The organism is Paenibacillus amylolyticus, assembly GCF_036894225.1.
GTDB classification, from domain to species: Bacteria; Bacillota; Bacilli; order Paenibacillales; family Paenibacillaceae; genus Paenibacillus; species Paenibacillus amylolyticus.
On the sequence record NZ_CP145892.1, the window covers coordinates 4,613,712 to 4,729,054 of the forward strand.

Annotated in this window: 110 protein-coding genes, 4 tRNA genes, 1 pseudogene and 1 other annotated feature (2 of these 116 cut by a window edge); of the genes and pseudogenes, 20 read left to right on the top strand and 95 right to left on the bottom strand. The window is 46.0% G+C overall.

Annotation, left to right across the window (positions count from 1 at the left end; genetic code table 11):
* Nucleotides 1–810, top strand: the 3' portion of a protein-coding gene (ftsW, locus tag V6668_RS20490; protein WP_036614653.1) for a putative lipid II flippase FtsW. It extends 480 nt beyond the left edge of the window; 810 of the gene's 1,290 nt are visible here — the last part of the coding sequence; its start codon lies beyond the left edge, outside the window; it ends in the stop codon at nucleotides 808–810.
* A 128-nt stretch (nucleotides 811–938) separates the two neighbouring features.
* Here ftsW and V6668_RS20495 read toward each other — a convergent pair whose 3' ends face one another.
* Complete coding sequence (locus tag V6668_RS20495; RefSeq protein ID WP_017687428.1) at nucleotides 939–1,301, bottom strand: Asp23/Gls24 family envelope stress response protein; 363 nt, start codon at nucleotides 1,299–1,301, stop codon at nucleotides 939–941.
* A gap of 183 nt (nucleotides 1,302–1,484) precedes the next feature.
* On the opposite strand from V6668_RS20495, the gene cax reads away from it, so the two are divergent.
* Complete coding sequence (gene cax, locus V6668_RS20500; protein WP_036674882.1) at nucleotides 1,485–2,555, top strand: calcium/proton exchanger; 1,071 nt, start codon at nucleotides 1,485–1,487, stop codon at nucleotides 2,553–2,555.
* 182 nt (nucleotides 2,556–2,737) lie between these two features.
* Here the strand turns inward: cax and V6668_RS20505 are convergent, their stop codons facing one another.
* The 5 genes from V6668_RS20505 to V6668_RS20525 form a co-directional block, all read right to left on the bottom strand.
* Nucleotides 2,738–3,031: a YlaN family protein gene (locus V6668_RS20505; protein WP_036614657.1), complete on the bottom strand. Its 294-nt coding sequence runs from the start codon at nucleotides 3,029–3,031 to the stop codon at nucleotides 2,738–2,740.
* 225 nt (nucleotides 3,032–3,256) lie between these two features.
* On the bottom strand, nucleotides 3,257–3,502 hold the full coding sequence (locus V6668_RS20510; protein WP_036614658.1) for an HPr family phosphocarrier protein: 246 nt from the start codon (nucleotides 3,500–3,502) through the stop codon (nucleotides 3,257–3,259).
* 96 nt (nucleotides 3,503–3,598) lie between these two features.
* Nucleotides 3,599–4,714, bottom strand: coding sequence for an aminopeptidase (locus V6668_RS20515; RefSeq protein WP_076328038.1), 1,116 nt, complete (start codon nucleotides 4,712–4,714; stop codon nucleotides 3,599–3,601).
* Nucleotides 4,715–4,825: 111 nt separating this feature from the next.
* Nucleotides 4,826–5,683 (bottom strand): hypothetical protein, encoded by an 858-nt coding sequence (locus V6668_RS20520; RefSeq protein WP_100527107.1) that lies wholly within the window; start codon nucleotides 5,681–5,683, stop codon nucleotides 4,826–4,828.
* Nucleotides 5,684–5,817: 134 nt separating this feature from the next.
* The gene (locus V6668_RS20525) at nucleotides 5,818–7,809 is read right to left on the bottom strand and encodes a sensor domain-containing diguanylate cyclase (RefSeq protein ID WP_338706549.1); all 1,992 of its coding nucleotides are present in this window, start codon (nucleotides 7,807–7,809) and stop codon (nucleotides 5,818–5,820) included.
* A 465-nt stretch (nucleotides 7,810–8,274) separates the two neighbouring features.
* Here V6668_RS20525 and rpsD point away from each other — a divergent pair, with 465 nt between their 5' ends.
* The 3 genes from rpsD to V6668_RS20540 all read left to right on the top strand — a co-directional run bounded on the left by rpsD (nucleotide 8,275) and on the right by V6668_RS20540 (nucleotide 14,492).
* Nucleotides 8,275–8,874 carry a 30S ribosomal protein S4 gene (rpsD, locus tag V6668_RS20530; protein WP_017687421.1) on the top strand — a complete coding sequence of 200 codons (600 nt, stop codon included), beginning with the start codon at nucleotides 8,275–8,277 and terminating at the stop codon, nucleotides 8,872–8,874.
* Nucleotides 8,875–9,062: 188 nt separating this feature from the next.
* Nucleotides 9,063–11,168: a methyl-accepting chemotaxis protein gene (locus tag V6668_RS20535; protein WP_338706550.1), complete on the top strand. Its 2,106-nt coding sequence runs from the start codon at nucleotides 9,063–9,065 to the stop codon at nucleotides 11,166–11,168.
* A 228-nt stretch (nucleotides 11,169–11,396) separates the two neighbouring features.
* Nucleotides 11,397–14,492, top strand: a complete 3,096-nt coding sequence (locus tag V6668_RS20540) for a transglycosylase domain-containing protein (RefSeq protein ID WP_338706551.1) — start codon at nucleotides 11,397–11,399, stop codon at nucleotides 14,490–14,492.
* A gap of 247 nt (nucleotides 14,493–14,739) precedes the next feature.
* Here V6668_RS20540 and acsA read toward each other — a convergent pair whose 3' ends face one another.
* A complete protein-coding gene (gene acsA / locus V6668_RS20545) occupies nucleotides 14,740–16,464 on the bottom strand; it encodes an acetate--CoA ligase (protein ID WP_338706552.1) in 1,725 nt (574 codons plus the stop codon).
* A 296-nt stretch (nucleotides 16,465–16,760) separates the two neighbouring features.
* Here acsA and V6668_RS20550 point away from each other — a divergent pair, with 296 nt between their 5' ends.
* Nucleotides 16,761–17,393 (top strand): GNAT family N-acetyltransferase, encoded by a 633-nt coding sequence (locus V6668_RS20550; protein ID WP_338706553.1) that lies wholly within the window; start codon nucleotides 16,761–16,763, stop codon nucleotides 17,391–17,393.
* A 136-nt stretch (nucleotides 17,394–17,529) separates the two neighbouring features.
* Here the strand turns inward: V6668_RS20550 and V6668_RS20555 are convergent, their stop codons facing one another.
* The 4 genes from V6668_RS20555 to V6668_RS20570 all read right to left on the bottom strand — a co-directional run bounded on the left by V6668_RS20555 (nucleotide 17,530) and on the right by V6668_RS20570 (nucleotide 20,337).
* Nucleotides 17,530–18,225, bottom strand: a complete 696-nt coding sequence (locus tag V6668_RS20555) for a 5'-methylthioadenosine/adenosylhomocysteine nucleosidase (protein WP_338706554.1) — start codon at nucleotides 18,223–18,225, stop codon at nucleotides 17,530–17,532.
* A 122-nt stretch (nucleotides 18,226–18,347) separates the two neighbouring features.
* Entirely contained in the window at nucleotides 18,348–19,361 is a 1,014-nt protein-coding gene (gene ccpA / locus V6668_RS20560) for a catabolite control protein A (RefSeq protein ID WP_036674877.1), read from the bottom strand.
* Between the two features lie 92 nt (nucleotides 19,362–19,453).
* On the bottom strand, nucleotides 19,454–19,801 hold the full coding sequence (gene ytxJ, locus V6668_RS20565; RefSeq protein ID WP_036674876.1) for a bacillithiol system redox-active protein YtxJ: 348 nt from the start codon (nucleotides 19,799–19,801) through the stop codon (nucleotides 19,454–19,456).
* A gap of 122 nt (nucleotides 19,802–19,923) precedes the next feature.
* A complete protein-coding gene (locus tag V6668_RS20570) occupies nucleotides 19,924–20,337 on the bottom strand; it encodes a hypothetical protein (protein ID WP_338706555.1) in 414 nt (137 codons plus the stop codon).
* Between the two features lie 276 nt (nucleotides 20,338–20,613).
* Between V6668_RS20570 and V6668_RS20575 the strand changes: the two genes are divergently transcribed.
* Complete coding sequence (locus tag V6668_RS20575) at nucleotides 20,614–21,138, top strand: type 1 glutamine amidotransferase domain-containing protein (protein WP_338706556.1); 525 nt, start codon at nucleotides 20,614–20,616, stop codon at nucleotides 21,136–21,138.
* 120 nt (nucleotides 21,139–21,258) lie between these two features.
* On the opposite strand, the gene ptsP is transcribed toward V6668_RS20575, so the two are convergent.
* The 4 genes from ptsP to aroA all read right to left on the bottom strand — a co-directional run bounded on the left by ptsP (nucleotide 21,259) and on the right by aroA (nucleotide 26,882).
* Complete coding sequence (gene ptsP / locus V6668_RS20580) at nucleotides 21,259–23,019, bottom strand: phosphoenolpyruvate--protein phosphotransferase (RefSeq protein ID WP_036674873.1); 1,761 nt, start codon at nucleotides 23,017–23,019, stop codon at nucleotides 21,259–21,261.
* Nucleotides 23,016–24,896 (bottom strand): glucose PTS transporter subunit IIA, encoded by a 1,881-nt coding sequence (locus V6668_RS20585; protein WP_036674872.1) that lies wholly within the window; start codon nucleotides 24,894–24,896, stop codon nucleotides 23,016–23,018. The genes ptsP and V6668_RS20585 overlap by 4 nt, the downstream gene beginning before the upstream one ends.
* Before the next feature lie 196 nt (nucleotides 24,897–25,092).
* Complete coding sequence (locus V6668_RS20590; protein ID WP_338706557.1) at nucleotides 25,093–25,527, bottom strand: CoA-binding protein; 435 nt, start codon at nucleotides 25,525–25,527, stop codon at nucleotides 25,093–25,095.
* A 59-nt stretch (nucleotides 25,528–25,586) separates the two neighbouring features.
* Complete coding sequence (aroA, locus tag V6668_RS20595) at nucleotides 25,587–26,882, bottom strand: 3-phosphoshikimate 1-carboxyvinyltransferase (RefSeq protein ID WP_338706558.1); 1,296 nt, start codon at nucleotides 26,880–26,882, stop codon at nucleotides 25,587–25,589.
* Between the two features lie 106 nt (nucleotides 26,883–26,988).
* Between aroA and V6668_RS20600 the strand changes: the two genes are divergently transcribed.
* Complete coding sequence (locus tag V6668_RS20600; RefSeq protein ID WP_017687407.1) at nucleotides 26,989–27,294, top strand: rhodanese-like domain-containing protein; 306 nt, start codon at nucleotides 26,989–26,991, stop codon at nucleotides 27,292–27,294.
* A 136-nt stretch (nucleotides 27,295–27,430) separates the two neighbouring features.
* On the opposite strand, the gene V6668_RS20605 is transcribed toward V6668_RS20600, so the two are convergent.
* The 4 genes from V6668_RS20605 to V6668_RS20620 all read right to left on the bottom strand — a co-directional run bounded on the left by V6668_RS20605 (nucleotide 27,431) and on the right by V6668_RS20620 (nucleotide 32,042).
* A complete protein-coding gene (locus V6668_RS20605) occupies nucleotides 27,431–27,940 on the bottom strand; it encodes a shikimate kinase (protein WP_036614703.1) in 510 nt (169 codons plus the stop codon).
* Between the two features lie 374 nt (nucleotides 27,941–28,314).
* Complete coding sequence (gene gndA, locus V6668_RS20610) at nucleotides 28,315–29,724, bottom strand: NADP-dependent phosphogluconate dehydrogenase (protein ID WP_036614715.1); 1,410 nt, start codon at nucleotides 29,722–29,724, stop codon at nucleotides 28,315–28,317.
* Between the two features lie 172 nt (nucleotides 29,725–29,896).
* Nucleotides 29,897–30,496 (bottom strand): hypothetical protein, encoded by a 600-nt coding sequence (locus V6668_RS20615; RefSeq protein ID WP_036614719.1) that lies wholly within the window; start codon nucleotides 30,494–30,496, stop codon nucleotides 29,897–29,899.
* A 253-nt stretch (nucleotides 30,497–30,749) separates the two neighbouring features.
* Entirely contained in the window at nucleotides 30,750–32,042 is a 1,293-nt protein-coding gene (locus V6668_RS20620) for an MFS transporter (protein ID WP_076250836.1), read from the bottom strand.
* Between the two features lie 177 nt (nucleotides 32,043–32,219).
* On the opposite strand from V6668_RS20620, the gene V6668_RS20625 reads away from it, so the two are divergent.
* Nucleotides 32,220–33,695 (top strand): aminotransferase class I/II-fold pyridoxal phosphate-dependent enzyme, encoded by a 1,476-nt coding sequence (locus V6668_RS20625; protein ID WP_036675042.1) that lies wholly within the window; start codon nucleotides 32,220–32,222, stop codon nucleotides 33,693–33,695.
* Nucleotides 33,696–33,902: 207 nt separating this feature from the next.
* On the opposite strand, the gene V6668_RS20630 is transcribed toward V6668_RS20625, so the two are convergent.
* From V6668_RS20630 to V6668_RS20675, 10 genes are all read right to left on the bottom strand, one after another.
* Nucleotides 33,903–34,220 (bottom strand): DUF1292 domain-containing protein, encoded by a 318-nt coding sequence (locus tag V6668_RS20630; RefSeq protein ID WP_036614722.1) that lies wholly within the window; start codon nucleotides 34,218–34,220, stop codon nucleotides 33,903–33,905.
* A 97-nt stretch (nucleotides 34,221–34,317) separates the two neighbouring features.
* Complete coding sequence (locus V6668_RS20635) at nucleotides 34,318–34,872, bottom strand: copper amine oxidase (RefSeq protein ID WP_036614723.1); 555 nt, start codon at nucleotides 34,870–34,872, stop codon at nucleotides 34,318–34,320.
* Between the two features lie 475 nt (nucleotides 34,873–35,347).
* A complete protein-coding gene (locus tag V6668_RS20640) occupies nucleotides 35,348–35,527 on the bottom strand; it encodes a hypothetical protein (RefSeq protein WP_036614724.1) in 180 nt (59 codons plus the stop codon).
* A 141-nt stretch (nucleotides 35,528–35,668) separates the two neighbouring features.
* Nucleotides 35,669–36,088, bottom strand: a complete 420-nt coding sequence (locus tag V6668_RS20645; protein ID WP_017687397.1) for an organic hydroperoxide resistance protein — start codon at nucleotides 36,086–36,088, stop codon at nucleotides 35,669–35,671.
* 414 nt (nucleotides 36,089–36,502) lie between these two features.
* The gene (locus tag V6668_RS20650; RefSeq protein WP_047843708.1) at nucleotides 36,503–37,189 is read right to left on the bottom strand and encodes a hypothetical protein; all 687 of its coding nucleotides are present in this window, start codon (nucleotides 37,187–37,189) and stop codon (nucleotides 36,503–36,505) included.
* A 2-nt stretch (nucleotides 37,190–37,191) separates the two neighbouring features.
* Nucleotides 37,192–38,190: a hypothetical protein gene (locus V6668_RS20655; protein ID WP_100527095.1), complete on the bottom strand. Its 999-nt coding sequence runs from the start codon at nucleotides 38,188–38,190 to the stop codon at nucleotides 37,192–37,194.
* Nucleotides 38,177–38,449, bottom strand: a complete 273-nt coding sequence (locus tag V6668_RS20660; RefSeq protein WP_338706559.1) for a hypothetical protein — start codon at nucleotides 38,447–38,449, stop codon at nucleotides 38,177–38,179. Before V6668_RS20660 ends, V6668_RS20655 begins: the two co-directional genes overlap by 14 nt.
* A 182-nt stretch (nucleotides 38,450–38,631) precedes the next feature.
* Entirely contained in the window at nucleotides 38,632–40,842 is a 2,211-nt protein-coding gene (locus tag V6668_RS20665; RefSeq protein ID WP_338706560.1) for a M1 family metallopeptidase, read from the bottom strand.
* A 225-nt stretch (nucleotides 40,843–41,067) separates the two neighbouring features.
* Nucleotides 41,068–42,717, bottom strand: coding sequence for a recombinase family protein (locus tag V6668_RS20670; RefSeq protein ID WP_083669815.1), 1,650 nt, complete (start codon nucleotides 42,715–42,717; stop codon nucleotides 41,068–41,070).
* A gap of 197 nt (nucleotides 42,718–42,914) precedes the next feature.
* A tRNA-Val gene (locus tag V6668_RS20675) sits at nucleotides 42,915–42,986 on the bottom strand.
* Between the two features lie 203 nt (nucleotides 42,987–43,189).
* Between V6668_RS20675 and V6668_RS20680 the strand changes: the two genes are divergently transcribed.
* The 3 genes from V6668_RS20680 (at nucleotide 43,190) to V6668_RS20690 (ending at nucleotide 44,478) form a co-directional block, all read left to right on the top strand.
* Nucleotides 43,190–43,447, top strand: a complete 258-nt coding sequence (locus V6668_RS20680) for a hypothetical protein (protein ID WP_338706561.1) — start codon at nucleotides 43,190–43,192, stop codon at nucleotides 43,445–43,447.
* A gap of 238 nt (nucleotides 43,448–43,685) precedes the next feature.
* Nucleotides 43,686–44,129 carry a GNAT family N-acetyltransferase gene (locus V6668_RS20685; protein ID WP_036614958.1) on the top strand — a complete coding sequence of 148 codons (444 nt, stop codon included), beginning with the start codon at nucleotides 43,686–43,688 and terminating at the stop codon, nucleotides 44,127–44,129.
* Between the two features lie 112 nt (nucleotides 44,130–44,241).
* A complete protein-coding gene (locus V6668_RS20690; protein ID WP_017687389.1) occupies nucleotides 44,242–44,478 on the top strand; it encodes a DUF3892 domain-containing protein in 237 nt (78 codons plus the stop codon).
* Between the two features lie 75 nt (nucleotides 44,479–44,553).
* Here the strand turns inward: V6668_RS20690 and V6668_RS20695 are convergent, their stop codons facing one another.
* The 4 genes from V6668_RS20695 to V6668_RS20710 all read right to left on the bottom strand — a co-directional run bounded on the left by V6668_RS20695 (nucleotide 44,554) and on the right by V6668_RS20710 (nucleotide 45,919).
* A complete protein-coding gene (locus V6668_RS20695) occupies nucleotides 44,554–44,835 on the bottom strand; it encodes a hypothetical protein (RefSeq protein WP_338706562.1) in 282 nt (93 codons plus the stop codon).
* A complete protein-coding gene (locus V6668_RS20700; protein ID WP_017687387.1) occupies nucleotides 44,819–45,040 on the bottom strand; it encodes a hypothetical protein in 222 nt (73 codons plus the stop codon). Before V6668_RS20700 ends, V6668_RS20695 begins: the two co-directional genes overlap by 17 nt.
* Nucleotides 45,041–45,233: 193 nt before the next feature.
* Nucleotides 45,234–45,554, bottom strand: coding sequence for a DUF3889 domain-containing protein (locus tag V6668_RS20705; RefSeq protein WP_036614744.1), 321 nt, complete (start codon nucleotides 45,552–45,554; stop codon nucleotides 45,234–45,236).
* A gap of 56 nt (nucleotides 45,555–45,610) precedes the next feature.
* The gene (locus V6668_RS20710; protein ID WP_338706563.1) at nucleotides 45,611–45,919 is read right to left on the bottom strand and encodes a hypothetical protein; all 309 of its coding nucleotides are present in this window, start codon (nucleotides 45,917–45,919) and stop codon (nucleotides 45,611–45,613) included.
* Between the two features lie 261 nt (nucleotides 45,920–46,180).
* On the opposite strand from V6668_RS20710, the gene V6668_RS20715 reads away from it, so the two are divergent.
* Nucleotides 46,181–47,083 (top strand): manganese catalase family protein, encoded by a 903-nt coding sequence (locus V6668_RS20715; RefSeq protein WP_036674868.1) that lies wholly within the window; start codon nucleotides 46,181–46,183, stop codon nucleotides 47,081–47,083.
* Nucleotides 47,084–47,303: 220 nt separating this feature from the next.
* On the opposite strand, the gene V6668_RS20720 is transcribed toward V6668_RS20715, so the two are convergent.
* The 8 genes and pseudogenes from V6668_RS20720 to V6668_RS20755 form a co-directional block, all read right to left on the bottom strand.
* A complete protein-coding gene (locus V6668_RS20720) occupies nucleotides 47,304–47,597 on the bottom strand; it encodes a DUF6809 family protein (RefSeq protein ID WP_338706564.1) in 294 nt (97 codons plus the stop codon).
* 142 nt (nucleotides 47,598–47,739) lie between these two features.
* Nucleotides 47,740–47,919 carry a ribbon-helix-helix domain-containing protein gene (locus V6668_RS20725; RefSeq protein WP_017687382.1) on the bottom strand — a complete coding sequence of 60 codons (180 nt, stop codon included), beginning with the start codon at nucleotides 47,917–47,919 and terminating at the stop codon, nucleotides 47,740–47,742.
* 187 nt (nucleotides 47,920–48,106) lie between these two features.
* Nucleotides 48,107–48,370, bottom strand: a pseudogene (locus V6668_RS20730) (DUF3626 domain-containing protein); the annotation flags it as partial.
* 52 nt (nucleotides 48,371–48,422) lie between these two features.
* On the bottom strand, nucleotides 48,423–48,752 hold the full coding sequence (locus V6668_RS20735; RefSeq protein ID WP_338706565.1) for a hypothetical protein: 330 nt from the start codon (nucleotides 48,750–48,752) through the stop codon (nucleotides 48,423–48,425).
* A 236-nt stretch (nucleotides 48,753–48,988) separates the two neighbouring features.
* Nucleotides 48,989–50,704: an ABC transporter ATP-binding protein gene (locus V6668_RS20740; RefSeq protein ID WP_076250814.1), complete on the bottom strand. Its 1,716-nt coding sequence runs from the start codon at nucleotides 50,702–50,704 to the stop codon at nucleotides 48,989–48,991.
* A 44-nt stretch (nucleotides 50,705–50,748) separates the two neighbouring features.
* Nucleotides 50,749–51,780, bottom strand: coding sequence for a FecCD family ABC transporter permease (locus tag V6668_RS20745; protein ID WP_036674863.1), 1,032 nt, complete (start codon nucleotides 51,778–51,780; stop codon nucleotides 50,749–50,751).
* 2 nt (nucleotides 51,781–51,782) lie between these two features.
* Nucleotides 51,783–52,838, bottom strand: coding sequence for a FecCD family ABC transporter permease (locus V6668_RS20750; protein WP_036614761.1), 1,056 nt, complete (start codon nucleotides 52,836–52,838; stop codon nucleotides 51,783–51,785).
* Nucleotides 52,839–53,110: 272 nt separating this feature from the next.
* Nucleotides 53,111–53,848 carry a glycerophosphodiester phosphodiesterase gene (locus tag V6668_RS20755; protein WP_076250811.1) on the bottom strand — a complete coding sequence of 246 codons (738 nt, stop codon included), beginning with the start codon at nucleotides 53,846–53,848 and terminating at the stop codon, nucleotides 53,111–53,113.
* 231 nt (nucleotides 53,849–54,079) lie between these two features.
* Between V6668_RS20755 and V6668_RS20760 the strand changes: the two genes are divergently transcribed.
* On the top strand, nucleotides 54,080–54,346 hold the full coding sequence (locus V6668_RS20760; RefSeq protein ID WP_076318886.1) for a hypothetical protein: 267 nt from the start codon (nucleotides 54,080–54,082) through the stop codon (nucleotides 54,344–54,346).
* 218 nt (nucleotides 54,347–54,564) lie between these two features.
* On the opposite strand, the gene V6668_RS20765 is transcribed toward V6668_RS20760, so the two are convergent.
* The 5 genes from V6668_RS20765 to V6668_RS20785 all read right to left on the bottom strand — a co-directional run bounded on the left by V6668_RS20765 (nucleotide 54,565) and on the right by V6668_RS20785 (nucleotide 58,206).
* A complete protein-coding gene (locus V6668_RS20765) occupies nucleotides 54,565–54,693 on the bottom strand; it encodes a hypothetical protein (protein ID WP_255319930.1) in 129 nt (42 codons plus the stop codon).
* A gap of 120 nt (nucleotides 54,694–54,813) precedes the next feature.
* Entirely contained in the window at nucleotides 54,814–55,398 is a 585-nt protein-coding gene (locus tag V6668_RS20770) for a TIGR00730 family Rossman fold protein (RefSeq protein WP_047843721.1), read from the bottom strand.
* Nucleotides 55,399–55,637: 239 nt separating this feature from the next.
* Entirely contained in the window at nucleotides 55,638–56,057 is a 420-nt protein-coding gene (locus V6668_RS20775; RefSeq protein WP_017687369.1) for a hypothetical protein, read from the bottom strand.
* Between the two features lie 19 nt (nucleotides 56,058–56,076).
* A complete protein-coding gene (ung, locus tag V6668_RS20780; protein ID WP_282320785.1) occupies nucleotides 56,077–56,745 on the bottom strand; it encodes a uracil-DNA glycosylase in 669 nt (222 codons plus the stop codon).
* A gap of 240 nt (nucleotides 56,746–56,985) precedes the next feature.
* Nucleotides 56,986–58,206: a MalY/PatB family protein gene (locus V6668_RS20785; RefSeq protein WP_338706566.1), complete on the bottom strand. Its 1,221-nt coding sequence runs from the start codon at nucleotides 58,204–58,206 to the stop codon at nucleotides 56,986–56,988.
* A gap of 250 nt (nucleotides 58,207–58,456) precedes the next feature.
* On the opposite strand from V6668_RS20785, the gene V6668_RS20790 reads away from it, so the two are divergent.
* Entirely contained in the window at nucleotides 58,457–59,164 is a 708-nt protein-coding gene (locus tag V6668_RS20790) for a helix-turn-helix domain-containing protein (RefSeq protein ID WP_017687366.1), read from the top strand.
* 145 nt (nucleotides 59,165–59,309) lie between these two features.
* Here the strand turns inward: V6668_RS20790 and V6668_RS20795 are convergent, their stop codons facing one another.
* The 3 genes from V6668_RS20795 to V6668_RS20805 form a co-directional block, all read right to left on the bottom strand.
* Nucleotides 59,310–62,231, bottom strand: a complete 2,922-nt coding sequence (locus V6668_RS20795) for an insulinase family protein (protein ID WP_338706567.1) — start codon at nucleotides 62,229–62,231, stop codon at nucleotides 59,310–59,312.
* A gap of 372 nt (nucleotides 62,232–62,603) precedes the next feature.
* A tRNA-Leu gene (locus V6668_RS20800) sits at nucleotides 62,604–62,689 on the bottom strand.
* Between the two features lie 236 nt (nucleotides 62,690–62,925).
* Nucleotides 62,926–63,375, bottom strand: a complete 450-nt coding sequence (locus V6668_RS20805; protein WP_338706568.1) for a hypothetical protein — start codon at nucleotides 63,373–63,375, stop codon at nucleotides 62,926–62,928.
* 207 nt (nucleotides 63,376–63,582) lie between these two features.
* On the opposite strand from V6668_RS20805, the gene V6668_RS20810 reads away from it, so the two are divergent.
* Nucleotides 63,583–63,807: a hypothetical protein gene (locus tag V6668_RS20810; protein ID WP_338706569.1), complete on the top strand. Its 225-nt coding sequence runs from the start codon at nucleotides 63,583–63,585 to the stop codon at nucleotides 63,805–63,807.
* A 194-nt stretch (nucleotides 63,808–64,001) separates the two neighbouring features.
* On the opposite strand, the gene V6668_RS20815 is transcribed toward V6668_RS20810, so the two are convergent.
* Together V6668_RS20815 and V6668_RS20820 are read right to left on the bottom strand one after the other, a co-directional pair.
* A complete protein-coding gene (locus tag V6668_RS20815) occupies nucleotides 64,002–64,484 on the bottom strand; it encodes a NucA/NucB deoxyribonuclease domain-containing protein (protein ID WP_047843725.1) in 483 nt (160 codons plus the stop codon).
* 109 nt (nucleotides 64,485–64,593) lie between these two features.
* Nucleotides 64,594–65,742, bottom strand: coding sequence for a sensor histidine kinase (locus V6668_RS20820; protein WP_165789849.1), 1,149 nt, complete (start codon nucleotides 65,740–65,742; stop codon nucleotides 64,594–64,596).
* A 307-nt stretch (nucleotides 65,743–66,049) separates the two neighbouring features.
* Here V6668_RS20820 and V6668_RS20825 point away from each other — a divergent pair, with 307 nt between their 5' ends.
* Nucleotides 66,050–66,244 carry a DUF6199 family natural product biosynthesis protein gene (locus tag V6668_RS20825; RefSeq protein ID WP_133120417.1) on the top strand — a complete coding sequence of 65 codons (195 nt, stop codon included), beginning with the start codon at nucleotides 66,050–66,052 and terminating at the stop codon, nucleotides 66,242–66,244.
* Nucleotides 66,245–66,384: 140 nt separating this feature from the next.
* The gene (locus tag V6668_RS20830) at nucleotides 66,385–67,608 is read left to right on the top strand and encodes an MFS transporter (RefSeq protein WP_338706570.1); all 1,224 of its coding nucleotides are present in this window, start codon (nucleotides 66,385–66,387) and stop codon (nucleotides 67,606–67,608) included.
* A 41-nt stretch (nucleotides 67,609–67,649) separates the two neighbouring features.
* Here V6668_RS20830 and V6668_RS20835 read toward each other — a convergent pair whose 3' ends face one another.
* From V6668_RS20835 to pyrR, 21 genes are all read right to left on the bottom strand, one after another.
* Complete coding sequence (locus tag V6668_RS20835; RefSeq protein ID WP_036614785.1) at nucleotides 67,650–67,979, bottom strand: DUF1904 family protein; 330 nt, start codon at nucleotides 67,977–67,979, stop codon at nucleotides 67,650–67,652.
* A gap of 160 nt (nucleotides 67,980–68,139) precedes the next feature.
* Nucleotides 68,140–68,253 carry a YjcZ family sporulation protein gene (locus tag V6668_RS20840; protein ID WP_082219140.1) on the bottom strand — a complete coding sequence of 38 codons (114 nt, stop codon included), beginning with the start codon at nucleotides 68,251–68,253 and terminating at the stop codon, nucleotides 68,140–68,142.
* A 91-nt stretch (nucleotides 68,254–68,344) separates the two neighbouring features.
* On the bottom strand, nucleotides 68,345–69,043 hold the full coding sequence (locus V6668_RS20845; RefSeq protein WP_076328074.1) for a hypothetical protein: 699 nt from the start codon (nucleotides 69,041–69,043) through the stop codon (nucleotides 68,345–68,347).
* A 171-nt stretch (nucleotides 69,044–69,214) separates the two neighbouring features.
* Nucleotides 69,215–69,394 (bottom strand): hypothetical protein, encoded by a 180-nt coding sequence (locus V6668_RS20850; RefSeq protein ID WP_036674855.1) that lies wholly within the window; start codon nucleotides 69,392–69,394, stop codon nucleotides 69,215–69,217.
* Nucleotides 69,395–69,532: 138 nt separating this feature from the next.
* Complete coding sequence (locus tag V6668_RS20855; protein ID WP_076250792.1) at nucleotides 69,533–71,089, bottom strand: hypothetical protein; 1,557 nt, start codon at nucleotides 71,087–71,089, stop codon at nucleotides 69,533–69,535.
* 236 nt (nucleotides 71,090–71,325) lie between these two features.
* Complete coding sequence (locus V6668_RS20860; protein ID WP_036614795.1) at nucleotides 71,326–71,748, bottom strand: hypothetical protein; 423 nt, start codon at nucleotides 71,746–71,748, stop codon at nucleotides 71,326–71,328.
* A 182-nt stretch (nucleotides 71,749–71,930) separates the two neighbouring features.
* Nucleotides 71,931–72,004 (bottom strand) — tRNA-Ile (locus V6668_RS20865).
* Nucleotides 72,005–72,060: 56 nt separating this feature from the next.
* Nucleotides 72,061–72,134: transfer RNA gene (locus tag V6668_RS20870), tRNA-Met, on the bottom strand.
* A 71-nt stretch (nucleotides 72,135–72,205) separates the two neighbouring features.
* Nucleotides 72,206–72,397, bottom strand: coding sequence for a hypothetical protein (locus V6668_RS20875; protein WP_047843730.1), 192 nt, complete (start codon nucleotides 72,395–72,397; stop codon nucleotides 72,206–72,208).
* 106 nt (nucleotides 72,398–72,503) lie between these two features.
* Nucleotides 72,504–73,955 carry an ABC transporter substrate-binding protein gene (locus tag V6668_RS20880; protein WP_338706571.1) on the bottom strand — a complete coding sequence of 484 codons (1,452 nt, stop codon included), beginning with the start codon at nucleotides 73,953–73,955 and terminating at the stop codon, nucleotides 72,504–72,506.
* A 20-nt stretch (nucleotides 73,956–73,975) separates the two neighbouring features.
* Nucleotides 73,976–74,839: an ABC transporter ATP-binding protein gene (locus V6668_RS20885; RefSeq protein ID WP_145323112.1), complete on the bottom strand. Its 864-nt coding sequence runs from the start codon at nucleotides 74,837–74,839 to the stop codon at nucleotides 73,976–73,978.
* Between the two features lie 2 nt (nucleotides 74,840–74,841).
* Nucleotides 74,842–77,763, bottom strand: coding sequence for an ABC transporter permease (locus V6668_RS20890; protein ID WP_338706572.1), 2,922 nt, complete (start codon nucleotides 77,761–77,763; stop codon nucleotides 74,842–74,844).
* Entirely contained in the window at nucleotides 77,763–78,872 is a 1,110-nt protein-coding gene (locus V6668_RS20895) for an efflux RND transporter periplasmic adaptor subunit (protein ID WP_036614803.1), read from the bottom strand. The genes V6668_RS20890 and V6668_RS20895 overlap by 1 nt, the downstream gene beginning before the upstream one ends.
* On the bottom strand, nucleotides 78,835–79,764 hold the full coding sequence (locus tag V6668_RS20900) for an ABC transporter ATP-binding protein (protein WP_338706573.1): 930 nt from the start codon (nucleotides 79,762–79,764) through the stop codon (nucleotides 78,835–78,837). The genes V6668_RS20895 and V6668_RS20900 overlap by 38 nt, the downstream gene beginning before the upstream one ends.
* Before the next feature lie 290 nt (nucleotides 79,765–80,054).
* Nucleotides 80,055–80,696, bottom strand: a complete 642-nt coding sequence (gene pyrE, locus V6668_RS20905) for an orotate phosphoribosyltransferase (RefSeq protein WP_036674850.1) — start codon at nucleotides 80,694–80,696, stop codon at nucleotides 80,055–80,057.
* Entirely contained in the window at nucleotides 80,693–81,433 is a 741-nt protein-coding gene (pyrF, locus tag V6668_RS20910; RefSeq protein WP_338708980.1) for an orotidine-5'-phosphate decarboxylase, read from the bottom strand. The genes pyrE and pyrF overlap by 4 nt, the downstream gene beginning before the upstream one ends.
* A gap of 103 nt (nucleotides 81,434–81,536) precedes the next feature.
* The gene (carB, locus tag V6668_RS20915; protein WP_047843734.1) at nucleotides 81,537–84,755 is read right to left on the bottom strand and encodes a carbamoyl-phosphate synthase large subunit; all 3,219 of its coding nucleotides are present in this window, start codon (nucleotides 84,753–84,755) and stop codon (nucleotides 81,537–81,539) included.
* A gap of 1 nt (nucleotide 84,756) precedes the next feature.
* Nucleotides 84,757–85,899, bottom strand: a complete 1,143-nt coding sequence (gene carA, locus V6668_RS20920) for a glutamine-hydrolyzing carbamoyl-phosphate synthase small subunit (RefSeq protein WP_047843735.1) — start codon at nucleotides 85,897–85,899, stop codon at nucleotides 84,757–84,759.
* A 444-nt stretch (nucleotides 85,900–86,343) separates the two neighbouring features.
* Nucleotides 86,344–87,648: a dihydroorotase gene (locus tag V6668_RS20925; RefSeq protein ID WP_036614813.1), complete on the bottom strand. Its 1,305-nt coding sequence runs from the start codon at nucleotides 87,646–87,648 to the stop codon at nucleotides 86,344–86,346.
* Between the two features lie 126 nt (nucleotides 87,649–87,774).
* Nucleotides 87,775–88,686: an aspartate carbamoyltransferase catalytic subunit gene (locus V6668_RS20930; protein WP_405141682.1), complete on the bottom strand. Its 912-nt coding sequence runs from the start codon at nucleotides 88,684–88,686 to the stop codon at nucleotides 87,775–87,777.
* On the bottom strand, nucleotides 88,686–89,249 hold the full coding sequence (gene pyrR / locus V6668_RS20935; RefSeq protein ID WP_017687330.1) for a bifunctional pyr operon transcriptional regulator/uracil phosphoribosyltransferase PyrR: 564 nt from the start codon (nucleotides 89,247–89,249) through the stop codon (nucleotides 88,686–88,688). The genes V6668_RS20930 and pyrR overlap by 1 nt, the downstream gene beginning before the upstream one ends.
* A gap of 709 nt (nucleotides 89,250–89,958) precedes the next feature.
* Between pyrR and V6668_RS20940 the strand changes: the two genes are divergently transcribed.
* On the top strand, nucleotides 89,959–92,634 hold the full coding sequence (locus tag V6668_RS20940) for a YhgE/Pip domain-containing protein (RefSeq protein WP_338706574.1): 2,676 nt from the start codon (nucleotides 89,959–89,961) through the stop codon (nucleotides 92,632–92,634).
* A gap of 97 nt (nucleotides 92,635–92,731) precedes the next feature.
* Here V6668_RS20940 and V6668_RS20945 read toward each other — a convergent pair whose 3' ends face one another.
* From V6668_RS20945 to lspA, 8 genes are all read right to left on the bottom strand, one after another.
* Nucleotides 92,732–94,036 carry a DUF6080 domain-containing protein gene (locus tag V6668_RS20945; protein WP_338706575.1) on the bottom strand — a complete coding sequence of 435 codons (1,305 nt, stop codon included), beginning with the start codon at nucleotides 94,034–94,036 and terminating at the stop codon, nucleotides 92,732–92,734.
* A 219-nt stretch (nucleotides 94,037–94,255) separates the two neighbouring features.
* On the bottom strand, nucleotides 94,256–94,576 hold the full coding sequence (locus V6668_RS20950) for an EamA family transporter (RefSeq protein ID WP_235193982.1): 321 nt from the start codon (nucleotides 94,574–94,576) through the stop codon (nucleotides 94,256–94,258).
* Nucleotides 94,563–94,853 carry an EamA family transporter gene (locus V6668_RS20955; protein WP_422395288.1) on the bottom strand — a complete coding sequence of 97 codons (291 nt, stop codon included), beginning with the start codon at nucleotides 94,851–94,853 and terminating at the stop codon, nucleotides 94,563–94,565. The genes V6668_RS20950 and V6668_RS20955 overlap by 14 nt, the downstream gene beginning before the upstream one ends.
* 26 nt (nucleotides 94,854–94,879) lie before the next feature.
* Nucleotides 94,880–95,512 carry an HAD-IB family hydrolase gene (locus V6668_RS20960; protein ID WP_036614827.1) on the bottom strand — a complete coding sequence of 211 codons (633 nt, stop codon included), beginning with the start codon at nucleotides 95,510–95,512 and terminating at the stop codon, nucleotides 94,880–94,882.
* Between the two features lie 18 nt (nucleotides 95,513–95,530).
* Nucleotides 95,531–96,421, bottom strand: coding sequence for a decaprenyl-phosphate phosphoribosyltransferase (locus tag V6668_RS20965; RefSeq protein ID WP_036675028.1), 891 nt, complete (start codon nucleotides 96,419–96,421; stop codon nucleotides 95,531–95,533).
* Nucleotides 96,422–96,624: 203 nt separating this feature from the next.
* Nucleotides 96,625–97,878 (bottom strand): LL-diaminopimelate aminotransferase, encoded by a 1,254-nt coding sequence (locus V6668_RS20970; protein WP_036674844.1) that lies wholly within the window; start codon nucleotides 97,876–97,878, stop codon nucleotides 96,625–96,627.
* A gap of 110 nt (nucleotides 97,879–97,988) precedes the next feature.
* Entirely contained in the window at nucleotides 97,989–98,951 is a 963-nt protein-coding gene (locus V6668_RS20975; RefSeq protein ID WP_415841434.1) for an RluA family pseudouridine synthase, read from the bottom strand.
* Nucleotides 98,944–99,438: a signal peptidase II gene (lspA, locus tag V6668_RS20980; protein WP_017687321.1), complete on the bottom strand. Its 495-nt coding sequence runs from the start codon at nucleotides 99,436–99,438 to the stop codon at nucleotides 98,944–98,946. The genes V6668_RS20975 and lspA overlap by 8 nt, the downstream gene beginning before the upstream one ends.
* 221 nt (nucleotides 99,439–99,659) lie before the next feature.
* Between lspA and V6668_RS20985 the strand changes: the two genes are divergently transcribed.
* Nucleotides 99,660–100,397 (top strand): TraR/DksA C4-type zinc finger protein, encoded by a 738-nt coding sequence (locus tag V6668_RS20985; RefSeq protein WP_036614837.1) that lies wholly within the window; start codon nucleotides 99,660–99,662, stop codon nucleotides 100,395–100,397.
* A 38-nt stretch (nucleotides 100,398–100,435) separates the two neighbouring features.
* Here the strand turns inward: V6668_RS20985 and V6668_RS20990 are convergent, their stop codons facing one another.
* The 15 genes from V6668_RS20990 to V6668_RS21060 form a co-directional block, all read right to left on the bottom strand.
* Nucleotides 100,436–100,795, bottom strand: coding sequence for a DUF5665 domain-containing protein (locus V6668_RS20990; RefSeq protein ID WP_017687319.1), 360 nt, complete (start codon nucleotides 100,793–100,795; stop codon nucleotides 100,436–100,438).
* A 165-nt stretch (nucleotides 100,796–100,960) separates the two neighbouring features.
* Nucleotides 100,961–104,059 (bottom strand): isoleucine--tRNA ligase, encoded by a 3,099-nt coding sequence (ileS, locus tag V6668_RS20995; protein ID WP_338706576.1) that lies wholly within the window; start codon nucleotides 104,057–104,059, stop codon nucleotides 100,961–100,963.
* Nucleotides 104,060–104,484: 425 nt separating this feature from the next.
* Nucleotides 104,485–104,777 (bottom strand) — a binding site (T-box leader).
* Between the two features lie 57 nt (nucleotides 104,778–104,834).
* Nucleotides 104,835–105,344 carry a DivIVA domain-containing protein gene (locus tag V6668_RS21000; RefSeq protein ID WP_017687316.1) on the bottom strand — a complete coding sequence of 170 codons (510 nt, stop codon included), beginning with the start codon at nucleotides 105,342–105,344 and terminating at the stop codon, nucleotides 104,835–104,837.
* A 240-nt stretch (nucleotides 105,345–105,584) separates the two neighbouring features.
* Nucleotides 105,585–106,367 (bottom strand): RNA-binding protein, encoded by a 783-nt coding sequence (locus V6668_RS21005; protein WP_338706577.1) that lies wholly within the window; start codon nucleotides 106,365–106,367, stop codon nucleotides 105,585–105,587.
* Between the two features lie 15 nt (nucleotides 106,368–106,382).
* Nucleotides 106,383–106,652: a YggT family protein gene (locus tag V6668_RS21010; protein ID WP_036674839.1), complete on the bottom strand. Its 270-nt coding sequence runs from the start codon at nucleotides 106,650–106,652 to the stop codon at nucleotides 106,383–106,385.
* A gap of 7 nt (nucleotides 106,653–106,659) precedes the next feature.
* Nucleotides 106,660–107,127, bottom strand: a complete 468-nt coding sequence (locus V6668_RS21015) for a cell division protein SepF (RefSeq protein ID WP_017687313.1) — start codon at nucleotides 107,125–107,127, stop codon at nucleotides 106,660–106,662.
* The gene (locus tag V6668_RS21020) at nucleotides 107,118–107,819 is read right to left on the bottom strand and encodes a YggS family pyridoxal phosphate-dependent enzyme (RefSeq protein ID WP_036614854.1); all 702 of its coding nucleotides are present in this window, start codon (nucleotides 107,817–107,819) and stop codon (nucleotides 107,118–107,120) included. Before V6668_RS21020 ends, V6668_RS21015 begins: the two co-directional genes overlap by 10 nt.
* A gap of 6 nt (nucleotides 107,820–107,825) precedes the next feature.
* A complete protein-coding gene (gene pgeF / locus V6668_RS21025) occupies nucleotides 107,826–108,725 on the bottom strand; it encodes a peptidoglycan editing factor PgeF (protein ID WP_338706578.1) in 900 nt (299 codons plus the stop codon).
* Between the two features lie 51 nt (nucleotides 108,726–108,776).
* Nucleotides 108,777–109,169, bottom strand: coding sequence for a YlmC/YmxH family sporulation protein (locus V6668_RS21030; RefSeq protein WP_338706579.1), 393 nt, complete (start codon nucleotides 109,167–109,169; stop codon nucleotides 108,777–108,779).
* Between the two features lie 174 nt (nucleotides 109,170–109,343).
* Nucleotides 109,344–110,126, bottom strand: coding sequence for an RNA polymerase sporulation sigma factor SigG (gene sigG / locus V6668_RS21035; RefSeq protein ID WP_017687309.1), 783 nt, complete (start codon nucleotides 110,124–110,126; stop codon nucleotides 109,344–109,346).
* Nucleotides 110,127–110,237: 111 nt separating this feature from the next.
* Entirely contained in the window at nucleotides 110,238–110,960 is a 723-nt protein-coding gene (sigE, locus tag V6668_RS21040) for an RNA polymerase sporulation sigma factor SigE (protein WP_017687308.1), read from the bottom strand.
* Nucleotides 110,961–110,971: 11 nt separating this feature from the next.
* The gene (spoIIGA, locus tag V6668_RS21045; RefSeq protein WP_036614861.1) at nucleotides 110,972–111,952 is read right to left on the bottom strand and encodes a sigma-E processing peptidase SpoIIGA; all 981 of its coding nucleotides are present in this window, start codon (nucleotides 111,950–111,952) and stop codon (nucleotides 110,972–110,974) included.
* Nucleotides 111,953–112,213: 261 nt separating this feature from the next.
* Nucleotides 112,214–113,329 carry a cell division protein FtsZ gene (gene ftsZ, locus V6668_RS21050; protein WP_017687306.1) on the bottom strand — a complete coding sequence of 372 codons (1,116 nt, stop codon included), beginning with the start codon at nucleotides 113,327–113,329 and terminating at the stop codon, nucleotides 112,214–112,216.
* Nucleotides 113,330–113,479: 150 nt separating this feature from the next.
* Nucleotides 113,480–114,763 (bottom strand): cell division protein FtsA, encoded by a 1,284-nt coding sequence (ftsA, locus tag V6668_RS21055; RefSeq protein WP_076211532.1) that lies wholly within the window; start codon nucleotides 114,761–114,763, stop codon nucleotides 113,480–113,482.
* Between the two features lie 293 nt (nucleotides 114,764–115,056).
* Nucleotides 115,057–115,343, bottom strand: the 3' portion of a protein-coding gene (locus tag V6668_RS21060; protein WP_036614865.1) for a cell division protein FtsQ/DivIB. 481 nt of this gene lie beyond the right edge of the window; 287 of the gene's 768 nt are visible here — the last part of the coding sequence; its start codon lies off the right edge, out of view; it ends in the stop codon at nucleotides 115,057–115,059.

The following is a 115,343-nucleotide window of genomic DNA, read 5'->3' on the forward strand; positions in this document are numbered from 1 at the left end:
TTCATCGCAGGGCTGATTATGCTGCAACCAGACTTCGGTACCACCTTCATTCTGGTGTCCACCTGTGGTCTCTTGATCTATGCCGGTGGAGCCAGTATGAAACATATCCTGGGTTCGATTCTCCTGGTTGTACTCGGTGGGGCACTGGCGTTCGGAGCGAATTCCCTGTTTTCTTCCATGTCTCCTTCCGACACAACGACTGCTACAACAGCAGTCACTGCGGAGCAGAACTACAAGATCGGACGTATTCAGGCTTTCCTTGATCCAATGTCCGATATTAATGGCGGAAGTCTTAACCTCTACCGTTCTCTTGTTGCCATTGGTGATGGCGGCATGACAGGTTCAGGGATTGGACAAGGTACGATGAAGCTGCACTATTTGCCAAACGCGTATAATGACTTTATTTTCTCCGTAATCGGGGAAGAACTCGGATTCATCGGAAGTGCCTTATTCCTGCTTGTTTACCTGTACTTCATCTGGCGCGGAATTATTGTCTCTCTCCGCTGTCCCGATCCATTCGGAACATTGGTCGGCATAGGTATCATGGGACTAATCGCGATTCAGGCATTTATCAACATCGGTGGTGTAACTCAGACCATTCCGGTGACGGGGGTCACGCTTCCGTTTATCAGTTATGGGGGTACCTCACTCTTTGTGATGATGGTTGCCATGGGCATTCTGCTCAGTATCTCACGCACCAACAATCTGGACGTGATCAAGGAAGAGAAAACGAAGTCCGTAACTGTACAGACACAGACTCGTACCTCTCCTGCTCTTCGTTCACGGGAGTCCATCCGTCGGATTCGATAAAAAACAACACAAAAAAGGCTGTGCACCTAATGGATGCGCAGCCTTTTTCTGTGTACTCGGTACAATTCTGTCTATCAAGATGAAGAACAGGTCAATATCGTTCTGTCCTCCATTGCGGATTGCGATTTCTACAGATCGTCGCCTTTGAAAGATACGCCTTCTACCTTTACATTGACTTCAACCACGCGTAATCCGGTCATGGTCTCTACCGCTTCTCTTACATTCTGCTGAAGCATACGGGAAACTTCATGAATCGGGGTTTCGTACAGGACGATGATGCGCAGGTCAATGGCTGCTTCCAGCTGGCCGACCTCAACGCTCACGCCTTTCTGTACGTTTTTACCGCTGAGTCGCTTCGCCCAGCCCTCTGACAATCCTCCAGACATTGCGGCAATTCCGGGTGTTTCCATTGCAGCCATTCCGGCAATTTTTGCAACCACGTCATCGGCAATCCGGATGTTTCCGCTCTCCAGTTGAAGTTGTTCTGCCATGCCACATCCTCCTTCACTTCGTTACTCGTATTTTAAATCCTTTCCACCCCAAAAAGCAAATTAAACTCAAAAAGATGCGTTTACAACCTACCACCATTTGGTTATATTGAAATATGAAAATAATCTCATAAGCGATTTACAGTGTCATTCAAAACAAAATAATTTATAACCGAGGTGTTTGTTGTGAGAAACCGGATTTCATCCATTTTGCTGATTGCGTTCTTTGCACTCAGTGCCATCGCCCACTACTTGAAATGGGATTCGATTCTACAGTTCGTGATATCAGCCATTTCGGTTATTTTTGTGGCCGGTTTTTTAGGCAAAGCCACCGAAAATGTAGCCCACTACGCCGGACAGCGGCTAGGTGGATTCTTGAATGCCACCTTCGGCAATGCTGCCGAATTGATCATCGCCATTTTCCTCGTCAAAGAGGGGCTGTTCGACATGGTCAAAGCTAGTCTGACAGGTTCCATCATCGGAAATCTGCTGTTAGTGCTCGGGTTAAGTATTTTTGCCGGAGGACTCAAGTTCAAAATTCAGAATTATAATGTTTCCCTTGCAGGTCTGAATGGTTCCCTGATGATTGTTGCCATCATTGCCCTGTTTATTCCGGCAGTCTTTCTCAATACACATTCCATTACACAGAAAGACACCAATACACTTAGTCTCATCGTGGCCGGATTGCTCATCCTCGCGTATATTGCGTGGTTGCTATTCTCCATGGTGACACATAAGAACTACCTCGCAGACGTCACTGAGGATCGCGATGAAGAGCTACCTCATGAGCATGCTCCAGCATGGTCCAAGAAAAAATCAATTCTCTATCTGGTGCTCGCAACAGTCATGGTTGCTTTCGTCAGTGAATGGCTGGTGGGCACGCTCGAAGTCTTCACTTCGGAATTTGGACTTAGCGAACTGTTTGTCGGTGCATTCCTTGTGGCCATCATCGGTAATGCGGCCGAACACAGTGCAGCTATCATGCTTGCCATGAAAAATAAAATTGGAGCAGCCGTCGAGATTGCGGTTGGCAGCAGCTTGCAGATCGCACTCTTCGTTGCTCCTGTACTGATTTTTGTCAGCTACTTCACAGGCAGAACCATGGATATCGTATTTACTACGATTGAACTGGTCGCCATCGGCGTATCCGTATTTATTGCGAAGTCCATTACCCAAGATGGTTCAACGAATTGGTACGAAGGTTTACTCCTGCTCGTGGTATATATCATACTCGGTGTTTCCTTCTTCCTCGTGTAACCAGGCCCTCACGTTGCGATTAAAATAACAAGCCACAAGAGGCAGCCACAATATACATTTGGAGCTGTCTCTTTGTTTGTATACGCCTTCCGGCTGGCTTTCATCCCAGTCCCGTTCAGGCGCACAAAAAAAGCATGCATAAACGCCTGCATGCCTTCTATTCTGACCCGCGCATTTGCAGGCTATTGCTCATTCTTCTTGTTCAAGGCTTCATATAAAATTGCCAAATTCCGCTCAAGCGCGCTAACCAGCTGCTTACCTGCACCTTCTGGAAGGAGCCCTGCACGAACAGCAAAATCAACTTCTTTGGAGAACCCATACATCTGTGTATCCAATACTTCCTCATAGAGAGGGCAGTAGCGGGTAGCCAGATTCTCCATCTGTACTTCAATAAGCTTCTGTATTTTATCTGCATCTTCTTGAAGAAGACTGATCGCTTTCAAACTCAGCTGGTCCTGCAGATCAGATGAAGTCATGCATTTTTCCCCCCTATGTCCCAAAAATCGCGTAAAGACGTTCTACCTCTAATATTAGACGAAATGAAGAGCTAATACAAGAACCTGACCAAAATAAGCCCGCAAAGTTAAGCCTTTTGTTGAAGCTTAATCCACCTGTTCCAGTCACGTCCAGACGAGTATTCAGATCATTCCATGCCAAAAAACACCCCTGCCAAAAAAGGCAAAGGTGCTTCTTGAGAGCTATTACTCAGATGCGATGCTTACATTCAGTCCATGCTTGGCAAATACTTCTGACATGGCTGCTTTCGCTTCAACTGCATCTGGACCATGAACATGCAGTTCATAGCTGTGCGTGCTGATCAGCGTTGTAAACAATCCGAGAATACTTTTTACATCGATATACTTGTTCTCCGAATGAAGCACGATTGAAGAAGTAAACTTGCCTGCTGTTTGAGCAATTTCTACTACAGCCGCGTTATTACTCGACATAGGAATCCCTCCGTCTTTTTACTATTGGTATCATCTATTAATTACCACTACATGATACCGTGAATCCGCTTTCCTAGCAACAGCAAAATCCTGTTCCTACTTCAAACGGTCCGGATTCAAGCATTCCAGCTCAGGAATGACAAAGATACCGTCTTTACGAATCAGCACATCGTCAAAATAAATCTCCCCGCCGCCATAATCCGGACGCTGGATCAATACGAGATCCCAGTGGATGGACGAGCGGTTGCCATTGTCGGTTTCTTCATACGCCTGACCTGGCGTAAAGTGTAAGCTGCCTGCGATTTTTTCATCGAACAGGATGTCTTTCATCGGATGAAGAATATGCGGGTTAAATCCAATCGCGAATTCACCGATATGACGAGCACCCTCATCCGAATTCAGGATTTCATTCAAACGCTCTGTATCGTTACTTGTCGCTTCAACAATTTTGCCATCCTTGAACGTGAACTTGATATTTTCAAAAGTCACTCCATTGTACAGGGTTGGCGAGTTATAACTAATCGTTCCGTTCACGGAATTGCGCACAGGGGCACTGTACACTTCGCCATCCGGGATATTTTTTTGGCCAGAACATTTCTCTGCACCGATATCTTTAATGGAGAAGCTCAGCTCAGTTCCTGGTCCGGTGATACGAACTTTATCCGTCCGCTTCATCAGGTTAGCAAGCGAGTCCTGTGCTTTGTCCATTTTGGCGTAATCCAGGTTACATACGTCGAAGTAGAAATCTTCGAACGCTTCTGTACTTGTATTGGCGAGTTGCGCCATACTTGCGTTAGGGTAACGCAGTACAACCCATTTCGTATGTTTGACACGTTGTTCACTATGTACCGGGTGGGAGTACAATGAATTGTACATTTTCATTTTTTCTTCCGGCACATCGGACAGATCATTCACATTTTCTCCCGCACGAATACCGATATAACAATCCATCTGTTTCATACGATTTAGATCAATCTCTGCCCATGTTTTCATCATTTCTTCTGTGGCATTTTTCAGCATCGCACGCTGTACGGTTTTATCGGTCAACTGTACAAAGACGTTACCACCTTTTTTGCCCACCTCTTCAATAATGGCGTTAATCAGATCACGTTCCGATCCAATCATCTCAACCAAAACATTTTCACCAGGCTGTACATCTACTGAATAGCCCACCAGGTTTGCTGCAAGCTTTTGAATTCTTGGGTCTTTCATCTTGGTAAAATCCTCCTGTCATCTGCCATACTTGAATTGAACAACGGTAAATTACGATACTATTGTAGCACGCGAACAGTCATCCCGTCAGCAGGCAGTCCCTCACTTCGTTTATTGATATGACTTGAAGTTAACATCGGTGACAAGGGCTTCTTTGTTACTTTTACGGTTGTTGTCCGTGTAACTCATCTGACTTTCAGAGGATAAGCGAAGAGGCAGACTGCTCTTCCGATCTACCGTGAGATGATATACCGTCTGCACGCTCGCTTGTTTCATCATCTGTTGCATCGTTGTTTCACCCTGTTTCCAAACTTTCTCCAGATCCTTCTCAAGCTTCTCCTTACGCGCCCCTTTCACCGTAGCTGCCTTATGCATATATTCTGCCCGAATGGCGTTCATCTCGTCGTTTAGCTGGGTTACAGCCCATGATTTGGCGTCTTCCGGTGCAAGTTCAATCCGTAATGTTCTGGTTCGACGACCAGCACCATACTCGGATTGAATGGTTTTGTGCATCCCATCGATCTTCTCCAATTGGGCAATTGGATTAAATCGAGAAAGAGACCCACGCAGCGGCTCATGCTGCGCTGACAATGCCATCCATTGCCCTTGTTTCCGCTCGAAAGAGGCGCTAAACCCACTGGGCTGTCCATTATTTTTTACGGCAGTTGTTTGAATGCCTGTGCCCACAGCAGTTACTTCTCCAGGTAATCGGGTCTGAAGGGTCAGACGATCATGATTCTCCAGCTTGCCTTCAAACTTGAACTGATTCTCGAACAGCCCACTGTTCTCCCTTCGAAGTCCTGCCTCTCCTTCAAAACTCAACGTTTCTTTTCCCGCTATCCCCGATAAAGCCAAGGAAAAAACCTCCTCAGGCGTTTGATCTCGCTGCATTAATCCACAACCCGGAACACCAATAATCACGATGCTCACAAATAACCATAATGTACGTACCGAATGGCGGTTAAACATGTCTATCTTCACCCTTCCGTGAACTTTCTCCATAGATTGCCCCGCCCGTATATGCTTATACTTCCTTCTATACACATCTTGATCTGCGATGCACAAAAAAAAGAGAACGACTCCGCAATTGGAATTGTTCTCTCTTAACGTGTTACTTCCTGTTCCTCTACAACGATTCTGTTCCGACCACCATTCTTGGCGCTGTACAAAGCCATATCAGCCCGATAAAACAAGGACTCTACACTGACCTTTTCATCCATCCAATTCCACTCTGCGATGCCACTGGATACCGTAACGGGCGGTCTGGTCTCTTCTGCGACTCTCTTTCGAATCACTTCCGCATAATCTAACGCCTGCCTTACACTCACCTGTGGCATATAGATCGCCAGTTCTTCTCCACCCCATCTGGCACATACATCCTCCGAGCGAACAGAGCTGGTGACGATCTCACTCACTTGCTTCAATACTTGATCCCCCGTCTGGTGTCCGAACGTGTCATTCACCTGTTTGAACTGATCAATATCCACCACAATGAGGGAGCCACAGAATTCATGAGCCTGTCGCTCGTGAATCACACTGTCCAGATAATGCCTCACGTACAGACCTGTCAACATATCCAGATTAGCCAAGCGCCGAACCTCGGCATGCAGCGTGGCATTTGACAGGGCAAGCCCGATATGAATAGATAACATCTGCAAGAGCCTATAGTTATCATATGAAAAGTAGTGCTCTCTACTGTGTCCCAGCAAAATGGCACCCTTCACTTCACCATTGACTCTGATCGGTGATGCAATCAGTGACATGGATCCCGTATCTTCCATGAAAAAGGAGGACACTTTATCAAATTGCGCATAATTGGCTATAATAAGCGGTTCCTCTGTTCGATAGACCAAACCTGCGATACCGTAGTCTACAGAAAAGGATTGGTGAAAAACATCTTTCACGTTAGATGACATGACTTCGAAGTCATTGGTACTGTCATTGAGTTGAAGAATGCAACACGTTTCAGCCTGGAATATTTCCTTTAACTCTTGTTCGGATAGTTGATAAATCTCCGAAAGATGCAGACTCTTGTTCAACCGCTGTGTAAGATCATTAATTAAACGAAGTTCCTGAATTAACATATTGGATTGTTCATGCAACTTGGCGTTCTCAAAGGCCGTTCCTGCAGTGTCTACCATCATCGTAATCAATTGCAAGTCCGATTCTTCCATAATCTCTTCATTCATTTCGATATGGAACACACCGTATATGCCTTGTTTGCCTTTCAGCGGAATCCCTACATCTACAATGCGGTTCTCTGCATCATGTGAGCGAGCAACGATCAGCTTACCTTCCATAAATGAACGCACACAAATATCTTCTCCTCGCTCGTGGACAAGCAACGGTTTAATCCGTGGATCAGAGTTGCTCTGATCCTGAGACATATACAATTTGATATAAGTGGCCGGGTACAAGTAATCCATACTGTCAAATACCTCATCCAATATGGCCTCGACATCCATTTTGTCATGCATTCGCTGAACAATCTGAAAGAGGATGGACCTCCGGTGTTCCTCACGAGCTGTTTGTTCATGAGCATGTAACAGGTCCGTCATAAATATGTATTCGAATCTTCGGTAAAAGCAGGTGTGATAATGCAATGCCTCAGATTGAACCACAGCTTCAGACGTTTCATATCCATTGGATTCATAGATCACAGCAGTGAATACGGCAAACATATCCTTGTTAGTTCTGGAGAATAAGGGATGTGTTATTATAAGATATTCTCCGTGTTCGCTTGTCCCTTTAAGGGACAGGGCCTGTCTCTTATCCAAACATTCCAATACCAGCCTGCGTGCATTTACGCCCGGATCAGCTTCATGATCGCTATCGAATCCTATGCAATCACCTTCCGTGTTCCACACGCTGTAAAAGGTTGATGGTCTGGCCAGCCTTGAACCCACTCTGGAGTTCCAGTCACTGTATGCCTGCTCTAGCAAGCTGCCCAAATATGAAAAATCAAAAGGTGTGATATCCATTTTTTGCATCCACAACACATGCTCTTCATGAGAACGAGGAGCGGCAAAAGATGCGGAATCGCCCGAACTTCGTGAATTCAAGCTGGCAGGTAAACTTCTTAGATGTTCTAACATGTCAGGCGCTCCTTTGCACCGTTTTTGCATCCGCCAGGATGCATTAATCTGCAGACGTTATCGCAAACCTGCAAATTCGTTGCGATAACCTTGTTACATAGAGATGATTTAAAGTTAAGATACAATCTATTTTACTCTGTTTAAACCATTTTTGCATCCATATTTCAGAAAATTGTCCCATTATTTTAGGCCCAATGACCTATCGACAAATTTAGACGTTTTTTTGCTTTTATTCTGCGCTTGACTTTGTTTCTCTTAAACTGTAATATAAATTGTTGATGAAGACTACTAATGGGTCTTTAAATTTGGGCATTACCGGTTGTGTCACCCTCATTCTTTTTGTTGCTTTCAGGACAGCGGCTGAACTTTCCTGATCGTTCTATGCGTGGCCAAGCCCGCATCAACAAATTGGAGCGCAAACAGAGCCCTAATATGAACTTTAACTAAAAAGGAGCTACTTTAAACATGGCACGTTACACTGGTCCTAAATTTAAATTGAGCCGTCGCCTCGGCATTTCCCTTAGCGGAACAGGCAAAGAATTGAAACGTCCTTTCCCTCCAGGTCAGCACGGAGCTAACCAACGCAGAAAAATCAGCAACTACGGTATGCAATTGCAAGAAAAACAAAAATTGCGCCACATGTACGGTTTGGGCGAGAAGCAATTCCGCACACTGTTCTCTAAAGCTCAAAAAATGCAAGGTATTGCCGGTGAGAACTTCATGTTCTTGCTTGAGTGCCGCCTTGACAACCTCGTTTACCGCCTTGGGTTTGCTAACTCCCGCGCTGGAGCGCGTCAGTTGGTAGCACACGGTCACGTAACTGTAAACGGTAAAAAAGTCGATATCGCTTCTTACCAAGTAAGCACTGGCGATGTAATCGGCTTGCGTGAGAAGAGCCGCGCTCTTTCTTCCATTAAAGAAGCTTTGGAAGGCCGTTCGCATCTTCCAGCATACGTTGAATACAACGAAGCAGCTGTAGAAGGTAAATTCATCCGCTTGCCTGAGCGTGCTGAATTGTCCCAAGACATCGATGAAAAACAAATCGTCGAGTTCTACAACCGTTAATCGTTGCAATCACATTAAAGTTTCAACCCAAACAGCTGTCGAGATTTTCTCGACAGCTGTTTTTCTATGCTTTTTTTTAATTATCTTCATTATAGGAACGTAAATAACGATATAAAATATAGACTCCCTTCAGGAGAAGCACACATCCATATATACATCACAAGAATGACATCGAGGGGGATTAAAACATGCATTTTTTTCGCAATCGCAAGCTCGCTGTTAAGCTTGGACTTTTACTCGGGATCGTATTACTCTGTTGTATTGGAGCCCTGATTGCATTTAATACCAAATCCATTTACGACAAAAGCCTCCAGTACGGCGAAACCGTTGCTGGACAGGCAGCAAACCGGGCTACGAATGAGTTTATGACTGACATTAATCAGGTGAAAAACACGTTGGACACCATGAGTACCACGTTATTGGATGCAGCTCAGAACGGATCACTCAACCGTGAAGAAGTCGTCAGACTCCTTGAACAATATCTGAAGAAGGACGAGAAAGTTTTTGGCTTTTATACGGGCTGGGAACCAAATGCCTTTGATGGAAACGATGCGGAGCACATCAACAAAAAAGAATATGATGATGCTACGGGTCGATTCGTTCCATACGTTATACGTGATGGCAACTCCCTGCATTTTGAGCCTATGCCTACTTATGAGGGAAGCGGTGAAACTAGTACTTACTATCAGCAGCCAAAGAAAACCAAATCCATCTATTGGTCCGAACCTGTTACCTACACGGTTGGCGGAAAAGAAACACTGCTCGTTTCGATTGTCCTCCCTCTATTAGATGAAAACAAAAATTTTCTAGGCATTGTTGGGGCCGACTTTACCATTGATCGTTTTCAGCAAAACATAGCATCACTTAATCCGGATCAGGGTTATGCCATGCTTATTACTAGTGAAGGACAGATTGCTGCACACGGCTCCAAACCGGAACTGGCTAATGAAGGAGCCGTAATTCCATCTGAAATGAAGACAGTCATTCAGCGTATACAGTCTGGCGAGTCTCAGTTTTACGCTACAGACCCTGAAGTAGGGGAAGAACTATTTATTGCCGAGCCTGCCAGGTTACAAGGAACAGATTCAAACTGGTACCTTGTATCGGCGCTGCCAAAGAGCCATATCCTTCAACCCTTCTATGACAGCTTGAACTGGTCCATACTGATTGCCGCACTGGCAGTACTTCTGCTTGCAGGTGTGGTTACCTACACCATCGTCTCCATTGTTAGACAGTTGAATCAAGTTAATATCGTCGCTGGACAGCTGGCTGGCGGAGATTTGACACAAAAGTTACCTGTACGATCCAAAGATGAATTTGGCATCATGGCGGGTCATATGAATCAGATGATGGATACCCTGCGTCATACCATATCGGTTATATCCGAACATGCTTTATCTGTCGGCTCCACCTCTCAACAGTTGACCGCAGGTGCCGAAGAAACAGGTAAAGCAGCCGAACTGATTGCATTAACAGGAGTCGAACTTGCAGATAAAGCAGGTAAACAGGTGCAGGAGCTGCAAGAGTCCTCCCGTTCCATGAATGAAATATCTGCAGGGATCGGAAGAATTGCAAAGGCCGCCTCCGATGTATCCGATTCATCGCGAACTGTGGCCGAACGAACAACCATCGGAACTGATAAGATTCAGTCCGCTATGCGTATGGTCGATAGTGCCACTTCTTCTGTGCAGACGTCGATGACCGCACTGGAGAATTTCCGCCAACGTTCGGAAGAGATTGGCCATATTACAGGCATGATCACGGAAGTTAGCCGTCAAACCAATCTACTTGCCCTTAACGCTTCCATTGAAGCATCACGAGCAGGTGAACACGGGCGCGGGTTCGGTGTTGTTGCTTCCGAGATTCGTAATCTGGCTGAACAATCCAGAATATCAGCAGCGCAGATTGCAGCGTTGATTCATAACGTTCAGCAAGAGGTCCTTTCTCTCGTTGAAAATATGGAACAGGGGAATGCCGAGGTGAGCCATATAGCGGAAGTGATCCATGAAAGTGGTGAACTATTCCTCTCCATTTCATCACAGATTACAGATGTTAATGAGCAGATTGAGCATGTCTCAGCCATTGCGCAGCAGATGTCAGCTGGATCACAACAGGTTGATGCCACGTTAGTGCAACTCAAAACCATTGGTCATGAGACAGCAGATCACGCAACGCGTGTTGCCTCTGCCTCTGAAGAACAACTCGCATCCATGGAAGAGATTACGGCGGCATCTGCCTCACTGGCTAATCTTACCCAGGAACTATTAGAGCTGATTCAACGATTCAAAACCTAATGTAGAAACCTCCAATACGACACATCATTCAGGCCACCCTATGCACCTCAGCATGGAGGTGGCCTGCTTATTTTGGCTTACAACTCATGAAATGTGCTTCAATATCGCATGATATATAGCATAATGCATGGCAGAATGGCAAATTTCGACCATTACTTGTATTTCTCAGGCATGCAAAGCCGCCTTTTTATGCTATAATAAGTGCTGTTAAAAGGAGGAAGACACTGAATGGTTGATGTTAATAAGAAAAAGCCCGATGAACAGCCTGTACGCAAACGCAGCTTTGCCCGCAGACTGGGAAGTTTCGTCAAATGGATGGTTGTCCTTGGATTTATGGGGGCACTATTTGTAGGCGGTGCTTTGATGGGATACGTCAGTTCCATTGTGAAAGACGAGCCTGTCCGTTCAAGGGCCCTGATTGAACAAAAAGTCAGCGAAAACTCCATCACAGGCTTTGCTTACTTTGCCGACGGCAGTCCGATCGGTCAATTACGTACGGAAGAAGACAGGCGTCCGGTCACTACGGACCAGATCCCACAAAAGGTTATTGATGCTGTCGTTTCAATTGAAGACAATCATTTTTACGAACATAAAGGTGTAGACATGAGCGGAACCCTACGTGCCGTGAAACAGAAAGTGCTGAAAGAATCAGTACAAACCGGCGGTAGTACACTGACTCAGCAATTGGCGCGTCGTGTGTTTTTGAATCTGGATCGCACAGAAGATCGGAAAGTGAAAGAAATTTTGCTCTCACTCCGACTCGAACGTTTCCTGACCAAAGACGAGATCATGACAGCCTATCTGAACAAAGTTCCTTTTGGTAATGGTTCCAGCGGATACAACGTTTACGGAATCAAAGCGGCCGCCAAAGGATTGTTCAATATTAACGATCTGGAAAAAATCAACATCGCTCAAGCTGCTTATCTTGCTGGATTGCCACAACTCCCTTCCTCTTACTCCGCTTTTAACGGTAAAGGTGATTTTGTAGAGGAGAATTTTGACCGCGCAATCAACCGTCAGCATCTGGTACTGCGCCGTATGCTTGAACTGGGCAAAATCAATCAGTCAGAGTATGACGAAGCTCTAGCTTTTGATATCAAAAGCGCACTCGCTCCGAAGACCATCAAGGCTTACAACACTTATCCATATCTTATGATGGAAACGGAACGACAAGCTGCACAGATTTTGATGAAACAGTTGAATTCCGACACAGCTGAATCTACAGACAAAGCTACGGATGCAGCCACACCTCAGAAGGAAAGCAGTGCATTATTGGAGGAAGCTCAGACGCAACTGCGGACAGGTGGATATCGTATATACACGACCATCAACAAAAGTATCTACAAAACGATGCGTACCATTGCGGAAGATGACAGCAATTTCTCAGCAGATGATCCTGTCAAAGGAAAAGAACAAACTGCTGCCATGCTGATTAATCACAAAACCGGTGCTATTCTGGGCATGATTGAGGGTCGGGATTTCCAGGATGAACAGATGAACTACGCAACGCAGATGATACGCCAGCCAGGTTCAACGATGAAACCTATAGCCGCTTATCTTCCTGCGCTAGATGAAGGTCTTGTTCAGCCAGCTTCAATTATTGATGACTCACCGATCATTCTCAAAAATGGTCCGAGCGGCTACCACATTGCCAAGAATGCCAACAACCGGTATCAGGGACTCGTCACTGCCCGCAGAGCACTGAATTATTCTCTCAATATACCGGCTCTGAAGTTGTTTAATGAAGAAGTAGGGATCGAGAAGGCTTGGACCTTCGCCAAGAAACTGGGGATTACCACCATTCAGAAGGAAGACTATCAGGCTCAGACCGGTGTTCTCGGTGGTCTCCAATACGGTGTAACCGTTGAAGAATTAACCAGTGCCTATGGTGCTATCGCCAATAATGGTGTATATAACGATTCTTACATGATTAGCAAAATTGTAGATTCCAAAGGAAACATCGTTTATAAACATGATACTGAACCTGTCCAAGCCTTCTCGGAGCAGACAGCATACCTGATGACCGATATGCTGCGGACCGTTATTACAGAAGGAACGGCAGATAAAGTACGTGAAAATTACAAATATTCCAAGAGTGTGCCAATCGTAGGTAAAACGGGTTCCACTCAAAACTACGCAGATGTGTGGTTTGAAGGTTATACACCAGATGTCACACTTGGCGTGTGGGTCGGATACAAACAGCCCGTGAATACGCTGGAAAGTAAATCACAGAGAAAACGTGCGCAGCAACTGTGGTCGAAAATCCTGAACGAAGTGATCGATACGCAAAAAGATCTGTTCGTTACGGATTCGTTCAAAAAACCGTCTGGCATCGAAACGCGCACGGTGTCTGCATATAGTGGCAAGTTGCCAACATCCATGACTGACAAATTTGTTACGGATATTTTCAACAGCAAGTTTGTTCCGAAGGATAGCGATGATGGTGTAGCCAAAGCCAGGTACATTACTTACAATGGTGTAAACTATATTCCGCGTGACGGAACACCTTCGGATATGTTGAAGGAAAAAACAGTAATCAAGCGTAAAAAACCAATCTCGGATCTCATCAAAGAATTGCAAAATGCATTCTCACGTATGAGTCGACATGAGTCACTTGCTTATTATCTTCCTGAAGATGCTGGTGCAGACATGCCAACACAGATTGATCCAAGGACAGATAACGGCAAATCTCCTGATGCACCAGGCAACTTACGCATCTCAACCTCAGGTGACAGAGCTGTCATTACATTTAATGCCACACCTGAAAATGATGTCGTGGGTTATCGTCTGTACCGTTCTGTAAACGGTGGAGGATTCCAGAACCAGGGTCAGGTTGTCTTGACCGGTGAATCCAGATCATTCTCTGCATATGCAGCGCAAGGCGGTAACTTCGCCTTCTATGTAACGGCAGTGGATGTTGCCGGCAGAGAATCTGCTCCTAGCGCTACAGTAAATAGTGCTGGTGTAGCTCCTCCTGTGGAAGAAGAGATTGATGAACCGATTGAAGTTCCAGGTACAGTCATTACGCCGGGAGAAACGCAGACCGATAATACAACAACGACAGCCCCAGGCACACCTGGTCAGGTCAGCGTATCTGCCCTCTCTCAAGGACTGCGTATACAATGGGCGTCAACTCCAAGCGCAGATAGTTATACTGTATATTACAGTGAAACAGGCTCGGCTCCTTACACCAAAATTGGAACAACAGCGGGAAATACCATGGATTATGGAGTACCCGCATCTACCAGTGGATGGTTCAAGGTATCTGCCAGTAACAGTGCGGGTGAATCCGAATCTTCTGCAGCCATACATTTTCAACCCTGATTCAGGCATAGCGTTCCAAAACAAGCCGCATCCTCAGACTGTATCTGAGGGTGCGGCTTTTTATTTGCATGTGCAGCAGGCAGCCGCTAAAAAAGCCTGCTTCATGCCAATGGCATAAAGCAGGCTTTTACAACCGATTTTAATGGGTAGAGTCACCGTATTTGGCTTCGTAGAGTATTAACTTCTCCCCCACAGGCATTTGTATCGACATCGATACCGACACATTGATGATCCTAGCACTGTCGCGTTAGTCTTCAATGGTGGATAGATCTCCTGTTGGCAGATCAAGCTCCCAGGCTTTCAGGACACGCCGCATGATCTTGCCGGAACGTGTCTTGGGCAGTTTATCCTTAAACTCAATCTCACGCGGAGCAGCGTGGGCAGACAGGCCCTCTTTGACAAAACGATAGATCTCTTCTTTTAGCTCCGGTGTCGCCTCATATCCTTCACGAAGCGCCACAAAGGCCTTGATGATCTCCCCACGTGTCACATCCGGCTTACCGATTACACCCGCCTCTGCTACCGCAGGATGCTCCACAAGCTTGCTCTCCACCTCAAAGGGGCCGATACGCTCGCCTGACGAATTAATCACATCATCAATCCGTCCCTGGAACCAGAAATATCCTTCTTCATCCATATAAGCGGAGTCACCGGATACATACCAGCCCGTAAGCCTGAAATACTCCTCGTATTTCGCAGGGTTATTCCAGATCTTCGCCATCATGGATGGCCAAGGTGCCCGTATGGCCAGATTACCCATACTGTACGGCGGCAATTCCTGCCCGCGATCATCAATAATCGCTGCTTCGATTCCAGGTAACGGACGTCCCATGGAGCCAGGCTTGATCGGCATTCCGGGATAGTTACAGATCAGCTGTGCACCTGTTTCTGTCATCCACCATGTATCATGAATTCGCTGACCATAGGCTTTCCACCCCCAACGAACTACCTCCGGATTGAGCGGTTCACCGACAGACATGACATGACGCAGACTGCTCAGATCATGCTGGGCAATGGTCTCTTCTCCCGCTCCCATCAGCATACGGAAGGCCGTTGGTGCACTGTACCAGATCGTGACTTTGTTCTTCTGGATGGTGCTGTACCAATCTTGAGGGCTGAAACGCCCACCCCGTATCACATTGGTCACTCCGTTGAGCCATGGAGCAAAGATACCGTAAGAGGTGCCTGTCACCCAACCAGGGTCAGCAGTGCACCAGTACACATCATCCTCACGTAAATCCAGAACAACCTTACCTGTATAATAGTGCTGAATCATGGCATTTTGAACATGGTACACCCCTTTGGGTTTACCCGTAGAGCCTGAGGTATAATGAATAAGCAAACCATCCTCACGATTCAGCCACTCTACTTCCATCTCATCCGAAGCGGCAGACATCTCTGCATCAAAATCGATGAGTCCTTCTTCAGTCTGCGCGCCCCCACCCACAATAAATATATGTTTAAGTTCGGGCAATTCGGAACGTTTGATGCGCTTCAGTAATTCCGGAGTGGTTACCAGTGCTACTGCTCCGCTATCCTCCAGCCGATCCTTCACAGCCGTTTCCATAAAAGCTTCGAACAACGGGCCCGCGATGGCTCCAGCTTTCAATATACCCAGGAGACTAAAATACAGCTCAGGACTTCGAGGCATAAAAATAAACACCCGTTCCCCTTTGACTATGCCATATTTGCGGAGAACGTTCCCGAACCGACTCGACTGTTCACTCAGATCAGCGAAAGTATAGGACTCTTCACGTGAAGCATCGCTATACAATAAAGCGGTTTTTCCGCCCCTTCCTTCCAGTACATGACGATCAATCGCTTCATGCGCCATGTTTACTTTTCCGCTGGCGTGCCACGTAAAGTGCCTTTCCACCGATTCCCAATCGAACCGGCTTCTCGCCTCCGTGTAATCGCCCAGATTAGATTCAGACACAACCGTTTGCAGCATCTCACCATGTGCTTGACTCATGCTTGCCAGCCTCCTTCAACTCGACATTTCGATTCCCGTTAGGGGTCACTTCTCATTGCCTTTGTGTTGACTGAACTTCCAGTTAGCGCTTACATTAGTAGAGAGAACTTCTCATCATGTACTTGCTCGGCCAAACAGATGTTAACTATACTGTATTGAATTGTGAACATTTTTTGTCTACGCAATTATAGCAAAACTTTTCAATTGTCGTCTATGGCTTTTCGATTTTTTGGATTTTTGCTATAGCGTTCTTTTTGGAACAACCTCTATAAGTAGGAAAGAGAGGAGCATGAACCATGGAACATATCAAAGAACATCATATGCGTTCCATCTTCAAGTCCGGCCACCGAATTACTGTTGAAGGCCCCGTGCAGGCCGAGGAGATAACCCGTCTTACCTTCCATCCGGATCTGGATGCCTTTCGGCGCCCAACGGAGCAGCAAGAAGCTCTGGCCGAGATCGCAGCACTACCTGAAGGGCGAATTATCATTGCACATGAAAATGAAACGATTATCGGCTATGTAACCTTTCACTATGCGGATGATTGTGAACGCTGGTCCGAGGGCAATATGACTGATCTGATAGAGCTTGGGGCAATCGAGGTTGCGGACGACTATCGCTCGCTTGGCATTGGACGTGAGATGTTACTTACCGCTTTGGAAGATAAATACATGGAGAACTACATTATTTTCACCACAGAATATTATTGGCATTGGGATCTGAAGGGCAGCGGACTAAACGTATGGGATTATCGCAAAATGATGGAGAGGCTGATGGAAACGATCGACATGACCTGGTATGCAACAGACGACCCCGAAATCTGTTCACATCCTGCGAACTGTTTGATGGTACGTATCGGAAGTCAGGTGCCCATCACATCGGAAGAACAGTTTGATCGTGTACGCTTCCGCCATCGGTTCATGTACTAATTCAATGATCTGTTCGAAAAACGATATACATAACAAAAACCGCCTCTCGCAGCGTTGCTCCATACCTCATGGAACAGCTAATCGAAGGCGGTTTTTCATGGATTTCGGATGGGTATTGCAATATAAGCTTATGTCATTACATATTTTCTAACATATGCTCCACAATACGATGTGAACGCTGCGAAGATTCCACAGTAAATTCAGCAAAGTTAACATGCGCCGAACCATCCGCTTTATCAGACATCCCACGCAGGACAACAAATGGTACACGATTCATGTAACAGACCTGAGCAACTGCAGCCCCTTCCATCTCCGCACATGCACCGTCCATTTCGGTATATAACATGTTAACCGTATCTTTATTTGCAATAAATTGATCTCCAGATAACACTTTACCGATCAGGTAATTGGCTCCCTGTGCTTTACACGCTTCTTCAGCCAGTGTAATAAGCGAAGCCTCGGCAGGGAAGGCCGATGTCTCCTGGTAAGGAATAACCCCGCGTGCAAACCCCAGTGGCGTTACATCCATGTCGTGCTGAACACATACAGACGATATAACCATATCTCCAATGTTCAACTCCGGGTTAACTGCACCCGCAACACCTGTGAAGATAATGCGATTAACTTGAAAACGATCAATCAAGATCTGCGTTGTAACCGCTGCATTTACTTTACCTACGCCGGATTTGCACACGACAATATGCTTGCCCAGCCACTCGCCCGCAACGTATGTAATGCCGGTTTGTTTGACCGTCTCAAGCTGCTTCATACCTGCCAGCAAAAGCTCGACTTCCTCATCCATCGCTCCGATAATACCAATCGTTTCACGCATCTTCTGATACCCCCTGTTTTCATTTTTAAACTAATTCAGCACAAAAGCTCCGTCTCCGGAGCTTTCGCATATCCACTATGTAGAGAGAATAATGACTTCTCCCTTACTGTATATATTCCCGATTAAACTACATCTGCATGACTTACAGACAGACGAAGAATCGTTTCATGCGGCAAAATAACCCGTGGGTTCTCCACATTTTCTTTCTTCATCAACTTGGTCAGCAAACGCATCGCTACTGCGCCAAGGTCGTACATTGGCTGAGCCACTGTTGTCAACTGAGGACGCACCATGGAAGCCATACGGATGTTATCCACACTAATAATGGAGAAGTCATCCGGTACTTTCAGACCGTCATCCTGAATGCTGTGAATGGCACCAATGGCCATTTCATCTGTAGCAGCAAAGATAGCTGATGGTTTTTTCTTGAGTCCAAGGAAATATTTCATTGCTTCCACACCGGATTCATATCGATAGTTACCGATTCGAACAAGATCCTCCTGGTATTCAATCCCCGCTGCTTCCAGTGCTTTTTTGTATCCTTGGAAACGGGCATATCCATTCGCCGGATCTTGCAGTGTACCACTGATCATCGCAATTTCCTTGTGTCCATGACGAATCAGAGTGTTTACCGCATCAAACGCAGCCGACTCATGGTCAATATCCACCGAAGGGAATGTGCCCTTCTCATCACTTGTTGCACAAAGTACAATCGGCACAGCCGCAGACTGGAACGCCTGAATGTGTTCGTCCGTTACTGTTCCACCCATGAAGAGCAGTCCGTCTACTTGTTTTTCGAGCAACGTGTTAATAACACGAATTTCTTTTTCTTTCTTCTTGTCTGCATTACACAAAATAATATTGTAGTGATACATATTCGCAATATCTTCAATTCCGCGGGCAATCTCCGCGAAGGTTGAGTTCGAAATATCCGGAATAACAACCCCGACCGTGGTTGTCTTCTTGCTTGCCAGACCTCTGGCTACCGCATTCGGACGATATCCCAACCGCTCGATGGCTTCATATACTTTTTTCCGCGTTTGCGGTTTGACATTAGGGTTATTATTAACTACCCGTGATACCGTTGCCATAGACACTCCAGCTTCACGTGCCACATCATAAATGGTTACCGTCACAGTACTTCTCTCCATTACCAGTAAATTTTCATACCATTTTCATTAAGATTTATATTACGACAAATTTTTGCATTAATCAATTAAAATAGGCTTTAGGACTCACTCAAAACATTCGTAAGTGTGGTTCTAGTAATATCTGAATGGGAAGTATGCCATACAGGAATTCCCTTTTTAATCAGGATCGCCTGTGGAGATTCGTGCTTAACACCCAGCTTGTCTGCTGCTTCATTGGATACCGGGCGATCTTCCACAACATAGATGATGCCATATTTCACTTGTTCATTGGCATTGTTAAGCAAATAATCGTTCATCTCCTGATAAGCGTTCGAGCTGATCGGACAGCGCGTGCTATGCTTAAACAGAAGCAAGGGTTGATCCTTGGTAGCCTCCACTGCGGAGTTTAGCTGTTCAATACTTGTCATTTTAGTCATGTCAGCCATTAGATATACATCCCCCTTTACCAGGAATACCGCTATGTTGAGCGTTTTCACTCTTCGATATCTTAACAAAAAGTGAGCGAAAAAGCCAATTTTCATGAAAACAAGCATTTTACACGTCAAAATTAGACAACATTTGAGAAGTACTCCTGCCACACAAATCCGGATAATTGACTTAATCTACGCTCCGTGGTCTCAATCCACGCTGCATCACCAGACTTCGTTGCGTAACCCATAATGTCCAGCAGCAGATTGATACGCTCCTCCACTGCTTGCTGCATACGATGTTCCATCTCCCGATCGGTCGCATCCGGCCAGGCCAGCAGTAACTCATGAAACAGGTCTGCCAGTTCATTACGTTCACCAAAAGATACGTCTTGCTTCACGGGCTGTTCACCCAATGTGTTAATGCATTCTGTTAAGTCCGGCTTGACCGGCGGAAGCACTTCATATGATACACAGTCTGTACACGCAAATACGGGTACGTTTCGAATCTCCACTTTTTTGGCGTACACCACTGTTCTTAATTCCAACTCCATTACATGTCCACATCTGCACGACTTGCGCACCACCATCACCTCATTCGTTCTATACTCTATATAAGTACCATTCGACCTATTTCGGCTCAAATCCTGCTATAAACGAAAGGTTGCACAAATTACCACTCCCTCCAGATGAAGGTTGTCGAATGCAGGCAGTTACTGACTTGTAATCGCTTCCTCCAAACTGAATATGCACTTCCATGAAGTCCCTTGGAGAATCTGTTACAATTAAAGACGCAACAGACCTAATCAACGCAAAAAGGAGAGATGGACATGAGATTAACCGGTAAAAAAGTCATCGCTCTGGTCGATGAAGAATTCGAGGATTTGGAATTGTGGTACCCTGTGCATCGGGTTCGTGAAGAAGGTGCAGAAGTGCATCTTGCTGGAGAGAAAAAAGGAAAAACCTATATTGGCAAATATGGTGTGCCTGCTGAAGCCGAATACAGTTTCGATGAACTCGATAGTTCAGATTACGATGGCATTCTCGTGCCAGGCGGCTGGGCGCCAGACAAGCTGCGTCGTTATCCCAAAGTACTGGAGCTTGTAAAGGAAATGAATGTAGACCGAAAACCGATTGGACAGATCTGTCATGCGGGCTGGGTGCTGATTTCTGCCAAAATTCTGGACGGAGTTACAGTAACCTCTACACCAGGCATTCGGGATGACATGGAAAATGCAGGTGCTATCTGGAAAGATGAAGCGGTTGTTGTTGATGGACATATCATCTCAGCTCGTCGTCCGCCTGACCTTCCCCCTTATGGCAAGGCATTCTGTGATGCACTCGCTGACAAGTAAAAATAACCCCATTGTGCTCTCATGCACAGTGGGGTTATTTTATATAACAAGTACTCCAACAAATAATTATCACAAATGTAAATATATTAACTTAAAGGTATTTATATCCAGTTTCCCTAATTACGATGCGTTCGAACCACTTTGTTCATCTGGACTTCCCGTGGAGTCATTAAAGACTTGTAGTCGCTCCTCAATATCTCCGCTGGTCCGTAAGGCGAAGCACTTTCGCGCTTCTTCTTTGGCGGTCGATGCTGTTGTGTTCAGCACTCTGTGCTTCACACGTAACAAGGATTGTGGAGACATACTCAAGTGGCGAATGCCAAGCTCCAACCAAAGCGGAATAGCACGTTCGTCCCCTGCCATCTCTCCGCACACACTGACATCAATTCCAGCCGTATGAGCCGCATCTGCTGTCGCACGAAGCATCCGCAGAACAGCTGGATGATAGGGGTGATACATGTGAGCAATCTGCTCATTCATTCGATCTACTGCCAGTACATATTGAACCAGGTCGTTCGTACCAATGCTGAAGAAATCAGCTTCCTCTGCGAGCAGATCAGCAATCATCACCGCTGCAGGAACTTCAATCATAATTCCCACCTGAATGTGAGGGTCGTATGATAATCCCCGCTCGTCCAGATCGGACATCGCCTCACGAAGAATCTCATTGGCCTGCTGAAGTTCTTCCACCGAAGAGATCATAGGGTACATAATTTTGACATTTCCGGCCGCACTGGCACGCAGAATGGCTGTAAGCTGTGTTTTGAACAGATCCTTGCGGTCGAGACTAATCCGAATGGCACGGTAACCCAGAAACGGATTGTCTTCCTCCGGCAATTCAAAGTAATCGAGTTGTTTGTCACCACCGATATCCAGTGTACGAATAACAACAGATTGTCCTGCTGTTTTCTCTGCCACAAGACGGTACACCTCATACTGTTCTTGCTCACCCGGGAACGTAGCACGGTCCATATACAAAAACTCTGTTCGGAACAAGCCCACACCCTTGGCTCCTTGTTTCAAAGCAAGGTCCAATTCCTTCACCGAACTGATATTGGAAGCCAAGTGCAAAACGGCCCCATCTTTGGTTACGGCATCCACGGTAGCAAGGACTTGAAGTTGTTCCTTTTTCTTCAGTTGTTTGCTGCGAAGCATGGTATACCGTTCAATCGTCTTGCGATCCGGGTCCGTAAATACCAAGCCATTGTCACCATCCACCACAAGCATATCCCCTGTCTCTACCGGCATGCCAAGACTCGCTTCCAGACCGGAAACGAGAGGAATGCCAAGGGCACGAGCCATAATCGCGGAATGTGATGTTTTCCCTCCAATCAAGGTCACAATGCCTAATACATGGGTGGGATTCAGATGCGCCAGTTGAGATGGCGACAGTTCTTTGGCAACGAGTACATACGGCTGGGTATCCGAAGGAAGTGTAATCTCCGGTGCACCGAGCAAATGCTTGAGCAGCCGGTTACCCACATCCTTGATGTCAATGGCCCGCTCTTTCATATACTCGTCTTCCAGCAAGTCAAACATCGTGACAAAGTGGTCAATGGCTTCTTTGACCGCCACTTCTGCTGCCTTATATTGACGCTCAATAATACCGCGAATTTCGTTCATGAATACCGGATCTTCGAGGATTGCCAGATGTGCATCAAAGATACTGGACTCCTCTGGACCAACAACTTCCTTGAACTCATTTTTGATATATTCAATCTCATCCTTAGATGTCCGTATGCCCTCATACAGCCGTTCGAACTCTTGGGCGAGATCCACCGAATCCATCTTCTGATCCGGCAGATCCCATTCCCAACTGGGCAGGACAAATGCTTTGCCGATGGCTATGCCTGCAGCTCCGTTGATGCCTTGTATCTTCATTCTACCCCTCCAACGTTCCTGTCATAGAGCACCACGGACATAACGGATGCCTGACCTTTCTTAACTTGCTTAAATGGAGCAAAACTCCATGATTTTACACGATCTGGATTCGTAATTACCATTGGTGTTGTCAGTGACGCCGCTTGCTCGCGGAGTACTGCCAGATCAAACTTGATCAACAACTGCCCTGGCTCCACCGTATCGCCCTCCTGAACAAAAGCTTCAAAATGGCCTTTCAACTGAGAGGTATCGATGCCGATATGCAGTAACACTTCAAGCCCCTCACGGGTAGATATACCCAAGGCATGCATGGTCGGGTACAAGTGCATAATCGTTCCGTACACGGGTGAGACCAGCTCTCCCTTTTCCGGAACAAAGGCTACACCATCACCGACAAGTTTGGCTGCAAAGATCTGATCCGGCACCTCTTCAATCGGGAGCATTTTGCCCTGAACAGGGGCACAGAACAGAACCTGTTGCAGATCTCTTTCCAGCAGCTTCGCGATTTCTTCCCGAATCAATTCCGAGTAGGTCCCGAATACCACCTGTACGTTACCGCCACCCAGCTTGATCAGTCCAGCGGACCCCATACTCTTCATGGCACCCGTGTCGATCAGACGGTCATCATGCACAGTCAGGCGAAGACGTGTAATACAAGCTTCAACCTGTACAATGTTACTCTTCCCACCCAATGCTTCGAGGATTAAAGGTGCCTGATAAGGAATGTTACCTACCCAATCTTCCAGCATGGAGCCCTCTTCACGTCCTGGTGTTGGAATCTTGAACGTACGAATCGCCCATCGGAACAGAAAGTAGTAAACCAGCCCATATAGTATGCCAATCGGAATGAGCTTCCAAGCATTCTCCGATAGATGGAAATTGAGTATGTAATCAATAATACCTGCGGAGTAAGAAAATCCATGCCGGATATCAAGCCAGTAACTAATCCACATGGCAACGCCGGACATCACTGCATGCACGATGAACAGATATGGTGCCGCGAACAAAAAAGCAAACTCAATCTGTTCCGATACCCCGGTTAGAAAACAAACGAGTGCCGATGTCAGAAAAGTTTTCTTGATTTTTGGTTTCAGATCTTCCCTGGCTTCCTGAATAATAGCAAAGGCTATTGCCGGAATGGCAAACATCATGATGGGAAACAAACCCGCCATAAAGAATCCTGCTGTTGGATCACCTGCAAAAAATCGGGGCAAATCCCCTTGCACAATGTTACCATCAGGCGTTTCAAACGTCCCTAACTGGAACCAAAACACATTGTTAAGCAGGTGATGAAGCCCAAAAGCAACCAGCACCCTGTATAACACTCCGTAGATGAATAGTCCAAAACCCCCGAGACTGTATTCCCAGGTAGCAATGCCGTTCAATCCATGCTGTAGGATCGGAGCGAGCCATAACATAAAACAGGAGAACAATGCCGAACAGAGTCCAACAATGAGCAAAACAAACCTTGAACCTCCAAAAAATTGTAAAATTTCAGGCAGTTTAATGCTTTTAAACCGATTATGCATCCCACCGGCAAGCGCGCCGAGTATGATTCCGATTAAGGAAGCGGGCTGAACGGTGCCATCCCCGAAGTTCCGAGTCACCTGATCATATATCACGATACCAGCCAGAGCAGCAAGTCCCGCTTGTCCGGCCTGGTTGGAGAGTCCCAGTGCTACACCGACAGCGAACAGATACGGTAAGAAATAAAAAATACCGTGTCCGGCCACGGTAGACACTTCACCGACAATATCCAATCCCCAGGCGTCCCAAGGCAGACTGCCAACACTGAGCAAAATTGCGGCGGCGGGCAGGACCATTGTAGGCAGCATTACCGCTCGTCCGAGCTGCTGCAAGGATCCGAGCCAATTCATGGCGACCTCTCCTTTCTATCCTAGATGGTAAGCTTTACGCAACGTTTTGTCAAAGCAAAACAGTAACCAATTGGTAATTAATACGGCAAAAATGGAACAGAAAAAATCCCGTCAACTTCAAGTTAACGGGATTCATCCTATAATCATTCAATTGGTTCAGATCAGGAGATCATTCGATCACAGGTGAACGAGCCTCTCAGCCGCGTCCAGCGCCGCGCAGAACGATGGAATCCTCTACCTTGATACAACGATTCGTTACCGCTGTCATGCCGTTCTCTGCAGCAATCTGGACCGCTTCATCACTATGGATGCCAAGCTGCAGCCACAGTACATTTGCTTTGATGGCAGCGGCGTCACGAGCGACATCCTCGCAAAACTCTTCGCGACGAAACACATTGACAATGTCTACCGGCTCTGGAATATCCGCGAGTGTGGCATATACCGTCTCGCCCAGGATTTCACCTTGCACCTGTGGATTAACCGGGATGATGCGATAGCCTCTGCTCTGCATGGCTTCTGCCACCATATAGGAAGTGCGATCTGATTTGTCTGATAAGCCGACGACTGCGATGTTGCCTGCCTTGCGCAAAAGTTGTCCAATTTCTTCACGAGTAGGGTTGTTAAATTCCATGTTCAAGCACCATCCTTTTCTGATTAAAGTGCGTGTTCAAAAAACAGGTTTTCAGTTATTTACTCTTTTACCCATTGAACCGAGGCGCCAAGCGCCTGCAAATGATCGAAATATTGCGGATAAGACTTGGCTACATGGTGTGCATCCCGAATACGAAGTGGTTCCTTGGAACGCAGGCCAACGACAGTGAGCGCCATAATTACGCGATGATCGTAGTGAGCGTTAATCTCAACGCCGCCTTCAACGCCTTCTGGACGTCCATGTACGATAATCTCAGCTTGACGCTCTTCAACGTTTGCTCCTGCCTTCCGCAGTTCGTTCAAATAATCGGTGATTCGGTCACATTCCTTGTAACGCAGGTTCTCTACATTATAGAACCGTGACGTGCCTTCCGCAAACACAGCTGCGGCTACCATAGCCAAAACGGCGTCCGTCGCGGCATCCCCGTCGAATTCGATCGCTTTCAGTCTGCCATTACCTTGAACATGTACAACATCGTTCTCATGTGTCAATGGCACTTCCATCAAGCGCAGCACGTCAACGATGGCACGTTCACCCTGTTTGCTCTGCTCCATCAGGCGCAGAATTTTCACATCAGACTGTGTAACCGCTGCTGCGGCAAGAACCGCTGCTGAGCCGGGATAATCCCCTTGAACTGTGTAGGTCGTTGGTTGGTAAGCCTGTCCACCTGGTACACGGAAGGACATATAATCATCACTTGCATGGATAACGATACCTGCCTGCTCCAGCACTTCCAGGGTCTGTCCGATAACGACCTTGGACTTCAGGTCATTCAGTACTTCGATGGTGCTGTCTTCTGCAAGCAACGGCGTAACAAACAACAATGCACTCAGATATTGGGAACTGACGGAGCCGGATACACGAATGTGTCCACCCTTGGCATTGCCACCCTTGATTGTAATTGGCAAGCGTCCTTGTTCGTGCTGTACATCTACACCCAATTGACCAAGCGCATCGATCAGGTCATCATGTGGACGTTTGCCCAAAGAATCCGGGTACGTATTCACAAAAGTTACTTCAGGGCAGAGCGCTGTAACGCCCATCAGGAAACGAAGTACAGCACCTGCATTCCCTACATTCAATTCACGCACATCACGGGGATGACTGCCAAAACCCTGGATCACAATCTTGCTGTCGTCTTCTTCAAGCACTGCCCCCAGATCGCGAATACATCTGCGCATGGCGTCACTGTCTTCACTGTGTGCCGGGAAATGGATGGTACTTGTGCCTTCTGCCAGTGCAGCAGCCAGCAAATAGCGAGTCGTGTAGTTTTTGGAGGACAGAGCCCCGATTTCCCCGTTCAGCGTGGGGGTTGGTTTAACAATAACGTCCATGGATGAAATTCTCCTTCATTGATTATATTGTGGCCAAATTGACATTCCGTGCATCGCTTGGGTATCATTATAGGCGTTAAGTCCATACAGAAAAGAGGACCTGAATATGACACAAATAGCTGAAATTGAAACGTCTGAGCTGCGCCGCCGTTTACAGGCGGGAGAGAAGCTGCAGATGATAGACGTCCGCGAGGACGATGAAGTCGCGCAAGGCATGATCGAAGGAGCCAAGCATATTCCGCTTGGACAGATTCCGGACCGACTGTCTGAGATTGAGAAATCAGGCGAGATCGTGATCATCTGTCGTAGCGGTTACCGCAGTGAGCGTGCTTGTGAATATCTGCAGCAACTGGGATATGAAGGCTGTACAAACATGGTCGGCGGTATGCTTCAGTGGCAACAGGAAGACTAGAGAAACCCGGAGAGAAGCAAAGTCATTTGTAACCTTGTGACTTCTGCTCTGCTCCACTTCTAGAAACGGGCCTATATGGCCCGTTTTGTTATATCTGCCACCACCTATCAACCATCAAACTTCGATGATAACAAGCTTAGACGCGGTAATGCGCTAAAATTAAACGAGTCACTTCAGCAGCGGATAACTCGGTTGTATCCACCGTATAATGTGCGAACCGATATGCGTCTTTCCGTTCTTCCATAATTGCCTGAATGCGTTCCTCTGCATTGCCTGCGAGGAGTGGACGATTGTCACAGCCACTAACACGTTCTACAATCACTGCCGGATCAGCAGTCAAGGCAACAACCCAACCATTTTTCAACATCACGTCACAATTATCCGAACGCAGCACCACGCCACCTCCAGTCGCTATGACCTGTGACTTCTTCTCCAGCACCGAGCATAACATGCGGCTCTCGGCATCACGGAAATACGTCTCTCCCTTGCCAGTGAACAATTCCGGAATCGTACAGCCTTCCTCTTTTTCCACCGCGGCGTCTACATCAATCAATCGATAACCAAGCTCGCGTGCAAGCATGTCAGCGACGGTTGATTTGCCAGTTCCCATCATGCCGATGAGAATAATATTGTTAGACTTGCTCAAGGTGTACACTCCTTTAATTCAAGCAATTCGTGAGCACTTTTGTCCTATCATAACACAGCCCTGCGGACTGGGAAAGACCATCTCCTCACTGACTTCCTTTCGACCATCCGCAAGTACTTCCAAGACAGATTAAGTAACTCCCGGCATCTAAGCCTACGTCAGATCACCCTCAAGCAGTTTTGAGCCTCCAAACATCTCAATCAGTAACCATCCCAGCAAACTAACGAACTCCAATGAGCCTATTTACAGTAAAAAAGAGGCTCAGCGTAAACCGGCAATCACCGGAACGCCAAACCTCTTTTGAGCCCCTTAGCAGGCCAAAGCTCCTGTTTAAAGGCACTTTGGCCAAATCTAATAGACTTGTATATGTGGTACTACTCCATCCAGTTGTGGTGGAAGCTGCCTTCTTTGTCCACACGTTTGAACGTGTGAGCACCGAAGTAGTCACGTTGGGCTTGCAGCAAGTTTGCTGGCAAACGCTCTGTGCGGTAGCTGTCGTAGTAAGAAAGAGCGCTGGAGAAGCCAGGTACTGGAACACCTTGTTTTACAGCAGCCGCTACAACTTCACGCCATGCGCCTTGATAAGACTCAACGATGTTTTGGAAGTAAGGATCCAAGAGCAGGTTTTTCAGCGCTGCGTCTTTATCATAAGCTTCCTTGATGTTTTGCAGGAACTGCGAACGGATGATACAGCCACCACGGAAGATCATGGCAATGTTACCGTATTTCAGATCCCAGCCATACTCGTCGGAAGCTGCACGCATTTGTGCAAATCCTTGTGCGTAGGATACGATTTTACTTGCAAAGAGGGCTTTACGCACGCTCTCGATAAATGCTTTTTTGTCACCGGAGAACGCTTCAGTCGCTGGTCCATTCAGGATTTTGCTAGCTGCTACACGCTCGTCCTTCATCGCAGACAGGAAACGGGAGAATACGGATTCTGTAATCATGGACAATGGAACGCCGAGATCCAGCGCGCTTTGGCTTGTCCATTTACCTGTTCCTTTTTGTCCAGCAGCATCCAGAATGACGTCAACCATTGGTTTGCCCGTTTCTGGATCGTATTTAGAGAAGATATCTGCCGTGATTTCGATCAGGTAGCTATCCAGCTCTCCTTGATTCCATTCCGTAAAGATCGCATGCAGCTCTTCAACGGAAACGTTCAATACGGATTTGAGCAAGTGGTACGCTTCACCAATCAACTGCATATCTCCGTACTCGATACCGTTATGCACCATTTTCACATAGTGTCCGGCACCATCAGGTCCAATATATGTACAACATGGATCGTCACCGACTTTGGCCGAGATCGCCGTCAGGATCGGTTCAACCAGTTTATAAGCACTTTCCTGTCCACCTGGCATGATGGAAGGGCCTTTCAGTGCGCCTTCTTCACCACCGGATACACCTGTACCGATGAAACGAATGCCTTTGTCTTCCAACTCTTTGCTGCGACGTTGCGTGTCAGGGAAGTATGCGTTCCCTCCATCAATGATGATGTCGCCCTCATCCAGGTGAGGAAGCAGTTGTTCAATGGTAGCGTCGGTCGCTTTGCCGGCTTGTACCATGATCAAAATTTTGCGCGGGGATTCCAGGGATGCTACGAACTCTTCAATGGAGAATGAGCCTGTCAGGTTTTTACCTTCAGCTTCTTTCAGAAGATCATTGGTTTTCTCCGGGGAACGGTTAAATACCGATACCGAGAAACCTTTGCTTTCAATGTTAAGGGCCAAATTTTTGCCCATGACAGCCAGGCCAATTACGCCAATTTGTTGTTTTGTCATCTGGTCCTCCATCCTTTGCTCCAATTAATTTTATTGAAATAAATTCTCAACAATACTCCCATTTTAACGGTTTTATGTATAGAAGTGAACCCCGTGGCACAGCTACGCAACGAGAAAACACCCCAATCTGCTGAGGTGTTCATCGTATTTTCATAAATACGGCCTTATCTTGTCATCCTTCCAACATTAACAGATGTCCAGACAACTGTTTTAAGACTTGACGGCAAGCATTTGCTTTTTCGATATTATCCATCTGCATGGCCGTGTAGAGGCGCTCCAGTTCATCGTCCACTTCCATGCGCAACAACATGAGCCTTTCCTCGCCTTCACGCGAGAGGAACATTTCTTCCATCTCTTCCGCCGTCGGCGCAGGTTCCTTTTGAAAAATGACACGCTGTTTGAATCCGGAAACTTCCACGAGCCGAATCACTTCACCGAATAAAATGTTCTCCACGGTCATCTGCTGATCCTTGAACCGCTTCACAACCGCATGCCCGCGTGTATCTCCAATCAGCTTCTCCAGCCACTCTGCAAGCTTTGCATCCTTAATGATATAATCCCCAGTCATCTTGTAGTTCCCTGTGCGTGTCTGTTGAAAGCGGAGCTTTACCAGCTTGCGACCGGTCCGGACTGACAGGATAAAAAAGGATTCGTCCTCGCTCCAATATAGTGAATATCCCTCACGAATAAGGTCTCTGATCAAATTTTGGATATGCCGACGGTTGAACCGCAGCTCCAGATTGCAATATTCAACTTCATAACTCTTATTCACGGCACTCCCTCCATCTGTACCGGATCAACTCCGGCCCTCGTCTTCAATCGCTTCTACTCAATCGGCTTACCCTATTTTATACTTCATTTTATGTAAGGGTACTTGGTTATTTGACTATTTTTCACCGAAAGGACCGCAGGATTGCAGCTTTCCGCAGACGCACAGGGGCAAGCCCCCGATTATCGTGATATAATGGACGCGAAAAAGGGAGCTCCACAACCAAGACGGTTGGTGGAACTCCCTTTTCTTTTGCTTATTTGGCCGGAGCGGTGCGAAACGGATTGCGGGATAACACAAAGTGCACAACGGCAAGTCCTGCCATGACGATGGCACTGCCAATGAATGGGGCCGGATGACTCACGTGGTCCCACAGCAACCCGGAAACAATAGGGCCGACAACCATACCTGATCCCTGCAATGTAAGGAAGAATCCCCAGATCGCTCCCCGCTCTCCTTTGGGAATTAGCGTGGCTACAAAAGCATTCCAGGCGGGCAAAATCATGGCATAACTGATGCCCACCAGCATGACAACACCAAACACCACCGGAATGGATGTTATGGAGGAGAATGCAAACAGACTCGCCGCCGCCATCAAAAAACCAACATTCAGGAACGGTTTCGTGCCAAACCTGTCTACCATTTTACCAACAGGCAGCAAGGCAATGACCGTTATTCCACCACCTGCAATCAGCAACAAGCTGTAAAGGTTCGGCGAGATGTGCAGATCTGTGCGTGTATATAGCGTGATTACTGGACTGAGCAGCCCGATGACAAACGACTGCATAAACAGGGCAGGATACACCAGTGGATTAACATTAAGCGTGCTGCGTACCCGTTGCAGTGTGTCCTTCACACTCTTTTGCAGCCGGATGAACGGCGTGAGCAGATTCGGTTTGGCTGGATATTTCACATCACTATTCTTCGCTGCTTGCTCGGCATGCTCTCCTTCAACAATGACACGTCCAGGAAGAATCATGGCCACCAGAATAACGAGAATGGCACAACCCATCAGCACGAGGAATATAGTTTGATAATCATGATGCGTGCGCTCCAGCAGCCAGTTCATACCTATAGGTCCAAGCCCCGTTCCGCCGAGAGCAGCCACCTCCAGCGCCCCCATTGCTGTACCATTCTTATTCTGTGGGCCTGACATCGCCGTCACGCCTGTCATGGCGCAAGGCCAGAGCGGTGACGTACCAATACCAAGAATCAGACAGGCCATGGCCAGTCCAACGGCACTTTTGAGAAAGAGGATCATAATAACAGCGATTAAGGTACAGATTAATGCTGTAACCATCGTTGCGCGGAACCCGATCCGTTCTGCTGCCCAGCCGGAAGGAGCCCGGAACAGATTATCTCCCAAATATTGAAGAGCAAATGCCACACCAATGACGCCTGCAGACAGACCCAGTATATTGTCCATATACACGGGCAGAACAGCTACCAACAGGGCCCCTTTGATAATTTCAACTAGAAAAAGTGTCAGCCACATCGCGATAAAAAATGGTGATCGCAAAATTTTGGCTGGTTTTGTGTCGGTTTGCATTCTTTTTCCCCTTTCGGTGTTCATTTGCCTATTCCCTATCCTTAGTGTAACCGTGGGGAATGTGCGCAAATCTCGGCAATTTAAAAAATTGTCGATTTATACTGTTGCATTCGGTTCTTAATTTGCTATACTCATCTTTGTTTACCAATTTTATTAGGAAGGGTTGTGACAGCACTGATGAATCACCACCGTACGCCGCTGTTTACCGCTTTAAAAAATCATGCGGCACTCAATCCGGTACAGTTTCATATTCCGGGCCATAAAAAAGGATTGGGAGCGGATACCGAATTCCGTGAATTTATTGGCGATAATGCCTTCTCCATAGATTTGATTAACATCGCACCGTTGGATGACCTGCATCAGCCAACCGGTGTCATTCAGGAAGCACAGATTTTGGCAGCAGATGCCTTCGGAGCCGATTATACCTATTTTAGTGTACAAGGCACAAGCAGTGCCATTATGACCATGATTCTGTCTGTATGCTCACCGGGTGACAAAATTATTGTGCCCCGTAATGTGCATAAATCGGTTCTGTCCGCGATTATTTTCTCAGGCGCCAAACCCGTATTTGTTTCTCCTTCACAAGATCCCAATCTGGGCATTGACCACGGAGTGACCACACAGTCTATCCGTCGCGCACTGGAGCGTCATCCGGATGCCAAGGCATTGCTTGTAATTAACCCGACTTATTACGGCGTGGTTACCGATCTGAAAGAGATTGTTGAACTGGCACACAGTTATCAAGTTCCTGTACTTGTTGATGAAGCACATGGCGTACTCATTCATTTCCATGAGGATCTGCCGTTGTCTGCGATGGCAGCAGGTGCCGATATGGCTGCAACCAGTGTTCACAAGCTTGGTGGCTCCATGACACAGAGTTCCGTACTCAACCTGAATACCAAGAATGGGTTCGTAAATCCACAGCGTGTACAGACGATCCTGAGTCTGCTCACCTCAACATCAACTTCATACATTTTGCTTGCTTCACTCGATACATCAAGACGTAACCTGGCACTCCACGGTCGTGAGATTGCACAGAAGGCGATTGAACTAGCTGAGTTTGCCAGACGTTCGATTAACGATATGGATGGCCTGTATTGCTTCGGTAGAGAGCTGCTGGGTACAGAAGCGACCTTCAACTATGATCCAACCAAGGTAACGATCCATGTTCGCCATCTGGGTATTACAGGGTATGAGACAGAGAACTGGCTGCGTGAACATTACAACATTGAGGTCGAACTTAGTGATATGTACAATATTCTGTGTCTCATTACGCCAGGAGATACGGATAATAGTGTGGATATCTTGCTGAACGCTTTGCAGGATCTCTCCCGTACCTATTATCAAGTGAACCCGGCCCATGAACTGGTCGTAAAAGTTCCGGATATTCCACAGTTGATGCTGACTCCACGTGATGCATTCTACGGTGATACCGAAGTGATTCCGTTTAAGGAATCCGCAGGACGTATTATCTCGGAATTCATCTATGTCTATCCGCCAGGAATTCCGATCCTGTTACCGGGTGAGGTTATCACCCAGGAAAACATCGACTACATCATCGATCATGTCGAAGTTGGATTACCCGTCAAAGGACCCGAAGATCGCAGCGTAACCAACGTTAAAGTGATCGTGGAAGCCGATGCCATTTTCTAGAACAACCTCCTTGCGCTGTGCAGGGGATAAACTTAAAGGACCAAGCCCTAGCTTGGTCCGTTTTTATTTTATGGGACAAGCGAGTTTGCATTTTCCCGTCTATTTCGTAGTTCAAACCGGTGGTGTAAATGCTCGTATACCTCTTGAAAAACAAACAAAAGGCCCCCTGAGATCAAGGAGCCTTCATGTTATGTTCCAAAAGAATGACTATTCTTGTGATGCAACGAGTTCGTTGTAAGCCGCTTCAACGCGGTTCCACTCTTCTTCGTCTTCAATATTGTAGAGCACCATTTCCTCGTCTTCTTCTTCCATACGCAGGATGATGCCGTCAGCTTCAGGATTGTTACGTTCCAGCAGGAGCGCATAAACATGCTTCTCCACGTCAAACGTCTCCACCAAAACCATCTCCACGTCTTGGCCGTTCTCGTCTGTTAATGTGAGAAGGACTTCTTCATGCTCGTGGTCGTGGTCGTGGTCTTGCCCGCATCCGCAGCCATCGCCGTGTTCATGTGTGTGATCGCTCATTGAAATACCTCGCTTTATAAATAGAAATTGTGTAACCCTGCATATCGTAACATGTTCAATGACACAGGTCAATTTAACTCACAGGGTTATTTTCGCTTCAATCGTTCAGCGCTGTAATGATTTTCTCCGCTACCAGGACGTAGCTGCTGTTTGCATTTTCTTTAATATGAAAGCCGACCTGATATTTGCCGGCACGACTGAAATCATACGTAAAATCATATGTGCGGAACCAGAAGTTATCCTTCTGGGTTGTAAGCTCCTGTGACTGGATATCCTTCACCTGACCGCTTGGATTGGTAATCGTTACTTTCACCGCAGCTACATCTGCTGTCAGACTGTCCACTTGTGAAAATACATTGAATTTCAGCTTACCTACGTTAACGTTGCCAAATACAGTGTCTCCCTTGAAGAGAAAAATATGTACATTCGGTTTGATCACCGTTACTCTCTTGTTACTGCTGTCCCATTTGACGACGCCTCCGGCTTCCCTGACAGGTACATAGGTCGTTCCATCAATGAGATAACCTCCATCAGCTGCTTCCTTGCCGTTAATGAGAACACGAATCTTCTCGTTCACCGAATCTGCAAACAATAAAGACCCGCCGAGCAAGGAGAATACCGTGACACAAAGCAATATTCGTTTCCATTTCATCCCGTCAATATTCCCTCCCCTGCTGCTAGCTGTTGTACATTTATACTGCAGATTCATCCACAAAGTTGCGCTGTTTTTCATCATTTTTCATTTTTTATCCAGAATTTTTTCCACCCCTTGGAATGCACAAAAAGAGGCGATCCTCATTAAAGGATGCCCCTGATCTATAATTGTTATATATACGGGATTATACGAAGAGTTTATGAAGAAGTATGGCGGGTCAATATACAGGGAACGCCCTTGCCTAAAGCCCCTTCAATTCTCATACGTGCTGCGTAATCCATGCCTCGTGTACATGGTGTCTTACATCTCTCGCATACATCCGATGTGACCAACTTCATGGATACACGTATTTTATCACTCTTTAATGCGGGAGCTTTCTTACCCTTTGCCTTTGCCATCCCGGATTCCCCATTTCCCCAAGTGCTTACTGATGTAATGCATCATATGGGGATTCGCCCGGTTGTGTGTCTATTTAGAAAACGTATTTAAATAATAAAAATATGACAAGGAGGATACCTCCGAGAATGAGCCAGTTGCTGATTTCATACCAAATACCCTTGCCTCCGGACAGGTATTTCTGTTCATTCTCCTGATGACGCTGACGGTGGGTATCGGTCTCAGAGCCATGGGGTGGTTTGCTAAAATCCATCATAAGTACATTCCCCTTTCAGCAGTTTTGTGTAAACTTACTACCATTATAACCCACAATTGAGTGTGAAATTGATTTTTATGCATAAAACACCAAAAAACCTCCGATTTCTCGGAGGCTTCTATCAACAAATAGTATCAGTGATTACGCGAGTTCCACGTTAACATTCACGTTCCCTTTGATTCCTTTGGAATATGGGCAGTAGTCATGGGCAAGTTTCACAAACTTCTGTGCTGTTTCCTCATCTAGACCAAGGATTTTAACTTCCAAATCTACTTGAAGCTTCACGCCGTTATCCTCAGAGTCCGTCACCAACATTACCGTTGCAGCTACGGTACTTCTTTCAATCTCAACTTTGTGTTTCTTCAATTGAAACTCCAGTGCGGAGTTAAAACAAGCACTATACCCTGCTGCAAACAACTGCTCCGGATTGGTAGCTGTCGTCACTTGTCCTCCGAGTTCAGGTGGTGCAGCAACATCCAACATAAACACGTTATCTGGGGATTGTACGATGCCTTGACGTCCGCCTGTATTGATGACTGTTGTTTCATATAATGTTTTCATTTGTGAAAACTCCTTTAGTTAATTAGATTTATTTTGACTGAATTTTGATCTCTCTTGTATCGCTAACAATTACATTGTACACAATTTAATTGTGTATGTAAATAGTTATTATAAAAAAATATAGTTTAAAACACGTTTGGAGAATAATTCATTTCTAACCCCGGACAAGCCCAAACCTAAAGTCAGTGCACTTTCTGAGTTGTTCGCTGTATCCACCAAACTTGGCCTGACTTCATTCTCTAAATAAAAAAGGTACCCAAACACTGCACTTCATTTTCAAAGCGTCCGTGTTTAGGTACCAAATCACTGCACGTATATCTTTTTACCGATCCATGCAGATAATCTATTTATTCTCATAGTCATTCCAATTCAAATCATGCACCTTGTTCATCTTCATACGTCTTCCCTGTTTGATTAATTACTCCAGATATCCACTTTCATCTGTGCACATTTGAAATACTTGGCCTCGGCCTTACTTGTAGTCAGCTTCAAAAGACATTGCAGTTCTCCATGTTGGAACAACCCACCGCTAAGGTCAGCAGCAACACCACCATATTGATCATCCGCACCAAGCCATACCGACGGTCTCTCGAACCCCGCCGAGAACTGTAATCCGGTACAGAGCAGCACAGTGAGATTCTTACGGTTCTGTGCTTCATCTCCTGCTACGCCATGTGTGGTGAAGAACACCATATTTTGATTAAAATCCGTGTACGTTCCATCTGCTTTATAGGCACGGACCATACCATACTTCTGATTTACGTTTTGAAAAAAAGTGATTCCGGCCTTGCTATCCTTCGATTTAATGCCAACCTGAACTGAGATTCCAATGTTCCCGTTTAATTGTAGCGCTTCCAAAGTGATTGCAATTGCTGTTACTTTCGAGCTGTCAATCAGATGTTTCATTTTTAACTCTGCCGTGGCTCCTGCCGTTGTCGGAGTTGTAACAGTAATGGTCCCTCTGTCGGGCAAAGGCTCAAACGTAGGAGTGCCCACCACCTCCACCCAATCCGGTAACGTTCCGTAAAGAAAATCAGCCACAAGCTGTTTGTGAACCTTTCCAAAGGGCACGATCTGACCCGCTGCATCACGTATAACCATCTCTACACCCCCACCGAATAGGCTACACCGATATTATGATCGGTATTGTAATACGCGTACACTACGCCGTCCATAACGGACACCATCAAGGATTGCATGTTGGTCGTCTCCCAATTCAATGCCGGAAAATATATATCTGTAGGTTTGTCCAGCAGTTGACGAAAGTCTGCGCTGATCTTGGCAATGGCAGGCCGAGCTACCGTCGTAACCCCACCGGAAGCATAAGCTGATAACATACCCAGCCACCACATGCTCCCTTTGTACATAAATACACCAGCATTTGGTCTCGAAATGTTTTCTCCTGCACTTAAAGTGGCATCATTCCCACCCATTAATGGTCTTGGATCAGCTAACCAGCTACGTCCGTCATGTGAATACCAGATACATTTACGACCAAAGTCACCACCTCCCATCACTGAGAAACCGATCCATTTGCCTCCATTTCTGAAACACGAGAAATATCCGGTATGACCATCACCTGGGAACCCGGGAGGTTTGTCCAAAATCAAACCCACTCTTGTCCAGTTGATCATGTCTGCAGAGGTCGCAAGTGCCGTTGATTGATTGATCCCCAGTCCGTTTTGTTGATAATACATAAAGAACAATTGTTCTTCATCGTTCCAGATCACAAATGGAGTTTCCGTCGAATTCCCAACCACAGTATCGAGATACACCTGTCCGTGTTTGGTCCATGGCCCTGTAGGGCTGTTCGAGTAGGCTAGTCCAATTCCTCCGATGTGATTATGGTTGGTAGAATACGTAGCATAATAATCCGCTTTTGCATCAGGGATAAGCCCCTTTACCTTGATCGCCCGAAACCAATAGATTGATTGAAGCCCGGCCATTGCAGCGGTATACATAGGATTGTCCATTTTTTTATCAAATTGAGGCGTGTACATCCGTCTGGTTTCTGCATCGCAATAATCATAAGGCGCAACGGCCCTGTTTGCCTTCATCGCTGCATCGAGTGCTGCCTGAGCAATATTTTCAGTCATAGACATGGGAACTCAACTCCTTCGTGAGCAGGGTATTACCATTTACCGGTCGCGAATATAAAACTTCCGAAGTGTCCTTTAATAGGATTGAAAAATCAACAACATTACCCTCATTCGCAGCCGGCTTCTGAGTAATACAAATGATAGGACAAATTCTAGCATTATATGAATACGCTTTCATTTTGTTTATTCCTTTATTTCCTTTACAGTTGTAATCAGCAACTGTCCCTTTCATTGGTACGCCCGGATAATGTTGATCCTTCATATTAATCCCTCCTATTGTTTTCTCCCGATAAGTATATTCATGAAGTTGCCTTTGTGTTAAAGCATTATGCCCATCTTACAGCCTATTATTCTAAGTCTGGTTTTCATATAAAACATAAACAGGCTAACCAATACAAATTGGCTAACCTGTTTGAACGAAGAAACTGCAAAACCAATTCCTTATTACTCCGCAAAAAGTGAAGATATGGGATTCGCAACTTTTTTATTGGATTTCTCCTTGCCTTGGTTATCCAATACATAGTACTGGTAAAAGTCGTTAGTGAAGCCGATAGACTCCTGTATTTTCAGCTTAAAAGCTTCAAATGCCTCATCACTCAGATGATCCTCATTCCAGAAATAATGAAGCATCAATCGATTCTGGTTATAGGGATGTTTGATAACATATGCACCAGCCGTGAGAGGTTGATTCATGGTATTCTTCCAAGGAAACCCCGTCTGTTTCGTTCGATCAATAATGTTAAGTTTTAAAGCCTGCACCAATCCGTTTGACTTGGCATTGCCAATGACAATAAGGTTGCTGTTGCCGATCTTTTTTTTCATCTTTTGCTTCAGTTCCTTACGATCCCTTATAATGTCGTATTTCATACCAGTCATATCAAGGAATCCGGTCAACTGATTAACCATATCTTCCTGCTGTTTAGTTGCAAGCTTACTCACCTGATCGCTGAGCACAATGGTTAATTCCTCGCCTTGAAGGGCTTTGTCCATCAATCGATTCATCACTTCATAAGGCAGATTAGGAACCATACCCATGACAGCCTGATATTGCACTTGTAAGACATCATGCACATAGGCGGCGGTCTCTTCCTGTGATAATTGGTATTCCGGCTTTAAGACAAAATCAGGCTGATATAGGGCCATCTGCATTTCTGAACGTATTTCTTTACCAAGCACATCTTCAATGGTTTGAAGCAGCCCCTCTACCGTTGCATTTTGGTACACGTAGCGTTTGAAATATGTCCTCATCAACTCGTCAAATTTCTCTTCACCGACGGAACGGTAAAGCTGATAGATCGCTTGTCGCCCCTTCTGATAATATACCAAACTTGCCAAATCCCCAGCTTCATCGTTTGTTGACGCAATCGCCATATCTACGGGCGCAGTATCAAACTGTATGGATCTGAACCCATTTAGCTTGTCTCCCTGTTTCTCGGCAAAATACACCATGGAGAAATCAGCAAAGCCTTCATCCAGAAAGGATTCTGTCTCCGAATTATTACCGATCAATGCATGGAACCACTGATGCGCTATTTCATGAACAAATGTTGTGTCTTCTTCTGGAACAGCACCATTTTGAATCTGTCCCATCTGGATGAGCCTCGCATACTCCACGGCAACGCCTTGTACATACGTCTCGACAATTCGGAACTCTGGATAGGGATACTTGCCATATTTCTCACTATAGAAATCGATGACCTTGAATGCCTGATTAATGTAGCGGTCAACTATCTTTTTCTTGGATGGATCATCGTTGTAATAATAGTATTCCACCGTCAGACCGTTACGAGTAACACTCTCCACTTGAAGGTTTGGGCTAGCAAAGAATACAAACTCCCTTGTGTTCTCGGCCACAGCAGAAACAACTTTACGACCATGTTCTATACTGATTTGAGTGGTGATCGTACCCGGCATGGCTACTTGATACTTATCAGGAACATTTAATTGAACTTCAAAGTCCGATGAGGTGTAATAATCGCTCTCAAATGTTTGACTATACGGTGCCTTGTTCCATTGATGCTTAACCTCGTCGTATACAGACATCACCGGGAACCAATGTGCACCATTGATCATGTCCTTGTAGTAGGAAACTCGCTGGGAGCCGTAGGGTATATTCAACTGAAACTCCAGTTGGAATGATACCGATTCACCTGGTTGTACGGGCTTCTTCAACTGCACGGTCAACGCTTGGTTTTCCTTATGGAAGTCCAGCGATTGGCTATCTGCGCTTACAGCCTGAATATCGATGCCACCCAGAAAGTCCTCCGCTGTCTTCTCCGGGTGATCTTCACTAATCTTCTCATTATGCTGTTGGTACATGCTCGCCTGTGTAGACTTGGAGAGGTTTGCATCAGCATATGTATGAAGAACCACCTGCTGGAGGGTATCCTTGCTTGTGTTGTGATACGTTACCTTCTCGCTCCCCTGGATCGTCATGTCCTTCTCATTCAGCCGAGCCTGAATTTGGTATTGAATCGGCGTCTGCTCTAGAGAGTCTTTTGGTGTGTTATATATCTTCGTAGATACAGGTGCTGGGCCTGCTTCCGCGGCAACAACCCCCATGTTGGCAAGTGGGCTTGTTGCCAGTATTAAAGCCAGTGTACCCGCGATCCCTACTCTGGCTAACTTTGATGTAAATGGACTTGAATAGTTCATAAGTTCTCTCCTTCTTCTGTTCTATGTTGACCTCAGAACCAAGTATAGAAGACGAACCTTACGCTGAATTTATGTTTTATTTAAGTTTTGTTTAAAAAGAGGAAGAGAAACTGAAACTATCGCAAATCGCATTCATGTTTGTATGTAAAAAAGAAAAGAAGCCTTACATTGTAAGACTTCTCGTGTATGATCTGTAGTGGGCTCGAACCACTGACCCCTACCCTGTCAAATAAGTGAGCTCTTGATATCCTTACTCTCTCTGTATAGATGACCGAGTAATTCTTTTATTCCACCCTTGATTTCAACCAATATTTTATCTTTGCTAATGTAGACCACCTCCAGCAATGTGCTTAACATCATTTTCTTCTTTTCTGTAGATGCATTTGTAAATATCTCCCCCCAAACTGGGAGATCATCTTTTAGAGCCTCCATCTCTGATATCTCCATTTTTTTGGAGGATAACAATTGCTCTATTCCCTTAATGTCTTCAGTAGTTTTCTGAATTTCGTTTTCTTTTTTCTCGATAAGACCATTGAGCATTTCTGGTTTGAATGCGCTCTTACCCATTATAGATTTTGGAACCTCAGCGTTTAATGTCACAAGCTCCTCGTAGTTCTCTTCCAGTAAATTTTGCATTGTTTTTATTTTTTCCTCTTCTTCATTAGAAACCTTCTTTTTTAATGATTCAATTTCTGATTGGAAATCTATTGTTCTGAGTTGACTTAAGTATACATCCACTCTTTCTAAGACTTGTCTCTCTACCTTCTTTGAAGAAAATGTTGCCTGTCCGTTACAATCCGTCTTTCCTTGCAATTTTCCACTACAACGGTAACTTTTATTCTGATTGTATCTGACTATTTCTCCATTAGCTGCTTTGTATTTATTTACAAATGTAGTCGTGGTCAATCTAGAATTACAACAACCGCATCTGGCTATTCCAGTTAAAAGTAAACTTCCTTTAGTACTTATGGGAATGGAATTTTCATTTCTTTTTGGATTCTTAGGGTTCTTTTTATCCCTTATATCCTGTACACTATTCCAATCCTCTTCTGAAACTATCATTAATTCAGGGATTGGTTTTGAAAATATATCGTCTCCTTTTTCTTTTCTGTATCTCATTACTCCTTTGTAAATTGGATTCTTAAGTATAACGTTTACAGTAGGAGCACCCCATTGTTTTGCTTTTCTTGTCGGAACATTTTTTTCGTTTAGAAGTTTAGCTATTCTTAATTGTCCGTAACCTTCTTCAAGCACTAGTCGGAATATTTCTTGTACGATCTTTGACTCTTCTTCGTGCTTGCACAGTTTTTGCAGTGCTTTTCCTTTTTTATTTACATTACCGGAATCAACACTTTTATACCCGTAGGGAATACCTCCTCCTCTAAAAATACCATCTTCGACCATCTGTATATGTTTTTCGTTGACTCGTTCAGAGGTCTTCCTACTTTCATCGCTTGACTGCCAAAATCTTAAGTAGTTGACCATCCGATCGGTGTATGCTTCAATTTTTTGCTGACCTTCTATTACAGACCACATTTCTACCCCTTTGTTTACAAACCACTCAAGTACAAAGGGAGTCTCATCATCTTTTCTTCCAAGCCTATCAAACATAAATACCAACAAGACATCGAATAAACCATTCTCTGCATCCTCTTTAGCCTTTTGGATAACATCACGCTTCGAGGCAGGTACTTTAAAACCTGATACCCCTTTTTCGGTATATTCCTTAACTAGCTTCCATCCCTCTTGTTTCTCTACCATCTTCCTGCATGCTCGTTGTTGCATTGGAATATCGTTCCCGTCCATCTGACCTTTTGTGGACACTCGATATAGTGCCGCAACACGCTTTATTTGTCCCATTCCATCAACCACCATATCTTTTTTCTGTATTATTTTTATCGATAGTCGTAACTACTTTAACTGCTTAATTTTATCCAAATTGTACCATTAAGTATATTTATTATCAACAAAAACCACCTACACATATTATTGGAGGTAGCCATATTATTATATAAAAAAACAACTCCTCTTGAGATATAATTCTCAAAAGAAGTTGCCTTTAATTTTACATATAGGACGAGTGGGGATCGAACCCACGACCCTTACCCTGTCAAGATAATGCTCTCCCGCTGAGCTATCGCCCTGTAATAATTAAGATGTATCCATTACTGTCATACTATTATCTTTAGCTGAGCTAACAGATCATGATATATAATTGTTTCCCAATCAAGTAACAGTATCATATCAAGTAACCGTGTTCATTGTCAATGATTTATTTGGTTATAATTCACCCGAAATGGTGCACAATAAAGGAAAGATTACCATTTCAACACGAGGTGAATTCCCTATGAGAAACATAACAAAACGGTCAAAATCTAATAAACATACATTCACCAAATGCTTCTTTCTCTTTGCTGGGCTTGTGATTCTCAATGCAACCGTTACTGGTTGCAGCTTGGAGAAGGATGAACATACGGTACAATTCCAACAATTACAACAGCCCAATGAAAATAGTGAGTCTCTGCCGGTCTGGCTGGACGTATACTCCAAATCTGTAATTCAAGATGTGTATTCTCCGCGAGGAAGCAGTGAAGTCTTGCCGTGAAGGTTAACAGGTGAATTACTCGTCTTCATCCCACTTGCGTGAGTATGCTTTCTTCGTAACGTAATACAACAGAGTAATCATTCCCGCCGACATTAGCAATGTAATTACCATGATGCCTGTCATTCCCATCACTACCCCCTCCTCTCCCAATATGTTCCAGACTTCACTATACAGGAAAAACATTTTTTTGTATAATTCAGTCTGATATGTCGCGCAAGAGCAGAAAGAAGGAATGGAATTGGCAGCTGAGATTAGTTATGTATCGACAGAAGAACAACTGGAGCAAGCCCTGGGGATTCGCCATCACGTGTTTGTGATCGAGCAGCAGGTGCCTGCCGAGATTGAGATTGATCAATATGATGTCATCAGTCCAGATGTGCATCATGTATTGTTAAGTACGGATGGCCAAGCTGTAGCCACAGGACGTCTGATCTATTACAGCAAGGATACGGCCAAAATGCAGCGGATCGCGGTGCTTGAGTCTCATCGTTCATTTGGCTATGGACGTGTGCTTCTGCTCGCGATGGAGGAGCTGGCACGTGAACTCGGCTTATCCTATTCTGTACTGGATGCGCAGTGTCAGGCACAGAAATTCTATGAAAAACTGGGTTATGAAGTGATTTCGGAAGAACCTTTTTATGATGCAGATATTCTGCATGTTCGTATGAGAAAGAGCCTGTAAAACCTCGACGTTGGAAGGTCTTATCAGCATATGGTGCATACTTCCGATGAATTCGGATAGGCTAATCAGGTAAGCAGATTCCTATCTCGTCATATAAGGAGAGTGTGACATCATGGATCAAACGACACGCGAGAGTTTCACAGCAGTACAGAAAAATGGTGACGGTGACCTGACAGCTTTTCAGACTTCAGCAGGACGCGTACTGGATTATCAGCAGGCACTTGCAGAAGTAAAAGCTGGTGCTATTGCCGGTGTGAATGTATTTAAAGGCAAGGATGGCGAAATGTACATTCGCGGAGATGCCGACGGTGACCCAACCAACAACCTGGACCAACTTCCCCATTTCTAAAATAGATGCACATGTCGTACATGTGACACAATAAGCGCCGATCCGGATATCCGGGTTGGCGTTTTCTTATTAGAATTAATAGTCCGTAAAATATTTTACGGAATCACCGGAAGGTTGGCTTTTGCGAATCGGCTGTTGTGCCTGTTCCCATGCCTGCAAAATCTGTATCCCTTCAAGACTAGATCGGTTCTCCCACGCGATGTGCCCGGTGCGTTCAAGCTCCAGCAATGAGTCATGAATGTAAGCTTTGCTTCGTCCCGTCTTGGTCTCCAGTTCATCCATACGCGGCAGCCTGCGCCGTTGTCCTGCATAGTTCACCATAATACGTAAAATCTTGCGTTCAAAGTCGTTCAGCATACTTCACCTCCCCATTCAGATCGGTAACAGGACGCCATGCCAGAATACCTTGCTCCAGAAATGTACGGGGCGAGCCTTCTTTTCCCGCTGATGCTCTAATCATCCCGCCACGTACACTGTTAATTCGAATCTGTCGCTGCGTAATCTGCCCTGCACGATCCATGTAGACAAGCTCCACCATCTGGCCAATATATTTCCCTAGCATAATCATCCCTCCGGTAAGAACGTTTGTTTGTATTTCATATTATATGCGAACATAAGTTCTTTATTCAATAGTAAAAAAAGGATTTTGTAAAATAAAAAAAACCAGACTTTCACCTTAATGATTAAGGCAGTCTGGTTCAACCCATAGTATAGCTAATATGAAAACATGGCTTGTAATGACCAAGTCCAGCGGATCAGTGTCGATCCGATTCGGAAAATTGTACTTTCTTTAATTGCTGTGTAGATGGATTAAAATCAACATTTACATAGACTGCGAATTGCTTGCCGTCTTTCGCACGAACCCATAGCTTGAACTGTTCCCGTGATTGATCTGCTGTTAGAGAGGTGCGACCGATATGCTTATAGTCCAAAATATCCACATTATACTTGGTCTGTGTTTCTTTGACCGCAATAATTCCCCACTTCGCATAATCAGGGATGGCGGCACCTGTGCCTGATGTAATTCCGGCTAAACTCAGAACTACCGACATGACGGTAACGATGAGCATTCTCATTTCACTCACTCCTTGGGACAATATGTTTCTGTTATATTGCCCGTCCGGGTTTCATTTTACACGAATAAACGAAAGATCCAGGCCAATGGCCGTAGGGAAAAAGGAACCACATGAACAAGCCGGTCAAACGAATCAGGAGGCTCCGTCCGGAAACTCATTCCCCAGTCACCCGAGAAAAAGTGTTGTTGTGTCTTCGGCTCCTCAGGACGTTCCAACCCGTATTTCTTTTCAAGCCTTTGCCTCGTTTGTTCATCCACCTGAACCTCATTCGTAATGACATATGCTGTGGCAGGCTCGCTGCTTATGTACATCTGAATCATTAGAAACATCACAATCCCAACTATTTGTATCCAACGCTTGTTCATCTCTTACTCCTTTATGGATTCATGACTCTCTTCTCTTGTACGTGAAGACTCGTTTGAATGTTTGATTATACATAAATTTGACCGTATTGGAAATAACAAATGGGAGAAGAGTTGGGGCATGCGTTATGCGATGCTTAAGTCCCATTTCGTTGATTTTTTGTTTAAAAAACCCAATAGACGTGTAATAGGCCATGACAGAGTGACTTCACGATCTAAAACTCTACACGATCTGCAATACCAATATGAGGAGGTTACACCCGAATGTTCAAACGCTTGGATGAAATCCTGATTGAGATTCCCAATGTTGAGAAGCCAGATCCGAATGCTGCGGCAGCTATACAAGAATTACTCGGCGGCAAATTCGGAGAAATGTCAACGTTGAACAACTACCTCTATCAATCATTTAATTTTCGATCCAAAGAAAAGCTGAAGCCCTTCTATGACCTCGTCATGAGTATTACCGCCGAAGAATTGGGTCATGTTGAGCTCGTGTCTCATGGCATTAACAAATGCCTCCGAGGTTCCACCGAGTACAAAGAACCCGACGATACACCGCTAGGTTCCGTGAAAGATGCTCGTCTGTCGTATCACTATCTGGCAGGTGCACAAGGCGCAATGCCTTTTGACTCTATGGGTAATCCATGGACGGGAGCAAACGTCTTCAATAGCGGCAATCTGGTCGAGGATCTGCTGCATAACTTCTTTCTTGAATGTGGCGCTCGTACCCATAAAATGAAAGTATATGAGATGACGGATCACCCGGCAGCCCGGGAAGTGGTTGGTTTCCTGCTGGTACGTGGCGGCGTGCATGTTGTAGCATATGCAAAAGCACTTGAGATTGCAACTGGCGTAAATGTGACCAAGCTGGTTCCTATCCCTTCACTGAACAACAAAGCCTTCAACGAGGCTCGCAAATATGAAGAAAAAGGGGTACACACCAAGCTGTATACCTATAGTGATAAAGATTTCAATACGATTGGACAGATCTGGAAAGGAACTCACCCCGAAGATGGACAACCTCTTGAAGTCATCCAAGGGATACCTGAAGGATTCCCAATTCCAGAAGCTCCCGCGGCCGAGGAAGAATTTGCACCGGGCATATCGCAAGAAGACTTTAAGGAAATTGCACGTCGTCTGAAGATGGCAGGGAATATTGCGGATTAAGAAACAATTTGTTTAACAATTTCTTTCCCTATATATATTGTTAACTCTATGTTTAAGTGAAGCCCTCGAACCCTGCTGCTGAATGCAGAGAGGATTTGAGGGCTTTGTTATAATCAATTTTTGATACCATTTTATGATGCAAAATAAGTATTTTGTATGCCGTCATTTTCTGAGAATTTAGCTGTAAAAGTAAACCGGATCTCTGCTCACATCGTTAAACTTAGTTAAACTCCAACACCGATTCCTCCCGCTGACTCATGACTTCAATTAGCATGTTGGCACCCAGACGAAAACCTTGTGCAAACGCTGCTTCCGTATTCATGCCCTCACATCTGCCACACAAGTCAAATAACTGTTCAAGCTCACGGAATTCTTCCTCGCTCAATCGATTCTTCCACTGCTCTGTCAGAGCTGCAATCTGCCGTCCTAACGCTTGGTATTCAGGATGTGTCGGCATCATCATCTCATCCGGTCGAAGTCGTCCATTATATAATGCTTCTAATATCGAATTCATGTGCATCCTCCTGTATATCAAATCGCACCTCACTTGAATGAACGTTCTGCACATGGTAGGATATTTATGCAGTCGCTCATTTAAGTGATTGCGGGATAGGAAGCAGCGGTGTTCTTCGTGGGACTTACGCTGCTTCCTTTTTTCATTTTTGGAGTTCGTCGTAAATCTTCTCTATCCCTTTGCGAACGATGTCTGATCGGTTCGTATTCAGCTTCTCAGCCGAAATATCGAGCTTGTTCATAATTTCCTCGTCAACACGTATCTCAATCGTTCTGCTTTTGGGTTTGTCAGATTTAGGCCGCCCCATCTTTTTGGCGGACATTTGCTTCACCTCTTTTTTTGTCCTGACAATAATATATTATTGTCAGGACAAAAAGTCAATGCATTTGTAAAACATACGTTCGTTTTTGTGACAGCAGATTCATAGATAAATGTATAGTCTGTAATCCGTTTGAATGATAAAAAACAACCTTGAACGGCTAGGCGCTCAAGGTCGTTAGAGTACTATTTCACTCTTCCATTGGCTTTCCATATCTCACCAAGACATGCCAGAGTAATTTTAATTCTTGTAGAGCTTCTTTGTAGGTTCCTCTATCGCTCCAATGGCTTGGGTTTCGTTTCAATTCCATAACCGCAGAACCAATGATATTTGCATCAATAAAATCACTGTTTACAATTCTCTTGGCTAGTGAAGGCATCGAAGGACCTCGAAAATCCATTGGAACGTCATCAACTAATAGTGTAAAGCCCATGTGCCAATGGAGATCAACAGCTGTCAGCTCACCCTTAACTTTCTGACGGGCTCAACACGATCAACCCAAATATTCACTTCTTTATATCCCTTTTGTACACGTACCTTCCCCATACCACCAACGCCGCACACAACAAGATCACACAATAAGCCCATACAAAAAACATGGCAAGCCCCAACCCGATGTTGGCATCCAGGCGCTTATCAAAGATCTCTGTGTATAGCGAAAAACCGAGTGGCACGGCGCCAACAACGAAAAGTCCAATGGACCATCCACCCCCTAGTCGGAAACCGGACCCCGCACGAGTACTGGAAAGTTTGCGAATCCCTTGAGTCAGTAGCCACCAAATCAGAATAAATAATAGACAGGTTATAAGAATTTTCAGCATATCGTTCAACTGCATATCGTGTACCTCCTATATCTTGCAAGATGATGAACATATCTTACACGTTAAGTGTTCTCTTTACTATATTACCCGTTTCCACATCCATGATCACAGGCAGATATGAGCACAGTACCCCTGACCCACAATTGATCATGAAAAAGAAAAAAACGCCAACGTCCTGACTCCTTCCAAGTCAAGAACGATGGCGTTACTTCTCGTATTTACATTGTTACATCCACATAGGATAGGATAGGTTACGCGCCAAACTGCGCATAGTGAAGGCGGCTGTACACCCCACCTGCTGCGAGTAATTCTTCATGACGTCCCTGCTCCGTAATGCCTTGTTCAGCAACGACAATAATGCGGTCTGCATTTTTGATCGTAGCCAATCGGTGAGCAATAACCAGTGTGGTCCGGCCCTCGGACAGTTCAGCAAGGGATTGCTGAATCGCCGCTTCCGTTTCTGTATCCAGCGCGGATGTGGCTTCGTCCAGGATCAGAATTGGTGGGTTTTTCAGGAACATACGGGCAATAGACAAACGCTGTTTCTGTCCACCGGACAGCTTCACACCGCGTTCACCAATTAACGTATCCAATCCTTCCGGCATGGATTGAATCAAAGGTTCCATCTGGGCACGTCTAGCGGCCATCCAGATTTCTTCTTCGGATGCATCCAGCTTACCGTAGGCAATGTTCTCCCGAATGCTTCCATCGAAGAGGAACACGTCCTGTTGTACAATTCCGATATGACTACGCAACGAGTCTAGTGTCATATCCTGTATCTCCTGCCCATCAATCGTGATGCGACCTTCCAACACATCATAGAACCGCGGCAGCAGACTGCATAGCGTTGTTTTACCTGCCCCCGATGGACCGACAAGCGCTACAGTTTCACCTGCACGTACGTTTAGATCGATACCTTTGAGCACAGGTTCCTGATCGGAATAACCAAAGGTCACTTGCTCATAACGGATATCTCCACGCAAATGGGATACCGTAACGGCTCCTGGACGATCTTCCACATCCGGTTCCATATCAAGCAACTCCGTATAACGTTTGAAGCCTGCAATCCCTTTTGGATACGTCTCAATAACCGAGTTGATCTTCTGGATCGGTGTCAGGAATACATTGGACAACATAATAAATGCAATGAACTGACCGTAGGTCATACTGCCTTGAATGACAAACCACGTTCCGCATACCAGGACAAAGAGGGATACCAGCTTCATCAGCATATAACTGACAGAGGAGTTCCAGGCCATGATTTTGTATGCGATTAGTTTGGTCTGACGGAAACGACCGTTGTTCACAGCGAATTGTGCTTTTTCATGCTCTTCATTAGCAAAAGCCTGAACAACACGGATACCTGTGATATTGTTCTCTACGCGAGCGTTGAAGTCCGCAATATCTCCGAACATTCGGCTGAATGCCTTGGACATTTTGCTACCAAAGTAGAGTGACAGATAAATAATCAGCGGTACGATGATAAAGGTTAACACCGCCAGATTCCCGTTAATGCTCATCATGATGCTGAATGCACCAATTAGCGTCATGACCGCGATAAATACATCCTCCGGACCATGATGGGCAATCTCACCGATATCCATCAGATCGTTAGTCATACGGGACACGAGGTGTCCTGTTTTTGTATTATCGAAGAAACGGAACGATAACTTCTGCACATGATTGAACAGACTTTTACGCATATCCGTCTCGATGTTAATACCGAGCTTGTGTCCCCAATAGGTAACCACGAAGTTGAGAAATGAATTCAATAAGTAGATGCCGAGCAATGCCAGACACGCCCATAGAATCCAGTCCCAGCGGCCGCCTGGCAGCAGATCATCGACTACCCGGTTGACTGCCAGTGGAAAAGCCAGCTCCAGCAGGGCGACTAAAATCGCACAACTGAAGTCAAGAATAAAGAGCTTTTTGTAAGGCCTATAATAGGCAAAGAAACGGCGAAGCATGGACTGAAGTCCTCCTTATGCAACCACACAATGGTGATTACGTTTTATTTCGTCTTGCTTAAGAGGTACAGGAAGTATGGCGCACCAATAATGGCAACCAGGATCCCCGCAGGAATCTCCGAAGGCTGCAGGATGACACGACCCAGCGTATCTGCAACCAGTACAAGCAATGAACCGATCAGTGCAGATGCGGGTAACAGGAATTGATGTTTTGGACCCACCAGACGACGTGCCAAATGCGGTCCGATTAGACCAACAAAACCGATCCCCCCACTCACAGATACACATGAGCCGGCAAGTCCTACAGCAGCCGCAAGCAAAATCAGTCGCTCACGCTCAACCGGAGTCCCGAGTCCACTTGCAGTCTGGTCACCCAGATTCAACACGTTCAGTACACGCGCCTTATACAGGACAAGCGGTACAAGAATGATCAGAAACGGTAGCAATGCCGTTACAAATTTCCAGTTCGAACCCCAGATGCTGCCTGCCATCCAGGTAGCTACAAATTGATACTTTTCCGGACTAAGCCGTAACGTAAGCACGATCATGGCAGAACTGATTCCCGCCGCTACCCCGATCCCCGTAAGTAACATACGAGTAGGCATAATGCCCTCTCCTTTTTTGTAAGAGAGAACGTAGATCAGAAATGCAGCAAAACCCGAACCGATCAGGGCCAGAATTGGCAAAAGAAATACCGGCGCTGCTGTCGTTGTCGGGAAAAAGGAAACAAATAACATGACGACCAGACCAGCACCTGCATTAATCCCCAGGATCCCCGGATCTGCCAACGCATTCCGAGATACTCCCTGCAAAATACAACCAGATAACGCAAGTCCGGCCCCGACCAGCACCGAAATCACAATACGTGGCAGACGGAATTCAAACAGGATCAATTCCTGTTTCGCCGTGCCTCCACCAAACAGGGTTCGCAACACCTCAAGCGGCGAAAGCTTGGTAAAACCTGTGTTCATGCTCACCACAAAAGCCGTAATAATTAATAGGGCAAGCACAATGAGGACAATCGTACTCTTGGTTCTCTTCTTGCGCTCTGCTCCAACTATTGTTGAGGATTCCATCGTTACAGAGTCCTCCTTTCTTTACGCGCCAGATACAGGAAGAATGGTACCCCGATGAGGGCAACCAAAGCGCCAATTGGCGTCTCGTACGGCGGGTTAATCATACGTGCAGCCAGATCCGCAAATACAAGCAACAGACTGCCCATCACAGCGGAACATGGAATAATCCAGCGATAATCGACCCCAACCAGCTTCCGCGTGAGATGGGGAATAATGAGTCCGACAAAACCGACCGCACCCACCACGGACACAGCTGTACCCGCGAGAATCAGTACAACAATCAGGCCTATGAGCTTGATCAGCCCAGTACGTTGCCCCAAGCCCACCGCAATATCTTCTCCGAGACTAAGCAGAGTAATGGAACGGGAGATGAGAAGACCTGCAATCAGTGCCGCGAGTACCCAGGGGAACATGACCTCAAGTTGAGACCACTTCGTTCCGGCTACACCACCAGCTGTCCAGAAAGCCAAATCTTGTCCAATCCTGAAATACAATGCAATCCCTTCACTGAGTGCCGACAACATCGCTGATACAGCCGCACCTGCAAGAACAAGGCGTAGTGGCGTAAGACCCGATTTGGAAGCTGCACCAAAACCATACACCAACAGGACACCAAGCCCTGCTCCAAGGAAGGAATACATGATGATATACATAAATGGCAAGCCAGGGAAGAAGGCAAAACAAACTGCAAGTGCAAATCCAGCTCCTGCATTTAACCCAAGCAGACCTGAATCGGCCAGCGGGTTACGAGTCATGCCCTGCATGATCGCACCAGCTACAGCGAAACATGCACCTACCATTGCTCCTCCAAGGATACGTGGTAATCGAATCTCCCATATGATCTGATGTGGAGTCAACTCAGGATTGAAATCAAAGATAGCCTTCCAGACTACACTAAGCTTAATATCAGCAGCGCCAAAAGAAATGGACAACGCCATACCCAGAGCGAGTAGCAAAACTCCCCCTGTAAGAATAAGTGTGGCCGCCCACGGACGAGTGTGTATCTTCGCTGTGGGTGAATCCGGATTATGTTTTTCTGGTGAAGCTTGTGAACTCATACGCGCCCACCCTCGTTATGAGTGGAGCTGCTCAAACCTATGTACATAACAATCACCTCTCTATAAATACCGAACTTTAATGATATTGATTCTCATTCCCATAGACCATTGTAAGTGAATCCACCGGCTCTGGCAATGGACAAATAGGACATGTTTATTGCATATATGAATATTTGCACACAATTTCACACGCAAAAAGGCTGCGCAAGAGCCAAAAAGCTCGAACACAGCCTTATCATTGCATATGTAGAACATGTAAAATACAGACTCGTTTAACGGGCATGTACCGTAAGTAAGGATGCCAGGACATCCGGAACATCGGTAATAATCCCTTGCACACCCATATCAATCATGGCCTGCATCTCGGCAGGATCATTCACCGTAAATGGATAGGTAACAACGCCATGTGCCAGTGCAGCAGCAACATCTTCTTGTGTGACTGCCAGCTTGTAGGGATGAAGGCCGGTAGCTTCGAGTTTGGCGGCATAATCATAGGGACGATATAACTTTTCCATATATAGAAGTGCTGTACGAATCTCCGGGGCAAGACGTTTACATCTCACGAGCGAAGCATGATTGAAGCTCGACAGCACAACCTGTTGCTCCAGATTCCAATCCCGGATCGCCTGTATGACCTTCTCTTCCATCCCTTTATAACTCACAATACCATTTTTCAATTCCAGATTAAGCAGTGTTCCTTTCCCCTGTACCAGCTTGAATAATTCCTCCAGAGAAGGAATACGTTCCCCAGTAAAATCAGCATGGAACCAGGACCCCGCATCCCGTGTGCGCAATTGATCGTAAGTCGTATCCTTAACCCAGCCTTCTGCGCCGCCAGTTCGGCTTAACGTCTCATCATGAATCAGTACCAGTCTGCCATCACTCGTCATCTGCACATCGGTCTCAATGCCTGTCGCTCCAAGCTCCAGACTCCGTTCAAAAGCGCTCATCGTATTCTCCGGGCATACGGCAGATGCACCACGGTGGGCAATAATCTCCATGTTCCTCATTCCAGCGCCTCCTGTGTTCAAGCTTCACTCTATGATCATCACTATAAACACGGTTTGTTAGACCTGTATTAACAGAACGTATAATCGGTTGCCTGCTTCGCTAATACTAGCGACCGGGCCCAACATCTAACGGGCTGGGGATTCACTCATTTTTGCGAACTCAATCTGAAAATCGACATAACATAGTATGAACGATGGAAGCACTGAACTCCGTTATAAGGAGGTTGACTATTGAATACCTCAAAGAAAAAATCGATACCTACGCGTCCTCACACATCCCAGTTACAGTCGGCTTCCAGGCTTTCCAGATCATCTGTCCATATCAAAAACAAATCCGGCAAGACGGCTAATCAGCGTTCTCTTAACTCCAGTTCACCCAACACACTGGATCAGCTGGCTATTGTTGCAGCAATACTCTCCTTAATTGCAGCCGCCATCGGGCTATATATCGCCTGGAAATCGTTAAGTAATCCGGATCAAACTGCTGTTGTGGTGTAAGCTGCTTGTTGCGCAGCTAATGGCTCAGGAGGCTCTCTCCTGCTTCTGACCTTATTCAGGGGCAGGTTTTTGCTTTTTCAATTACTCAACGTATGCTGGAAACGTCAAAAAACCGTTCCCCTGAAACGCCGGCATATACCGGCGTCTCTTTGGAAAGGTCATTTTTTATTCGGGCGCTGCCTCTGCAGCTTAATCCCCGTCCCGGGATACTGACCGAATTACAGAATGAATGTGCGAGAGATAATAACCAACAGAATGAACAATACCAGAATCGCACCTGTTGATGTCCATGCTCCACCACCGAAGCCTCCGCAATATCCGTAACCTGTACCTTTGAGTTCGCTCATCAGTGACACTCCCCTCTTCATCGAAGTACACTATAGACTATGTCCGATAACGCAACTTGCTTGGGCAGATCGAAAATTCTCCCGAGGAACGAGTAGATTCAGGCCCGTCTTCTTATGCACTCATTTCCCGTTGAGTTGTGACCACTTCTGAGTCAGCTCTGCAGGAATATAGGATGACATTTGTTTGAGCAGTTCAGCCGGATCAGCTTCCAAACTCCATAGACTGAGATGCGAGGTGTTGGAGAATCCTTCCTGTACGCTATGTTCTACCATCTTCATCAGCGGTCCATAATATCCGTTGACATTTAATAAGCCAACAGGCTTACGATGAATACCGATCTGTGCCCAGCACAGTACCTCAAATAGTTCTTCAAATGTACCCATACCTCCGGGAAGTGCAATGAATCCATCGGATAATTCAGCCATCGTTGCCTTCCGTTCATGCATGGTTCCCACTTCAATCAGTTGTGTGAGCCCTCCATGAACAACCTCGCCCCGGAACAATCCGGTAGGCATAACCCCGATTACCTCTCCCCCTTGCTCAAGAGCAGCATCGGCTACTGCACCCATCAAGCCCATGCAAGAACCACCATAGACCAGTGCATAACCACTATCAGCAATCTGTTTGCCCAGTTGAACAGCCTTCTCTGTATAATCGGGGTGATTTCCCGGATTGGAGCCTGCAAAAACAGCTATACGTTTCATTGGGTTTCACTCCTTCTCATGATCTATTTTAATAATATATAACATGAATGTTATGGGTATGTACAACGTACAACAGGTTAACAGAACCAATGGGCAAAAAAATACCCGACCGTTTGCAGCCGGCCGGGCTCCCATTTCAATACACATCAATTTAGAAGGGGTTGTTATTACCTAATATACAGACCGAACATTAAATCCGTATGATCTTTGCATGAAATGAATATTAAATCTTCGTATAACTAACGTATCCCACGGCGTGAACGTACGACAAACATATGCTTGTCTTTACGAAGAACCCGACCATCTGCAAGTTCAACCTGATCCTCGTCATGACGCAGAATCGTCGTGGATAATGCTACAATCTTGGCCCGGCGCCAGATCATCACCTGTGACTTGAAATAGATCGCATTTTCGAACTGAATCGCCTTTTTCATCACATATCCAACCTTGTGCACTTCAGAACGTGCTTTCTTTAAGGGAAGACTCTCTTCGGGAAGAGGTCTGATCATTGCGATATTGTCAAACGATACCTTAATCCGTTTCGGTCCGATCCGTACACATTCCGCTTCTTCATCCCACTCGACCAGCGTTCCCTTTAATGGCTCCCGTATGCCTGTTGCACGATATACCGCTACTTTTCGTCCTATCCAATGTCGCAATGTTCTCACCTCCATCTGTCTAGTTTTCAGGTATCTTCCAATCGATCGGTTCAATACCTTTGGAGGTCAAGAAATCATTGGCTTTGGAAAAGGGACGACTGCCGAGGAATCCACGATGCGCAGCCAGCGGACTGGGATGTGTAGACTCCAGTACCAGGTGCTTGTCCCTGTTAATAAAAGCACCTTTCTTCTGGGCATGACTGCCCCATAGCATATATACCATTGGCTCTGAACGTTCATTCAGCGCACGAATGACAGCATCCGTAAACGTCTGCCAGCCCAATGCCTGATGGGAGTTTGGCTGACCTTCACGGACCGTCAGAACGGCATTTAATAGCAAGACTCCCTGCTGCGCCCAATGAACCAGAGATCCATGATTCGGAATGGGCAGGTCCAGATCGGCCTGAAGTTCCTTATATATATTTTTCAGAGAAGGCGGTACACGTACCCCCGGTCTAACCGAAAAACTTAATCCATGAGCTTGTCCCGCTCCGTGATAAGGGTCCTGTCCAATAATAACGGCCTTAACCTGATGATATGGCGTCAGCTTCAGTGCGGAGAACAGGTCTTCTTTGGGCGGAAAGACCGTCTGCGTTTTGTACTCGGCGGCGAGAGTGTAACGAATCTTGTTAAAATAGTCGGCTTCCGTCTCTTCCTGAAGCACCTTGTCCCAATCGTTTCCAAACATATGTATAGGCTCCTTTCCCCTGATGAATACAGTTTCGTTCAGCCCAACCACTGGGCTCTTCCTTCTGAGAGCCGCATGTCATGCAACTCATAGACTATCCACCATTTTAACATAACCGGGGACAGCAGACCAGAATTGCGCATCAGGTATAAGTCCACCTCAAAAAAAATCGTATTCTTGCTACATTCCGTATACTCATACAAAAAAGTCACCTCGCTATTGCGTGGTGACTTGATGACTTTATACTTGAACGGGCACCTCTTCGACTACATTCACAAGCACACTACTGATTCTTCGTAACCCTTCCTGAAGGACAGAACGCGGACAAGCCAGATTCAACCGAATACAACCCTCACCATTGGCTACAAACATATGACCATCTTCCAGCAACACACCCGCTTGCTCCGCGAAGAATAAAGGTAGACTTACATGCTCGGGAGCATATGCCGAAATATCGATCCAGGCCAGATACGTGGCTTCCGGGATGTGAAAAACAGCCCGTGGCAGATGCTGCTTCACATACTGTTCTACGCAGGCAAAATTGGCGTCGAGATACCCTTTTAATTGTTTCAGCCATTCATCACCCGTTTCGTAAGCCGCTTGCGTGGCAGCGATGCTCAGTGGGTTTTTGAAACCATAGTGGCGTGCCTGCCAGATGTCTCGAAGTGCCTTATTTGGAATGATGACATTGGAGAACATCAGACCAGCCATGTTGAATGTTTTGCTCGGAGACATACATGTAATGATTCGATCCGTATCCGGGAACAGCTTGGCGAGTGGGGTATGTCTCTTGCCCGTCCGCAGCAGATCACAGTGAATTTCATCCGAAATAACCCATACGTTGTTCCGCAGGCAGATCTCACCCACACGTTGTAACTCTTCCGTTGTCCAGACACGTCCAGATGGATTATGCGGGTTGCAGAAAATACATACCCTTACCTTCTCATCCTTCGCCTTGGCTTCAAAATCCTCATAATCAATCGAGTAACGTCCCTGCTCATTGAGCATATCCGAACATACCAGTTCAAGATTGTTATGCTCCGCAGCTGACTTGAAGAAACCATAAGACGGGGTCACGATCAGTACTTTCTCATCCGACTGACAGATATATTCCACCAGTTCATACAAAGCGGGAATGATCCCGTTTGAGGTCTCCAAATGCTCCTTCGGGAAGGACCAGTCATAGTATCTTTTCATCCAGTTCGAGACAGCTTCGTAATACGCCGGATCAAACACCTGGGAGTAACCCATGATTCTACGGTCCAGACGCTCCTTAACTGCATCCAGAATCTCGGGAGGTGTGGCGAACTCCATATCTGCAATCCACATGCGAATAAATTCTTCATCTTTGAATGGAAAAGTCATGTCCTCTGTGGCGTTAAAAATATATTGACGGAAACCATCCGTATTCATGGCATTTGTTCCTGTGCGGTCGATAATCTCATCAAAGTTATATTTCATAGCTTCTGCTCCTCTATCTGCTTTACTTTTTCATTGTCGTTTCATGTCGTATTACACCTATTATTTCATGATGCAGGAGTTGCATCAAATGCAATACAATCTATTCTGACGAAACAAATGAAGTTTATTGTTTCTTCAAAATAGGTATTTCCGTGAAAAAGTGATATATTTCTCATATACCATCATTTTTATGAATGACTTTCATCATTTTCACGTACTCTCAAGAAACATTGCATAAGGAGAACCGGTTATGAACAATATCAATCAGGAAGTTGGCAAGAAAATACGAAACTTTCGGAAGTGGCGGGGACTGACCATTCAACAGCTTGCGGATCAGATCTTCAAAAGCAAGGGTACGCTGTCCAAATATGAGAGCGGAGATATTACACTTGATCTGGTCACGTTACATCATATTGCGAACGCACTCAACATCCAGGTGGAGCAACTCTTGTACCAAGAACCAAGGCATGCATCTCCCCTGATGAATGCGGTACCGTCCAGCTTTTTCAAGAACTCCACCCGTTTCTATTCTTACTTCTATGACGGGCGTAACAACAGTCTCATTCGTTGTGTCATTGACATGATGGCTCAATCGGATGCCAACCGTTATCGCACCGTGATGTATATGAATGTGAAGGATTTTGAGAACTACCAGGAGTGCGAGAATATGTATTGGGGCCACACCGAGCATTATGATACACTCACCACGCTGATTTTGAAAAATCAGGCCACGCCGCTGGAGAACCTATATATTAATATTTTGGCGTCTTTTCAGGAATCGGAGAAAAAATGGGGACTGATGGCTGGAGTCTCGTTCAGACCTTTCATGCCTATCGCGCTCAAAATGTTATTCTCCAGAACCCCGCTGCCCGAGAATCAGGAGTTATATAATGAATTAAAAATCTCAAAGGAAGATCTGCGGACCCTGAAAATATACAACATGCTCGCTGTCACCTGAACAACGCAGTGTGTCACACATTCTCATATGGGATGGAGACAGTCCTTCCCCATTAGAAAAGGCACTTCTATAAGCTGTTGAAACCAGCTCATAAAAGTGCCTTTCGCTTTGCTGCCTATTCGACCCGGAAATAAGCGACTAATGCTTAGTTTTTAATTAAATCCAGCGTCTCGTCAAACATTTGTTTCTGTTCCTCAATTTTGTTCTCATTACCGATTACGCAGCGCTGTTGCTGTTCAAGTATGGCCGATAAGAGCTCAGCAAAACCGATAATGTCGCTTTCCTTCGTGCTTAACACTTCGTCACGTTCTTGTTGCAGATCCGCTTCAGTCACATTCGACAGATAACACTCCAGGGAGAATGCCCCTTCACCATAAGGTGTTCTCGGCGTATCAAGATCCTGGATCGCACCAATGATATAACGCGTCATTTCCCGCTCGTCTGCCCGGAAATCGGTCAAATATTGCGGTATCTCTTCATATACTTTGTACGTTTTATCCAGGTTCGGATCACGATACGATGCAGCGTAGCTGTCTCCGTTCCGTCTGAAGCCTGACATACAGCCATAAGCTCCACCTTTGGCTCGGATATTGGTCCACAAGTAATCCAGAGACAGGATTCCTTGCAAGACTCGTAACGAACCGGTGTATTGATATCCTTTGTCGATATAATTGCCCGTTTGCACCACGTACTGCACCTCTGAAGGAGATCGGAATCCTTCCTTATGAGTAGCCGGTGTGAATGTAAATTCTTCCTTGGCAACCTCATGTGTGAACAGCTTCGCTTTCAGGTCGGATACCTGTTGCTCCAGTCCTTCATATCCCTGCTCATCGGCAGTATAACTAACAAGCAAGTTCTCCGGTCTGAAAATATACCCCGTCAACTCTTGCAGGCTGGAAGATAACTCTTCTTTTCTCGCCTCAAAGTTCGCTTGAAGATCCTCAAGCCACTGGTAAAAGGCAATGCCACTCACAGCTTCTCTGAAATCCGCAACCGCTGAATGTTTGGACGAAGACCGGCCAATTCCCGCAGAGTGTCCGCTATTGATCAGATTACGTTGCAGGTTACCTTTCATCTGAGAGATGATCTCATATAACCGCTTCGAATTATCGAATTGGGAAGTGAACACGATTTCTTTGATCATATCAAAGGCAAATCCAAGCTTGTCATACAACACTTTTGCGTTGAACTCATAGGTAGCCTTGAATTCATTGTGCTTATGCGCGTTAGCATAAGATCCTATCCCGCTATGAATACCACCCGAATGGATATGGATTTCATTGGATAGTTCATTGAACGAGTAGTGTTGAGTATCCACGTAACCCAGTACATTTTTCAGCAATCCTGCATACGGCAGGAGATGACGTGGCACTTCTTTAATATCAAACAGCAGTCTCAGATAGCCAATTCCATTGGTATAAAGGTTATGATGGAGAATGGTTGTGCCGTCGACCTGTTTCACCGTTTGATACAACGTAGAGGCCTTTGGTTCAATATCTTCAATCGATAACGTTGGAATGACCTGCTGCTGCTCTTTAGTTGAAGGTGTATTCTGATACTCGGCGAGTGCCTCCGTTTTCTGAATCAACGTCTGAACTTCTTCCTCACTAAGACCAGCCTGAATAGTTTTCAGACGTTCTTTCAACGCTTCTTCTTTGCGTGAGTTCAGCCCCTTATCCGGGGTAAGCGCCACAAAGGAAGTATGTGTGTTTTGCAAAATATATTTCTCAATCAGTTGCTCGAAGTAACCTTCGTTCATTTTTGTCCGCAGTTCAGCAAATACGTCATTGGCTTCTAAATGAGTGAAAGGTGCTTCTTCATCGTACAACCAGCTTTGCAGGGAGGAGAATCCGTAGATCAAGCCCTTCGGCATTCTGCCATAGTCCGCTTCCCTGTGATTGAACTCATATGAGTTAATGCCTGCAAGCAGCGCTTTTGGATCAAAGCCTTCTTTTACCACACGCTCAAGCACTTCTTTGACCGTTCCCAGGAAATCCTCTTTGCTCTCCAGGTTGCTCTTCTTCAGTCCAACGGTGAATACAGGCTGATATAGACTGTCATCATACGAACCGTAGACGTCCTTCGCAATGCCTTTATCCAGCAAAGCCTGCTTCAGTACCGCTCCCGGAGCGTTCAGCAGGGCGTATAACAAAATTTGAAACGAAATGTTCAGTTCCTTATCCAGACTTGTGCCGATCACCGCGTTATAGGTCAAAAAGCTGTTATCCACTTCCGATTCCGTACTTCCCGCAGAGTAAGTCTTAACTGTGTCTACCCGTTCTGCAAAGGCAGGTTGTAGTTGAATGGCCGAATCAATATCGATGCGATCATATCCACTCAGATAGTTCTCATCCAGCCATTGCAGCTTCTCTTCCATATCCATATCCCCGTAGAGATAGATGTAACTGTTGGAAGGATGGTAGTATCTCGTGTGGAAATCCAGCAGCCCCTGATAAGTTAAATCCAGAATAGCTTCCGGGAATCCACCAGACTCAGAGGAGTATGTGGTATCCGGGAAAAGGGAGTTCAATACTTCTCTGCGCACCATTCGTTCCGGTGAAGAAAAGGCACCTTTCATCTCGTTATATACAACTCCGTTGTAGGTTAACTCATCGTCAGCAGAGGTCAGGTTGTAGTTCCAGCCCTCTTGTAGAAATATCTTTTCATTCTCATAAATATTTGTATTTAATACCGCATCCAGGTAAATATCCATCAGGTTATGGAAGTCATGATCATTACGACTCGCGATCGGGTAGATCGTCTTATCGGGATACGTCATGGCGTTAAGGAATGTATTTAATGAACCTTTCAGCAACTCAACAAAAGAATCCTTGGCCGGAAATTTCTTGGACCCACAGAGCACGGAGTGTTCTAGGATATGGGCTACCCCTGTATCATCTTCCGGAGGTGTACGGAAACCGATACTGAATACTTTGTTGTCGTCTTGATTGGACAAAAGTACAATTTTGGCTCCGGATTTCTGATGTTCCAATAGATACGCATCCGATTTCAGTTCTTCGATTCTGCGCTCCTGTAACACCTTGTATGGCTTAAGCTGTTTCAACATAAACTTGAGTCCTCCGTCCATAAGATTGTTTTATTGGTTTTGTGACTCTACATAAGTTCAAATATGTTTATTTACACGGGCACTCCGATGACAGAACAACAGGTGTCCTCTCCGTTATCGTGTACATGTGTAGTTGAACCTATATCGTTCAGCAAGGTAAAGGTAATATATGCCTACAGATAGTATACACCATTGTTCCGTCTCTTCATAAAAGTCAGATAAATGTACCTTCTGATATGTATTATGCAGGGTTTATGTTTATGAGCTGCATGGTGATGTGGTCTGCAATGAAGTGACATTGATATTAAAGAACACAAAAAAAGATCGCATGCAGCTTGGTTAACAAGCGTCATACGATCTTTCTTTTTAAGATGCCGAGGACCGGGATCGAACCGGTACGGTAGTCACCTACCGCAGGATTTTAAGTCCTGTGCGTCTGCCAATTCCGCCACCCCGGCAGGATTATGTATTTCTTGGCGACAAGAAATATCTTACCATGAACTAATTAACTTTGCAACACTTTTATTAAAAATAATAAAAAAAATGAAACAGGCACTGCAAGCGTCAGCTCACAGTGCCTAGAAAGTCCGAGTTGCGGTCCCGGACTTCCGGTAAACCAATCTATATTAAGGGAGGTGTGAGATAAGAATACCTCCCCAACATTAAAGAAACCTAAAATCAGCCTTAAATTAAACTAAAAAAGTAAAATAGGTCGAACACGAACCGCTTCTTCCTCACTGCACTCCACGATAACCAAGATATGGTCCTTTAACAGCCAATCTTCGTAATACCGCGCATCCTCCTCCGAGATCCCCGCTTCAGTCAGTGTAAGCACCAAATCATCGGTCTCACTCCCAATCTCATTACCAGCGAGTCTACGCACTGCATTTCCGATCGACATCGTCTGATCCATTCGCTTCCCCAGACCAGCCAATATGCCTTTCAGAGCGCCAAAGGCACCATCTGTTCCGGCACCCTTCAAAGGTTTGGGCAGCCCCGTCTTTTCGCTCACCAGCTCCAGATTAAGCTGCTCCTTCGCCACCGCTCCCAAATATTTATCCTTGATGCCTTCCTCTTTGACCTTATTCAGCATAATTATAGCCTCGTTCTCGGTACGGGCCAGCCCAATAATCAATTGTGTCATTCCGTTCCCCTCCTTTTACCCTAATATAACCCCGTAATCCCCATTCAAAAACGGATCATCCACAGCTAAGACAAATCACCTAGAAGATTGTTGATTTCTCTTCTGGAAATCTATACCTAGTTCTGATAGACTAGATAAAGAAGACAAATTAACCATTGAAAACATTGACATATGGATTTAACATCTCATAATCAGGAGCAATGACTTATGAAAAAAGAGGTAGAAATTGCCATCCGGCGCAAGCAACAGATCATGGTTCGTAATACAAGCGGTCAGACGGTAACCGGATTTCCCGAGCGTACCGCTGATACATCCATTCTTTCCTTACGTACGGTCCACGGCAGTCTGTGGATACCGTTTGATGAGGTGGAACATGTTACGCGTCTGTTAAGCATCCGGTCTCATCATTTAAGCGGAGTGCAACTCGTTTAGTCGGCTCTGTAATCCTAGAAACTCCAGTCCCCGTATAGATACGTTAACTAGATCTATTTATGCCAGCACTTTACACCAAAAAACCAGACGCATGCACGTCTGGTTTTTCTCTTCTACTTATCCTGTACCACGCTGCCACTGACCTCACAACAAAGGCCTTACAATCCTTATTTCTGCCCAACCATATCCTGTTGTTACTTCACTACAAACTTCACTCGTGTTCCATCCGGATATGTACTTAACTGATTCCCTACCCATGAACCTGCACCACGATTATCCTTCGGGGTAATGTACTGGATATCTGCACCTGTTCCTCCCTCAGCACACATCGCCATGGGCCACTCGTCACGATCCTTACCTTTTTTGACCGGAACACCCTTAAGTGATAGATCCCGATTGCCTTCCGCTCCATTACGATTAATGGTGCATACATCCGAATGCCCTGCCTTGATAGCAGCTTTAATATGTTTGGCTGTTTCGGGATAACGCTCTGAAGGGAACGTAATGGTATGGTCTACACTCTTATTAGTCCCACCGAATGGATTAGGTATCTCCTCCGGCCATTCGCCCCCAGCCCAGGCATAGAGGGCTACCAGCAGCATTGCTACCAGCGTCAGAACCTGCTTTTTGAAACCTTGTTTACCTTTACGTTTTCTTCTTGTGCGTCTCTTACTCATGCTGTGTCTCCCCCATTCAACACTTGCATTATAACAGAACGCCCGTTCGTAAAACAATCCAATACAATAAAAAAACAGCCGAGACCGCCCGGCTGTTCTGCTTGATTGATTATCCTACATTGGGAATGGCCTGTTGGCGCAGCAAGGGCAGTGTCACCTCAAACTGTGTACCTTTCCCCTCTGTACTCTCCACCGAAATCTGACCATTCATCAGTTCCAGCAGTTCTTTGCAGATGGTCAGACCAAGACCACTTCCGCCAAATCGGCGCGCATGGGAGATGTCGGTCTGGGTAAATGCATCAAACAATTGTTCGATCTGATGCTGAGGAATGCCAATTCCCGTATCACGTACAGAGAATACCAATACAACGGTATCCATCAGTTGTTGCCTCACATCCACCTGTAACTGCACTTCACCTTGTTCCGTGAACTTAATTGCATTACTCAGCAAATTATCCAGTACCTGCCGAAGTCTTAGCGGATCACCGATAAGCACATCAGGAACATTCAGATCAGCATGACAGAGCAAACGAATTTGTTTATTCCGTGCCGCAGGCTCATGTGTCTTCACAATCTGTTGGATCAGCTTCAACGGCTGAAATTCAATGTTTTCAACATCCATTTTGCCTCTGCCCAGTTTCGCCATATCCAGGCTGTTGTTAATGATGTTCAGCAGCGCCTCACCTGATTGACGTGCAAGCTCCAGATATTCTTTCTGCTCATCCGTAGTTTCACCCATACTGGCAAGTTCGATCATGCCCATAATGCCGTTAAGCGGGGTACGAAGCTCGTGATTCAGCTTGCCGATGAATTCCAATTGCCCTCTGCTGTTCATCTCAGCCATGGAAGTTGCAAACTTCAACTGCTGTTCAGCATACTTCCGTTCTGAAATATCGTATTGAATGCCTACAAAATATAAACACTCTCCGGATTCATTAAAGATCGGATCGATATTCAATTCGTTCCAGAACTTCCGACCACTTTTTGTATAATTTAAAATATCAATCTTAATGGATTGTTGTTTCTTTATTGCATCACGAATCTGCGTTACCGTTTCGGGATCTGTATCCTGCCCTTGCAAAAATCGGCAATTGTGTCCGACAGACTCTTCATACGTGTATCCTGTCAGTTGGGTAAAGTGTTCGTTTACATACATGAGCGGAAGCTCAGGCAAGGTAGCATCGACCACCGTCACGGAGGATTTCACTTTCGAGATGATAAATTCCCATTGTAATGAGAGTTGATTATGTTGGCTCATGCCTTCCTCCTTCATCTCACACACATTAATGTTTATATATTCTGCAATCGTACATTATAAGGAGAGAAAACTAACCAGTCGGAATGTGTTGATATTAAATCAATATATTTTAATTGTAACACAGTTATTCAAGTCATGTGGTTTATGGGTAATAGTTGATAACTAACATTCCACAATAACCTAACTACTCACCAGGAGGAACATACATGAAATTTCTGTTAATTATCATCATTATTATTTTGATTGTAGTCTTTTTTACCAGACGCAAACGTTAAAATAAGATCCGTTATGTAAGTGAGAAAGGAAGATGGGTATGAGAACCCTCTTTTTTATATTCATGGTACTCTGTATCATCAATCTCTGTTTCCCAAAATTCGGCTGGTATCTGCGCTATGGCTGGATTTCCCGGGGCGAAGCCGAACCCAGCAGGCCTTATATGAATATGGTCAGAACGACCAGCCTGCTGATGTTGCTTATCGCCTTCACACTTGCTATGGCATGAATTATAAGCATTAGAAGATGACTGCCCTGTTGGGCAGTTTTTTTGTGGTGAAATGACGGGAAAATGATAACTTTGTTTGTGGTGCAATGATGAGAATGCCCGTAATATAGATATATCGTTTCGGAAAGGACATCATTGGCATGAACATCGCATTTTATCCGTACTGGGCCGCCAAAACGCTGCTCTCGCTTATTAATGTCATATATATCATGGTCATTACTACGTATATATACGGTCTCACTGGATCGGTACTCTCTGCTGCAATGTTTCCACTTATTCAGATCATTGCACGCATAATAGCCGGTCTCACTTTGCCATTACTTGTGAACCGTTTCCCATTCTCCAGACTATTGATCAGCATTTCCATAGCCAAAACATTAATCATGACCTGTATAGCCATTTCGTTGAATCACTTGATTTCACAACTGCCGCTTCTATTGCTCGGAGTGATTGTACTATCCTTCTTGGACGGTTGGGAAACTCCGTTACTGAAGACTTTAACGCCACGATTGGTTCAAGGTGAAGACCTTATAAAAGCAAATAGCCTACTATCTTTCTCCAATCAGACTGTAACCATTGTCGGTTACGCCATGACGGGATTCGCCGTGATGAACTGGGGGGCGTCACAGACCTTCTGGGCAGCTACAAGCCTGTCCTGGGCCGTTCTGATCTTCATGATTGCCATGGGCTCGCTCACACGGAATGTAGAACAACCTCAGAAATCTGCTGTATCGCGGAATGTATTGAGGGAAGGTTGGAGTATACTTTGGAAGAATCCATCATTACGGCTGATTACGCTTATGGACATTGCCCAAGCACTTGCGGGTTCCATCTGGATCGGAGCTGTTACGCTGGCCTTTGCAAAAGAAGCTCTGGGACGAGGAGAAGGTTGGTGGGGACTCATGAACTCGAGTTACGCTGCTGGAACCATGCTTGGAGGTATTCTGGCTCTTGCACTAGCCAAACGTATTCAGAAGCATCTAATCGCTAGTATGACCATGGGTTCTCTTCTCTTCAGCCTTCTGACCGTCGTTTATGGTCTAAACAACCTGCCATGGCTCGCTCTGGTGTTATGCATACTGATGGGTCCAGTTCATCAGATTCGTGATGTGGCTCAGCAGACAGCGCTTCAGAACAGTGTACCTGTCGAATCCCTAACCAAGGTATACGCCACCCATGGCGTCCTGATATCCACGGTTATGAGTGTATCCATAGTTATCTTTGGTCTAGTCGCCGATCAACTGGGCGTTCGGTGGGTATACCTTATCGGTGGAGCCTTGTTTATTGTATCTGCGATATGCTCATTATCGTTGAGCAGAGTTCACAGAAACCATCCCATTGCTAAACATACGAAAAATATGTAAATCAAAAGAGACGAGCAACATTCTGCTCGTCCCTCATAATCTCAATCCAAACGATAATCTGTCAGCGGCTTGCCTTTTTTATAATACAAAGTAGGTGACAATATATTGAAGAAAATGTGCACATCCGGCATATATGCTTCTTCCAAAATAGCTTGTACCGACGATGCAATCCGATTATGAATCTCCTGGTCACGTTGAAACATCAGAATCTCTATAGAAGCCGGAGAAGGTGTTAGCGCTTGTACATCATGACGCTCTGCCTTCATTCTCTCCCTTGGAATATGAGTAATTAGGGCCATCTGCTCTGTAATTTGGGGTACAACTTCCTCTAGCTGAGGACCTGTGAATCCTTTAAAGCGAATAAACGGCATTGCTATCCCTTCAATCTCTGTTAATAGTCTCTTATGTGATTTTAAGCACATTGTTTTCAGTTGTCAAATGTCATGGATGGCATATGTTGCTTCTTATAAACAGGAAAAGCCCCGCTGAAGTCTCAGCGGAGCCCACTGTTTGCACATTTCTATACGTGACTTACAGCCAGAAAGATTTTGTGATGATCACGAGCAGGATAAAAAGCACAAGAATTGCACTTGTAGAAGTCCATCCGCCACCAGCATTACAACAACCGTATCCAACTTGACTCATTTGATTGGCCTCCTTTGAATTTCAAGGTATGCCATAACATATGCGTATTCCGTGCAAGTGACCGGGCGAATCGGCAAGTTCAACAGCCCATTCATCCGGGATTCATACCCGTTGATTTAACCGGATGGGCGATGGAGATTTTCAGTTGTTTTTCTTGTGACTCCTGAGGTGAAGGGTCTGTATTTCCTCTGTCCAGAAGGATTGTAAGAGTACGTGTATCACTTCGGGATGCCAGAACAACCTCTCCATCAGGTGTTATACAATACGCGATTGGAATGGATATCTCGCTATCACGGTACGAACCATCCGCATGGCTTGTCCCCATGACAATACATTGATGCTTCAGTGCGATCTGCCGAGCCTCTTCGACCCACTCACTGTACTGTTCTTCACTGAACATGCCCACACCAATGGAATGCATCACAATGTCCACATTCCCTATATTCTCATTGCGAAATCCTTGCAGGACCAGCTCATCACACAACAAAGTGCTTATTACCCAACCCTGTTCCTGAGCCGTCTCAGCAGGTGTATATTTAGCTTTCTCCAATACAATCTCTCCAGCCTTACTGATGATAATTGATCGGTCCTTTGGACGTTCGTCCAGTCTGCGATGACCTGAGACAATCATGGTCCCATATTCAGCCGCCAACCTGCAAGCTTCCTCAACATTCTGGTTCAGATAACCTTCAGGAAAAAACAATATATCCGCATCAGGGTGTTGCTTGAGTTCGGCTTCAAGCTGCAGCAAATCCTGTTCCAGCCTCGGTTGTCCAATAATAATCTTCATCTGGTATCCCCCATTCATAAATAAAAGCCGGTTCATACCTGAATAAGGTACGAAACCGGCTTAAAGGTTGTACGGACAGAACTCCTGCTCATCGTACATCACTTCAAGAGTAATTGTTTCTCATGTTATTGCTCGACGACACAATTACCTTTACAGTTGAATGATATGTAGTTAGGCATTTCTACGTTCAATACTATCATATATAGCCTGCCCATCATAGCTTCGATCTGTAGCGATATCTTTCACAAAGAGGGCGCTGCCTGCAGCACTGTTTGCATTAACAGACAGAACGCTAAATGCACCCACAACCCACATTAATGGATATAATGCAATGGATAAGGCTTTTTTCATGTTTTTGTCTCCTTTGCTGTTGAAATAGATGATTGGTTGAATATCCCATTAATACGATTACAACCCAATTAGGTTTCAATTTTATATACAACCATCACTATTTCTAGACATACAGGAGACAAACTAAAATTGTTCCGTTCAGATCAACTCGAAACTCTGGAGCAAGGCTGCCGCCTCTTCATGATCAGGTTCCAGAGCCAATACTTTATGGGTATATGACAGGGTTTCTTCTTCCAGTTCAAGTTCATAACAGCACACAGCCAAATCGTATAAGACCGCTGGATTATGGTTACTCGGATCTGCAACCAATGATATCTCCAGAAACCGTTTTGCATCCTCATACATATACATCTCATATAACAGCTGCCCTGCCAGAAATGCGAGACCTCCTTGTTGCTCCATCACATAGTAGGACGACCACATCGTATGAATACCAGACTGAATATCGAGCATTTCCTCATCACTTGCATCAGGAAGAAGACTGGAAATGTGGGTAGCACTGTGAATCAAGAACTCCGCATCATATCCACCCAGACGCCAAAACGGCAAAATATGCTTTAACTCCATACTCTCTATTCGAGAGTCTACCCATTGTTTCATGCTGAAAAAGTCATCCGGTCCAAAACGTTCAACAAATCGATGGTAGGCCAGACGTGTGTTCACATAACTAATGGGTTCTTCAACCATCAACATACACCCAACATTCAGATCTTTATAATGATGTGTTGTGAATCGAGTATGAGCGCCCTGTTGTTCAAGAACATATTGAATCGCATGGTAGTTAGCCGTTAGAGAAAAACTCCCGTGAAGAACAAATTCAGGTGGCTCTGCGAACTTCCAGTTATCCAGGCGATGATCCCCTTTATCAGCGGTAATCAACACATAACCTGACTGTGACAGCTTGTTCAACCGTTCGAGACAGGACAACCCGATTGCAGGGAACAGAATGTGCGAGTCCTCCAGTTCCTCTTTGTACAATGTGATAAGCTCCTGATACGGATAGTTATCCGCACTGTATTCGGGCGCTTGGCGATACTCATAACTCAGCGTCATGTTCTTCAGCATCTCAGCGGGCTCAAGATCAAGACGACGATCCGGAGACTGTACAAGCAGATCACACTCATAGATCTCGCCATCCCCAATGTAGATTAATTCCTGTGGAATGCTGTCAAAAAAGTAATTAGCAATCAACAACAACGGTTGTTTCAGATCACCGGGCTGAATAACCGTGCCTGCAACGACCAGATTCAATTCCGTATCCGCTACAGCGTCAAAACGTGCAAAATCCACTATACCTTGTTGAATAAAGGATTGCATGGATGGATGCTCCTGCCAACCCAGCACATTCTCCGCTACGAGATCCGTCATCACATATCTGAAAGGCGGTAAAGGTATTCCAGCAAATTCCTTTAACTCAAGCAATTTCAGGAGAACTTGATGTGCCAAACGCCCTACACCCGCTCCAAGTTCAAGAATGGTTACGGTCTCGTTAATCTTTCCTTTGTTCGAAAGGTCCTGAAGAAAGCCAAAGATCATCTCTGCATACGCCGTGGCAATCATTGGATTACTCGTAATATATTGAGGGACTTGGTTCTCTGTCCAAGCTTGTAGCCCCTTCTGCTCATAATAAGCTCTCTGCCAATCCCATACCGGAGCTTCACTGTAACGAAAACGTTGACTTTCATTTGACGTCATTAAACGGAAACCTGCTTTCTATCACTAATTTCATACGTTTCTCAGATGTTCACGTATTATTTGATGTCCAATACCATTCAATCTCTGTAATGCATTATATCATAGAACCCTACCTACTCGATGAAGTTCAGTTTTCCCCTTCAACAGGAAAAAAACCTGCTTTTGAGGGCAGGTCCTTAAGGCCTTTCAATTAAGAAGACTATTGATCTAGTTTACTTAGGCAAGGACGCTCAACATTAGTCGGAATATACAGCTCCATCAAAGTTCTCAGGGCCTACACGGATCGTACCGAGCAAGTTGGAACTGATAAATGCAGTGTACGTCAATTGAGGTGTGATAGGCGGGTTGAAGTCATCTGCAGAGAACGTAATAATCTGAGGTGCAAGGACACTCAAGCTAAACGTAGACGTTGCGGAATAGATCACAGGGTCCGTAGCCAAAGTCCCCCTAACAATTGTAATAGTTACACCAACGAGTGCCAAAGGAAGTTGCACAGACACCGTTCCTTTGAATTGTACCCGTGGGTTTGCCCCTGCTCCTGCTGTTTGCAGACCAATCTGACCGAATAATTGTGGTGTATTAATAACCAGGATTGGTATTGCAATAGAGTTAGCCAAACTCGCATTCTGAGATGTTCTTGCATCAAGAAATTGACTCATGAAATCTACCTCCTATGGGTTGGGATAAGGTAGTATATGCGAGATTTGAGATATGGCATGGACATACATCGTGATTCGAAAAAAAGGGCATACTAGAAAGACACCATTTACAAGATACCTTTTACTTCAGAGCTTACATGCAGACAGAAAAAAACCCTTGCTAGGCAAGGGTTTTAAGAGTATGGGCCCTACAGGACTCGAACCTGTGACCAATCGGTTATGAGCCGACCGCTCTAACCAACTGAGCTAAGGGCCCTAGACATAATGTATAACGTGCAGATGATGGCTGTGAATCATCCAAGTGAAATTAAATTGCGGGGGCAGGATTTGAACCTGCGGCCTTCGGGTTATGAGCCCGACGAGCTACCGGGCTGCTCCACCCCGCGTCAGTAAGAAATATTAAAACAGCGACTTAATTAATATACACCATTCTATCCCAATAAGTCAAGGGGTAATGTCAGGGAATAAAACGTACACCGTAACGTCCTTTACGTGATCGATAAACTTCCACTTCCGCTGGTTCATTATGACCGTAAATCCACCCATCCTGCTCCATACGTTTGGCCAGACACCCTGCCTGAAATTTGGTTGCATACAACTTGCTGAAATATACCCAGTGCATACCGCTCGTCCTTTCCGGAGTCGTCATTTATTCCTGCTTTTTGTAGAATACCCCATTTTCATAAAAATAGCCGCCAAAGATTAAAATCTTCAGCGGCTATCCTTAACTTATGATATGACTACTACATCAAATCTCATTGAAACGTAGCTTTAGGATCCTTTTTCAATTTCTCCAGCATCTCGTTTCCTTTAGCTGCCCACTCACCAAGTGCTTCTTTTGGTGTCTTTTTGTTCTCTAGTACCTGGTTGAAATATTCCATACCTTTTTCATTGACTTGCCATAAACCTGGGGATTTTTGATACATTTTATCCAGATTGGTATTTGTTGGCGGAATCGGCTTCAGCGAATAGAATGCTTGAATGTTATAATCCAGGCCGTCTTTGGGCTTAATGAAACTCTTCCGTGATACCATCTCATAGCTGCTGCGTGCTTTAATCTTAGCCCAGTCCTCACTGTTCATGTACTTGATCAGTTCCCACGCATCATCCGGGTTCTGAGCCGCACTATTAATCGCCATGAGGTTGCTCAGGTAGATGCTACCTCCAATTTCAGGAGCTTCCGGGTGAACTGGAGGTGTTACCACATCCCAATCCACTTTCGTAAAGTCTTTCATTTTATCCGCATTTTTATTGGCATCAATTAATTGATTAATATAGCTGTAATCACCAATAACCATGGCTGACTTGCCACTCAGGAATAGGTCACCCTGTACCGGATCATAACGCCCACTCGGATTCTGATCCTGTGGCTCGTCGCCTTTAGGAATAACTTTGTCAATCGCAAGTTTGCTGATGGTGCTCCACACTTTCTCCCATTGAGGAGAATCTACTGTCATCTTCTCTGCTTTGTCATCAAACGTCTTCAGCTGCAACGAGCTGTAGTACTGCTGCATGGAGTAGTACGGCGGACCACCCTGATATGTCGTGAAGGAGAAACCAAATACATGATCTTTACCTTCACCTTTCGTTAGACGGGTACCCAGATTGAAAATATCATCCCAAGTCATATTGTCCGTTGGTGGTTCCACGCCTGCTTTTTCAAACATACCCTTGTTATAGAACAAAGCGGAGGAGGAAAACGTTGGTGTCAATGCATAGATGCTCTGGTCCCCAAGGTCCTTAATTCCCTCCAGCACACTAGGCACAATATCACTGGTATCAAACTTGTCTTCCTGCATCAATGGGTCCAGCTGTTTGACCAGATTCTCCTGAATTAATGATTTGACTGTAGAGGTATCCGCCACGATGACGTCAACCGGATTATCCCCAGTCATAATCTTCTTCAGACTTTCCATCGTATCCGGAGCTTCCTGCTGTTCTTCTGTGTTACCGTACCCATACATGCTGCTCTGATCAACGGCAGCCACAATCTCGATCGTTACATTGGGATGTGTCAGTTCAAAAGCATCGGTAAATTGCTGACGGAAGTAACTGTCATCCTGTCCGCCCCACATCGTAGCCACACGCAATACGCGCTGCTCCGTATCCTTGGCCTCACTTGCCGTACAACCAGCAATCAGCGGCATTGCCAGCGTTGCTGTAGCCATGATGGCTAAAACACGTTTTCCCCACATACTGTTCTTCATATCCCAGTTCCCCCTCTTAATTATCTTGGCGGTGTAATAACAATGCGTTCACCGTCAAATTCCAATGTCGCCCGGTTATCAATGGATAAGGCCTCCAGATACTCTTTTGGCACCTGAAGTCGCCCTGCACGGTCAATAATGACAAATGCTTCGTGAATGTCCGGCATACCCGCCTCGGACAAGCTGTGTTCATCATCCAGATTCGGGTTGCGCTTCACAAACTCGGTACTGGTCAAGCCGTCCCGGATCGCTACGATCCGGTCTACCTTGCCAGCAAGCGTCAAGTCATGGGTAACGATGACAATCGTAACGCCGAGTTCCTTGTTCATTCTTCGGAAAATGCCCATGATTGTATCACATGTCTCGGAATCGACCGAACCGGTAGGTTCATCTGCAAGCAGAATTTTGGGACGATTGGATAATGAGATCGCAATCGCTACCCGTTGCTGCTCTCCTCCTGACAATTGATGCAATTTGTTATGCATCCGATCCTTGAGACCTACCCATTCGAGCAACTGTTTCGCGTAAGCACGATCACGCTTGCCTCCCAGAATCATGGGAGTCTCCACATTTTCCAGTGCAGTGAGATAAGGCAGCAAGTTACGACCGTTATTTTGCCAGATAAAACCTACCGTATGACGTTTGTATTCGACCAATTGAGCATCTGTCATCTTGAGCAAATCCCAGTCTCCCACAACAGCCGTACCAGCCGTAGGACGATCAAGTCCGCCCAGAATATTCAGCAGCGTGGATTTACCGCTACCGCTGTTACCGATGATCGCCATCATTTCACCTTGATTGACAGTCAGGTTGAGACCCTGAAGGGCAACGACTTCCACATCGCTGGATTTAAAAATTTTGACAAGTCCTTCGCATTGGATCACGTTTACCTCTCCTCTCCCATTTTGACTGCCTGGTGAACTCGCAATCTGCGAATCTGCCAGAGCAACATCGTTGCACCAATGACCAGCATCACTACGGTGACCCCATACAGTTGCAACATATCTTGCTGTTCAAACACAATCCGGAACGGAGGTACCTGAGCAGATACATTATCCGTCGTTTGCAGGAATGGCAGGAATAAACGACTGGATACCTGACCAATCCCAATACCTAGCAGGATCGATAGACCTGCTGTGAACACCTGCTCCAGCAGCAGCATGCCGCTTAGTTGTGCCCGGGATAACCCCATGGCCCGTAATACACCAAACTGCACAACACGCCCGGACAGGTTGAAGAACCAGTACAGCACGTATCCGATCAACGAAATAATAACCGATACCAGGAATCCAAGGCTCAGTATCCCGAATACGCCACCTCGAGACGGATGTTTAGCCTGAGATACCAATTCTGTGCGGACGTCACGTACAGATGATAACTCAATGCCTTCTGCTGCAAGTTTCTCCATTAGTGGAGCCACTTTGGCATCCGGTTCCATTTTCAGCCACACCTCATAAGGAATCAAAGGCACCTGATCATAGATATAATCCAGATTCGCCACGAAAAATGGCATCTGATCCGGATACTGCGCTGGCCAGTAAGGTATAATCCCAAACACGACGAATTCAATCGCCTGTCCCTGTACACCCATGGAGACGAGGTCTCCAGTTTTGAGTTTGAACTTGTCAGCAAATTTGGAAGAGATCAATACAGCCCCTTCATATTTACCAAGCAAGTCAAGGTACTTGTAGGGATGTGCCGGGAACAGATCGTTGCGGAACCATGCCACTTGAGCAAAGTCCACATTATCAATTCCGACCAGCATTCCCTGTCCACCCGATTTACCAGAGACGATAATATTGCCTTTGGTCTGTAGCACGCGTGCTGCATGTTCAACCCCGTCTAATCTGCGGAACACTTCAAATGGAGGTTCGGAGTAGATGACTTTGGATGGCTGCGAAGAACCGCCACCACCACCTGGAGCACCTCCACCGCCATTGCCTCCGCCGGAACCACCACCAGCAGAACCTCCTCCTCCATTACCGCCACCTTGTTGACCTCCACCCGTACCGCCGTTCTGTCCGGAACCACCGGGTTTAACCTCAGGTGTTCCTTCCCATACAGTCTGCATAATCACATCAGAACCATAACGGTACAAGGTACGCTCAGTGGAATTTAGATCAATCGTCCGAGCTGCAGCCGAGTTGTACACCCCAAGTCCCAGTGTCAGTACAAGGAGGATCATCAGCGGATAATATGAAGAAGATGAACGCGATAACTGCGTTAATGTCAGATACAACGGGACCGGGAGAAACTTGCGACCGATCAACTGAATAAGCTTTAATATCCACGGGAACAAGCGCAGGAAGAATAGTCCAAGCGCAAAGATCGCGAGTGCGGGTACAAAGAATAGAAACGGCTGTACCTGCAACTGATCGGTTGTCATTCCGGTCTGGAAGGTCAACATCTGACGTTCATAGAACAGGTAGTATCCATATCCAGCCAGACCCAACAACACAACGTCCAGGAACCAGCGCTGCCATACTGGAGCACGGTCTGTTCGTGCTTGCCGCCGTTTGGCAGATACAATGGTTGCCCGTGCATAGGTTATCGCAGGGATAAGTGATGCGATGATCGCTACAAGGACCGCTACTACTCCCAGGAGAATAGCTTCTTTTGAAACACCGATCGGAATAGACTTCCGATCTACGAACGAGAGAAAGCCACTTGCTGAACCAATACTCTTGGCCATAAACCAACCAAGCAACGGCCCAATAACCAGCGCAATAGCGCCCAGGAATATACCTTCAAGCAAGTAGAGAGAGAAGATCTGCCGAGCTGAAGCTCCACGACTGCGCAATACCGCAATATCACTCTCTTGCTTCTGTAATGACTGTCTGGCGTTCATCGCAATAAAATAAAAGACCATCGCAATCATCGGTGCTGCTAAGGTAAACAACATGGTCTGCAGTTGCAGACTCTGACTGCGGAACTGCTTGAGCAGATCACCAAAGGTGATGTCCACTTTTGTATCTTTCAGCCGCTGGTACAGATCGATATCCAGCCTTTCCAGCATGGAAGTCAGACCTGATAACTGGCTGGTTTGAATTTCTTTCAGATCAAAGGCATAATACCAACGTGAATTTTGAAGTGGAATCCCTTTTTCCTTCAGTAAAACATCATTAAAAACCGATTCTTCCACATATAGTCCATTCATCATGCCGTCAAATCCTTGTACCCAGTAAGGACTGTTCGGATCATCTGCCTTGAAGGACCCCGTAATCTTCACACGTAACGTGATATCAAGACCGCTATACACCGGATATTCTAGAATGTCACCGATATGCAGGTCGTTACGGTACATGCCCTCTTCCAACATGACTGCCTCGATCGTGTCATCTTTGACCTGGTTTCCAGGTTTCACCCCGGCAGAGTAATTCACCTGTGCATCCAGCCCACTCATCGTGCCCAGACTCATACTGCGCGCCCTGCTGGCATCCACTTTGGTTGGATCTTCCGGGCTCACTTCTGTGCTGCGAATGGATCTCGAATTCACATACGTATGAAAAGGAAACCCGATGTCGCGAGGGACATCCTCACGAATATAACGATCTACTTCATCCAGACCCCGTGTGTCTGTCTTCACGCCACCAGGTGCCTGATAACTCATAAGCAACGAACCGGCTGGCAACCCTTCACTGTTATCCTGCAGCGTTTGCGCGACGACCCGTTTCAACGCACCATCGGCATACATTGGAATACTGACGGTGAACGCTACCGCCACAATCAATCCGATCAGTGTGCTGAAGGTCATCCAGCGCGTGTTCCACATTTTGCGGAACAGCAGCCGAAGCAATGGCAGCCCCATTAGCGTCCCACTACTTTCTGACCTACGGTCAGACCTTTCAGAATCTCGACATCTGTCGATGTCTGCTGTCCAACTTCAACGTCCACTTCACGCTTGCTGCCATCACTCTCCACCACTTGTACATACGTTCTTGAACCGATGGAGCGTAAAGCGGATACAGGAATCACAATTGCGTTCTCGGTACGCTGCGTTACAATCGAGACCGATAGTGGTGTGCCACGTTCGACGCCTTTTGGCATTTTTGCAAGTGTAACGATGACATACTTATCCAGCGTTTCCTTGGTTGGAGGCGTACCGCCTTCACCCGTCCCTTCGCCACTGCCGCTTCCCGATGCTTCCGCGATAGGCATAACTTTAATTTTGCCAGCGACTTTACCAGCTCCATTAATATCTACTTCTGCCTTCATACCGGCCGAGAACTTCTCCAGATCTTCCTTGGCAAAGGTAGCTGCCACAACCAGATTCGATGTATCCGCAATCGTAGCAATCGGATCATACGCTTTCACGGTTGCACCCTTCTCTACCTGCACTGCAATAACGGTGCCGCCAAACGGAGCGGTCAACGTGGCTTTGCCCAGTTGTTCCTCCAGATCAGCGAGTTCCTGGCGTAGTTCTTCAAACGCAATCGTTGATTCTTCGAACTCTACCGGGTCCATCTCATCCTTCTTGCGGAGTGTTTCCTTCATTTGAACTTCGGATTTGCGAATAGCCAGTTTCTTGCCACGGATCTCCTTTTCTACACTCTCCACATCGAGGACAGCAAGAAGTTGACCCTTTTTCACTTTATCCCCTGGTTTAACATTTAACTCTTTGACATGCATGCCATCAAGCGTGAAGTACACCTTCTCTTCCCGCTGACTCATCATCTTGCCGCTGCCACTTACTTTTTTCTCCAACGTTTCCGTCCGGACTTCATATTCCGGTTTCTTGGAGATCGTTGGTGGTGTAATAGGCGGAAGCACTTCTTCCTCTGTTTCTGACGGCAGCAATGAGCAGCCGGACATCGTTGCAACCATTATCGCACCGAGTACAATAATCGCTGCGCGTTTCCCCCTCTTCGGAGCGGCCCCTTTACTTGATAAATCTGCCGTCCGCCATTTCATAAACATGGTCCGCAACCTCCAAAATTGTAGGATCGTGTGTAGTCATACATATTGTTACTTGTTCTACTTCAATAATATTGCGGAATACGGCCATGACCTGAGCGCCCATCTTGGAATCCAGTTCAGCTGTAGGTTCATCCGCAAGCAACAATCTGGGTCTATGGGCAATCGCCTTGGCTATAGCCACCCGCTGCTGCTCTCCCCCGGACATCTCGAAAGGTCGGTGCTTCACCCGTTTGGATAGTCCAACCAGATCCAGACAGTGACCAACCCTGTCCTTCCACTCCGCTCGCGGAACGTCCGCCATGCGCAGCGACAGTTCTACATTTTCCCAAGCAGATAATAAGGGCATGAGTGCATATGCCTGGAAAATAAAACCGATCTCTTTGCGCCGCAAAGCGGTCCGCCGCCGGTCTCCCCAATCCTGAAGAGGCTGACCAGAGAACAGAATGTCTCCACTTGAAGGCTGATCCAGTCCACCGAGCATATTCAGTAGTGTTGTTTTGCCTGAGCCCGATCGCCCCTTCAGCATGACCAGTTGTTGCGGATTCACTTCCATATCAATGCCTTTGAGCACATGGATAATGCGACTGCCTGTCTGGAAACTGCGATGCACGTTACGCACCTCCAGTACAGGTCCATCATATGGAGGCAGCATATCCTTCTTTGGTTTGATCTTCTTCTGGGGTTCATCAACAGTGATGACAGCAGCTGCAGCCACTTCATCTGAAGCGATTTCACTTTCAGGTAACGGAGGTTTACTCGTCGGGTAATCGTGTTCATTGTTGTATGTATTTTCCCCCGACTCCGTCGATGCCTCCAACGGTGTTTCCCCCTGTTGATGTTCATCGCCTGACTGGCTCTTGGCAGGTCTTTTTCTGAGAAATAAATTCTTCATGCCAGCAATCACGCTCATCCTTTCTTGAAATCCCGTTCATTTCTTCAAAAAACCTAAAATTAGAAATCTGTTCCATCCTACACTGAATTATAAACGACCGATCACAACTAAAAGTTACAAGCTTTTTACAACGGTAGAGAGAAAAAGTTAATATTTTGATGAACAAACAAAAAAAGCACCCCAATGTATGGGATGCCTCTTGCGTATTCGATGGTTTTGCCGCTATGACGGCAATCATTACAATTTTGATACCGTTCATTCATGAACACTTTTTCGAGCTATCAATGATATTATTTACCAAATGAAGAAGGATCTTCACGCCAGGATTTAAGCAACTCAAAGTCACTCTCCTGAATCGTCCCCTGAGCCAAAGCCACATCCATCAGCGCCGTGTAATTGGACAGCGTCTGAAGTGGAATTCCTGCGTCTTCGAATGCTTTAACACCTTTATCCAGCTGGTAGCTGAAGATGGCAAGTACGGCGAGCGGTGTTGCACCTGCTACGCGTACAGCTTCGGCTGCTTTGATCGAGCTTCCACCTGTAGAGATCAGATCTTCGATGACAACCACTTTCTGACCTTCAGTAATCAGACCTTCGATCAGGTTCTCTTTGCCGTGTCCTTTCGCTTTATCGCGAATGTAAGCCATCGGCAAATTCAGCTTCTGAGCAACCCATGCGGCATGCGGAATACCTGCGGTTGCTGTACCTGCGATGACTTCTGCATCCGGGTACTGGTTACGAATGATTGTTGCAAAAGCTTCAGCGATATCGTTGCGAATCTCGGGGTAGGACATCGTTAAGCGGTTATCACAGTATATTGGTGATTTGATGCCGGATGTCCATGTAAATGGCTGTTGCGGACGCAACGCCACGGCTTTAATTTTCAACAGTTGGGAAGCAATATGATTCGGAATCTCATTCAGTTCGATCATGCGTTCAACATCTCCTTCAAAATGGTTTCTGCCGCTTCACGCGGATTGGGAGCGCCTGTAATGGGTCTGCCTACAACAATGTAATGACTGCCTCTGGCGATGGCTTCACCTGGCGTCAAGACGCGTGTCTGATCTCCCAGACCACTACCCGCTGGACGAATTCCTGGAGTAACGGTGTGAAAAGCACTGCCACACGCTGCCCGAATTGCGGGCACTTCCAGTGGAGAAGCAACAACTCCATCCAGTCCGGCCTCTTGGGCTAGTCCTGCATAACGGACCACAGCAGCTTCCACACTTCCCGGGATGCCAATCTCGTTATTCATCGTTTCCAGACTTGTACTCGTGAGTTGAGTGACTGCAATGATCTCGGGCTTGCTAAGGGAAGGATCGGCAGCGATTGCTGCCTCAGCACCTTCACGTGCAGCACGCATCATGAGGGCTCCACCTGCTGCATGCACATTAAACATGTCTACACCCAGACGTGTGATACTCTCAGCTCCGCCACGAACGGTGTTGGGAATGTCATGCATTTTCACATCCAGAAAAACGGAGTAGCCTTTGGATTTCAGCTCCCGAATAAAGTCAGGTCCTGCTGCGTAGAACAGCTGCATACCCACCTTGAGATAACAGGGAATGCCCTCAAGAGCTTGTACCAATTCTTGAGCTTCTTCCGCTCCAGGATAATCCAGTGCCACCATCAGACGGCCAGCCATTTCATTGAAACTCGCTTGATTCATCACCAGCGCTCCCCTCCACTTGCTCATTTTTTCCGTTTTTGCCCGATATAAAGGACATCCCGCCAGCCCGCAGGCTGACTGATGTCCTTCATCAGAGAGTTATTTATTTTACAAAGACAGGCATTGCTTCCGAAGAGAAGTTGATCGTTTGCAGCATGATCAGCAGCGCACGAATCGTATCCAATGAAGTCATACATACAATGCCGTTTTCTACCGCTTCACGACGGATACGGAATCCATCACGCTGCGGTGTTTTGCCTTTGGTGAGTGTGTTGAAGACAAAGTTTGCTTCGCCGCTACGGATCATATCCAGAATGTTCGGCGAACCTTCACTTAATTTGTTCACAGTCGTTACCGGAATGTTCGCTGCTTCAAGCGCAGCTGCTGTTCCGCCGGTAGCCATGATTTTGTAACCCAGTCTGTAGAAACCTTCGAGCAAAGGAACCGCTTCGTCTTTGTCTTTGTCTGCTACAGTTACTACGATCGCTCCGGTTGCCGGAATTTTCATTCCTGCACCGATGAGACCTTTGAACAACGCTTTAGCGTAATTCGGGTCACGGCCCATAACCTCACCTGTAGACTTCATCTCAGGTCCGAGGGTTGGTTCTACACGACGCAGCTTCGCGAAGGAGAAGACAGGAACTTTAACAGATACATGATCCGATTCAGGCCACAGCCCGTCAACATAACCAAGATCTTTTAGTTTCACACCCAGAATGGCTTGTGTTGCCAAGTTCGCCATCGGAATGTTGGTTACTTTGCTCAGGAATGGTACGGTACGGGATGAACGCGGGTTCACCTCGATAATGTACACTTGGCCATCATGGATAACAAACTGGATGTTGACCAGACCTACCGTTTTCAGTTCTTTCGCAATTTTGATCGTAATCTCTACAATTTTCTCTTTCAAATCCTGGGACAGATGTTGAGGAGGATATACCGCGATGGAGTCACCAGAGTGAACCCCTGCACGCTCGATATGTTCCATGATTCCCGGAATCAATACCGTTTCACCATCACAGATGGCGTCAACCTCAACTTCTTTACCCATCATGTAACGGTCGATCAGGACCGGATGCTCTGGATTGATTTTAACCGCCTGTTCCATATATGTCAGCAATTCAGCATCGGAGTATACAATCTCCATCGCACGACCGCCGAGTACATAAGAAGGACGAACCAAGACAGGGTAGCCCAGACTTTGAGCTGTTTCTACCGCATCATCAACGGAAATGACTGTTTTACCTTTTGGCTGTGCAATCTCCAGACGGGAGAGCAGACGTTCGAACTTCTTACGGTCCTCCGCCTCATCGATGCTTTCCAGATCCGTTCCGAGAATGGTTACACCTGCATTACGCAATGGTGCTGCCAGGTTGATGGCTGTTTGACCACCGAACTGTACGATAACCCCTACTGGTTTCTCCTGTTCAATCACGTTCATGACATCTTCGAAGAAGAGCGGTTCAAAGTACAGGCGATCCGATGTATTAAAGTCCGTAGACACCGTCTCCGGGTTATTGTTGATAATGACTGCTTCATATCCTGCTTTTTGCAATGCCCATACTGCGTGTACAGTAGAGTAGTCGAACTCGATCCCTTGACCGATCCGGATTGGTCCTGAACCCAGCACCACAACTTTTTTCTTGTCTGAAGGGATAACTTCATTCTCTGTCTCGTAAGTTGAGTAGTAATATGGCGTTGTGGCTTCAAACTCAGCCGCACATGTATCTACCATTTTGTACACTGGGCGCAGGTTCTCTGCTTCCCGACGAGTTCTAACTTCCGCTTCAGTTGTTAATGTGCCTCCTGGTTGACCTTGCGCACGCAGTTCAGCAATGGCACGGTCTGTGAATCCAAGGCGTTTCGCTTGATACAGAATGTCGGAAGACAATTCGGATTCTTCGCGAATGCGATCTTCGAATGCGATCAGACCTTCGATTTTGTCCAGGAACCACCAGTCAATCTTGGTCAGATCCTGTAGCTGTTGCAACGTATAACCTCTGCGGAACGCTTCGGCAATCAGGAAGATACGCTCATCATCTGCTTTGATCAGACGCTCGTTCAGGGTAGCTTCGTCCAGCGTTTCGGCATCCTTCAGGTAGAGGCGATGTACGCCAATTTCCAAGGAACGAACTGCTTTGTGAATCGACTCTTCAAATGTCCGGCCAATAGCCATTACTTCGCCTGTTGCTTTCATCTGAGTTCCCAGTTTACGGTTCGCCGAGATGAACTTGTCGAACGGCCAGCGTGGGATTTTGCTCACGATGTAATCCAGTGTAGGCTCAAAGCAAGCATACGTTTGGCCTGTTACCGGGTTCACGATTTCATCCAACGTGTAACCCATCGCAATTTTGGCTGCCATTTTTGCAATCGGATAACCCGTTGCTTTGGAAGCCAGAGCTGATGAACGGCTTACCCGTGGATTTACTTCGATAACATAGTATTGGAAGCTGTGTGGGTCCAGTGCAAACTGTACGTTACATCCACCCTCAATGTTAAGGGCACGGATGATTTTCAGGGAAGCTGAACGCAGCATTTGATATTCACGGTCCGACAGAGTTTGGCTTGGTGCTACGACGATACTATCGCCTGTATGAACACCTACCGGGTCAAAGTTTTCCATGTTGCAGACAACGATACAGTTATCGTTTTTGTCTCGCATAACCTCATACTCGACTTCTTTCATGCCTGCAATGCTCTTCTCGACCAGACATTGCCCAATCGGGCTGTAACGAATTCCCGCTGCCACCGTCTCGCGCAGCTCTTCTTCGTTCGCACAGATTCCGCCGCCTGTTCCGCCCAGTGTATAGGCTGGACGCACGATGATTGGATAACCAATCTCATTCGCAAATTCAAGTGACTCTTCAAGTGTCGTTACGATGACACTCTCTGGTACAGGTTGTTCCAATTCACGCATCAGGTCACGGAACAGATCACGATCTTCCGCTTTCTCGATGGATGTCAGCTGTGTTCCGAGCAATTTCACATTTTCACGTTCCAGCACGCCAGCACGAGCCAGCTCTACAGCCATGTTCAGACCTGTTTGACCACCAAGTGTTGGCAACAATCCATCTGGACGCTCTTGACGAATGATTTGGGTTACAAAATCCAGTGTGATAGGCTCGATGTATACTTTGTCAGCCATGTTTGTATCCGTCATAATGGTCGCCGGGTTGCTGTTGATAAGTACAACTTCCACGCCTTCTTCTTTCAGAGCCTGGCAAGCTTGTGTACCGGCATAGTCGAACTCGGCCGCTTGACCGATGACGATTGGACCGGAACCAATCACCAGGATTTTTTTGAGATCTTTGTTAATCGGCATGTTATTGTGCTCCTTTCACTGCGGCTGCCAATACGGCTTGACGCGGCTTTTGCGGGTTAGTGATCTTGTGCTCGCGAATCATCTCAATGAAGCGGTCGAACAGATAGCTGTTGTCGTACGGACCCGGGGCTGCTTCAGGGTGATATTGAACCGAGAATGCCGGGAATGATTTATGTTTCAGACCTTCAATGGTCTTATCGTTATTGTTGATATGTGTAACTTCCAGATCTGTACTCTTTACAGACTCTTCGTTTACGGTAAATCCATGGTTCTGGGATGTGATGAAGCAACGTCCGCTCTCCAGTTCTTTCACCGGGTGGTTTCCTCCGCGATGTCCAAACTTAAGTTTTTCGGTGTCTGCTCCTGCTGCAAGTGCAAACAACTGGTGACCCAGGCAGATACCGAAGATCGGGTATTCGCCAAGCAGTTCACTGATCATGTTAACTGCGTGAGGTACGTCTTTCGGGTCCCCAGGGCCGTTGGACAGTTGAATGCCGTCCGGGTTCAGGCGACGAATCTCGTCTGCTGTTACATCGTGTGGAACAACAACAACGTCACAGTTACGTTTGCTGAGTTCGCGCAAGATCCCTGTTTTTGCACCGTAATCCACAAGCACAATACGCTCAGCCGTTCCCGGGCTGTTGTAGACATGCTCTGTAGAAGTCATTGGCACCTGGTTACGTAGCTCGGCAATAGTAGTGTCTCCCATCATCTCCAGCAGTTCTTCCACAGGCTTCGATCCTGTTGTGAGAATTCCCTTCATTGTGCCGTGGTGACGAATCCGACGAGTCAACATGCGTGTATCAATTTCGCTGATTCCTACGATGCCGTATTCCTTGAGCAGATTGTCTACGCTATATTCCGCACGCCAGTTGCTTGGCGTTGGCTCATGACGACGCACAACGAAACCGTGCACGTATGGACGAATCGACTCAAAGTCATCACGCGTAATGCCGTAGTTTCCGATCAGCGGATACGTCATGGTTACGATTTGACCGCAATAGGAAGGATCCGAAAGCACCTCTTGATAGCCTGTAATTCCCGTATTAAAAACGACCTCACCTGTAGTTTCACCTTCAGCACCAAATGCTTTCCCGGTGAACAGTGTGCCGTCTTCCAACAATAATCTTGCCTGTGCCTGCATCCCATTTCACTCCTCTGTGTTTATCAACGTTGAATGCATTGGGGTTGAACTTTCTGGAAACTTCGTGCGGCTCCGCTGACAGAAAACCCTTTGATCGCTGTTATCCCCGGATTACTTTTTATCATTTTTCAAATGATGTAATCCGGTGATAAAGGCGAACGCTTTGCTTCTTCGGGTCTTTTCTGTCCGCTCCGCAGTTACGTTGGTGTCCAAGTTCAAAATCATGACATTCAACTTTGCTTGTTTCGTATGTTAGACTCTCGGCATGATTTGCCTCGAGTTAGTTGAAAAGATGTTACTTTTGTACAAATTGTAGATTAAGTTTTAGAGTTAGAGCTAGATTTAAAAAGATTTGTTGTTTTAAAAAAGTTAAGAGTTACTGTTGCGGATTTAAAGAGTTAAAGATATAGCGTTACTAATTTATCAATTTACTAAATTACCGTTTTACTGTTGTACCGTGTTATTCCACACGCTTTTGCCATCCACCCAAGTTTGTACGGCCCAGCCTTTCAGCTTCCAGCCTGTGAATGGTGTGTTTCTTCCTTTGGTTGCAAACGTTGCAGGATCAACCGCTTTTTCCTCGTTCAGGTCAATCATCGTGATATCGGCTGGTGCTCCCTCTTCCAGTTTGCCTGTATCCAGTCGGAATACACGTGCCGGATCAGCTGTCATGCGTTTCACCAGGAAGTCCAAGCTCCACAGTCCTGTTTCTACAAACTTCGTGTACAGCAGCGGGAAGGCTGTTTCGAATCCAACGATTCCGAATGGTGCCAGCTCCATGCCTTTGGCTTTCTCTTCTTCACTGTGTGGCGCATGATCAGTTACGATCATATCCAGCGTGCCGTCCAGCAAACCTTCGATACAAGCCTGCACATCGCGTGGTGAGCGTAGCGGCGGGTTCATTTTCCAGTTGGCATCCATGCCCGGGATGTCTTCATCCGACAACACCAGATGGTGTGGGCATACCTCAGCAGTTACTTTAATGCCGATGGACTTCGCTAGACGAATCAAGCGAACCGATTGCTCTGTACTTACGTGACAGACATGGTAGTGAACTCCTGTTGCTTCTGCGAGCAGGATATCACGGCCAACGTGGATGGCTTCGGATTCATTTGGAATCCCTTTGATGCCGTGGCGCTTCGAAAACTCACCTTCCGTCACATATCCACCAACAACCAGTGAGTCATCTTCACAGTGAGCGATCACGGGCATATCCATGCTTGCTGCGAGGCTCATGGCATCTTTCATCATTTGAGCGTTTTGTACGCCTACACCGTCATCTGTGAATCCAATAGCGCCTGCTTCTTTTAATGCGGCAAAATCGGTAAGTTCACGACCCAGTTCATTTTTTGTAATGGCTGCATAAGGCAACACTTTAACCAGATCAGCTTCTTTGGCTTTATCCAGTACCAGCTTCACAACTTCAGCTGTATCTGTAACTGGTCTCGTGTTCGGCATGCAAGCGATTGTTGTAAAACCACCTTGTGCTGCTGAACGGGCACCTGTCTCGATCGTCTCTTTGTGCTCGAATCCAGGTTCACGCAGATGCACGTGCATATCGATCAATCCCGGAATGACCAGTTTGCCTGATGCGTCTGTCACACTTTGCGCTGACTTTTCGGCATCCAGAACGGCTTGGTCTTCCAGACCAGCGATCTTTTTAATTTTACCTTCATCTATAATGATGGTTTTCCGTTCAAGTTCCCCTTGTTGGTTCAAGACGTTTGCGTTTTTTATAATCTGTAGCATAATTGCCCTCCGCTTCGGTTCTGTCCGGCTTACCAGGCAAGCCGGTTGATTTTCTTTATCGTGTACTCTCTTATTGCTCTATAAGAACTACCGTACCGTCAGCCTATGACCTACAGCCAGACCCTGTTACAGTTTCATCGCACGTTCCATAACCGCCATGCGGATTGGAACGCCGTTTGCCATCTGCGGGAAGATCCGCGATGCTTCACTTTCCACAACCGCGTCATCTACCTCGACGTTGCGATTCACTGGAGCAGGGTGCATGATAATGGTGCTTGGTTTTAGGCGTGATGCCCGTTCTTCCGTCAATCCGTAGTGTTCGCGATAATCCTCAGCTGAAGTAATTAAGCCATGTTGATGACGTTCCAGTTGAACACGAAGCATCATGACTACATCTGCATCCAGCGCTTCTTCAAGACCGACATAAGAAGCATGCTCTGCGAGTTCCGGTGCCTGCATCGTTTGCGGTGCACAGAAGTGTACATCTGCACCAAACTTTTGCAGTGCCCACAGGTTGGAACGAGCTACACGGCTATGCAGAATGTCACCTATGATGGAGACACGCAAGCCCTTCAGTTCGCCAAATGCTTTCCTCATCGTGTAGAGGTCCAGCAGTGCTTGTGTAGGATGCTCATTGTTGCCGTCTCCGGCGTTTACGAGTGGTACATTCACTTTCTGAGCCAGTTGTTGCAGAACGCCTGCCGGTTTCAACCGGATCACGCCTGCATCAATGCCCATCGACTCAAGTGTTCGTACCGTATCGTAGATGGACTCTCCTTTTTCCACACTGGATGCGGCTGCCGTAAAGTTCAGCACTTGTGCGCCCAGGCGTTTCTCTGCCATTTCGAAGGAGAAGCGGGTACGTGTGCTGTTCTCGAAGAACATGTTCGCAACAAAGCGTGATTCCAGTACAGGAACCAGTTTCTCTTTCTGTGCTTCCCAGTGAGCCGCTCTGTTCAGAATGGACTCGATTTCTCCTCGACTAAGTTCCTTCAGTCCAAGCAAGCTTCGGTCTCTCAATGCTGTCTGTGTAATCATTATGCTTGCTCCCCCCGGTTCTGAGTGATTTTGACTTCATCCTGTCCGTCCGTTTCCATGAGTGCAACTTCGATCTCCTCTGATTTGGAAGTCGGCACATTCTTGCCGATAAAATCAGGTCGAATTGGAAGTTCCCGGTGTCCGCGGTCTGCGAGTACAGCCAGCTGAATGTTCTGCGGTCTTCCACAGTCCATCAGGGCATCCATCGCTGCGCGAATCGTCCGTCCGGTATAGAGCACATCATCGAACAAAATCACCTTTTTGTTATGGATCGAAAGTGATTCAGGTGTCATAATCAACATTTCCTTGCGATTCGCTTTATTTTCGTCCAAGCGGTCATCGCGGTAAGGAGTCACATCCAGCTCTCCCCAGGGGACTTTGGCGCCCTCGATTTCTTCAATCTTGGCGGCAATCCGTTCTGCAAGGTAAACCCCGCGTGTACGGATACCGACCAACACACAATCGTCGATTCCTTTGTTTTTCTCCAATATCTCATGGGCAATCCGTGTTAATGCGCGGCGGATCGCCGTCTCATCCATAATGACATGTGTCTCTGTGCTCATGCGTTCAGCCTCCTCAGGATTTCCCTTCAGCATCATGGCCCCGTGACGAGGAGAAAAAAAAAGACTCCTTGCCGTGTTTATTGGCAAGGAGTCTCCGAACTTCAGACCGCTCTGAAGAAAGTTTACTCTCGGGGATGCATCGCTTCATTTGCCGCAGCAAAAAAACGATGTATCGTTCACGTTACCTTGCCAGTCTCACGGGACTGATTTAAAGGTGCTATTCATGTCGTTCATATTGCAGGACCTCACAGGGTTCTGTAATCAATATGTCCGTTTGTCTTCATGAATTATGACAGAAAGACAACCCCCTGTCAACACCTCACCATCGCAGGTGAAAACCCTCTGCTACGTTCTTCTTAGAATCAGCAGTTAGGCTGAAAAACATCCATGCACAATACATCTCATTGGTTATTCATAATTATACAACATTTCTGCATATTTATCCATAGGCAAATGAGAAATTTGATATAACCAAAATAAACCTCGTACTGTACTCAAAAGAGATAAAACACTTCTTTTTAGAACAGACAGTGAGTTTCATTTTACGCAATATATGAAGGCTCTGAATTAGTACCAAGTGAAATGGGTACAGTTTATAAACATGAACCCATTATTAGATACTGCAATAATGCCGATATACATACGATTCACAAATATGAGTCATAGAAATAAGTTAATCCCTACATTTATGTACATTTAGGAGGAAGTCATGCGTCACATATGGCACGTTTACAAAACAGACTGGTTGCATATTCTGAAGGTTCCCACAGGTATATTTTTAATTGTGGCTATTATTCTACTTCCCGGGGTGTATGACTGGGTCAACGTGAAGTCCGTCTGGGACCCATACAGTAATACCCAGGGGATCAAAATTGCAGTGACAAGCGAGGACGCTGGTGCGACTGTTGAAGGAACTCATGTTAATATTGGAGACGAACTGGTAACCAGCCTCAAAAATAACAAAAAGCTGGGCTGGACTTTTGTAGATCGAGCTGAGGCTAGTCGGGGGGTACATACAGGAGAATATTATGCCAGCCTGCTCATTCCCGGAGACTTTTCGTCCAAAATTACAGGTATCGTTGACGGAAAGCTGGAACGTCCAGAGGTAATCTATACCGTTAATGAAAAGGTGAATGCCATTGCTCCTAAAATCACAGGCTCTGGTGTATCTGCTATAACAACACAAATCAATGAAAATTTCACTGAAGCCGTCAGTGAGGCCGTTCTAACCAAATTGAATGAAGCCGGGGTTGAGATTAATTCCCAGCTTCCAACATTACGCAAAATGGAGAATGGCATTTTTACGTTGGAGAAAAATCTTCCGGCTATTCAAGCCGCAGGTCAAAAGGTTCTGGAAGTAGAAAAAGCCATGCCCGAGATTGTAAAAAATGCTCAAAAGATCGTTGAAATCGAGAAAAAACTGCCTGAAATCAATCAAGCAGCACATTATGTGCTCAAGGTGCAGGAGTATTGGCCACAAATTAATGATGCGGCTTCCGAAGTGCTGGCTATTCAAGGGCGGATACCGGATATACAAAAAGCGGTAGAACGCATTCGAGAAGTGGATGAAAACTTTGGTGAGGTATCAGATGTCATCCAAACGGCGCTGGATAAAAAGAACAAAGCTCTGTCTATCGTAACGGCAGCAGAGCAAGATTTGGACAAAGTATCACAAATCGCCGGCAACGGGATTGAGCTTGCAGAGGGATTAGATCAGTTTGTGGATTCCAGTGAAGAAGCGTTTCAGACTATTGGCCCGACGATCCGCCAAAATCTACTGCTGGTGCAGCAGATTACTAACGCTGCAGGAGACGTATTTGCACAATTGCAAAATTCGGATCTTAATAACCTTCCTACAGTAGAAGATCTCGACCGGATTGCTTCACGTTTAGGGATTGGGGTAAAACTCGTGGACAGTATGGCAGAACTACTGGGCAATATCAATAACTTGCTCCCAGACCAACCACTTGCCAATAAAATTACACAACTGAACTCCATTTCAGATAAACTTCAGTTGCAGATCCGCTTGGCTGGTATCATCAGTGATGCCATGCGTCGTAATACAACTCCACCAACAGACGTCATCGCTCAGTTAAATACTCTCTCGAAGGACATCAGCAGCGGGAGTGGCAATATCTTAAACACCTATGAAAGTGAAATATCGCCTGCACTTGCAGCTGGTGCGGATAAGCTCAGGTCTACCCTCTCCACTTCAGCAGAAACTCTGCAAAGAGCAAAAGATCGTATTCCGGATATTGCGGACATTCTTGCATCAGCCAAAGAAGGAATTACGTTTGGGCAGGCCGAGTTGACAAAAATCCAGAGCGAACTGCCTCAAATACAATCTAAGATCCATGAGATATCAGAAACACTCGCGAACAAAAGTGAAGGTTTTATCCAAGCTCTGAACACAGTGTCTTCATTAATTCGAAACGATCTGCCCAAGCTGGGAAACAAACTGAACGAAGCGGCTGATTTTGTTCGTAATGATCTGCCTACTGCCGAGAAACAGATAGGCAAGGCATCCGATTTTGTCCAGAACCAGCTTCCGGAGGTCGAAAAAGGAGTACATCGTATTGCCACGCTTGTACGTGATGATCTGCCAGCATTGGAAAGTGCCATCAGCAAGGCTGCTGACAAACTTCGGGAGGTCGAAGGTAATAACCAGTTTGCGGAGCTCGCCAAACTTTTGCGCGGCGATATTGAAGAAGAGAGTGCTTTCCTTGCAAGTCCGGTGCAAATTAAGGAAAAACAGCTTTACCCAATTCCGAATTATGGATCGGCCATGTCACCATTTTATGGCGTGCTGTCTCTGTGGGTTGGCTCAACACTGTTGATTTCTCTGCTTCGTGCCGAAGCTGAAAATCCAGAGGGCAAGTTCCGGGGATATGAGTTATATCTTGGACGTCTCGCTACTTTTCTGACCATTGGGTTACTTCAGGCGATATGTGTCACCCTGGGAGATATCTTAATCCTGGGTACCTATGTTGCAGATAAACTGTGGTTTGTCCTGTTTGCCATGCTGGTGAGTGCCGTATTTGTCACCATAACGTACACCCTGCTGTCCGTATTTGGAAATATCGGAAAAGGGATCGCCATCATCTTTATGGTGTTCCAGTTCTCCAGCTCTGGCGGTACGTTCCCAATCAGCATGACATCACCCTTTTTCCAAGCATTGAATCCGTTCATGCCCTTCACGTATGCGATCAGTCTGCTGCGTGAGTCGGTCGGCGGCATATTGTGGTCTACTGCCATCAAGGATATTCTGTGGTTGTGTATGTTCATCGCGCTGAGTCTCATTGTTGCTCTCGCTTTGAAACGTCCACTCAGCAGTCTCACCAAACGTTCAGCCGAGAATGCCAAGAAGACCAAAATTATTGCTTAACTCATTTGCTCAACACTAAATAAGAAAAGGCCATTGGACTTTCCATCCAATGGCCTTTTCTCGTTTCATTATATGAATCGATACATTTACTATTTGACTATTTCACTGAGCGTTCCTGTTCCAACTGATTATAGGATTGTTTGATTGTTGTTAATGTTTCTACATGGCGATAGATGTTGTTACTTGCCGTAACGATAACACATAACATGATCAAGCCTATAACCACTTTTTTCCCCAATCCCGGACGAAGGCTGATGACGAAACTTCCACCCAACAGGAAGAACGCAAACAGATAATGTCCCGCATACAGGTACATATCGTATTGAAACACAGCTAGACCAAAGCCCACGACTACATGAAGCAAAAAGGCAAACAAAATATATGGCACAAGGGTCCACACTTCTCGTTCACGAATGCCTTTAATGAAGCCCATGAATGCCAGTAGTAAAATAAAGATACCTGTCATCTGCACATGGATTGGATTGGAACGGGATAGATCCGTAACAAAGGCCGCCATGCCCGGGTCCAGTAAATGCATTTTCGGTGTCAGCATCGGATTAATAGTTAACATGTTCAATGCTTTCCAGTGAACAGCGAACTGGAATGGCGTTGCATAGCTGGTTCCACCATTTTGAATGCCCAACAGCCAGTTACTAACCCAGCTGCGGCCCCCAAAGGCAACATACTGAATGCCAGTTAATACGACGATGATCAGAACCGCCAGTGCCATGATGCCGATGTATTTTTTCAAATTCGCCTTATTGCGCCATGTATTCATATTAAAGAATGTGGCAGCAGCAAATGGTACGATATTGGTCGAGGTTAGTCCAAAGTTAATCGATGCAAGCAATGCATTGGGTACATAACGTACGTCCTGACGCTCACGAGTATACTGCATGTAAACCACCGACAACAGAATAACGAACTGTACATAAGGATACGAATCCGGGATCAACGCGGTATACATCAGGTATGAACTGAAACCAAACAGTAAGGCAAACAGCAGCGGTACGATGGTCGGTTTATCTTCTTTTTGACTCAGGAACAGATACGCCAGCACCACCGAACCCGCATTCACCAGCGATTGCAAAATTAGAAAGAACCAGTTGCCTCCCAGAAGTTTCGCTACAGCCGCAAGGGTGACTGCGAGAAAGGAAATCAGCGGATGGATCACGGAAGAACTGTTGTCCCCATAATACATTGAAGGATCAAAGTTGAATAAATTAATTGGAAACAGCGTCGTATTAAATGGGCTATATGCCCCAAGCATCTCTGCATTATTTTCAATGTACAGAACATAAGAGCCGTTCATTAAACCATAGAACAGAGCAAATCCCGCAAACAGGTAAAAGGCTGTCCAGTTGGCTCTGCGATTATAAAATAAGTGATCTAAAAATTTCATGCTTTCATTTCACATCCAATAAATTTTATAAAAACTATCCATAATTTGAACTAATCATTTACACAAAAACGGAGAGGACAGAAAAGACCTGAAAAAGCGGAGCGTTCGCCTTTATCACCGGATTTCCCCTTTGAAAAAAGGAAAAAAAATCTGGGGATAACAGCGATTGGAAGGTTATTCTGTCATCGTAGTGCTCGTGTAAATAACCATTAGTTCAAATTAGAACACCAATAAACATAGGCCACCCATAATACATGCCACACCTATCCAGCGTAAAGGGCCCACGGTCTCTTTAAATATCAGCCGAGCTATGATAAGAGTCCACACATATGTTAATGCGTTTGCAGGCAACACTACGGTTAATGGAAGAAACTTCAGCAATACAATATTCAGCAACGCGCCCGTTCCGTAGAATCCAAGTCCCATGAGTACATGCAGACGATTGCGACTGGATGCATAAGCTTTCAATCCGGCCCCGCCCAATGCACCGCACATCGTCATGACGATTAACACGGCAACCATCCAGCTATCGATCAACACTGGTTAATGTCACCCCGATTCCAAGCAACACAACTGCTGCCAGCTTTTGCACCGTAATTTCTTCCCCAAGCAAAAAATACCCATAGATTAAGGCAAATACGTAGCTGGCACACATCAGAGGATAAGCAACAGAGAGTTTTTCCAGAGCAAAAGCTTTAATCATCAAAATCGCTCCAAGTCCATAACACAGAAAACCAACACCCAGGTAAATCCACTCGGTTAGTCCCCATTTCCAAAACAATTGACCCGTTGCTGTCAGTAAAGCGGAAACGAGCATCAACCATTTACCAGTATGACGCGATTTTATTTCCCCCACGTTAATGCCTCCATGTCCGGAACACGCTTGTTAATAAAGTATCGTTGACTTACAAGTTGCATGACTGGAAGGTCGGATAAGGAGTCCGAGTAGGAACATGACTGGTCATAATCAATGACCATATTCTTCTCACTCAGATAAGCCTGAATTCGGCGTACCTTCTCTTCCCCTTTGCAATTGCTGCCATCAACTCTGCATGTGTAACCATTCTCATGACGGACAAGTTCAGTTCCAATTACATGATCCACCCAGGGAAAATTATTAAAGTATTTCATATAGGCATGCGGAGATGCAGTTACTAGCAAGACATGATACCCTGCTTCTTTGCGATGTTGCATCTCTACACTGGCCTCGGCAAAAATGGACGTACGCAAGCGAGTATCAAAGAAATGTTCGAGATCTTTTTCAGACATACGCTCAATTTCTTGAAAGTAGGATCGTTTGACTTGTTCAACCGTCATGAAGCCTGCCTTGAATAACACGGTATGTAATGCAATGACAGGTAATCTCCATACCTGCCACGGGTAACGGCGAACACCGTAATGCACAAATTGAAACATGGAATCACTGCGTATGATCGTTTTATCAATATCAAAAATTGCGACTTTCGTGCTTTTCACCCTGATCCCCCTCAGCCTTTATTCAAAGATTGCAAAGATTGTAACAACACTTATCACATACAACATAACCGTAATTAATATAGGCTTGTCCTCAAACAGCACACGATCGGGCGAACCTCCCTGGTTTTTTATGTGGATCAGATACAGGTAACGGAACATGCCGTAAATGACCAATGGAATCGTCCACATGAGATGAATGGTTCGATCTGAAGTGAATGTGAACAGGGAATAACTGATAATCGTAGCTGTCGTCACAATTGTATTGAATTGATCCAGTAACGTAATGGAGTAGTTATCTAAAACCTTACGATGTGATCCCGTGTTTCCCTCAAGCAACGTGAGTTCATTTCTGCGTTTTCCAATGGCCAAAAACAACGACAACAGCATTGTACAGATCAAAAACCACGGTGTGAATGGCACATGGATCAGCACACCACCTGCAATGGCACGAAGTACAAAGCCGGCTGCAATGGTCATCATATCCAGGATAACGAGATGTTTCAGCACAAATGAATACGATACATTCAACAGGAAATAGACGATACATAACACCCCGAATAGAAGGTTCATCATGAAGGCCGTTCCTACGGAAAGGATTAATAGAATAATGCCAAACAACAAAGCATGACTCGGATTCACCTGCCCAGAAGCCATAGGACGATACCTTTTCACCGGATGCTGTCGATCCCTGTCCCGGTCTACAAAGTCATTTAAAATATACACACAGCCTGCAACAAGGCTAAATAGAATAAAACCAAGCAACGTCGCAAGAATGGTTTCAGTCCGAATCTCCTCAAAAGAAAATAGTAACGCAGCAAATAACAGCAGATTTTTAGTCCACTGTTTGGGTCTTAACAATCTGAATAATCCTGACACTGTACTGCCTGTTCCTGTAGCCGGTGAGGACACCGTACTTGTTCGTGATGATAACAATTGTAATAACTCCCTTCAACAACAACTTCTGTATATAACAAATAACGTAAAGATCTAATCATATGTTGCTTGTATAATTTTGTAAAGGGAGTAAATGAAAAAATTCTAATATGGGCATAAAAAAAGAGACCGTTTCCGGTCTCTTCGTTAGTACATGATTTAACTATTGGGTGATGCAATTAAAATTCAAATTGTACGTCGCTCAGACGACGTTTGATCTCAGCAATAACACGTTTCTCTTCCTCTTCACCCTTCGCTTCAAAGGTTACGGAGAAACGAACAAAGTTACCGGCATCATCCCAAGGTACAGATGAAATCAATTTCTCACGGATCAGGAATTGGGAGAAATCTTCGCCGGATTCGAAACGACGTCCACCAACCACACCTTTTGGTGCTTCAACATACAGGAAGAATGAACCTTTAGGTTTTTCAGCCTGGAAGCCCAGTTCGTTCAATGCGGCAACGAGCATGTCGTGACGACGGGAATATTTCTCTGCAATTTTTTCCGTAATTTCAGGGTGATTCAAGCCATAAGCAGCTGCCTTTTGAATCGCGATGAACTGACCGGAGTCATTGTTGTCCTTCACGTCGCTGAATGCTTTGACTACAAGCGGGTTACCCGCTACGAATCCGATTCTCCAACCCGTCATGTTGTAGGACTTGGATAGAGAGTGCAGCTCTACACCGACATCCTTCGCTCCAGGTACCGACAGGAAGCTGAACGGTTTTTTGCCATCATACGTCAATGCTGCGTATGGAGCATCATGTACAACCACAACATTGTATTTCTTAGCCCACTCCACAACTTCAGTGAAGAACTCTACCGTCGCGCTTGCGCCTGTTGGGTTGTTCGGGTAGTTCAGGTAGAGCAACTTCGCACGTTTTGCGATGTCTTCCGGAATCGCCGTCAGATCAGGCAGGAAGTTGTTCTCTTTCGTCAATTGAATGTTGAACACTTCTCCACCCAGATACTTCGTATGTGTACCCATAACCGGGTAACCTGGAACGGTCATGATTGTCACATCACCCGGATTGATGAAGCATGAAGGCATCATAGCCAAAGCCGGTTTGGAACCAATGGAGTGTACGATCTCAGTATCTGCATCGATACCTTCTACGTTGAATACGTTTTTCAGGTAAGAAGCAGCAGCAGCCTTGAATTCAGGAATACCATTATCGGCATAACCACGGTTCTCAGGTCTGGAAGCTTCTTCTGCAAGTGCAGCTACAATGCCTGCATCCGCCATTTCGTCCGGTTCACCTACACCAAGGTCGATCAGTTCCACATCGGGAAAATCTTTTTTGGCCGAAGCTTTGGCACGTTTGATTTTCTCGAATTTATAAATGTTCGTGTCTTTACCATAGTTGGAGCCACCGATACGGTCGGCAAAATTAGTCTGAATGTAAGTTTCTTGATATTTATCGATACTCATAACGTTGTTCATCTCCTCATTTGACGCAAATTTCTACACTTTAATATGAAGCATTTGCGTGATCAAAGCCATGGACAAAGTATCCGAACATTTGTACTTTCTTGGAACTGTTAACGACTGCGTAGCGAGGCAAGCACGTCTTCCATATCTTGCGGAATCGGAGCTGAAAATTCAAGGTATTCTCCCGTTGTTGGATGCACAAATCCAAGAATGGCCGCATGAAGAGCCTGTCCTTGCATTTTGATGCCTTTATTCCGTCCATAAGTTGGATCTCCTACAAGCGGGTGACCGATAAATTTCATGTGAACCCGGATCTGGTGGGTACGTCCTGTCTCCAGTTTCAAATCCAGCAAAGTATAGTCATTAATGCGCTCTGAAACGGTAAAATGCGTAACGGCATGTTTACTGTTGCGTTCCGTGACTGTATACATTTTGCGGTCATTGGTATCTCGTCCAATCGGTGCATCAACGGTCCCTTGATCATGATTAAGATGACCATGAACGAGCGCAATATACCGTCGGTTCACCGTATGGTCCTTCAACTGAGCAGCCAGTGATGCATGGGCACGATCGTTCTTGGCAGCCATGATCAAGCCTGATGTATCCTTATCGATACGATGCACAATACCCGGGCGCAACTCTCCATTGATACCCGAAAGGTCTTTGCAGTGGTGCATGAGTGCATTGACGAGTGTGCCAGACGTATGTCCTGGTGCTGGATGCACCACAAGACCACGCTGTTTGTTAATCACGATCAGGTCGCTGTCTTCATATACCACTTCCAGCGGAATATCTTCGGCAATGATCTCAACGGCAGCCGGTTCAGGAATCTGTAGTTCAATCAGATCCCCTTCGGATAACTTGGCATTGGCTTTGACTACAGCACCATTTACCGTAACCATTCCGTCTCCGATCCACAATTGAACTTGGGAGCGAGATACGTTATCCACAGCTTCCGTAATATATTTGTCAATTCGTTCTTTTTTATGTTCAGCGGCAACGGTCCATTCCATACGTTCATTGCCATTCATTAGTTCTTCGTCGTTAATCTGTTCCTTATTCGGATTACTCATGATGTTCATTCCCTTCAATCTTCGCGGCTGCTTTTTCGCGCCGTCCTTCAAGCAATGTCTCCACTATGATCAACCCTACACCGATGCAGATTGCCGAATCGGCGATGTTAAAAATGGGAAACGTATAACTCCCAAAATTAAGTTGTACAAAATCTACAACTTCTCCGGTCAATGCCCGGTCAAGGAAGTTGCCAATTGCTCCACCAAGCACCAAACTAAGCGCCACAGGCAGCAATTTGTGCGGAGTATCTTTTACCTTTTGCAAATACCAAATCAAGGCAACGACCACAATCAACGTAACCACAATAAAGAACCAACGCTGGTCTTGCAGAATGCCAAAAGCTGCTCCTGAGTTACGATGTGATGTGATGACAAAGAAATTGCCGATGACCGGAATTTCTTCTCTGAGTTCCATCCGGGTTGCAATCAGATACTTGGTTCCCTGATCCAATAAAAATACGATAAAAGCGAGGATATAATACACCACGTTTGTTTGTCACTCCGTTCTTGTCTTTTCCAAACGATACCAGGCTTACGCCAGACTTGTTTATTGTAGCACAGCTGTTTGGAAATCGTCCACGACGCGCTACATCGCAATGCTTATGGCAAAAACGATAACATTTCCCTTCTGTAATCTTGCCCTCAATAGCACATCCTACAATAGAGTCAAAATCCGGATTCCAGCATGAAAGCAGAAAGGGGAAAATCATGTCACATTTTACTAACGAACAACTGCAATTTTTACGTTCCCAACTGATGTCCGATAAGCGCGATATTGAACATAGACTGTCGGAAAACGAGCATTATGGCCTTGGAGACTCCCTTAAACTACAGACAGGTGAATTATCACCAATTGATAATCATCCTGGTGACATAGCCACGGAGGTGTATGAACGCGAGAAAGATATTTCCCTGCTGGAACATGATGAATTCCAATTGGAACGAATCGATTCTGCACTGCACTCCATCGAAGAAGGACATTACGGTACATGTGCGGTCTGTCAGCAACCCATCCCTTATGAACGCATGGAAGCTGTCCCCTACACCAAATACTGCAAAAAACATCAACCAGAAACCGTTGTCTCTGAGAACCGCCCTGTAGAGGAAGAATTCCTTGCCCCGGCATTTGGTCGAACCAGTCTGGACGAGCGAGATGATCAAAATGGCTTCGATGGTGAAGACACTTGGCAGATTGTTGAAAGTTGGGGCACATCGAACTCACCAGCCATGGCTGAAGGACGCGATATCGACAGCTATGATGTTATGGCGATTGAAGCTACCGATGAAGTGGAAGGCTGCGTTGAAGCGTACGAAAGTTTTGTTGCCACGGACATCTATGGTCATGACGTCTCCATCGTGCGCAATAGGCAATATCGTCAGTACCTGGAGAACCGTGAGGGCGAGGGTCTGTTAGAACCGGATATGGAGACGGATGACATTTACTAAATGTACTTTGATATCTTTCACCTTTAATTACTAATCGCTTAGTAAGTGTTCATATCAAGCTGACGCTGGACAATGCGCACAATATCAGCGATGTAATCTCCAACAATGGGAAGATTGAGCGCCCCAAGTAGCTGCAAAACGTAAATGATCGTTGCTGCGAAAAAGGTAAACCCAATCGCAATCCCCACACCTCGTGCGGCTCCTGACAACAGGTTAAGTCCAATCAATTTCCATGGCCTGTTCAGCAATTCTGTGTATTGCGCAATTCGTGAACGTTCCAGTTCATTCGCCAGACGGTTTGTCAGGGTATGTAACTCTTCAATTTTGTCATGGGAATTGAGATTATCTGACGTTGATTGTTGTGAAGTGGATGCAGTTTGCTTGTCATGTTCGCTCATGTTTTGGTCAGTTCCTTTGATCAATATAGATTGACTGCACTATAGAATCATTGCCTTATTGCCTAAAAAACAAACGAGCCCAGATACAGGGAATATGTCCCTGCCTCTGCGGCTCGTTTGTTTATGCTCTATATTCTATCCCTGTTGAATGGGACATGCTCCGAATTACGCTTCGATGTAAATACCGATCGATTTGCCTCCGGCTTCAACACGTTCCATCGACTCATTCGAACCAAATGTAACTTCGGTTACGAGAACATTTTCACGCAACACATCATCAAACGCCTGAATAGCTTCCTGAAGAGATGCATCCACATCCAGTGTCAAACGTACTCTTTTCTCAATTGGCAGATCCAGTCGTTTCCGGGTATCCTGCACAGCACGAACCACTTCACGGACCCAGCCTTCCTGTTCCAATGCTGGCGTGATTTCGGTATTGAGCGCAACCGTCAGACCGTAACCCGATGCTGAAGCAAAACCTGATTTGGCCTGTTTATCAACCAATAATTCTTCGCTCGTCACTTGCAGCTCTTCGCCTTCCGGAGAAACGATGTTCAGCACACCCTCCGAAACCACTTTACGCGTCTCATCGGCCGTCATTCCCTTGAAGAAGTTTTGCAGGAATCCTACGTTTTTACCGTATTTCTTACCTGCAACTTTCAGGTTCAGCTTCAATGTAAAGTCAACGAATTCCGCATCATTATGCTCCGTACGGATTCCTTTTACATTGATCTCTTCCTTGATGATCTCTTCATAACTTGCCAGGTCAAACCCTTTATCGAGTGAAACGATCAATTCGGACAGTGGCTGACGTGTCTTGATGCCTGTTTCGTTACGAACGTTACGGGCAAGTTCAACCACGCGGCGAGCCGTCTCCATATCCTGTTCCAGCCCTGCATCAATCAGCGCTTCGTTGGCTACTGGATAGTCTTCCATGTGCACACTCTCACCTGTTGCAAGGTTCAGATAGATGTCTTCTGCCAGCATCGGTGTAAACGGAGCAACCAACTTCGCAGTAGTCACCAGTACCTCAGTCAATGTACGGTAAGCGTCCAATTTATCGTCTGTCAGGCCACTGCCCCAGAAACGGTCACGGGAACGACGGATGTACCAGTTACTCAACTCATCAACAAATGCTTCAATCGCTTTGGAAGAGTTCAGATAGTCGTTAACCAGCAGCGCTTTTTCTACAACCAAGATCAGGCTGTTCAGTCTCGACAGAATCCAGCGATCCAGCTTGTGTGCGGACAGTTGGAACGGGTGCTCCTGTGGATCAAATCCATCAATGGTAGCATAAAGCGTCAGGAATGCATGGGTGTTGACCAGCGTATCCACCATTTTGGATTTGGCTTCCCCTACGATACCTTTGGAGAAACGTTTGCTGTTCCACGGTGCACTGTCAGACAACAAAGCCCAGCGGAATGCATCTGTACCGTATTCTTCAATTACTTCCCAAGGATCGATAACGTTACCTTTGGATTTGGACATCTTCTGTCCGTTCTCGTCAAGAACGTGTCCTGTAGCCATAACCGCTTTGTAAGGCGCTTTGCCTGTCAAAAGGGTGGAAACCGCCAGCAAGCTGTAGAACCAGCCACGTGTCTGGTCAATTCCCTCACAGATCATATCCGCAGGATACTGCTGTTCGAATACTTCTTTATTTTCAAATGGATAGTGCTGCTGGGCAAACGGCATGGAGCCGCTGTCGAACCAGACATCGATCACTTCCGGTGTACGTTTCATCTCATATTTGCCACAAGAGCTCATGACTTTAACTTCATCCACATATGGTTTATGCAATTCAAGATTCTCAGGCACATCACCTACCGCACGAGCACGCAATTCTGCAATGCTGTGTGGTGCAAATTGTTCGCCAGTCTCCTCGCACACCCAGATGTTCAGCGGAGTTCCCCAATAACGATCACGGCTGATGTTCCAATCCACCAGATCCTCAAGGAATTTCCCGAAGCGACCTTCACGAACGTGACCTGGGTACCAATCCACTTCACTGTTGTTGGCAATCAATTGGTCCTTGATGGCTGTTGTTTGGATAAACCAGCTGTCCATCGCATAGTACAGAAGCGGTGTATCACAACGCCAGCAGAATGGATAGCTGTGCTCATATTTTTCTTTGCTGAACAACCGTCCATGCTCAGACAGATATCTTACGATATCAATATCACAATCCTTCACGAAACGTCCCGCAAAGTCAGTAACCTCAGCGACAAATTTGCCTTCCAAGTCCACCATGTTCACAAAGCTGATCCCATTCTCACGGCATACACGGTAGTCATCTTCACCATGGGCAGGAGCCATGTGTACGATACCCGTACCACTTGCATCCGTTACAAAGCCTGCACCCAGAATGATGTTGGCTTTCTCAGCCTGTACGTAGTTGAACGGAGGATCATACGTTTTGCCAACCAGATCAGCACCTTTCAGTGCACCGATGATTTCATACTCACCCTTGGTATCTTTCATCACTTTTTCAACTAGATTGGTTGCCATGATGTACACTTCATCACCTTGACGAACACGGGAGTAGTCCATATCCGGATTCACGGCAAGTGCAACGTGTGAAGGCAGTGTCCAAGGTGTTGTCGTCCAAGCCAGTACAAATTCTCCGCTGTCATTCAGTTTGAATTTCGCTGTAGCACTCAGATCTTTGACGTCTTTGTACCCTTGTGCAACTTCATGGGAACTCAGTGTTGTCTGACAAGAAGGACAATACGGGCTCACACGGTGACCACGATACAACAGGCCTTTCTCATGGATCGTCGCCAGGATGTTCCATACACTCTCGATGTAGTTGTTATCAAGGGTGATATACGGGTTATTCATATCCGTCCAATATCCGATGCCTTCTGTCAAATCACGCCATTGTTGCTCGTACTCGAATACGCTCGCTTTACATTCGTTAATGAATTTCTCCACGCCATAATCTTCGATTTCCCACTTGTGGGAGATACCAAGCTTCTTCTGTACACCCAGTTCTACAGGCAGACCATGTGTATCCCAGCCTGCTTTACGAACAACACGGTAACCCTTCATCGTGTTATACCGTCCAACAAAATCCTTGATTACCCGTCCCAGTACGTGACCGATATGCGGTTTACCGTTTGCTGTAGGCGGCCCTTCATAAAATACGAAGTTTGGCTTGCCCTCCCGGTTTTCGATGGATCTTTTGAATGTATTCTCCGTTTTCCATTTATCTAACACGCGTAATTCTCTGGCACGTGCCTTCTCTTTGACGTCAACTCGTTGCATGATGATTATCTTCCCTTTCTTTGGTTGGATTGTGGACCGTCCACAAAAAGCGTTTCAATCCCCCTAAATCCCCCTTGCCAAGGGGGACCCCATAGGCGCTCCGCCTTCTGGACACCCGGGATGGGTTATCGGTGGGGGAGCGCTGGCGCTTATGGGCGAGGGTTAATGTGCGTGATGGCGGCCATTTTGCGGCTGTTCCCTGCATGAACGCCGCATGGCCTTACCGCGAGGCGGGTGTTGCCGGGTGCTTCGCTTTCCCGGCGAGCGGCTCTCTCCTTGAGGTCCCTTCGGGCCTCATGGACGTTCGCCTTGGCGAAACCCGTGTGCCGGGTGCTTCGCTTTCCCGGCGGGCGGCTCTCTCCTTGAGGTCCCTTCGGGCCTCATGAACGTTCGCCTTTTTTGGACACAAAAAAGCCCCGTCCCTGGAAAGGGACGAGACTATACTCGCGTTACCACCCTAATTCTGTTCATCACAAACCACATCCAGGCAAACCTGGGTATGCTCTGTCATCAACAGCGCTTATGCCCCGCTAAACTACTGCAGGGTGCCGTTATAACGTACGGCTTACGGTTCGGCTTACACACGGCAATCATAATCACCGCTTCAGCGTCACTTCTCCGGGGAGATATTCGGCTATAACTCATCCATTGGTTTGCACCAACCACCAACTCTCTGAGGGATGAGATCATAACGTACTGAACCCGTCATGGAATCACTATTCATTATGAATATAGTTATAGCCTCTTTGCAGACAAAAGTCAACCAGGCGACAGACTAATAAATTTCTTTCATCTCCCGCTCACGGTCACGCACTTCCTGCTCCCGGCTCTCCAGCACTTCCCAACCATCCTGAGTCAACAGTTCAAGCTGCGCTTCAACAAGCGTGCGGAAACGGGCACGATAAATCGAGGCCTGCTTTTTCAGTTCTTCCACTTCCAAAGCAATTTTGCGAGATTTGCCCAACGATTCGTTCACGATCCGGTCTGCATTTTTCTCTGCTTCCTTCACGATCAACTGCGCTTCTTTCTTCGCATTACCCTTCACATCATCAGCAGCTTCCTGCGCAATGATAATCGTTTTGCTAAGCGTCTCTTCAATTGTAGAAAAATGATCCAGTTTCTCCTGAACGGACAGCAACTGATTGCTCAGCTCTTTGTTCTCGCGAATGACGCCTTCGTAATCTTTGATGACTTGATCCAGGAATTCATTGACTTCATCCTCGTCATACCCGCGCAAACGTCGGGAAAATTCCTTGTTGTGTATGTCCAGCGGCGTTAATGGCATGCTGTCCACCTCCTGTTAAAGTTCCTTCCCGTCCAGAGAAGGTTTGCAGCATATGGGTACCACCCAAGGGGCCGTATCGTTGATGCCTAACCTTGGCAACGTATACGGAATGCAGGATCAGAATTGCATCCTCCAACGTTCATGTAAAGCTTTGACTTAATGTTTATCGGATACACCGCGTATTTTCTACACCTTTATGATAAACATTTCGACAAGAAAGCGGATTTTCCTGCAACAGACTCAGGCAAATTTGCCGATTTTCACTCGGCAGCGCCCTTTTTTGGTCATCCCATCCTGTTCCATAACCTTGAAGCGGCCAAATCCCTGAATGGATACGACATCACCCGCTTTTAGCGATTTGGAGGGATCTTCCTCAACTTTCCAGTTCACACGGCAGCGACCAGCTTTGATCGGCGCCAGCACTTTACTGCGACTAAGCCGATACACATCTGCGCAGATTCCATCCAAACGAAGAGAAGCGACCGTAATGTCCATCGTCTCCAGTTTACTCTCTGACCATCGCATCTGATTCAAAGGAAGTAACTCTGTGAACACATGTAACCGATGCACCTGATTCAGTTGAAGCGATAAAAAAGCGCCGGTTTCCGCCGCCACCACTGTATGGCAACCGTCCTCCAGCACTTGGATATCCCCGATCTTTCCACGTTTCATCCCAAGCCCGAGCAGGGAACCCATATAGTCCCCATGCTCCAGCTCCGAGATTTTCTGATCATCAGACGTAATACTGAGCACCTGCATACCCATATCCTCATCATCCAGATACATATAATCAGGTGCAACCAGCGCACGCTTGCGTTCAGCAGCCTCGTAACCACCATCCAGACGAATCTGAACGTCGTTACGGCGATTGGCAAGAGTCTGTAATATAAAAACCTGTCTTGGATCAAGAAAGTCAGTTAGCTTCATGTCATGATACTTACCCGCCTGCTCAACCCAATCCGAAGCCTTATCTACAAAATCCCGCTCATCATGGCTAAAATGTTCGTAAATTTCACCGCTCATCTATGTCACCCTACCCTAATATGCAAAATACCGGAGTATGGAGATTAGCCCATTAAGCGCAAGTTGCAGAACGATCAGCGCCACAATCGGGGAAATATCCAGCACACCGAACAAAGGCGGTATAAATCGGCGAAACGGTCTTAGATATGGTTCCACTAATTTGCCCAGCCATTCACCGATGAAGCTTTCCCGCGCATTGGGAAGCCAAGACATCAATATGTAGACAATGACCATGTAAAAGTAAATCTGGTATAACGTGTACAACACGCTTTCAATCTGATACAAAAGTGGCTCACCTCATTCTGTTATAATCTTGCTCGCTGTCAGCCAGTATTTCCGTAATTGATCCCTGAATTTCAACCGTATCTGGCGTACAGAGAAAAATGTTTCCGCCGATTTTGGAAATACCGCCACCCAATGCATATACCGTGCCACTCAAAAAATCAATAACGCGCAGCGCTTGGTCCTGGCGAATTCGTTGCAGATTCACCACAACGGTACGATGCGAACGCAGATGGTCGGCAATTTCCTGAGCCTCGTCATAAGAACGCGGTTCATACAGGACAACTTTAACATTTTTCTGGGAATGAATGCTCACCACATTATTCCCCCTTTGGTTTCTACGTTTATCGAGACTGGAGGTTTCAGCTTCCTGATGTTCAGATTCATTTTCCTCCTGCGCAGCCATTCGTTCACGTTCCACAATCTCTTCCTCTTCCTGAAGTCCGAGGAAATTCATAAATTTATTCATTACGCCCATCGTGAACCCTCCTCTTTTCCTACGAGAATCGATCCTAGCCGTACCCAGGTTGCACCTTCTTCAATGGCCACTTCAAAATCATTGGACATCCCCATCGACAGTTCAGTCAATGGTTCTGCTGTAAGGGCTTGTCCATTCAGTTGATCTCTCAGCTCACGCAATCCACGAAATACGGGACGCGTCAGCTCCGGATCTTCCTCATGAGGTGCCATGGTCATCAGGCCAACGACCTTGAGATTGTTGAACGAACGAATATCACGCAAAAAAGAACTTGCCTGTTCAGGCTGTAAGCCATACTTGCTCTCTTCACCCGAAATATTCACCTGCAAAAACGTTTCCACTTGGATGCCAAGTGAAGCTGCTTTTTTATCCAACTCCTTCGCCAATGACAAACGATCCAGTGAATGTATGTAACGAAACTTGCCAATCACGTCTTTCACCTTGTTTGTCTGCAAATGACCGATAAAGTGCCAGGTACCCTGCTGACCAAAAGCTTCCCATTTGGCCTGTGCATCCTGCCACCGGTTTTCTCCAATATGCTCAAGACCATGATCCAGCACCGATCCCGTTGTTTCAAGTGAGACATATTTCGTGACCGCAATCACATTCACATCATCACGATGACGGTTACTGCGCCGACATGCGTCCTCGATCTTCTGATTTACCTGTTGAATACGCTCCTCCAATGACACAGAGGGTCACCTCTCTTCCAGCCCAATCCAGCTCGCCATCCGCCCCGTAACACCATTTTCCTTCCGATAGGAGAAAAATAGTTCGGGATGACAACTTGTACACCATGTTGTACATTCGATATGATCCGGCATTATTCCTGCTTTCATCATAATGTGTCGATTACATTCTTTCAAGTTTAACATCGTTTTACCGTTATTCACGGCTCGATATGCTTGTTTAGAAGCAGAATCCTTGTATTTATCATTAACCGGGGAATCATCAAACCAAACCCGTACATGCTGCATGACCGCCTCATCCACTTCATAACAGCAATCCCCGATCGACGGACCGATTGCAGCTCGAATGTCCTGCCTACGGCTGCCATACTCCCGTTCCATCGTCTCCACCATGGATACAGCGATACCCGCGACTGTACCTTTCCAGCCGGCATGAGCAAGACCTACCGCCTGCTGCACAGGGTCATAGAAATAAAGCGGAACACAGTCTGCGTAGAAAGAAGTCAGCAGCACACCAGGCACATTCGTGACCAATCCATCCGTATCCTGCAACGCAGATTGACGATCAAGTAATCCTCTGCTCCGATCTTCAGCGGTAATTACAGCTACATGTTTGCCATGCACCTGCTCTCCACAGGTCCATGCTTCTGCTGCAAAACCAACCTTCTCGGTTACAAGCCTGCGGTTGTTAAGTACAACTTCAGGATCATCCCCCACATGATAAGCACAATTAAGCGTAGCATACGGAACTTTTCCAACTCCACCATGTCTCGTCGTAAACCCGACTGACAGCTGTTCAAATTGCTGTATCCAGGGCTCAACATATAATAATAACGGATCAGGACCGAAATCTGAATTTGGGTTCTTGGTCCGTTCAAGTAATTCTTTATCCAATACAAAGGGTTCCATTATCTCACCTCACCACTTCCAGTGTACCAAATGAGCCACATTCTGTCTCATTTATATCGTTCGACGCTGATTACGTTCCGACCGTTCAATGCGTTCCACACGCTCTGTGCGGTTATGCTGCTGTTCATCATACAGGCGCGCTTCGCGATCACGCTCGTCATACATATTTTCCTTCACCTCATCCATCTTCACCAGTATTACATCTGAACCAATCTTCACAATGTTTCTCCAGGGAATCACCAGATCCGTTCCCCCGCCAAAAAGACCCATAAAACGGCTGTACCCTGGCACAACAATCGCTTCAATTCGTCCCTGCTTCAGATCCAGCTCCAAATCACTGATCTGACCGAGGCGTTTACCATCCGTAATGTTAATGACATCCTTTGTCTGAAAGTCCGAGATTTTCATGCCTCGTGCCGCTACTTCGCTCGTATTTACTTTCATTCATTCCCGCCCCCTGTTATTCCTCTTCTGCCCGTTCTTCACGCTTCTATACAATATATGTTTCGGGGGCGAAAAATGTCCTGTTTTTCATCGAATGTGGAAACGGTCCAAAACAAAAAGACGACCAACGGTATACACTGCCCCGATTGATCGTCCTTCTGCCTTTGCATCGTGTTATGACTTTACATGTTTTTGCATCTGCTGTATCGCTGATTTCTCCAGACGTGATACCTGAGCCTGGGAAATGCCAATTTCATCAGCCACTTCCATCTGGGTTTTCCCTTCGAAAAACCGCATCGACAGAATCATTTTTTCCCGCTGACCAAGACGATGCATCGCTTCACGAAGTGCAATTTCCTCGATCCATGACACATCCTTGTTTCTGTCATCGCTGATCTGATCCATAACATAGATCGGATCTCCACCATCATGATAAATCGGTTCGAAGAGCGAGACCGGGTCCTGAATGGCGTCCAATGCAAAAACAACATCTTCCTTCGGCACATTCAGTACTTCCGCAATTTCAAATATCGTCGGTTCCCGGGAATTTTTATTCGTCAGGCTGTCACGGACCTGAAGTGCTTTGTAAGCAATGTCCCTCAAGGAGCGAGATACCCGAATTGGGTTATTATCACGCAGGTATCGACGGATTTCACCGATAATCATCGGCACCGCGTAGGTTGAAAATTTGACATTCTGGGATAAATCAAAATTATCAATGGCTTTCATCAGGCCGATGCAACCAACCTGGAACAGATCATCGACAAACTCCCCCCGATTGTTAAAACGCTGAATGACACTGAGTACCAGACGCAGGTTGCCATTCACTAATTTCTCTCTTGCTGAGCGATCATGGTGTTGCTGAAGGGAATGAAACAATTCCCTCATTTCAGTGTTGGTGAGGACAGGCAATTTTGCGGTGTCCACGCCACAAATCTCGACTTTGTTTCGGGTCATCGTGATTTACCTCCCAAGGAGAAACATTAATGTACATTATCTCCGGGGCAGGCTTTTTTATTCGTACTTGGAACCCTTGCCAGTAATACCCATTCTGACCAAAGATGTATTTCAGACCATTTTATTGAACTCCTTGCGGAGTCTTTTAATGATTCTTTTTTCGAGTCGAGAGATGTAGGATTGGGAGATTCCGAGAAGATCGGCTACATCTTTTTGTGTCTTTTCTTCCCCATCCGTCAGGCCAAAACGAAGCTCCATAATCATTCGCTCGCGCTCCGTTAATTTTTCCAGTGCCTTGTGCAAAAGTTTCCGGTCTACCTGCTCTTCAATATTCCGATAGATTGTATCGTTTTCAGTACCCAATACATCGGATAATAATAGTTCATTTCCATCCCAATCAATGTTGAGCGGTTCATCAAAAGAAACTTCAGTTCGGATCTTACTATTACGTCTCAGGTACATTAAAATTTCATTTTCGATACAACGTGAAGCATAGGTTGCCAGTTTGATTTTCTTTTCCGGGTCAAATGTATTAACTGCCTTGATCAATCCGATCGCTCCAATGGAGACCAAATCCTCAATATTGATTCCTGTGTTTTCAAACTTTCGTGCAATGTACACCACCAGACGCAGGTTGCGCTCAATAAGCATCGCGCGAATGGCCGAGTCTCCAGAGGATAATTTTTGCAGCAAAAATTCTTCCTCTTCCCTTGTCAAAGGCGGCGGAAGTGCCTCACTTCCCCCAATATAATAGATCTCTTCACTTTTAAGCCCCAATAAAAATAACAGACGGTAATATTGCAGCTGCGCCACCAGTTTCCATTTCACAAGCATGTACGTTCCTCCTATACCACATTCAGCGGCTTTTCTGTTGCTCCCGCAGAGAGAGCCGTAGACTGCGCAGAAGCAGCGTCTTGCACAAGTTCAGGATGAATCACGGCCTGGTATTTCCCATCCGACGACAAAACACCTCCATCCAGCCCAATAAGTACCCTTGTCGTCTCATAACATGTTTCCTCCATCGTCACCTTCACCCGGTCCGGCTTCATTGCCAGCATAAACGCAGTCCCTTTGTTAATGCCCCGATAAGGCACCAGCCGCAGTCGATCCTGCCACTGAAAACTTTCCTGATCAAGCTCCAGAATAAGGTTGTCCGGCGCCTCGTCCTTGAGTCTACCCTTCCATGAAGCGGGTAACATGTCTTGCCATAACGAAACCTCCATCACCATGACCGGCATGCGCGATAAGGGATCTGTAAGTTGATTGCCCGTATCCAGAAGGCCTGTACAAGAAATGACTACCTCATCGATGCAGACCTCAACTTTACCCAAATAGGTCGTCATGCGATCCGTTTTCCGTTTTGAGCTCTGCACAGCTTTGAATAAAAACAGGACAGAAAAAAATACGATAAACGTGAACCAGAAAGCAATTTTCAGATCAAATGACATACCGCCAGAAGCCGTGAACCAAATGCCGTTAAACAACTCACCGGAGCTCTGAAGCATGTAATGCACACCCAGAATACCTCCGGCAGCGACAAAATTAATCACATAGAAGGTACCTAGCGTCCTCGCAAAAGCCTGCAGACCTTTAAAACCAAAAGCAATCGTAAGCATGACCAGCGAAAACCCGAACTTGATCAGAAAGGTGAACATAAAATCAAACTCCGGTACAAACATCATGACCACGTATAATGCACCCACAATGGCTGACAGCAACCATCGCCACCAAACCAGCTTTGTCTTGCGCATCCAGGCGGTCATTCCGATGAGTGCACCGTCAATACACAGGTTTGTCAAAAAAATTAGATCCACATAAACAACCAAAGTCTTCACCTGCCTGCGCGCAACATATCGAAATACCGGTACCCGATATCCTGATATTCATGAGCATATTCACAAGTATACGGAGCCCCCTGTTCAAAGTCTGTCTAATCATGGGGGTGTGGTTCCAACTTTTTTTGTCGGAATTGCTCAGGCCCTTTGTTCAGAATTTGTTCATTGCTGTATGCTATGATATCTAAATAAACAGAAAAAACCCGGTCGCTCCATAAGGAGTACCGGGTTTCCAATAAATTGATTTGCGTATTAATCGTTGTTATTATTGCGTGAACGATTGCGTAAAAATGTCGGAATGTCCAGCTGATCATTGCTCGGCTGATTTCCGAAAGGACGCAGGTTCGGCGAACGTGTATCCGTCGTCTCCGCTGTTGCTGGAGCTGGCTTACGTCCTGGTGGTGGTGGAGCAGGTTTATCTTCAAAACCGGTTGCAATAACCGTAACCTTAATCTCCTCTTTCAGGTCTTCGTCAATGATGGCACCAAAGATCATATTCACTTCCGGGTCGGAAGCAGAAGTTACGATCTCTGCCGCTTCGTTCACTTCATACAGGGACAGATTAACGCCACCCGTAATATTCATGATTACGCCGCGAGCACCTTCAATAGAAGTTTCCAGCAAAGGACTCATAATGGCTTTCCGTGCTGCTTCTGCGGCACGATTCTCACCAGTTGATTCACCAATCCCCATAAGGGCTGAACCACGTTCGTGCATAATCGTTTTGACGTCAGCAAAGTCAAGGTTGATTAGACCCGGTACAGCGATCAAATCAGAGATACCTTGTACAGCTTGACGAAGTACGTTATCCGCTTGACGGAATGCTTCAAGCATAGGAGTCTTTTTGTCCACGATTTCGAGCAAACGATCATTAGGAATCACGATCAGTGTGTCGACTTTTTCCTTGAGAGCTTCAATACCTTGCTCTGCATGGCTGGAACGCTTGCGTCCTTCAAATGTAAATGGACGAGTTACGACACCAACGGTAAGTGCACCACACTCTTTAGCGATTTCGGCAATAACCGGAGCCGCACCTGTACCTGTACCACCGCCCATACCGGCTGTAACAAATACCATGTCTGCACCTTTCAACGTGTTCATGATCAGATCGCGGGACTCTTCCGCTGCTTTTTTACCTACATCCGGGTTGGCGCCAGCACCAAGACCACGAGTCAATTTATCACCGATTTGCAATTTATGCTCGGATTTCGCCAGGTGTAACGCCTGAGCATCCGTATTCACCGTAATAAATTCAACACCTTGTACACCATTTTCAATCATACGGTTGACTGCATTGCTTCCGCCGCCGCCTACACCGATGACTTTAATTTGAGCCAAGCTCTCCATCTCGAAATCAAATTCCAACATATTATTCCATCTCCCCCTCAATGTGCATGGATGGCCCGTCCAATTTTTGATTTGAACCGAATCAATTTCATATATCGACGAACGAAAGCGTTTATTTTAGTACCGGCGCATTCAGACGGCTTCAAGAATGTATGAAATGGATCCAACCTGTTATATAAATTCGCTGAACATATTCTTCAGCCGCTCGAATAGACCGGGTTTTTGCTCCGATTCCTGTGCCGCATTTGGCTTCGGACGGTTGGTCGGTTTCTTGTTGTTATTATTGTTGTTGTTATTTCCACCGCCGTTATTGATCGAGGGACGAATGCGCAAACTGCGAATTACACTGTGCAATATGCCGACTCCGCTTGTAAACCCGGGGTCACGCACACCAATATAATCCGGAACTGCAACTCGTACCGAAGCAGCAAGCTCATGCTGAGCGACCTGCAGAACCCCCGGCATAGAGACCGTACCTCCCGTTAGTATATAACCTCCAGGAAGCTCGTTGTAACCAAGACGCTTCACTTCTTGGGATATCATCTGGAATATTTCTTGAACCCTAGGTTCAATAATTGCTGCCAGATCCTCCTGTGAAAACTCCTTGTCTACATTACTGCCAATTCGGGTGACTTTGAACATCACATCCGCAGCAGCATCATCCAACCAGGCACAGCCATATTTCAGTTTCACCTTCTCCGCCTGATCCGTTAACGTGCGTAAGCCATAGGCGATATCATTTGTTACGAATTCCCCACCTATAGGCAACGTTGATGTTGCAACAAGACTGTCTTCTTCAAAAATGGCGATGGTTGTTGCACCTGCTCCAATATCAACAAGCACTGAACCCATCGTTTTTTCATCTTTGGACAAAGCCAGTTGACCCGCTCCAAGCGACATGAGAACCAGATCGCTTACTTTCAGACCCGCTTTTTCCACGCAGCGCAAAAGATTATGTATCGCGGTTTTTGCACCCGTTATGATCGTTGCTTCAACTTCCAGACGAACACCAATCATACCACGGGGGTCCTGTATGCCCTCCAAGCCATCCACAACATATTGCTTGGCGACAACATCAATAATTTCCCGTTCCGGTGGAACTGCAATGACTTCGGCTGCTTTCAACACCCGTTCCATGTCTTCTTCTCCGATTTCACGATCCTCGTTAGACACAGCCACGACGCCGTGACTGCTCATCAGTCCGATATGATTTCCCGAGATTCCAACATACACTTCGGATATTTGAATACCTACCATACGTTCTGCATGATCCACTGCGTTGCGAATCGACTGCACCGTCTGATCGATATCTACGATTACACCTTTGCGAATTCCCTCCGAGTCGGCAGATCCAACTCCTATAATATTAAAGGTTCCATTATTCATTTCCCCAATAATAGCGCGAATTTTGGATGTACCGATGTCCAAACTAACAATGATGTCATTGTTGCTCAAGTCTGTGGCACCTCCTGACTCCAATAGTAAATTACGTTCGAATTTAAACACTCTTAAAACATATTCAACACACTTCAGGCTTTCCCTCTTTTTTCTACAATGTTTTTGGGTGTCAAAATCTGGTTGCCAGACATAAAACATTGAAGAAAAAAGAAGGAGGCAACTCATGTGCCATAAGTTCAAGTGTATCATTTTTTCTTCATCTCAGAAAGAACAAGTTTCATTGCTCTGACGGGGTCAAACCCCGACCTGCCTAGGCTTTCATATTCAGTCCAGCCTCATGATGGCAAAGATCAGGGGCTTGCTCCTGGTTCAGCATCATCTTCCGGGTCATCCGGGATGAAAGGGACATAGGTATCTGCCTCAAGCATGGTGATTTTCCCAGGCCGTTCGGTCTCAATCACCTGATTCAGATACTCCACTTTATCCGATAAAAGAGAGACGGTTGTAATCACTTCAAACTGCGATTTGGTATACATCCGAATCTGATCCGGAAATGAAGGCGTTGGATTCGGAATAATTTCCGAAATATCCGTCGTCAATTCATTCGGAATTTTAGCCAGTGTCTGGCTCAGTTTGG

What these genes read in the sequence shown, in the direction of transcription:
- V6668_RS20495 (WP_017687428.1), bottom strand. Translation starts at nt 1,301, where the DNA reads ATGGCAGAACAACTTCAACTGGAGAGCGGAAACATCCGGATTGCCGAT.
- V6668_RS20505 (WP_036614657.1), bottom strand. Translation starts at nt 3,031, where the DNA reads ATGACTTCATCTGATCTGCAGGACCAGCTGAGTTTGAAAGCGATCAGT.
- V6668_RS20510 (WP_036614658.1), bottom strand. Translation starts at nt 3,502, where the DNA reads ATGTCGAGTAATAACGCGGCTGTAGTAGAAATTGCTCAAACAGCAGGC.
- V6668_RS20515 (WP_076328038.1), bottom strand. Translation starts at nt 4,714, where the DNA reads ATGAAAGACCCAAGAATTCAAAAGCTTGCAGCAAACCTGGTGGGCTAT.
- V6668_RS20520 (WP_100527107.1), bottom strand. Translation starts at nt 5,683, where the DNA reads ATGTTTAACCGCCATTCGGTACGTACATTATGGTTATTTGTGAGCATC.
- V6668_RS20525 (WP_338706549.1), bottom strand. Translation starts at nt 7,809, where the DNA reads ATGTTAGAACATCTAAGAAGTTTACCTGCCAGCTTGAATTCACGAAGT.
- rpsD (WP_017687421.1), top strand. Translation starts at nt 8,275, where the DNA reads ATGGCACGTTACACTGGTCCTAAATTTAAATTGAGCCGTCGCCTCGGC.
- V6668_RS20535 (WP_338706550.1), top strand. Translation starts at nt 9,063, where the DNA reads ATGCATTTTTTTCGCAATCGCAAGCTCGCTGTTAAGCTTGGACTTTTA.
- V6668_RS20540 (WP_338706551.1), top strand. Translation starts at nt 11,397, where the DNA reads ATGGTTGATGTTAATAAGAAAAAGCCCGATGAACAGCCTGTACGCAAA.
- acsA (WP_338706552.1), bottom strand. Translation starts at nt 16,464, where the DNA reads ATGAGTCAAGCACATGGTGAGATGCTGCAAACGGTTGTGTCTGAATCT.
- V6668_RS20550 (WP_338706553.1), top strand. Translation starts at nt 16,761, where the DNA reads ATGGAACATATCAAAGAACATCATATGCGTTCCATCTTCAAGTCCGGC.
- V6668_RS20555 (WP_338706554.1), bottom strand. Translation starts at nt 18,225, where the DNA reads ATGCGTGAAACGATTGGTATTATCGGAGCGATGGATGAGGAAGTCGAG.
- ytxJ (WP_036674876.1), bottom strand. Translation starts at nt 19,801, where the DNA reads ATGGCTGACATGACTAAAATGACAAGTATTGAACAGCTAAACTCCGCA.
- V6668_RS20570 (WP_338706555.1), bottom strand. Translation starts at nt 20,337, where the DNA reads ATGGAGTTGGAATTAAGAACAGTGGTGTACGCCAAAAAAGTGGAGATT.
- V6668_RS20575 (WP_338706556.1), top strand. Translation starts at nt 20,614, where the DNA reads ATGAGATTAACCGGTAAAAAAGTCATCGCTCTGGTCGATGAAGAATTC.
- ptsP (WP_036674873.1), bottom strand. Translation starts at nt 23,019, where the DNA reads ATGAAGATACAAGGCATCAACGGAGCTGCAGGCATAGCCATCGGCAAA.
- V6668_RS20585 (WP_036674872.1), bottom strand. Translation starts at nt 24,896, where the DNA reads ATGAATTGGCTCGGATCCTTGCAGCAGCTCGGACGAGCGGTAATGCTG.
- V6668_RS20590 (WP_338706557.1), bottom strand. Translation starts at nt 25,527, where the DNA reads ATGGAATTTAACAACCCTACTCGTGAAGAAATTGGACAACTTTTGCGC.
- aroA (WP_338706558.1), bottom strand. Translation starts at nt 26,882, where the DNA reads ATGGACGTTATTGTTAAACCAACCCCCACGCTGAACGGGGAAATCGGG.
- V6668_RS20600 (WP_017687407.1), top strand. Translation starts at nt 26,989, where the DNA reads ATGACACAAATAGCTGAAATTGAAACGTCTGAGCTGCGCCGCCGTTTA.
- gndA (WP_036614715.1), bottom strand. Translation starts at nt 29,724, where the DNA reads ATGACAAAACAACAAATTGGCGTAATTGGCCTGGCTGTCATGGGCAAA.
- V6668_RS20620 (WP_076250836.1), bottom strand. Translation starts at nt 32,042, where the DNA reads ATGCAAACCGACACAAAACCAGCCAAAATTTTGCGATCACCATTTTTT.
- V6668_RS20625 (WP_036675042.1), top strand. Translation starts at nt 32,220, where the DNA reads ATGAATCACCACCGTACGCCGCTGTTTACCGCTTTAAAAAATCATGCG.
- V6668_RS20630 (WP_036614722.1), bottom strand. Translation starts at nt 34,220, where the DNA reads ATGAGCGATCACACACATGAACACGGCGATGGCTGCGGATGCGGGCAA.
- V6668_RS20635 (WP_036614723.1), bottom strand. Translation starts at nt 34,872, where the DNA reads ATGAAATGGAAACGAATATTGCTTTGTGTCACGGTATTCTCCTTGCTC.
- V6668_RS20640 (WP_036614724.1), bottom strand. Translation starts at nt 35,527, where the DNA reads ATGATGGATTTTAGCAAACCACCCCATGGCTCTGAGACCGATACCCAC.
- V6668_RS20645 (WP_017687397.1), bottom strand. Translation starts at nt 36,088, where the DNA reads ATGAAAACATTATATGAAACAACAGTCATCAATACAGGCGGACGTCAA.
- V6668_RS20650 (WP_047843708.1), bottom strand. Translation starts at nt 37,189, where the DNA reads ATGGTTATACGTGATGCAGCGGGTCAGATCGTGCCCTTTGGAAAGGTT.
- V6668_RS20655 (WP_100527095.1), bottom strand. Translation starts at nt 38,190, where the DNA reads ATGTCTATGACTGAAAATATTGCTCAGGCAGCACTCGATGCAGCGATG.
- V6668_RS20660 (WP_338706559.1), bottom strand. Translation starts at nt 38,449, where the DNA reads ATGAAGGATCAACATTATCCGGGCGTACCAATGAAAGGGACAGTTGCT.
- V6668_RS20665 (WP_338706560.1), bottom strand. Translation starts at nt 40,842, where the DNA reads ATGAACTATTCAAGTCCATTTACATCAAAGTTAGCCAGAGTAGGGATC.
- V6668_RS20670 (WP_083669815.1), bottom strand. Translation starts at nt 42,717, where the DNA reads ATGGTGGTTGATGGAATGGGACAAATAAAGCGTGTTGCGGCACTATAT.
- V6668_RS20680 (WP_338706561.1), top strand. Translation starts at nt 43,190, where the DNA reads ATGAGAAACATAACAAAACGGTCAAAATCTAATAAACATACATTCACC.
- V6668_RS20690 (WP_017687389.1), top strand. Translation starts at nt 44,242, where the DNA reads ATGGATCAAACGACACGCGAGAGTTTCACAGCAGTACAGAAAAATGGT.
- V6668_RS20695 (WP_338706562.1), bottom strand. Translation starts at nt 44,835, where the DNA reads ATGCTGAACGACTTTGAACGCAAGATTTTACGTATTATGGTGAACTAT.
- V6668_RS20700 (WP_017687387.1), bottom strand. Translation starts at nt 45,040, where the DNA reads ATGCTAGGGAAATATATTGGCCAGATGGTGGAGCTTGTCTACATGGAT.
- V6668_RS20705 (WP_036614744.1), bottom strand. Translation starts at nt 45,554, where the DNA reads ATGAGAATGCTCATCGTTACCGTCATGTCGGTAGTTCTGAGTTTAGCC.
- V6668_RS20710 (WP_338706563.1), bottom strand. Translation starts at nt 45,919, where the DNA reads ATGAACAAGCGTTGGATACAAATAGTTGGGATTGTGATGTTTCTAATG.
- V6668_RS20715 (WP_036674868.1), top strand. Translation starts at nt 46,181, where the DNA reads ATGTTCAAACGCTTGGATGAAATCCTGATTGAGATTCCCAATGTTGAG.
- V6668_RS20720 (WP_338706564.1), bottom strand. Translation starts at nt 47,597, where the DNA reads ATGAATTCGATATTAGAAGCATTATATAATGGACGACTTCGACCGGAT.
- V6668_RS20725 (WP_017687382.1), bottom strand. Translation starts at nt 47,919, where the DNA reads ATGTCCGCCAAAAAGATGGGGCGGCCTAAATCTGACAAACCCAAAAGC.
- V6668_RS20735 (WP_338706565.1), bottom strand. Translation starts at nt 48,752, where the DNA reads ATGCAGTTGAACGATATGCTGAAAATTCTTATAACCTGTCTATTATTT.
- V6668_RS20740 (WP_076250814.1), bottom strand. Translation starts at nt 50,704, where the DNA reads ATGCTTCGCCGTTTCTTTGCCTATTATAGGCCTTACAAAAAGCTCTTT.
- V6668_RS20745 (WP_036674863.1), bottom strand. Translation starts at nt 51,780, where the DNA reads ATGGAATCCTCAACAATAGTTGGAGCAGAGCGCAAGAAGAGAACCAAG.
- V6668_RS20750 (WP_036614761.1), bottom strand. Translation starts at nt 52,838, where the DNA reads ATGAGTTCACAAGCTTCACCAGAAAAACATAATCCGGATTCACCCACA.
- V6668_RS20755 (WP_076250811.1), bottom strand. Translation starts at nt 53,848, where the DNA reads ATGAGGAACATGGAGATTATTGCCCACCGTGGTGCATCTGCCGTATGC.
- V6668_RS20765 (WP_255319930.1), bottom strand. Translation starts at nt 54,693, where the DNA reads ATGAGCGAACTCAAAGGTACAGGTTACGGATATTGCGGAGGCTTCGGT.
- V6668_RS20770 (WP_047843721.1), bottom strand. Translation starts at nt 55,398, where the DNA reads ATGAAACGTATAGCTGTTTTTGCAGGCTCCAATCCGGGAAATCACCCC.
- ung (WP_282320785.1), bottom strand. Translation starts at nt 56,745, where the DNA reads ATGTTTGGAAACGATTGGGACAAGGTGCTTCAGGAAGAGACGGAAGCC.
- V6668_RS20785 (WP_338706566.1), bottom strand. Translation starts at nt 58,206, where the DNA reads ATGAAATATAACTTTGATGAGATTATCGACCGCACAGGAACAAATGCC.
- V6668_RS20790 (WP_017687366.1), top strand. Translation starts at nt 58,457, where the DNA reads ATGAACAATATCAATCAGGAAGTTGGCAAGAAAATACGAAACTTTCGG.
- V6668_RS20795 (WP_338706567.1), bottom strand. Translation starts at nt 62,231, where the DNA reads ATGTTGAAACAGCTTAAGCCATACAAGGTGTTACAGGAGCGCAGAATC.
- V6668_RS20805 (WP_338706568.1), bottom strand. Translation starts at nt 63,375, where the DNA reads ATGACACAATTGATTATTGGGCTGGCCCGTACCGAGAACGAGGCTATA.
- V6668_RS20810 (WP_338706569.1), top strand. Translation starts at nt 63,583, where the DNA reads ATGAAAAAAGAGGTAGAAATTGCCATCCGGCGCAAGCAACAGATCATG.
- V6668_RS20815 (WP_047843725.1), bottom strand. Translation starts at nt 64,484, where the DNA reads ATGAGTAAGAGACGCACAAGAAGAAAACGTAAAGGTAAACAAGGTTTC.
- V6668_RS20820 (WP_165789849.1), bottom strand. Translation starts at nt 65,742, where the DNA reads ATGAGCCAACATAATCAACTCTCATTACAATGGGAATTTATCATCTCG.
- V6668_RS20825 (WP_133120417.1), top strand. Translation starts at nt 66,050, where the DNA reads ATGGGTATGAGAACCCTCTTTTTTATATTCATGGTACTCTGTATCATC.
- V6668_RS20830 (WP_338706570.1), top strand. Translation starts at nt 66,385, where the DNA reads ATGAACATCGCATTTTATCCGTACTGGGCCGCCAAAACGCTGCTCTCG.
- V6668_RS20835 (WP_036614785.1), bottom strand. Translation starts at nt 67,979, where the DNA reads ATGCCGTTTATTCGCTTTAAAGGATTCACAGGTCCTCAGCTAGAGGAA.
- V6668_RS20840 (WP_082219140.1), bottom strand. Translation starts at nt 68,253, where the DNA reads ATGAGTCAAGTTGGATACGGTTGTTGTAATGCTGGTGGCGGATGGACT.
- V6668_RS20845 (WP_076328074.1), bottom strand. Translation starts at nt 69,043, where the DNA reads ATGAAGATTATTATTGGACAACCGAGGCTGGAACAGGATTTGCTGCAG.
- V6668_RS20850 (WP_036674855.1), bottom strand. Translation starts at nt 69,394, where the DNA reads ATGAAAAAAGCCTTATCCATTGCATTATATCCATTAATGTGGGTTGTG.
- V6668_RS20855 (WP_076250792.1), bottom strand. Translation starts at nt 71,089, where the DNA reads ATGACGTCAAATGAAAGTCAACGTTTTCGTTACAGTGAAGCTCCGGTA.
- V6668_RS20860 (WP_036614795.1), bottom strand. Translation starts at nt 71,748, where the DNA reads ATGAGTCAATTTCTTGATGCAAGAACATCTCAGAATGCGAGTTTGGCT.
- V6668_RS20875 (WP_047843730.1), bottom strand. Translation starts at nt 72,397, where the DNA reads ATGACGACTCCGGAAAGGACGAGCGGTATGCACTGGGTATATTTCAGC.
- V6668_RS20880 (WP_338706571.1), bottom strand. Translation starts at nt 73,955, where the DNA reads ATGAAGAACAGTATGTGGGGAAAACGTGTTTTAGCCATCATGGCTACA.
- V6668_RS20890 (WP_338706572.1), bottom strand. Translation starts at nt 77,763, where the DNA reads ATGGGGCTGCCATTGCTTCGGCTGCTGTTCCGCAAAATGTGGAACACG.
- V6668_RS20895 (WP_036614803.1), bottom strand. Translation starts at nt 78,872, where the DNA reads ATGTTTATGAAATGGCGGACGGCAGATTTATCAAGTAAAGGGGCCGCT.
- V6668_RS20900 (WP_338706573.1), bottom strand. Translation starts at nt 79,764, where the DNA reads ATGAAGAATTTATTTCTCAGAAAAAGACCTGCCAAGAGCCAGTCAGGC.
- pyrE (WP_036674850.1), bottom strand. Translation starts at nt 80,696, where the DNA reads ATGATCGAACTGAATGAGATTCCGAATCATATTGCTTCCCAACTGTTG.
- pyrF (WP_338708980.1), bottom strand. Translation starts at nt 81,433, where the DNA reads ATGAATCAAGCGAGTTTCAATGAAATGGCTGGCCGTCTGATGGTGGCA.
- carB (WP_047843734.1), bottom strand. Translation starts at nt 84,755, where the DNA reads ATGCCGATTAACAAAGATCTCAAAAAAATCCTGGTGATTGGTTCCGGT.
- carA (WP_047843735.1), bottom strand. Translation starts at nt 85,899, where the DNA reads ATGCAGGCACAGGCAAGATTATTGTTGGAAGACGGCACACTGTTCACC.
- V6668_RS20925 (WP_036614813.1), bottom strand. Translation starts at nt 87,648, where the DNA reads ATGCTACAGATTATAAAAAACGCAAACGTCTTGAACCAACAAGGGGAA.
- V6668_RS20930 (WP_405141682.1), bottom strand. Translation starts at nt 88,686, where the DNA reads ATGATTACACAGACAGCATTGAGAGACCGAAGCTTGCTTGGACTGAAG.
- pyrR (WP_017687330.1), bottom strand. Translation starts at nt 89,249, where the DNA reads ATGAGCACAGAGACACATGTCATTATGGATGAGACGGCGATCCGCCGC.
- V6668_RS20940 (WP_338706574.1), top strand. Translation starts at nt 89,959, where the DNA reads ATGCGTCACATATGGCACGTTTACAAAACAGACTGGTTGCATATTCTG.
- V6668_RS20945 (WP_338706575.1), bottom strand. Translation starts at nt 94,036, where the DNA reads ATGAAATTTTTAGATCACTTATTTTATAATCGCAGAGCCAACTGGACA.
- V6668_RS20955 (WP_422395288.1), bottom strand. Translation starts at nt 94,853, where the DNA reads ATGCTCGTTTCCGCTTTACTGACAGCAACGGGTCAATTGTTTTGGAAA.
- V6668_RS20970 (WP_036674844.1), bottom strand. Translation starts at nt 97,878, where the DNA reads ATGAGTATCGATAAATATCAAGAAACTTACATTCAGACTAATTTTGCC.
- V6668_RS20975 (WP_415841434.1), bottom strand. Translation starts at nt 98,951, where the DNA reads ATGAGTAATCCGAATAAGGAACAGATTAACGACGAAGAACTAATGAAT.
- V6668_RS20985 (WP_036614837.1), top strand. Translation starts at nt 99,660, where the DNA reads ATGTCACATTTTACTAACGAACAACTGCAATTTTTACGTTCCCAACTG.
- V6668_RS20990 (WP_017687319.1), bottom strand. Translation starts at nt 100,795, where the DNA reads ATGAGCGAACATGACAAGCAAACTGCATCCACTTCACAACAATCAACG.
- ileS (WP_338706576.1), bottom strand. Translation starts at nt 104,059, where the DNA reads ATGCAACGAGTTGACGTCAAAGAGAAGGCACGTGCCAGAGAATTACGC.
- V6668_RS21000 (WP_017687316.1), bottom strand. Translation starts at nt 105,344, where the DNA reads ATGCCATTAACGCCGCTGGACATACACAACAAGGAATTTTCCCGACGT.
- V6668_RS21005 (WP_338706577.1), bottom strand. Translation starts at nt 106,367, where the DNA reads ATGAGCGGTGAAATTTACGAACATTTTAGCCATGATGAGCGGGATTTT.
- V6668_RS21015 (WP_017687313.1), bottom strand. Translation starts at nt 107,127, where the DNA reads ATGGGCGTAATGAATAAATTTATGAATTTCCTCGGACTTCAGGAAGAG.
- pgeF (WP_338706578.1), bottom strand. Translation starts at nt 108,725, where the DNA reads ATGGAACCCTTTGTATTGGATAAAGAATTACTTGAACGGACCAAGAAC.
- V6668_RS21030 (WP_338706579.1), bottom strand. Translation starts at nt 109,169, where the DNA reads ATGAAAGTAAATACGAGCGAAGTAGCGGCACGAGGCATGAAAATCTCG.
- sigG (WP_017687309.1), bottom strand. Translation starts at nt 110,126, where the DNA reads ATGACCCGAAACAAAGTCGAGATTTGTGGCGTGGACACCGCAAAATTG.
- sigE (WP_017687308.1), bottom strand. Translation starts at nt 110,960, where the DNA reads ATGCTTGTGAAATGGAAACTGGTGGCGCAGCTGCAATATTACCGTCTG.
- ftsZ (WP_017687306.1), bottom strand. Translation starts at nt 113,329, where the DNA reads ATGTTGGAATTTGATTTCGAGATGGAGAGCTTGGCTCAAATTAAAGTC.